We start from the raw sequence: 112,203 nt of genomic DNA, 5'->3' as shown, positions 1-112,203 counted from the left end.
CTCATCGTCGGCATGCGTGCCGAACTCGGCGACGCGCACCTCCGCGATGCGCTCGTACCGGCCGATCCGGTCGGTCCGCTCCGCGTCCACACCGAACGCCACCTGCGCGAAGCCCACCCGGCCGACGGCCTCGGCCAGGCCCGGATCGCCAGGGGCCAGCAGCCGCACCGGTGCGCCAAGCGCCACGGTGTGCGGCGGCACGAAGTACTCGTCCGGCAGAACGGTGCGCGCATGGACGAGCGCGCCGACGGCGACAACCGAGCCGGCCCCCAGCCGTGCGCACTGCAGGACCGTCGTCGTGGTCGCCACGTAGACGCACCTGCCGACCTCGCAGCCCAGCAGCGTGGCATGCGGCCCCACGAAGACGTGGTCGCCGACAAGCACCGGCTGATCGCCGGCGACCGCAGACCCGCGAAGCACCGCGTTCTCGCAGATCACCGCAGCTTCCCCGACCTCGATCCGGGACCCCTCGGCATCGAGCACGGCACCGTACATCACCCGCGCCCGCGGTCCCACGCGGACATCGCCGACCAGCGTGGCCGTCGGGGCGACGTAGGCGGTGGGATGGACCTGCGGTTCGTGCCCGCGATGCCGAATACGGATTCCCTGCTCTTCAGCGATCATGAGCGGATCCTCGCCCGATCGACCGCGAGCGTACTGGCGGATTTCGGACGTCGCGTTCGTCGAGATCTGTGCCGACCGCGATCTGAGGCACTACGGGACGAACTCCGGCTGATGCGGCACCAGGATCCGCCTGATCGAAAACCGTTCGTACAGGGGGATCCTGATGTCGGATCAGGACAAGAAGGCCGTGCTCGGCTTCTTCGAGGCGGTCAGCGACCGCCGCCTCGAAGGCCTGCCGCAGTTCATGGCGCACGACGTCGTCGACCACAACAAGATCATCCACGGCGAGGCCGACGAGCCGGGAGCGGCGTTCGACGGCCTGCGCCGGCAGCTCGCCGCGTTCGACCCGCTCACCGTCCGCGTGGACGAGCTCGTCGCCGAGGGCGACCGCGTGGTCGCCCGCGTCACGCAGCGGGGCGTCCACGACGGAACCCACCCGCGCATGCCCGAGCCCACCGGCCGTGCCTTCGACGTCGAGGCGATCTGGATCCTCACGCCGGTCGACGGGAAGATCTCCGAGATCCGCGCCGTGAGCGACCGCCTCGGCCTCTTCCTCCAGCTCGGCTGGGACTGGCCGCAGGCCGACTGAGCCGTACGGCGGGAGTGCACGGCGGCGGCGTACGGAGGGTCAGCGGCCCCGGCGCGCCCCCGCCGTCACCGCGACGGCCCCCGCCACCGCGAGGGCCGCGCCCGCCGCCATGACGCCCCGGCCGGAGCGGTACGAGAGCACCGACCAGCACGACCGCGCCGACAGCAGGGAGCCGACGCTCGCCCAGGACCCGACGGAGAGCGCCGAGGCGGCGGAGCCGATCGACCCGACCGAGAGGAACGACCCGACCGAGCCGATCGACAGGGTCGAGCCGACCGAACCGATCGACAGGAACGAGTCCCGGGACCAGAGCGAAAGACGCGAGGAGGAGCTCGAAGAGACGGCCATGGACGGATCGTAAGCGCTCACGCGGCGAACGTTTCGGGACCGAACCGCCCCCACGCCAGGAACAGGCACAGGCCCAGGCAGATCACGCCCCCGCGATCGTCGCCCGCCGCCTGAGACCTGGATCACAGCGGAGACCGTGTCACAGGACGCCGCGCTGTCTCGTCTCGGGAACGCAAGCCCACCGGCCCGCACCGAACCGAGGAGACACCACGATGGACGCGCGACTCGACTTTTTCGCCAGCCCCACCGCCGGCAAGGCCCTCAAGCACCTCATGGCCGCCGGCCGGATCCTCAAGGACTCCACCCTTCCGGCCGCCGTGCAGGAGCTCGTCTCCCTCCGCATCAGCCAGATCAACGGCTGCGGCGTCTGCCTCGACATGCACACCAAGGAGGCCCTCGCGGCGGGCGAGAGCCCCGTCCGCCTCGGCCTCGTCGCCGGCTGGCGCGAGGCCACCGTCTACACCGAGGCCGAGCGCGCCGCCCTGGCCCTCGCCGAGCAGGGCACCCGCGTCGCCGACGCCGGCGAAGGCGTCAGCGACGAGGTCTGGGAGCGGGCCGCCCAGCACTTCGACGAGGAGCAGATGACGGCCCTCGTCCTTCTGGTTTCCTTCATGAACGCCGCCACCCGCATGAACATCATCAGCAAGCAGCCGGCCGGCGGCTACGAGGTCGGCGCGTTCCACTGAACGGGGAGTGACATGGGCAAGGTCGAGGAGTTCCAGGAACTGCGACCCCTGCTGTTCTCGATCGCGTACCGGATGCTCGGCAGCGTCAGCGAGGCCGAGGACGCCGTCCAGGAGACGTGGCTGCGGTACGACGCCTCCTCGACCGTGCCCGAGTCCCCCAAGGCGTTCCTCTCCGCCACGGTCACCCGCGTCGCCATCGACGTGCTCCGCTCCGCGCGCGTCCGCCGCGAGGAGTACATCGGCCCGTGGTTCCCCGAGCCCCTCCTCGACGACCCGTATGAGGACCCCGAGCGCGCCGCCGAACTCGCCGACTCCGTGTCCATGGCCGCGCTGCTCCTCCTGGAGCGCCTCAGCCCCCTCGAACGCTCCGTGTTCGTGCTGCGCGAGGTCTTCGGCTTCGGCTTCGACGAGATCGCCTCCGCCGTCGGCCGCACGGAGCAGGCCTGCCGCCAGCTCCTCGTACGCGCCCGGCGGCACATGCGGGACGGCCGGCCCCGCTTCGAGGCCGACCGCGCCGAACGTCAGGAACTCGCCGCCCGCTTCTTCGACGCGCTCAAGGGCGGCGACGTCGACGGCCTGCGGGGCCTCCTCGCGGCCGACGTCCAGATGGTCGGCGACGGCGGCGGCAAGGCCCCGCAGTTCGCCCGCGCGATCGCCGGCGCGGACAACGTGGCCAAGCTGCTCGCCGCGGTCTTCCCCGTGATGCTCCGGATGGACCTGACGCTGGAGCCGCACGAGGTCAACGGCCAGCCCGGCGCCCTCGTCCGCGACCGCGACGGCAAGGTCCTGCACACGCTGTCCCTCGACGTCGTCGACGGCCGCGTCCAGACCATCCGCTCGGTCATCAACCCCGACAAGCTCGCCCACCTGGGCCCGGTCGCCGACGCCTGGGCGATCAACGACCAGGTCCGCGCGGCCCGCCGGGGATAGGCCTCAACCCGCCTTGACGGCCTCGACGAACGGCGCCCACGCGGCGGCGGGGAGAAGGAGGACGGGGCCGTCGGGGCGCTTGGAGTCACGGACGGGGACGAGGCCGGGGAGGTCGTCCCGTACTTCGAGGCACTCGCCGCCATCGCCATTGCTGTAGCTGCTCTTGCGCCAGCGCGCGAAGCCCTCCGCCACTTCGACGCACATGCCCTCGGCAGCGTTGCTGTAGCTGCTCTTGCGCCAGAAGGCGGCGCTCAAATCAACGGGGGAGCTTGCCATTTCGGTAGTCCTCTGCTGCTGCTTCGATCATCTTCAGGGACGCCGCGGGCGACAGGGCTGCGGCCCTGAGCCGATCGTAGGCCTTCGTGTAGTACCCCAGGATTTCCGGATCATCGATGATCTGGCCGCTGTACATACCCTCGGTGTACATCAGCGGTGGGGCGTCTCCGAAAGACATCAGCCATGCCGTGCCCATCATGAACGGGTGAGCTCCCGCGCTCCACGGAAGGATTTGTGGAATGAAGGTTCGGCGACGGGCTACGGCGGCGATGTGCGCCAACTGCTCGGCCATGTCGTTCGCCCCGATGATGGGCTGCCGCAGGATCGACTCGTGCATGACGGCCCAGGATGCGGGGCCTTCCCGGTCCTCGAAGATCCATGCCCGGGAGCGTCGTGTGATGACCTTGGCCGTGACCTCTTCGTCGGTGTCGAAGGGGCGTGAGGCCTGGACGACCGGGACGCGGCGAACGGCGCCGAGTCGGGGCGCGGGCTGGCGCTGCTGGACGCGGTGGCGGCGCGGTGGGGCGTGGAGCAGGGGCCGTACGGGAAGACGGTCTGGTGCGAACTGGTCGCCGGGCGTCAGGCGCGGCCCGTCGCGACCGCCTGCGTCGGGCCGGGCGTGAAGATCCGGTCCAGGTGGTGGTGGAGCACCGCGACGGCCGACTCGGGATCGCGCTGGCCCACCAGGATGCTGGTGCCCATGGTCGCCGTCATGGCGAGCAGGCTGATCGCCTCCACGCGCGCATCGATGTCCGGGGCGGTGAGGCCCGCTTCCCGGGCCTGTTCGAGGAGACCGGTCAGCGCGTTCTCCGCGGCGTCGGGGTGGTCGACGAACGGCTGGGAGGCCAGTGCCTCGTCCGTCACGGACAGGATGGCGTAGGAGCTGTAGACGAGGTGGAAGGTGCGGCCCTCCTCGTCCGTCGGGAGGGAGGCCAGCAGCAGCGCCTCGGCGGTCGCGCGGGGGCCCGGTTCCGGCCCCGTGGCGGCCAGGCGGGCTCCCACCCGCGCGGTGAAGCGGTCGGTCAGGTGCTGGAGTCCGTGGAAGAGGAGTTTCTCCTTGGTCTCGAAGTAGTACTGCACGAGTCGGAGCGAGACGCCGGCCTCCGCGGCCACGTCGCGCATCCCCACGGCGTGCAGGCCCCGCCGCCCCGCGACCCGGATGAGCGCCTCGGCGATCTGTGCGCGTCGCTCCTCGTGATCCACACGCTTCGGCATGGGCCGGTGGCTCCGTTCATCGGTGACGGGTTCGCGGGACGGGCTCCCGGACCTCTTTCATGATACCGCCGTATCATTTTTATGGTACGGTCGTACCATCAAGAGTTGATCTTTCCGGAGGTGTCCCGTGTCCGAGAACGCCACCCGTGTACGACGCGACGTCGGCCGCTACGTCGACGACGCGCTCCGCGACCGCTACTTCGCCGCCGCCGATGTGCTCTACGCGAAGGGGGCGCCCGTGCGCTCCGAGACGGACGTCGAGACCGGCTTCGGCACCACCCACGTCTACCGGTACGGGCCTGCGGACCCCGCCACCGAGTCCCGGACCCCGATCGTCCTGATCCACGGCGCCGGCTACAGCTCGGCGATGTGGTACCCCAACACCCCCGGTCTCAGCCTCGACCGCCCCGTCTACGCCCTCGACACCCCCGGCGACGCGAACCGCAGCATCCACCGCGAGCCCATGTGGCAGCCCGAGCGCGCCGCCCAGTGGATGGACGAGGCCCTCGACGCGCTCGGCCTCGACCGCGTCCACCTCGTCGGCTCCTCCTACGGCGGCTGGCTCGTGCTCAACCAGGCCCACCGCCGGCCCGGACGGCTCGCCTCGGTCACCGCCCTCGACCCCGGCGGCCTGGAGAAGGTGGGCCTGCGCTTCTTCGCCTGGGTCTTCGTCAGCCTCTTCGCCAGCTTCGCGCCCGAGGTGCTGCGACCGCGCCTCGCGGCCTGGCTGGACCAGCCGGTCCTCGCCGTCCCGGAGATGCGCCGGTGGATCCAGCTCGGCGCCCGCGCGTACCGGATCCGCCGCCCCGCCCCGCTGCCGCTCACCGAGGACGCGCTGCGCTCCATCCGGACCCCGCTCTACGTCATCATGGGCAAGCACAGCCTGCTCGTACACCCGAAGCGGCAACTGGAACGGGTTCCGCGCCTCGTCCCCGGGGCCCGTGCCGAAATCATCGCGGCGACGGGCCACGGACCGCAGATCGACCACCCCGAGGTGGTCAACGCCCGGATGCTCGCTTTCATGGAGGGCGTCGACTCCCTCGACCCCTCCACCACCGACGCGTAGGCCCCGTGGCCCGGGCCACCGGCGCCGGTGCCGCGGGATGCGGCGGACGACGCCGAGTCGGCCCGCTCCGCGCGGCCTTCCGCTCAGGAGCAGGAGCGGACCGCGTCGTCCCAGGCACCGGGGCTGCGGTAGTGGTTCCTGTGCCCCGCGGCGAGCACGTGGCGCAGTTCGGCGAGGTGCCGGGTGTCCGCGGGGAGTTCCAGCCGGTCGAGGAGGGCCGGTGCGCCAGCCGGTTCCAGGTCGCCGTGGACGTCGTGGAAGCCCGCCCGGAGAGTGTGGAAGAGGGCGGGGTGCAGGGCGGGAAGCCGCACGGCGGCGCGGTGCGTCGGCTCCTTCACCGTCCAGCGCACCGGGCCCGAGCACTCCAGGACCCGACGGGCCCCGCGGAGCGGGGCTTCCGACGCCTCGGTCACCACGCGGTCGACGTCGTCGCCGAGGACCTCGGCGAAGGCCGTCGCGGACGTGGCGGGGTCCTCGAACCAGTCCACCCACAGCGAGTAGGTGACGGCCTCGGCATGTCGGTCCGCCTCCGGGCGCTCACGGTAACCGTCCCCCAGCACGTCGGCCGGCAGGGGACCTCTGCGCCCTCGTTCGCGAACCGGATCTCGCACGTGACCCAGTATTCGTCGAGGAGGTCCAGCAGCCCGAAGGCCAGCCGCAGCCGGGCGGCGGCGTCCAGATCTTCGGCGAACACGTCGCCGGCCCGGGAATGCGCCACTTCGCCGGCGGTGAGCAGCACGTCCGGCTTCCCGTCGCTCACCCAGCCGCCGGGCACCCGGCGAAAGCCCTCGGCCGCCGGCCAGCGCCGCGCCGCCTCCACGGCCTGCACCTCCCCTCGGGAAGTACGTCCCACCGCCTCACGCGTCCGGCACGGGCGTGGACTGGTGGTAGTACATCCGCCACCCGGATTCCTCGTCCAGCTTCCGCCAGATCGAGCTCCTCCGGGCTCGCGTGCCGTCGAGCACGGTCTCGAAGGTCAGGTGCACGAGCCCCGGTGCCAGGAGGGCGCCGGTCATCTCGGAGTGCGCGAACCGGGGTCCGTCCTCGGAGGCGCCCTGCATGGCGGGCAGGGCCGCGAGCATCGACCGGCGGTCCCACCTGCGCCCGGAGGTGCCCACTTCCGTGAACTCCGGGTCGAGGAGCCGATCCGCCAACGCCCGGGACGACCGCCCGGCCGGACTCAGCAACTGCAACTCCCGCTCGACGGCCTCGGCCACGCTGTCTTCGCCGTTCATGTTCATCGCAGCATCTTGCCCCGGATGGCCTCGGCGGTCGACGGGACGGGAGTCCTGCGGCGCTGCCAGGATGCGGGCATGACACAGATCATCAAGGGGGGAAACCTTCCGCTCGGCGGCGAGCCGATGCGGGTCGCCGTCGTCCGCCGGTCCAGTGGGGCGGAAGCGCCGAAGGTCGACGCGGCCGCGTTGCTCGTCGACGCGGACGGCAGGGTCAGGGGCCGGGGCGACCTGGTCTTCTACAACCAGCCCGAGCACGCCGGGAGCGGCATACGGCTCCTGGGGGAGGCCCGGGGCGAGGGCGGGGTCGTCGCGGACTGGCTGGAGATCGACCCCGGCCGGATCGAGGCCTCCGTGGAGCGGGTCGTGGTCGCGGCGTCCTGCGACGGCGGGACGTTCGGAGAGGTCGAGGACCTGTACGTACGGGCGGTGAGCGCGGCCACCGGGGCGCAGTTGGCGCTGTACGCGGTGGAGGACGCGACGACGGAGACCGCGATCCTGCTGGGCGAGTTCTACCGCAGGAACGGGGGGTGGAAGTTCCGGGCGGTGGGGCAGGGGTACGACTCGGGGCTGCCGGCCCTCGCGACGGACTTCGGCTTCTCGGCGTCGGACGAGGAGACGGGGGAGGAGGACGAGGTCGTGGCGGAGGCGCCCCTCGCCACGCCTCCACAGGCTGCCCCCGCGCCCCTCGCCGCGCCTCCGCAGACCGCTCCCGCGCCCCTCCTCGTCGAGAAGGCCGCCGCCCCCGCCCCGTACTCCGGGATCCCCGCCCCGTACTCCGGTGCTCCCGTCGCCGTGCCCCTCGGCCGTCTCAACGCCCTCCCCGCCGCATTCGGCCCGGAGTTCACGTACGTCGAGTTCCAGGGCGAGGGCAAGGAGGACGTCGAGACCGGCCTCACCCTCCCGCGCGGCTTCCTCGCCGTCGACGTGGTGAAGAAGGGCGCCGGGTACCTGGACGTCGTCACGCTGACCGTCCGCAAGCGCCGGTGGCGGCAGGTCATGCGGAGCGGCATGGACGACCTGCGCGGGGTGGGCGTCCTGCACCACGACGGGCAGTCGCCGTTGCGGCTGAGGGTCGACACGCGCGGCCGGTGGATGGTCCGGCTGCGGCCGGTGTCGACGCTGCGGGCGTTCGACGGGCCGGTGGAGGGGTACGGGCCGGACGTCCTGGCGTACACCGGCGACGAGACCGGCGTCAGGTTCCGCTTCGAGGGCGACGAGGACGAGAAGGGGTACTTCGGCGTCGCGGCCCACCGGAAGGGCGGCCACTGGGAGTACCGGTTCAGCCGGCGCGACCGGGGCCGCGGGAAGGGGGACCTCCCCCGGGGGCCGCGCCTCCTCGTCGTCGAGGCGGACGGGGCCTGGTCCATGGAGCCCCGCCCGGGAGGGAACGGGGGGTTCTGGAGCCGGTCCGGGCGCTGAAGGAGCGGGTGGGGGCCGCGCGTGGCTCATCGGGCCGGATCGGTCCGGTCGCGCGCATCGTTCCAGTACGCGCGCGTGGTCGCCGGGCGCGGCACACGACCGCCCGGCAAATTGGTCTAGTCCAAGTTTGGTCCAGGCCATTGACGCGGTCATGGTGACGGGGGTTACTTCGTACCTCAACAGTCGTGCCCGACAACGGCGTTGGCGCACCCGCAGCCCGTACCCCCCACCGTCATTGGATTGCCATGAGACGACGCGTACGTTCGCTCCGTTCGGCCCTCACCGCCGCCGTGACCGCCGTGGCCGCCCTCGGCCTCGGCGCCGTCGCCACCGCCCCCGCCCAGGCCGCGACCCCGCTCCCCGCCCGGGTCTTCGCCCCGTACTTCGAGTCCTGGACCGGGGAGAGCCCGGCCGCCCTCAGCGCGCAGTCGGGCGCCAAGCACCTCACGATGGCGTTCCTCCAGACCGCCACGAAGGGCTCCTGCACCGCGTACTGGAACGGCGACACCGGCCTGCCGGTCGCCCCGTCCTCCTTCGGCGCCGACATCGCGACCATGCGGTCCCGCGGCGGCGACGTCATCCCCTCCTTCGGCGGCTACACGGCCGACACCACCGGCACCGAGATCGCCGACAGCTGCACCGACGTCAACCAGATCGCCGCCGTGTACGAGAAGGTCATCACGACCTACGACGTCACCCGGCTCGACATGGACATCGAGGTCGACTCCCTCGACAACGCCGCCGGCATCGACCGCCGCAACAAGGCCATCAAGGTCGTCCAGGACTGGGCCGCGGCCAACGGCCGCCAGGTCCAGATCTCGTACACCCTGCCGACGACCACCCACGGCCTCGCCGACAGCGGGCTCGCGGTGCTCAGGAACGCCGTCGCCAACGGCGCGAAGGTCGACGTCGTCAACCTGATGACCTTCGACTACTACGACAACGCCGCCCACGACATGGCCGCGGACACCAAGACCGCCGCCCAGGGCCTGTACGACCAGCTCGCCAGGCTCTACCCGACGAAGACGTCCGCCCAGCTCTGGGGCATGGTCGGCATCACCGAGATGATCGGCGTCGACGACTTCGGCCCCGCCGAGACCTTCACCCTCGCCAACGCCCGCACGGTCTACGACTGGGCGGTCGCCAAGGGCATCAACACCCTCTCGTTCTGGGCGCTCCAGCGCGACAACGGCAGCTGCGCCGGCGGCGCGGCCGCCGACAACTGCTCCGGCATCCAGCAGAACACCTGGGACTTCTCGCACCTCTTCGCCCCCTTCACCAGCGGCACCACCGCCCCGGCCGACGACTTCTCGGTGACGACGACCCCGTCCGCCGCCACCGTCACCGCGGGCGCCTCCACCTCCGCCACGGTGAAGACCGCCGTCACCTCCGGCGCGGCGCAGACGGTGAACCTCACGGTCGGCGGCCTGCCCGCCGGCGTCACCGCCACGCTCAGCCCCGCCTCGGTGACGGCCGGGGGCTCCTCGACCCTCACCGTGAACACCACGGCGGCCACGGTCTCCGGCACGTACCAGATCGTCGTCAACGGGGCGAGCTCCTCGGCCGGGCACGCGGCGGTCCTCTCCCTGACCGTCACCGGCGGCGCCACCCAGTGCACGGCGGCCCCGTGGGCCTCCTCCGCCGTCTACACCGGCGGCCAGCAGGTCTCGCACAAGGGCCACACCTGGAAGGCCAAGTGGTGGACGACGGGCGAGGAGCCCGGCACCACCGGCCAGTGGGGCGTCTGGCAGGACCTCGGCGCCTGCTGACCCCGTAGTGCGGAGTCCGTACGGGAAGAGGCCCGGAGTCCATGACTCCGGGCCTCTTCCCGTCGCAGCCGCCCGCCTGGCGGTCAGTCGATGTGGACGATCTGGAAGGCCTCGGCCATCCGGCCCGGGGGCAGGCCGCCGGCCGTCGCGTGCTCGCCGAGCCAGTCGCGCAGGAGGCCGGCCAGGTCGTCGAAGTGGGCCGTCTGGGAGGTGTGGATGCGCAGGGCCTCGACCTTGCGGTCGAAGACGGAGGTGACGTCGACGTACTGGTTGGGGGTGGGGCCCGTCATCAGCCACAGCTCGTGGACGGTCCACGGCTCCAGGCCCTCCTCCTTGAGGAGTTCCGGGTGGGCGAAGGGGTTGCGGGCCTCGGGGTAGACGGCGCGCAGGCAGGCGTCCCCGACCGCCCGGTGGTCGGGGTGGAGGTCGGCGACGCGGGCCCAGTTGATCTCGGGGGACGGGACGATGGCGCGTTGCGGCCGTACTTCGCGGATGACCCGGCACAGGTCGCGGCGGAGCTCCACGGAGGGCTCCACGAAGCTGTCGGGGTAGCCGAGGAAGCGGACGTCGGCGACGCCGATGAGCTTGGCCGAGTGGACCTGTTCGGCGCGGCGCAGGTCCGCCATGGCCTGGCGGGGGAGCGCTTCGTCGTAACCGCCCGCGCCGCCGTCCGTGACGATGCAGTACGTGACGCGGGTGCCGCGCTCGATCCACTGCATGACGGTGCCGCTGACGCAGAACTCGATGTCGTCCGGGTGCGCGGCGACGACGAGCAGGGACTCGGGGGTGGTCCGGTTGAAGTCCTCCATGGGGCCAGCCTGTTGGGGCGGAAGGGGCGTCGCAAGGCCAAGTCGTGGCGTGAACAGGACATGGCACTTACGCGCCATTCAAAAACTTGGTAGATTCAAATCATTGGGTGTGACCAGTAAGTCGGCGGGATGCGTCGATCGGGTACGTCGATTCGGAGGCGACCGGCATGTGCAGGATTCTCGGCTCCTTCGCCGCCGGGGCGGACCGCCCCGAGCCGGCCCAGCTCGCGGCGGTCTCCGCCCGCCAGCGCCACGGCGGCCCCGACGAGCACCAGGTGCTCAGCGGGCCCGGCTGGTCGCTCGGCTGCGACCGGCTCGCCGTGACCGACCCCCGCGGCGGACAGCAGCCCTACCGGCTGCCCCACCTGCCCGGCGTCCTCGCCGTGCTCAACGGCGAGATCTACAACCACGCCGAACTCCGCCGCGCCCTCGCCGCCCGCGGCCACCGCTTCCCCGACCTCTGCGACGGCAGCGTCCTCCCCGCGCTCTACGCCGAGTACGGGCCCGCCTTCGCCGAACACCTCGACGGCATGTTCGCCGTCGCCCTCCTCGACCTGCGGCCCGGCAGCACCCGACTCGTGCTCGCCGTCGACGACATGGGCATGAAACCGCTCCACCTGCACCACGACCCCCACGACGGCTCCACCCGCTTCGCCTCCGAGATCCCCGCCCTCCTCGCCTTCGAGGGCGTGCGGATCTCCCCCCGCGACGACGCCCTCGACACCGTCCTCGCCACCCGCACCTCCTTCTCCGCCCACACCGCGCTCGACGGCATCGACGTCCTCCCGCCCGGCGCCACCGCCCTCGTGCGCCCCGGCGCAGCCCCCGTCGTCCGTCGCCGCGGCCCGCGCCGCGCCACCCCCCACGGCGACACCCAGGACGTCCTGCGCCACGAGGTGCGCCGGCTCGCCCGCGCCGACGTGCCCGTCTGCGCCGTCACCAGCGGCGGCCTCGACTCCGGACTCGTCACCGCCCTCGCCGCCGAACACGCCCGCGAGACCGACGCGCCGCCGCTGCACACCTTCCACCTCACCTACCGCGGCCGGTGGCCCGACTCCGAGGCCGCGCACGCCCGCTCCGTCGCCCGCCGCGCCCGGACCGTCCACCACGAGGTCGCCGTCGACCCCGACGAACTCGGCTCCCTCCTCACCCGGACCGTCCGCCACCTCGGCCAGCCCAACGCCGACCCCATCGCCCTCTCCACCTACGCCCTCTTCCGCGCCGTCCGCGAGAACGGCTTCACCGTCGCCCTCACCGGCGACGGCGCCGACGAACTCTTCGGCGGATACGACCGGATGCGCGCCGCCCTCGCCGCGGGCCCCGAATGGGCCGACACCTACACGGACGCGCTCTCGGCCGCGCCGAGGCTCGTACGGGAGCACCTCTACACCTCCCACTACCGCGCCTACATCGCCGACCGGGGCTCCGCCGCCGACCGCATCACCCAGGAACTCCGCTCGGCCGAGGCCGTCGGCGCGGACCGGCTCACCGCGATGACCGCCTTCGAGACCCGGTGGCGGCTCCCCGCGTACCACCTGCGGCGCCTCGACCACCTCTCCATGGCGTGGGCGGTGGAAGCGCGGCTGCCGTTCCTCCAGCCGTCGGTGGTCACCCACGCGCGCTCGCTGCCGGCGGCCGCCCGGACGGGCAAACGGGCGCTGTACGAGGCGGGTGCGGAGCTGCTGCCGCCGTCGGTCCTCCGCCGCCCGAAGCAGCCCTTCACCCTGCCGGTGGCGGCGATGCTGTCCCCCGGCGGCCCCTTGCTGGACCTGGTCCGGGAGATGCTCTCCCCGGCGCGGCTGGTCCTCGGCGGGAAGATCCGCGCGGACCGGGCGGCGAAGCTCCTGGCGCGGCACCTGGACCGCCCCACCCCGCAGGCGGCCCTGACGCTCTGGTCCCTCGCCGTCCACGAACTCTGGACGGAGGTCGTCCAGGGCATGCGGATCCCGGTGGGCTGTGCGGCCTGACGTCCCGGGACCTCCCCGTCCCGAACCCGCCGAGACCGCCGCCGGGGCTTCCGCGCCTCCGCGCGGGCCCGCGCCCCGCGGGGCGGTGGTGCCCCCGTCCACGACGGCCGTCACCGTCGTCCGCGCCCACGACGCCCCGGGCCCCACCCTCGTCCTGAGGGGCGATCGGCTTCCCCCCGGCACCCTCGCCCTGCGGGGCGAGCTCGCGCGGTTGCGCCGGGCCCTCGCCGGGACCCCCCACGCCGGCATCGGCAAGATCGCCCTCTACGACCCCACCTCCCCCACCCTCCGCTACCGCTTCGTCCAGGCCCTCCCCGACGGCTCCTTCGACTTCCGGGCCGGCTGCGGGCACTCGCTGCTCGCCTGTGTCGTCGCCGACGGGCGGCGCGAGCCCGTCACCGTCCGGTCGGTGACCACGGGGGACACGGTGCTCTGCGAGCCGTACGGCGACACGTACACGCTCAGCTTCCTCAGGCCGCCCACCGCCCCCGGCACCCTCCCCACCGGCCGCCCCGTCGACGTCCTCGACGGCGTGCCCGTCTCGCTCGTGCGGTACGGCAATCCGTACGTGTTCGTCGACGAGCGGCACCTCCCCGAGGACGCGGCGTACGAGCGGCTCCAGGCGCTCCGCGCCGAGGCCGCCCGGCTCCTCGGGCACCACCCGGACTCCGCGCTCCCCAAGATCGCCGCCTTCGCCGACGGGCCCGAGGGCCTGGCCGTCCGCGCGCTCACCGTCGGCGGCTGGCACCCCCGGCTCGCCCTCACCGGCGCCGCCGCCCTCGCCGCCGCCGGGGCGATCGGCGGAACCGTCGTGCCCCCGGTGCGCGGGCCCGTCCGCGCCCCCACCGGCACCGTCACCGTCTCCACCGCGCCGGACCGCGTCCGCGTCCACCACAAGCGCGCCGAGGTCCTCGAAAGCCTCGAACTGCCCTGGCGTATCCACGCAACGGCGTGAACGCGCACCCTTCTCACCAGGCCCGCGACCCCTCTCCTCTGCCACGCTGAATCCACGCTGAAAAGGATCGGCACCGGTATCCGTGGGGAGAGCAGACACACATGAAATTCGAGAATCTGCGTGTCGTCGTGACCGGGGCGTCCCGCTATTTCGGTCGCGCGCTCGCCGTCGGATTCGCGCACCTCGGCGCCGAGGTCTACGTGTCGGCGCGGACCGTGGAGGCCGCCGAGCGGACCCGTACCGAGGTCGTGGGCTCGGCCCGGGACCGCATCCACGCCTTCGGCTGCGACCTGAGCAGGCCCGCCGAGATACGGGAGTTCGCGGCCCGGGTCGGCGAACGGACCGACCGGATCGACCTGTTGGTCAACAACGGCGCGCGCTGGCTCGACGGCATGGACCTGGAGTCGGCGAGCGACGCCGAGATCGTGGAGACGATCGAGTCGACGGCCGGCGGCACGGTCCTCATGGTGAAGCACTTCCTGCCGCTGCTCCGCGGTTCGCTGCGGCCCGACATCGTGAACATGGTCGCCGTCCGCGACGCCGAGGGCGCCTCCGCCTCCGCCGCCCACGAGGCCTTCTGGGCGGCGAAGAGCGCCCAGGCGGGCTTCGCGGACATCCTGTCGCGCCGGCTGCGGCCCTCCGGGGTCCGCGTCTTCTCCCTCTTCCCGCCCGACTTCTCGACCTCGGACCCGCGCTTCGCGGAATGGGACGGAGCGAATCGGGACGGAACGGCGCCCGACGAGAAACTCACCACGCAGGCCCTCTTCGAGTGCATCGTCTACGCCGTCGAGCAGCCCCGCGACTGCTTCATCCGCTCCTTCCACTTCGAGCCCCGCTGACCGTCCCGCCGACCGCCCTGCGCCCCGCGGCGCCCCGCCAAGGAGGTCCCACATGAGCACCCCCGTCTGGATCACCGCGACCCCTCCCGCCACCCACGGCGAACTCCACATCGGCCACCTCGCCGGACCGTACGTCGCCGCCGACGTCCTCACCCGCTTCCTGCGCGCGGAGGGCGAGGCGGTCCGGTTCACCACCGGCACCGCCGACCACGCCAGCTCCGTCGAGGTCCGGGCGCTGCGCCACCACCGCAAGCCCGAGGAGGTCGCGGAGGGCTACCGCGCCGCGATCACCGCCGACTGGCTGCGGTCGGGCGTGGAGTTCGACCACATCGTGCGCCCGCGCCGCGACAAGGGCTACGGGCGCTGGGTGCAGGACCTCTTCGCGAAGCTGTACGCGCAGGGCGTCATCGCCCCCCGGACCCGGCTGCTCCCGTACTGCGAGCCGTGCGGCCGCTGGCTGCACGGGGCGCACGCCACCGGAACCTGCCCGCACTGCGGCGCGGCCAGCGACGGCGGGATGTGCCACGAGTGCGCCCGGCCGAACGACGGCGGCGATCTGATCGGGGCGCGCTGCGCGCTCTGCGACACCCCGGCGGTCGCCCGCCGCTGCCGCCGGCTCTACGTGCCCCTGGAGCCGTTCCGGGACACGCTCGCCGACTACTGGGCGACGGCGGGCCTGCCGCCGAGGCTCGCCGCGCTGTGCGAGTCGCTCGTCGAGGACGGGCTGCCGGACATCGCGGTCGGCCACCCCGGCGAGTGGGGCCTGCCGGTGCCGGTGGAGGGATTCCCCGAGCACCGCGTCGACGGCTGCTTCGAGGCGGCCGCGATGCACCTCTTCGGCTACGACGCGACGGGACCGCTGCCGCGCCGCGCGATCCACTTCTGCGGCTTCGGGCACGCCTTCTGCCACGCGGTGCTGCTGCCGGTGCTGCTCCTCGCGCAGGACGTGAAGCTGCCGCAGGACTTCAACGTCAACGAGTCGTACGTCATCGAGGAGGGCGTCCAGGAGGGCAACGTCTGGGCGCTCGACCTGCTCACCGAGTACGGCTCCGACACCCTGCGCCGGCACGTCCTGCAGGCCCGCCCGCTGGGCCGGCGCACGGTCTTCCGGCGGGAGCGGCTCGCCGCGGCCCGGCGCGAGCTGGACGAGAACTGGAACAGCTGGCTGTCCCGGCTCTTCGCGGCCGTACGGGAGGAGTGCGGCGGCCTCGCCCCGCAGGCGCTGCCCGGCGGCACCGGCTGGGAGATCCTGGAGCGGCGGCTGCACCGGGGCGTGGACGACCTGCGCGAGGCGTACGGCCCCGACGCGTTCGATCCGCGGCGGGCGGTCGCCGTCCTGGACGAGATGGTCCGCTCGGTGGCCGACTTCGGTCACGTCAACGCCCACGAGCGGTGCCGGCCCAGCACCTCCTGCCGTCACCTCCCGGCGCTGGCCGCCCAGCTGGCGGTGGCGTCGGCGCTGGCGGCCTGGTCGCGGCCGGTGATGCCGGAGGGCGCCGACCGGCTGGCGTCGGCGCTGCGGGTGGAGCCGGGGCGGCCGGTGGACTGGCACGCGCTGATGCCGCCGCTGCCGGGGACCCGGCTCGCACCGCCGTCGGGGCCGGTCTTCGGGTTCTGACCCGCCGGCTCCGAATCCGTACTACTAAGCAACTAAGTACCTCCGTAGGAATGACCCTGCCGCGTGACCGTGCGCGCGACGCGCAGGGACACGCGGCCCCCCACCTCCCTCTCACAGGAGCCCCACGTGTCCCTGCGCGTCGCCATGCTCAGCGTCCACACCTCCCCGCTCCACCAGCCCGGGACGGGGGACGCCGGCGGCATGAACGTCTACATGGTCGAGCTCTCCCGCGCCCTCGCCGAACAGGGAGTGGAGGTCGACCTGTTCACCCGCTGCCGGGGCGAGGGCGCGCCCCCGCTCGTCGAGCTCGCCCCGGGCGTGCGGGTCCGGCACCTGCACGCCGGGCCGCGCCGGGCGCTGCCCAAGGAGGCCATGCCCGGCCTGGTGGTGCCGTTCTCGCTGGCCCTGCTCAAGGAGGAGCGGCGCTACGACCTGGTCCACTCGCACTACTGGCTCTCCGGGCAGGCGGGCCGGATCGCCTCGGTGGGCTGGCGGATACCGTTCGTGCACACCGCCCACACCCTGGCCCGGGTGAAGAACGCCTCGCTCGCCGAGGGCGACACCCCCGAGCCGGAACTCCGCGTCCGGGGCGAGCACCAGGTGGTGGGCAGCGCGGACCGGCTGATCGCGAACACGGCCGACGAGGCGGAGGCGCTGCGCTCGCTGTACGGGGCGGAGGGGGCGCGGACCGAGGTCGTACGGCCCGGGGTGGACCTGCGCACCTTCCACGTGGGGGACGGGCGGGCGGCGGCCCGGGCCCGGCTCGGTCTGCCGGCCGACGCGTTCGTGCCGCTCTACGCGGGCCGCATCCAGCCCCTGAAGGGCCCGGACGTGCTGGTCCGGGCGGTGGCGGAACTGCTGCGGGAGGCGCCGGGACTGCGCCGCCGGCTCCTGGTGCCGGTGCTGGGCGGGCACTCGGGCGCCTCCGAGCGGGGCTCGGCCCGGCGGCTCGCGGAGGAGCTGGGGGTCGCCGACGTGCTGCGGCCCTGCCCGCCCGTACGGCAGGAGCTGCTCGCGGACTGGTACCGGGCGGCGGACGTGCTGGTGGTGCCGTCGCGCAGCGAGTCGTTCGGTCTGGTCGCGGTGGAGGCGCAGGCGTGCGGGACGCCGGTGCTCGCGGCGGCGGTGGGCGGGTTGCCGACGGCGGTGTGGGACGGGGTGACGGGGCTGCTCGTGCGGGGTCACGATCCGGTGGAGTACGCGCGCCGGCTGCGGTGGCTGGCGGAGCACCCGGAGGCGGTGGAGACGATGGGGGCGGCGGCGGTGCGCCATGCGCGCGGGATGAGCTGGCGGGTGTCGGCCGCGCGGACCGTCGAGGTGTACCGGGGGGCGCTGGAGCGGGAGGTGGGGCAGGGGCGGCGGCACGCCCCTGCCCCGGCGGCCCCTCTCTCCTGGAGGAACGAGAAGGCCGTAGCACAAGTCTAGCAGCTCTTTTGGTCCGACCAAAGGTGCGGTGGGCTCCGGATGCCTCAATTCCGTTGCCACGACGGCGCATTGACGCATCCACGCCATGGCGGATCCACGCACGGACGACCCCTGGATTCGATTCGGGGACCGGGCCAGAATGGAGATGTCTTCAGGGAAAGCCCGGCGGCACGGGCCCCGGAAGACGGAATTGACATTACAAGTCCTGGAGGAATCATGTCCGTTCAGCAGAACTCCGGTATCCGCACGGCCCTCCGCCGGCTCGTGGTCGCGGCGGTGGCGTGTACGGCGGTCGCGGCAGGCGCCGCCTTCGCCGTCTCCCCCGACAGCGCCGCCCCGGTCACCCCCCACACCATCGCCGGTGTCGCGGAGGACAACGGCTGGCCGATCGTTCCGCCGAACCCGACCCCCACCAACTGACGTCGACCACCGGTCAATTCCCCAGGAATTCCGGAAACGACTCCGGGCCCCGCCGTCGCTGCCACGATTGCGGGGCCCCGCCCATTACCGGAAAGAAATCAGTCCAGCCAGCCGAGCCGCACGGCCCGCGCACCCGCCTCGAAACGGCTCGTCGCCCCCAGCTCCTGCATCAGCTCCGAGATCATCCGGCTGACCGTCCGCAGCGACACCCCCAGTGTGCGCGCGATCCGCTCGTCCTTCATCCCCGAGGCCAGCATGTGCAGCGCGGCCCGCTGCTGCTCCGAGAGGCCGTCACCGCCCGCCTCCGCCGTCGCCTCGTTCCCGTACGGGGTCGCCGTGTGCCAGCAGTGCTCGTACAGGCTCAGGTACGGACGCACCAGCGCGCTGCCCCGCGCCAGGATCGCGCCCTCGCCCGGCTCCTCGGGCCGGATCGGCACCAGGGCGAACTGCTGGTCGGCGATGATCAGGTTCATCGGCACCACCGGCGCGAGCCGGATCTCCACCCCCAGCTCGGCCCGCTGCCCGAGGAACTTCTCCATCCACGGGTCCGTCGCCTCCTGCCGGCCGTAGACGGCGCGCACCCGCACCCCGTTGGCGAGCTGGCGCCGGTCCCGGTCGAGCATCAGCTCCGGGTTCTGCCGGCCCGGCATCCCCGGGTGCATCGAGGCCGAACTCTCCTGCATCACATCGGTGATGTCCTCGATGGCCTGCTGGATCCTGCGGTAGTCCGTCAGCGCCTCGACGTGCGCCTCCGCCCGGGTCAGCGCCTCGGCCCGCAGATAGGAGCCCGCCAGGACCTCCAGCGTGCTGTACGCCTCGTCCGCCTCGGCCAGGTGCTCCCGCAGCCGCTCCCGCTCCCGCTCCAGGAGCCGCAGCAGCGCGATCTCCGGATCGATCGCCGCCACCGTGTCCGTCTCGGACCGCCAGCTGCCGTCCTGCACGGCGTCGATGGTGGCGTGCACCTGCCCGGTGGGCACGATGAGGCCGAGGGCGAGCAGTTCGCGGCGACATCGTTCGTACTCCTCCGCCGCCAGCCCGAGTTCCCTGCGGACCTCCTCGAAGTCCGAGACGCCCCGGTGGCGCAGCTCCTGGTACACGGCAAGCAGGACGTCGGTCGTGCCGTCCCCCGTGCCGTCGCCCGCGGTGACCATGGCGAAGTGACCCCCTCATCCTCCGAGTCGACCCCGCCCTCACCCGTCATACGGCGCGGCGGGATTCCGTCGTGCGTTTTCCGCGGCCCGCACGGCCCCCGTGGACCGTGCGCGTCCCCCATGACATCCGAACTCCTCGTACTAGCCCACGGGTTCCGGCCCCTCGCCGTCGAGCAGCCCGAGCCGGGCCGCCTTGACGCCGGCCTCGAAGCGGCTCGCCGCCCCCAGCTCCTGCATGACCTCGGACAGCAGCCGGCTCACCGTCCGCAGCGAGACGCCGAGGCTGCGCGCGATCTGCTCGTCCTTGATGCCCGAGGCGAGCATGCGCAGCGCGGCCCGCTGCTGGTCCGACAGGCCGTCGCCGCCGGTCTCCCCGGGCTCCTCGCCGTACCGGGCCGCGGTCTGCCAGCAGTACTCGTACAGCGCGAGGTACGAGCGGACCAGGCCCGGCCCGCGGGCGAGGATGACGGGCGAGCCGGGGTCGTGCGGGTCCGTCGGCAGCAGGGCGAAGTTCTCGTCGGCGAGGACCATGTTCATCGGGACGACGGGGGAGAGGCGCAGCTCCACGCCGAGCGCCGCCCGGTCCTCCAGGTGCTGGGTCATCTCGGGCACGGTGCCGACCCGGCGGCTGTACATGGCGCGGACCCGCACCCCGCGGGCGGCCCGGGAGCGGTCCCGCTCCAGCTCGGCGGCCATGTCCTCACGCCGCACGGACCCGGTGTGCATCACGTGGACGGCGGTGCGCACCGACTCCGTCAGCTCCGCCAGCTCCCGCAGCACCCGCTGCGGATCGGTGACGATCTCGACCTCCACCTCGGAGCGGGGTGCGGCCCCGGCCCGCAGGAACGGCCCCGCGAGGGCTTCGAGGGCGGTGTGCGCGCGGCTGGTCGCGGCGAGGCGGTCCTGGAGCCGGTCGCGCTCCCGGCGCAGCAGCCGCAGCAGGGCGACGTCCGGGTCGAGGACGACGGGGCGGCGGTCCGGGTCCGCGGCTCCGGGGGCGGCGGTGAGTCCTAAGGAGGCGAGTTCGCCGCGACATCGCTCCCGCTCCTCGGCGGAGAGTTCGAGCCGGTCGGCGACCTCGTCGAAGCCGGCCTCGGGGCGGGCGCGAAGCTCCTGGTAGACGGCGAGAGCCTGATCGCTCCCCGCCCGGGACACGGCGGCGTTTCTGGACACGGCGCAGCAGACTCCCCTCGGATCCGGCGGACCCTGTCGAATCGCCCCGCTAGACCCTGCCACAAAATCGAACGACACGCACGGAGTTGATCGGGGCCGGAACGGCGGGCGCGCGGAGCGGCGACGGCGGCTCAGACGCCGGAGCCGGCCGCCCGGCAGTCGGGGCACAGACCCCTGAAGACGACCTCCGCGCCGTCCACCCGCCACTGCGGCAGGGCGCCGCGGGGCGGCTCCGGCACGGTCGCGGAGACGTTCTCCACGCGACCGCACGCGGTGCACAGGGCGTGCTGGTGGGGCGGCCCGGAGATCTCGAACACGGCGGGCAGGCCGGGCCGGTCGAACTTGGCGACCAGGCCCGTCTCCTGGAAGTGCCGCAGCATCTCGTACACGGCCTGGCTGGTCAGCGTCCCGAGCCGCTCGCGGGCCGTCGTGGTGATCGCCTCGACGTCCAGATGGCCGCCGGAGGCGAGCACCGTGAGCACCTCCAGGCGCGGACCCGTGACCCGCAGCCCGACATCGCGCAGGCGCTGGATCACCGCCTCGCGGCCCGTCAGCTCTTCCACGACTGCCATCTTCTCCGCCCGCCACCTGGTCGGCCCAAACTTTTGTGGGCATCGTACCTCTTGCTCGTCAACCTCGGCAGGTGCTCTTCGGCCGACCCTCCGCCCGGTACCGGCCGACCCTCCTTCCGCGTCCGCGGGGGCCGGCCCCCCGCCCCGGATCAGTCGTCCGCCCTGCACACGAGGAGGACGGACTCGGTGCGCTCGTCGATCCGGTGCCGCCGCCGGCCCTCGATGTGCAGCCCCGCCGAGTGCAACTCGGCCGCGAGCCGCTCGGGATCGACGATCCACTTGTCCGTGGTCAGCACCACCCGCTCCGAGGAGAGCTTGCCGGTCCTGGCGGCGTAGTACGTGATCCGCTCGCTCATCGACGGCAGGTCGAAGACCTGCCGGGCCACCACCCACTCGTCGATGCCGTCGAAGCGCGGCACCTGGAACGCCCAGGTCCGCCGCGGCTCCGCGATCAGCCCCGGCAGCTGGTGCGCGGTGTAGTCGAGGGCGAGCGCCCCGCCCGTCTCCAGATGGGCGGCCACCTCGCGCAGCAGCTCCGGCCGGCCGGCCGGGGGGACGGCCGCGACCATGGCACCCGCGAGCAGCGCCAGCCGGTAGCTGCCCTCCAGGCGGAGCTCGGTCAGGTCCGCGCGGTGGGTGACGACGAGCCCGGACACCTGCGGGCCGATCCGGCGGGCCCAGCCTTCGAGGCGCTCCAGGGCCGAGGCGTCCCGGTCCACGGCTTCCACGGCGAAGCCGTGCCGGGCGAACGGGACGGCGAGCCGCCCGGCGCCGGAGCCGAGGTCGAGGACGGGTCCGCCGGTGGAGCGGGCGAGGCTGAGGTAACGGACGATGTCCGCGCTGTGCGGGCCGAGCAGGGCGTCGTGCAGCCAGACCGAGCCCTCGTCGGTGGGGGAGACCGATTCGAGCCCGGGGAGGGTGTCGGCGGTGACCCGGACGCCGGCGCCGGGGGCGGGCTCCTGGCCGAGGCCGTATCGGGACGGCAGGACCGGAGCGAGCGCTGCGGGCACGACGGGCAGGGAAGTGCCGCTCGGTGTGTGCATCGCTCCTCCAGGGGCTCGCTCGGTCCATGCCGTCCGGACGGGGTACCCGTGCCGCCGGGCCCGCGCCGCTGAACCCATCCTGACCTGGGAGCGAACCCCCGATCCACCGGATCGGGCTGCGTGAACACGCGATGGCGTGGATCTGCCACGGTCGGCCGGGCGGTCGGGGGACCGACCGGACCGTCGGCCGGAGGCGAGGGCCGGAGGAGAGCGGCCGGTCAGTCGAGCGGCCGGCTCCACCGCCTCGGGGAGAGTGCCGCGAAGCCGAGGCGGGCGTAGAAGGGGAGCGCCGGGTCGGCCTCCGCCGGGAGCTCCACGCGCTGCTCCCGGGCGCCGTAACCGCGCATCCGCTCGGTCGTGGCGGCGAGCAGGGCCGTACCGACGCCGGCGCGGCGCACGCCGGGGTCCACCGCCAGCGCGTACACCTCGCCCTCGCCGGGGACCGGGACGCCGCCGGCGGCGACGCCGACGACCTCGCCCTCCGGGCCCGTGGCGACCAGCCAGCCGAGCCAGCCGGGCGCGCCTCCCGGAATTTCAATTTCCGCGCGTATGCGGGGGAGCGCGCATTGGGCCGAGATCAGCCGGCGCATCGGGATTTCGTCCAGTATTCCGGCGTAGCTGCTCCGGATGGTGTCGGCAAGCAGTCTGGATATCGTGGTCGCGTCGCCGGCCGCTGCCGTACGAACGCCGGCGAGCTGCATTGGTTGTGCACCCTTCGACGTGCCGAGTCCGAGCCCCAACGTACCCACAATAGCGGCGTATTCCACGATCCGTGACCGATGCGAAATCTACGAATTCGCTTAGTAAATAACGGTGTTCACGTATTACCCGGGAACGAGCAGCACGCGATGATCAGAGGGGCCATCGCGAGGCCCGCCGCCGTGATCGTCAGCACCCCGTACAGCACGGGGTGGCCCGCGCTGTACGGGGTGAGGATGCGCCGCATCCGCAGCGCCGCCGAGGGGCCGCCCGCCGCGAACGCGGACCGCGGCGCCCGCCCCGAGGCCAGCGCGTACAGGGCCGTCGCCAGCGCGTCCCGCGTGCAGCGGCGCAACGCCCGGTCGTCCGCGGCCATTTCGAGCAGCAGGGGTACGGCGGACCCGCCGTGGCGCGCGAGCGGGAGGTGCGGGAAGACGGCGGCGAAGGACTCCGCCGCCGCGACGAGCAGGTGGTGCCGGCCCGCGATGTGCGCCCGCTCGTGCGCGAGGGCCGCCGCGAGCTGGGCGGGCGTCAGGGCGTGCACCGCGCCGGAGGAGACGACGACCCGGCGCGAACGGCCCGGAAGGCAGTAGACGGCGGGCCGTTCGTCGTCGAGGACGGTGGCCCGCAGCGCGGGGTCGTAGCGGCCGACGAGCCGCAGCACCCCCGCGTGCCGGGACCGCATCCGCCGGGCCCTGGCGAGGCGGCGCACGAACGCGGCGGTGGGCGCCGACAGGACGAGGAGCGAGAGGCACAGGGCGAACCGTTCGCGCCCGTCGAGGTGCAGGAGCTGGTCGAGGGTGGGGAGCCGGAGCCCGAACATCATGTCGGCCAGACGGTGGCTGTCGGCGCTCGACAGGACCAGCTGGGCGGGCAGCAGCGCGGAGGCCGCCGCGAAGCCGGTGCCGCACGCGGCCCAGACGCCGAGGGCGAGCCGGGGCACCTGCTGGGCCCACCGGGCCCGGGCCACCAGCCAGGGCACGACGAAGCCGGTGAGGAGGGCGAGCCCGAGCGGGACGAGAAGGTGGTGGTTCACGCGTGACCTCCGGTGGGGACGGGCCGGTTCACGCGTGGCCTCCGGTCCGGCCGCCCGGGGCGGCCGGGTCCTCGCTCCGGGCGTCGCGGAGGGCCTGCGGGTCCTGGTCGCCGCGGGCGGCGCGGAGGGCCGCGTCCAGGGCGGCCATGTCCTCGTCCGAGATGACCTCGACGAAGCGGAGGAGGGCGGCGGGGCGGTCCTGGCTGTCGCCGAGGGCGTCCCGCATCAGGCCCGCCGTGTACTCCTCGCGCCCGCGGACCGGCTCGTACAGCCAGGCCCGTCCGGACTTCTCGCGCCGGAGCCAGCCCTTGCGGTGCAGGATGTCCGCCACCGTCATCACCGTCGTGTAGGCGACCCGGCGGCCCCGGTTGATGTCGTCGACGATCTCGCGGACCGTGGCGGGCCGCTGCCATGCCCACAGCCGGTCCATGATCTCGGCCTCCAGCTCTCCCAGCCGGCGCACGCGCATCCCCTCCCCCCTAGGGCCTGTCATCGTACGGGCCGCTTCCCCGCGCCAGGTATACCCCCCAGGGGTACAATGGCGGGATGTCGACCCTCATGAAGAACCGCCCCTGCGCGAAGGCCTGCGACTCCGGTCTCCCCGGTTCGGTGGAGCTGGTGCTCCTCCGTCAGCTGCTCGGACTCTGCCTCCGGCTGAGTCTCACGCTGTCCGCCGACTGCCCTTCGCGCAAGGGCGGTTGATGTCCGTCCGCGTGTCCGTCCGTGGATCCTTCAGGTCCGGATGAGGCGGGCGATGGCCTTGGACGCCTCGCCCACCTTCACCTTCGCCTGGTCCCCGCCCTGGGCGATGGCCTCCGTGACGCAGCAGCTCAGGTGCTCGTCCAGGAGGGCCACCGCGCAGGACTGGAGGGCCGCGTTGATGGCGGAGACCTGGGTGAGGACGTCGATGCAGTAGACGTCCTCGTCCACCATCCGCTGCACCCCCCTGACCTGGCCCTCGATGCGCCTCAGCCGTCTGATGATGTCTTCCTTGTGCTGTCCGTAACCGGCCACGACGGGCTCCTCGGGGATCAGGGGTTCACAGGGCGGGATGATCAGCGGTCGGCGGCCTGGAAGCCCCGCAGGCGGAGGCTGTTGCCGACCACGAAGACCGAGGAGAAGGCCATGGCGGCGCCCGCGATCATCGGGTTGAGCAGTCCGGCCGCGGCGAGCGGCAGGGCGGCCACGTTGTAGGCGAAGGCCCAGAAGAGGTTGGAGCGGATGGTGCCGAGGGTCTTGCGGGAGAGCCGGATCGCGTCGGCCGCGGCCCGCAGGTCCCCCCGGACGAGGGTCAGGTCGCCGGCCTCGATGGCGGCGTCCGTGCCCGTGCCCATCGCGAGCCCCAGGTCGGCCTGGGCGAGCGCGGCGGCGTCGTTCACGCCGTCGCCGACCATGGCGACCGAACGGCCCTCGCCCTGGAGGCGCTTGACCACGTCGACCTTGTCCTGCGGCATGACCTCCGCGATGACCTCGTCGATGCCGACCTCGCCGGCGACGGCCTCGGCGACCGCCTTGTTGTCGCCGGTGAGCAGGATCGGCGTCAGGCCGAGCGCGCGGAGCCGCCTGATGGCCTCGGCGCTGGTGTCCTTGACGGCGTCGGCGACCTCCAGGACCGCGCGGGCCTTCCCGTCCCAGGCGACCGCGATGGCCGTCTTGCCGGCCCTCTCGGCCTCGTCCTTCGCGGACTTGAGCCCGGCGGGCAGCTCCATCGCCCACTCCTCGAGCAGCTTCTCGCGGCCGACGAGGACGGCGTGGCCCTCGACGACGCCCTGGACGCCGAGACCGGGGACGTTGGCGAAGTCCTCGGGGGTGGGCAGGGTGCCGACCTTGGCGGCGGCGCCGGTGGCGACGGCCTGGGCGATGGGGTGCTCGGAGGAGTGCTCCAGGGCGCCGGCCAGGCGCAGGACGTCGGTCTCGTCGGTGCCCTCGGCGGTGTGGACCTCGATGAGGGTCATGCGGCCGGTGGTGACGGTGCCGGTCTTGTCGAGGACGATCGTGTCGACGCGGCGGGTGGTCTCCAGGACCTCGGGGCCCTTGATGAGGATGCCGAGCTGGGCGCCGCGGCCGGTGCCGACCATGAGGGCGGTCGGGGTGGCCAGGCCGAGGGCGCAGGGGCAGGCGATGATCAGGACGGCGACGGCGGCGGTGAACGCGGCGGTCAGCCCCTGTCCCGTACCCAGCCAGAAGCCGAGGGTGCCGAGGGCGAGGGCGATGACGACCGGCACGAAGACGGCCGAGATCTTGTCGGCGAGGCGCTGGGCGGCGGCCTTGCCGTTCTGCGCGTCCTCGACGAGCTTCGCCATGCGGGCGAGCTGGGTGTCGGAGCCGACGCGGGTGGCCTCGACGACCAGGCGGCCGCCGGCGTTCAGGGTGGCGCCGGTGACGGAGTCGCCGACCCCGACCTCGACCGGCACGGACTCGCCGGTCAGCATCGAGGCGTCGACCGCGGAGGAGCCCTCGACGACGGTGCCGTCGGTGGCGATCTTCTCGCCGGGGCGGACCAGGAAGCGGTCCCCGACCTGGAGTTCGGCGGTCGGCACGGTGACCTCGCGGCCGTTCTTCAGAACGGTCACTTCCTTGGCGCCCAGCTGCATCAGCGCCTTGAGCGCGGCGCCCGCCTTGCGCTTCGAACGGGCCTCGAAGTACCGGCCGGCCAGGATGAAGGCGGTGACGCCGGCCGCGGCCTCCAGGTAGATGTTCCCGGCGCCGTCGGTGCGGGCGATCGTGAACTCGAAGGGGTGCGTCATCCCCGGGGTGCCGGCCGTGCCGAAGAACAGCGCCCACAGCGACCACAGGAACGCGGCGATCGTGCCGACCGAGATCAGGGTGTCCATGGTGGCCGCGCCGTGCCGGGCGTTGGTCCAGGCGGCCCGGTGGAACGGCCAGGCGGCGTAGACGACGACCGGGGCGGCGAGCGTGAGGCTCAGCCACTGCCAGTACTCGATCTGGAGGGCCGGGACCATCGCCATCGCGATGACGGGCACGGCGAGCGAGACGGCGGTGATCAGTCGCTGCTTCAGCGGCCGCAGCTCCTCGTCGGCCTTCTCCTCGTCGGTGGGGCCGTGCTCGCCGGGGGCGTCGGCCTTCGGCGCCTCGGGCTCCTTGGCGGTGTAGCCGGTGGCCTCGACGGTGGCGATCAGGTCGGCGACGTCGACGTCGGCGTCGAAGGTGACCTTCGCCTTCTCGGTGGCGTAGTTGACGGTGGCCTCGACCCCGTCCATGCGGTTGAGCTTCTTCTCGATGCGGGCCGCGCACGAGGCGCAGGTCATGCCGCCGATGGCGAGCTCGACCTGGGCGGTGCCCGGAGTGGTCGTGGTCATTTCCTGCTCCTCGGGTGTAGCGGGGTTCGGGGGCCGGGGTCCGTGCGTGAGGGGCGGACCCCGGCGGCCGGGGTGGTGCGGGCGGTGTCCGCTGCCGGGCGGACCGTCGGGTACCGGGACGGGGGACGCCGGCGGGGTGCCGGTCTGCCCGGCGGCGGATCAGGCCCGACCGGTCAGCTCGTAGCCCGCGTCGTCGACGGCCGCGGTGACCGCGGCGTCGTCGGGCTCGCCGCCGGTGGTCACGGTCACCAGGCCGCCGTCGACGTCGACGTCGACGGAGATGACCCCGTCGAGGGCGCTGACGGACTTGGTGATCGCGCTCTTGCAGTGGCCGCACGTCATGCCGGAGACGGCGTAGACGGTGACGGTGCTGTCGGCGACCGCGACGGCGGTCGCCTCGCCGGAGTTGGTCGAGCAGCTGTTGTCGGGGGTGCAGCAGGAGCCCATGGCTTCCTCCTCGGTCGGTTCCTCTCGGCGATACCCTCAGGGGGTATCCGGTCGTGTGTCCATGTATACCCCCCGGTGGTATCCGGCGCAAGCGCGGAAGACGACTTGACTTGATACCCCCCAGGGGTATGGTGAAGTGCATCGGGCGCACGAATGCCCGCGCCACCCACGTACGGGAGAGCAGTCATGAACACCGGAGTGAAGATCACTGCCTTTGCCGCCGCGCTCGCCGCGACCTTCGGGACCGCGTACGGGGTCGGCAAGGGGGTCGGCCCCGTCGAGGAGCCGAAGAGGACCGAGCACGCGGGCCACGCGGCCCAGGACCCGCAGAAGGAGGGGGGCGACGGGCACGCGGGCCACGAGGAAGGCGCCGCCGCCCCGGCCCCGGACCTCCCCGGCGGCCTCCAGGTCTCCCAGGACGGCTACACCCTCGCCCTGGAGACCCCCACCCCCGCCGCCGGCCGCAGCACCCTGAAGTTCTCCATCAAGGACGCGGCCGGCAGGAAGGTCACCGCCTTCGCCACCGAGCACGGCAAGGAGCTGCACTTCATCGTCGCCTCGCGCGACCTCAACACCTTCCGCCACCTGCACCCGGTGAGGGCCGCCGACGGCACCTGGTCGGTGGACGCGGACCTGCCGGCCGCCGGCGGCTACAAGGCCTTCGCCGACTTCAAGCCGGCGGCGAAGGGCGCGCGGGGCGTCACGCTCGGCGCCGACCTCGCCGTCCCGGGCGCGTACGCGCCGAAGCCGCTGCCCGCCGTCGCCCCCACCGCGAACGTCGACGGCTACCAGGTCCGGCTCGGCGGCGTCCTGGACCCGGGCAAGGCGGGCGAACTGAAGCTCACCGTGACCAGGGCCGGGAAGCCCGTCACCGACCTGGAGCCGTACCTCGGCGCGTACGGGCACCTCGTCGCCCTGCGCGACGGCGACCTCGCCTACCTCCACGTGCACCCGAACGAGGGCGGCCCCGGCCCGGACGTCTCCTTCACGGCGACGGCGCCCAGCGCGGGCACGTACCGCCTCTTCCTCGACTTCCAGCACGAGGGGAAGGTCCGCACGGCGGCCTTCACGGTGAAGGCGGGCGCGTCGGGCGGGGCGCCCGCTCCGGCCGCGAGTGGGGCGGGTGAGGCGGGGCACGGTGCGGGAGAGCACGCACACGGCTAGTCTGGACATTGGACTAGACCTGTAGCCGTCATTCATGGAGGAATGGGCGCGATGACCAACCGTGCAGTCCTTGAGGTGATCGCCCTCGACGAGGAAGACGCGGTCGCCGCCCAGACCGGTGGCGCAGACCGGCTCGAACTCGTCACCGACATGGCGGCGGACGGACTCACCCCGTCCACGGCGTCCTTCGCCGCCGTCCGGGCGGCCGTCGACATCCCGCTGCGCGTGATGCTCCGGCTCACCGACGGATTCGCGGCCGGCGACCTCGACGCCCTGGTCGGCCGCGCGGAGGAACTCCGCGCGGCGGGCGCGACCGAATTCGTCCTCGGCTTCCTCACCCCCGACGGCGAACCGGACCTCGTGGCCGTCGAGCGCCTGATCGCCGTCCTCGACGGCTGCCACTGGACCTTCCACCGGGCGATCGACCGCGCCGCCGACCGCGACGGCCTGCGCAAGCTCCTCGCCGACCTGCCCGGCCTCGACACCTACCTGACGGCCGGCGCGGCGGCCGGCGTCGACGACGGCCTGCCGACCCTGCGCGCCGAAGCCGCCCGCACCGGCGAACCGGGCTACGAACCCCGGATCCTCGTCGGCGGCGGCCTCCGCCTCGACCACCTCCCGACCCTCCGCGCGGCCGGCCTCACCGCCTTCCACATCGGCGGCGCGGCCCGCCCCCGGGGCTGGACCCACCCGGTCGCGCCGGAAGCGGTACGGACGTGGCGCGAGGCGCTCGACACCTAGGGGGTGTCCTGCCGGTCGGGCCGGGCTCGCGGCGTCCGCCGGACACCGCCTGCGCCCTGAGGGGTTCGGCTCCCCGGGGGGCCGGCCTCCCTAGGGGTGCTGCCCGGGCAGCCGCTCCCGGTCCCGCCAGGCGGTCTCCCACTGGCGGGTCATCGCCGGGTAGACGATCAGGTGCCGGAAGGGTGCGATCAGGGCCATGTAGAGGCGGCCCGAGCGGCCGTTGGGCTTGACCAGGACCGCCATGCGGAGTTCGTGGCCGCCGTCGGGGGTCTCCACCCAGCCCAGGTGCAGGACCCCGTGGACGGTCTTGTTCGCCAGCTCCCTGGCGCACTCGTCGTGGAGCTCGTACAGCGGGACGAAGGAGCCCGGGCCCGGGACGGGGTCCGCCGTCGCCGTCAGGTCCTCCGGCATGCGCTCGCGCAGCGAGCGGACGCGCGGGCCGAGGCCGGCCTCCGGGCCGTCCCAGCCGAGCAGGGCGCCCAGCTTCCGGCGCACCGCGAACAGGAACCCCGACGCCCCGGACTGCCGGGAGGCGCCGGCCGCGATCGCCGCGAGCACGCGCGGGAAGTCGTCGGGCCCGGCGCCCGGAGTGCGGAAGGACCAGACGTCCTCCACCGTGAAGTCGGGGGTGTGGGCGTGGATCCGCCACGGCCGGGCGGTGTGTTCGGTGACGGGGAGCTTCATGGCGCTGTCGCCTTCCCAGTTCTATACGCTTGCGTATAACGACGAGGCCAACGATGCCAGACCTGATGTACGGAGGCGTATATTCGGTCGGCGAGTGAGGGAGGACACACCGTGGGCGCCGCACGCACACCGCGCGAACGCTGGGTCGAGGAGGGGCTGGCCGTCCTCGCCGACGGCGGGCCCGACGCCGTCCGCGTCGAAGCGCTCGCCAAACGCCTCGGCGTCACCAAAGGCGGTTTCTACGGGTACTTCGCCGACCGCGACGCCCTCCTCGCCGCCATGCTCGACACCTGGGAGCGGGAGGCCGCCGACCAGGTCGTCGACCGCGTCCGGCAGGACCCGGGCGGCGATCCGAGGGCCCTCATCACCCTCGCCGGCGTGCTCACCTTCTCCGGCGACCGGCTGCGCCCCATCGACCTCGCCGTCCGCGACTGGGCCCGGCGCGACGAGACCGTCGCCGCCCGCCTGCGCCGCGTCGACAACCGGCGCATGGAGTTGCTCCGCGAGATGATCGGCACCTTCTGCGCCGACCCCGACGAGGTCGAGGCCCGCTCCCTCCTCGCCTTCTGCGTGGCCATCGGCCACCACTTCCTCGCCGCCGACCACCCGGGCCGCACCCGTGCCGAGGTCCTCGCCCGGGCGGGGGACCTGGTCCTGGACCGGCCGGAGGAGAAGCCGAAATCCCGTGGCCCGGAAGGACCTTGACGGCTAGCGTCGACCGCATGACCGTCCCCGCCCTCGACACCGCCCTCGTCGAGCGGCTGATCGCCGCCCAGTTCCCCGCATGGGCGGGACTTCCCGTGCGGGAGGTGGACTCCGCCGGCACCGACAACGTCATGTTCCGGCTCGGCGACGAGTACGCCGTACGGCTGCCGAAGGCCGACTGGGCCGTCGGACAGGCCGAGAAGGAGCAGAAGTGGCTGCCCCGCCTCGCGCCGCACCTTCCCCTGCCCGTGCCCGTGCCCGTCGGGCGGGGAGTGCCGGGGGAGGGGTACGACCGGCCGTGGTCGGTGTTCGCCTGGCTCGACGGCGACGACGCGTACAACGCGCCGATCACCGATCTCGCCCACGCCGCCGTCGAGTTGGGCCGCTTCGGCGTCGCCCTGCGCGAGGCCGGAGCGGCCGGCGGCCCCGCCTCCTGGCGGGGCGGGCCGGTGAGCGGGCGCGACGCGGAGACGCGGGAGGCGGTCCGCGTGCTCGGCGCCGACGACCCCGCCGCGGCGCGGGCCGCCACGGCCGCCTGGGAGGCGGTGCTGCGGGTGCCGGAGTGGGACGGGGAGCCCGTCTGGCTCCACGGCGACCTGCTGCCCGGCAACCTCCTCGGCCGCGCCGGACGCCTGACCGCTGTCATCGACTTCGGCGGCCTCGGCACCGGGGACCCCGCCGCCGACATGATGTGCGCCTGGACGCTGCTCACCGCCGGGACCCGGCCCCTCTTCCGGGAAGCCGCCGGGGTCGACGGCGCGACCTGGGCACGGGGCCGTGGCTGGGCGCTCTCCTGGGGCCTGATGACGGAGCAGTACTACCGCGTCGAGAACCCCGTCCTGGCCGCGGTCGCCCGCCGCACCTTCACCGAAGCCCTCGCCGACCCCCCGTGACGACCCGCTCCGGGGCGCGGCTCACTCCCGGGGCGCGGCTCACCCCCGGGCTGCCGGTTCCGCCGCCACCAGCTCCACCTCGAAGCCGTCCTCGTCCTCCAGGTACGCCGCGTAGTGACCCGCCCCGCCCGCGTACGGGTGCCGGTCCGCGAACAGCAGGCGCCAGCCGTGCGCCGGGGCCTCGGCGACGAGGGCGTCGACGGCCGCCCGGTCGCCCGCGTGGAAGGCCAGGTGGTTGAGGCCCGGACGGAGGCGGTCGTGGCGGTCCGACGTACGGGCCGGGGACTCCTCCACGACCAGGTAGCAGGAACCGAGCGCCCAGCTGCGGCCGCCCTCCCAGGACTGGAAGGGCGCGTATCCGAGCGCCCCGAGCAGCCAGCCGAGGCTGCGTTCGGCCCGCGCCAGGTCACCCACCCACAGCTCGACGTGGTGCAGCGCCCCGACCGCGGTCACGGGGTCCCCAACTGCTCGGGCAGCGGGGCCGAGTGGACGACCGTCAGGCCCGACACCGCACGCGTCAGCGCCACGTACAGCCGGCGCAGGCCCGTCCGCTCGTCCGGTTCGCCGTCGACGACGGCCGCCGGCTCGTCCAGGACCACGTAGTCGTACTCCAGGCCCTTCGCGAGCGAGGCCGGGACCAGCGTGAGGCGCGACTCGGCCGTCGTCTCCTCGCCGGGGGAGAGGTACGCCAGACCGGCCGCCGTCAGCGCCTCCGCGAGCGGCGCGATCCGCGCGTCCGCGGCGATCAGGCCGGTCGAGCCCTCGTGCGTCAGCGCCTCGACGCAGGCCGCGACGACGTCCTCGTCGAGCGCGTCACCGGAACGGACCTCCAGCGAGCCCGGGTTCTCCCGGACCGACTCCACCGCCGCGAGCCCCGGCGACATGTGCGGAAGGAGCCGCGAGGCGTACGCGATCACCTCGCGCGGCACGCGGAAACCGGCCGTCAGCTCCTCCACCACCGCCTCCGGCTTCCCCAGGTGCCCGAGCGCCTGCGCCCAGCTCTCCGTCGCCCACGGCGTCGTGCCCTGCGCCAGGTCGCCCAGGACCGTCGCCGAACCGGTCGTGCAGCGGCGGCCCACCGCCCGGTACTGCATGGGGGACAGGTCCTGCGCCTCGTCGAGGACCACGTGCCCGAGCGAGTGCGTCCGCTCCACCAGGTCCTTCGCCTCGTCGATGAGGACGGCGTCCGCCGCCGACCACTTCGCCGCCCTCGCGCTCCGCGCCGGCTTCGCCCACAGCAGCAGCTTCTGCTCGTCCTCGGTGAGCAGTCCCTCGGCGTGCTCGGCGAGGAAGTCGGCGTCGCTCAGCAGCCGCAGGACCAGCTTCGCGGGCTCGACGAGCGGCCAGCACTCCTTCACCAGGGCCTTCACCGCCGTGTTCCGCGCGACCGCGTTCTGCACGCGGTCGTCGGGCGCCTCGCCGGCCTCCTCCATCCGGACCAGGACGGCGTGCGCGACGCGCTGCGGGAGGGCCTCGCGGGCGGCGCCGTACCGGATGTCGCGGTCGAGCAACTCCCTTACGATCTGCTCAAGTTCGTGCGCCGGGACCCGCCAGCGCCGGGAGCCGCGCACCACCGTCAGGGGTTCCTCCGGCAGCGTCACGTGCGAGCGGACCGCCCGCCGCAGCACCTCCGCCATCCGGGCGTCGCCCTTCACGACCGCCGTCGCCGCCTCGTCCGTGCCCCGCACCTCGACGTGCGCGACGAGGTCGTCGACCGTCGCCTGCCGGACCTCCAGTTCGCCGAGCGCGGGCAGGACCTGCTCGATGTAGTGGAGGAAGGAACGGTTCGGCCCGATGACCAGGGTGCCGGTGCGGGCGAGCCGCTCCCGGTGCGCGTAGAGCAGGTACGCGACACGGTGCAGGCCGACGGCCGTCTTCCCGGTGCCCGGCCCTCCCTGCACGCACACCGTTCCCGACAGGTCGGAGCGGACGATGCCGTCCTGCTCCGGCTGGATGGTGGCGACGATGTCGCGCATGGGGCCGACGCGGGGCCGCTCGATCTCGGCCTGGAGGAGGCGGCTGGTGCGTTCGAGTTCCTCCGGGTCGGAGAGGTGCTCGTCCTCGTACGCGGTGAGTTCGCCGCCCGTGTACCCGAAGCGTCGCCGCAGGCCCACGTCCTGCGGGTCCTTCTTCGACGCCTGGTAGTACGGCTGCGAGACCGGCGCACGCCAGTCGATCACCATCGGATCGCCGTCGGCGTCGTGGACGTGCCGCCGCCCGATGTAGAACCGCTGGCCCTCCTGCGTGGTGTGCAGGTAGTCGAGCCGCCCGAAGAAGAGCGGGGTGTCGGCGAGGTCCGCGAGCGCCTTGATCCGCTCCTCGATCTGCCGCCCGAGCACCAGGGAGTTGACCCAGTTCGCGGTGACGTCCTTGATGTCGAGCGCCTCGACGTCCTCCCGCATCGCGCGCAGCGCGGCGCGGGACGAGGTCAGATGGGCGCGCTCGCGCGCGAGCGGGTCGGACGGGTCGGACGGATCGGATGCGGACACGGTGAAGCCTCCGGGCAGGTGGATACGCGGACACGACGGAGTGGCCGCCGGTTTCCGACCGGACGGCGGCGCTCCACGGAGGGAGGCGGGGAAGCGGACGAGTGTAGCTCCGGCGGTCGGCCGGGGCGAATCCTTTTCCCCCTAGGGGGAGGGGTCCGACGCGAGGGGGACCCGGGTTCCACCCCCAGGCCGATGTATCCGCAATGTCCGGATTCCATCATGGAGGCATGACCGCGACGACCTTCCCCGCAGCGACGCCCCGCCCCCGCGTGACCACCGCCCCCCGCCCCCACCGCCTCGCCACCGCCCTCCGCGCGATACGCGCCTTCGGCGGCGCGGCGGCGACGGTCGCCCTCCTGGGCGGGTACGGACCGCCGGAGGCGGGAGTCCGGAACCCCCGCCCCGAGTACGCCCCCGGCCCCGACCGAGTACGGGAACGCCCGGGCGGGCCCGGCGCGCCCTGAGGGGACCGGGCCGCGACGACGCCCGCGGCCGCCGACCCGGCCCGCACGACCCGCCCCTGCGTTTCGCCGCCCTCGCCGCCCCGCGGGACCCGAGGGCGACCACGCCCCGCCGGGCGCCCGTCACCGCCGGTGCGCCCCCGTGACCACCGGAGCCGTCCCCCGGCTCACGGACCGGGCCGCGGCGGCTAGGACCCCAGCAGCTCGTCCGCGTCCACGATCCGGTACGCGTACCCCTGCTCCGCCAGGAACCGCTGCCGGTGCGCCGCGAAGTCCTGGTCGATCGTGTCCCGCGCCACCACCGAGTAGAAGTGCGCCTGGTGACCGTCCGCCTTCGGCCGTAGCACCCGGCCCAGGCGCTGCGCCTCCTCCTGGCGCGACCCGAAGGTGCCCGACACCTGGATGGCGACCGTCGCCTCCGGCAGGTCGATCGAGAAGTTCGCGACCTTCGACACCACGAGCACGCTGATCTCGCCGTTGCGGAACGCGTCGAAGAGCTTCTCCCGCTGAGCGTTCGACGTCTCGCCCTTGATCACCGGTGCGTCCAGGTGCTCGCCGAGCTCGTCCAGCTGGTCGATGTACTGCCCGATGACGAGGATCTGCTGCCCGGCGAACTTCTTCACCAGGGCCTCCGTCACCTTCCGCTTCGTCGCCGTCGTCGCGCAGAAGCGGTACTTCTCCTCCGCCTCGGCCGTCGCGTACGCGAGCCGCTCCGCGTCGGTCAGGTTCACCCGCACCTCGACGCAGTCGGCGGGCGCGATGTACCCCTGCGCCTCGATCTCCTTCCACGGCGCGTCGAACCGCTTCGGTCCGATCAGCGAGAACACGTCGGACTCCCGCCCGTCCTCCCGCACGAGCGTCGCGGTCAGCCCGAGCCGCCGCCGCGCCTGCAGATCGGCGGTGAACTTGAAGACCGGCGCGGGCAGCAGGTGCACCTCGTCGTAGACGATGAGCCCCCAGTCCCGGGAGTCGAAGAGCTCCAGGTGGGGATAGATCCCCTTCCGCTTCGTCGTGAGCACCTGGTACGTGGCGATGGTGACCGGACGGATCTCCTTGCGCGTGCCGCTGTACTCGCCGATCTCGTCCTCGGTCAGCGAGGTCCGCTTCACCAGCTCGTGCTTCCACTGCCGTGCGGAGACCGTGTTCGTGACGAGGATCAGCGTCGTCGCCTTCGCCTGGGCCATCGCCCCGGCCCCGACCAGCGTCTTGCCCGCGCCGCACGGCAGCACGACGACACCCGAGCCGCCGTGCCAGAAGCCGTCGACGGCCTGCTTCTGGTACGGGCGCAGCGACCAGCCGTCCTCGGCGAGGTCGATCCGGTGCGCCTCCCCGTCCACGTAGCCGGCGAGGTCCTCGGCCGGCCAGCCCAGCTTCAGCAGCGTCTGCTTGATCTGCCCGCGCTCGGAGGGGTGCACGGCCACGGTGTCCGCGTCGATCCGCTCCCCGACCAGCGGCTGCACCTTCTTCGACCGGAGGATCTCCTCCAGGACGGGCCGGTCGGTCGAGGTCAGCACGAGCCCGTGCGTGGGGTGCTTGGAGAGCGTGAGCCGCCCGTACCGGGCCATGGTCTCGGCGATGTCGACGAGCAGCGCGTGCGGCACGGGGTACCGCGAGTACTCGACGAGCGCGTCGACGACCTGCTCGGCGTCGTGCCCCGCGGCCCGCGCGTTCCACAGCCCCAGCGGCGTCACCCGGTAGGTGTGGATGTGCTCCGGAGCCCGCTCCAGCTCCGCGAACGGCGCGATGGCCCGCCGACAGGCCTCGGCGAGCTCGTGGTCGACCTCCAGGAGCAGCGTCTTGTCGCTCTGGACGATGAGTGGCCCATTCACGTGCGATCTGGTCCTTCCCGGGCCGCTTTCGGTGACGGCCAATCCTCCAGTGTGCAGCATGGTCGTGCCCGGCGTTCCGGGCGTGCGACGCCCGTGTGACGGGTGCACGGCGCGTGGTGCGAGGGCCCGTCCGGGACCACGGTCGCGCTGATCACCGGCACGCCCGGACCGACGGAGACCCATGGGGCCGTCGGCCCGGGGAGCGGCCCCGGGACGTACGTGGACCGCACGGAACCGCACGCGGCCGGCAAGCCCCGCCTGCGCCGCGTGCTCGGCCTGCTCGCGCCGGCCGAACGCGCCGCCGCCGGGGAACGGGTCCGCCCGGTGCCGGAACCGGACCGACCCCGGCCCCCGTCACACCTGGTCGTCCGCCAGTTCCGCCACGCCCGTGATCCGGTGCAGGGGGTACGTGCGGACCTCGTCGGCCGTGTGGTCGTAGCCCGTCACGAAGCCGCCCTCGACGCGGACCGGGGCGATGACGCGCTGGCTCGCCGCGCCCTCCGCGTTGACGTAGCCGATCCAGACCGCCGTGCCCGTCATCGCCGCCGCCTGGACCGTCGCCAGGGTCTCGGCCGCCGAGGTGCGCGGGAGGCCGCCCGCCGACGCCACGGGCGCTGCGGGCTCCTTCCGTACCGCCGTCGCCGCCCGGTCGCCCGCCCGGATCGCCCTCACCGCCGCGCCGAGGAGCGTCGTGTCGGGGACCGGCGGGCCCTCCGGGACGGGCGCCGGGGCCGTCCGGGCGGGCGTGCGGTACGCGTCGGCGCGGGTGACCAGGACGTCGCCCTCGGCGGACTCGGCCGCCGGGGCGTACCCCATCGACCGCAGCCCCTCCAGCAGCGACGCCGGGTCCGTCTGTGCCGCGAGCACCGTCGGCGCGAGGCGGCGCAGGCCCAGGGCGGCGGAGCGCCGGTCGGCCAGGATCTCGCCGAGGACGGTGTCGTCGTCGCAGCGCACGTACGCGGAGGCCGCCCCGACCCGCAGATGGCCGTGCCTCCTGGCCACGTCGTCGATCAGATACGCGAGCGGCTGCGGCACCGGCGTCCGGGAGTGCGCGGCCAGGAAGTCGTGCAGGTCGGAGGCCGACCGCCCCGAGTCGAGGGCGCGCCGCACGGAACCGGGCGTGAACCGGTACACCGTCGCGCCACCCTTCGATTCCACGTCCGCCAGGACCGCGAGCGCGTCGGCCAGCGGCCGCCGCAACGGCCCGGGCGCGACGGCCGTCAGGTCGGCCTGGAGCAGCACGTGGTCGACGGCCTCCGGAAGCAGCGGCGCGAGCAGGGTCGCCGCCCGCCCGGCGGCCACCGACAGCTCGACCCGGCCCCCGTGGTCGGTGGGCGTCGCCGCCTCCGCCAGCGGCAGGTTGAGCAGCGCCCGGGCGGGCGACGCGAGCGCGCCCCGGCCCGTGAGCCCCAGCAGCTCGGCCTCGGCGAGCGCCCACCGCGCGAGCCGGGACCGCAGGTCGCCGTGGGCCTCGGGGCGGGTGCCGGTGCCGGTTCCGGTGGTCTCGTCCGTCCCGGCCGCGGCCTGCGGCGCGCGCGGCGGGACCGGCTGCGCCGCGCCCCGCGGCGGCCGCTCCCAGCGCAGCCGGGCGAACACCGTCCCGGGATCGGCCGCGGCGCCCGGCGGCAGGGTCGCGAGGAGCTCCAGGACCCGGTGGCGGACCTCCGGCGCGGCCGCGCGGTCCAGATCCGGGCCGAGAACGGCGAGCGTGCGGCCCTTCGCGTCCTGGCCGCCCACCAGGCCCGCCGTGCGGGTCGCCGTGAGCCAGGGCGCGACGAGCCGCGCCCAGCGCTCGGCGGGCGGCAGGTCGAGCCAGTCGTCGTACGCGGGCGTCGGCGCGTACCGCTCGTCCGCCTCCCCGTCCGAGGCCAGCAGCCCCGCCCCGAAGCACAGCTCCAGCCAGAACGCGGCGACCTGCTCCGTCACGTCGAGGGCCGCCGCCGTCCGCTTGAGGTCCCGTACGGACATCCCGCCCGCCCGCAGCACCTGCGGACCGCCCTGGTCCCAGGACTTCAGCAGCTCCTCGACGGTCGCGAGCGCCGTGTACGCCTGCCCGGCGGCGGCGCTGTCCACCACCTGGGGACGGTACTCGCGCGCCACCTCCACCACCGGCGCCACCGGCTCCGGCGCCCGGTGCGCCCGCCCGCCCCGCAGGTGCAGCGCCACCTCGCGCGGCAGCACCATCGTCCGTGCCGACACCGGCAGCAGCAGCCCCCGGTCGCGCAGCCAGCGCACCGGAGGCGCCGGATTCGCCGTCACCTCGCCGTACGGCGGACCCCACACCAGCCGGTCCAGGACGGAGAGGGCCTCCGGGGACGCCTCGTCGAGCAGCGCGCCCATCCGCGCCCGGTCGGTGAACAGCTCCGTGAGCGCCGCCACCGCCGACACCGGATCGTGCGTCGCCGACAGCCCGGCCGCCGCGATGATCTCCTGCACCCGGCCCGGCGACATCCCCGCCGTCGCCTCCGCGACCGTCGGCCCGAGCCCGGTCGGCGACGGATGCTGGGCCGAGGGCGCGAGCAGCTCCCGCGCGGTCCGCACCAGCCGCAGCCGGTCGTCCTCGCCCCACACGAGGGCCTGCTCGCGCAGCAGCGCCACCGCGCCCGGCAGCGCCGCCTCGATCGCCGGGTCGCCCTCGTCGCCGGCGAGCAGCGCGAGCAGTACGGGGTACGGGGCGGGGTCCGGGGCGACGGCCAGCGCCTCGGCCGTCTGGAGGGCGAACCGGTCGAGCCGCTCCAGCGCCCGCACCACCGAACCCCGCGTGCCCGCGCGGGTCGCCAGCTGCGTCAGGTCGTTCGGTACGGGACTCAGCAGGTCGGGCCGGGCGCGCAGCAGCGCGGCGAGCCCTTCGTCGCCCCGCGCGCGCAGCGCCTCCGCGAGCGTGCGCGGCGCCGCGCCGGCGCTGGTTGCTTCGGGCACGTGCGCCTCCCGGTCGAGCTCACCGATCCCCATCCGGACCACGTTAGCCGCTGTTCAGGCGCTAACGTCGGGCCGTACCGGGTGGACCGGCCGTGGAGGGGCGCCGTGGGGATCGAGAGCGACCAGTTGGTCTACGACTATCTGAGCCGGGTCGGCGATCTGGCCCAGCAGCGGCAGCTGCCGGCGAGCGACCGGCGGAAGCTCGTGTCCGGCCTGCGCGACGAGATCGACCGTCGGCGCGCCACACGGGGCGAGGAGAGCACGGCGGCGGTGCGGGGCATCCTCGGCGCCCTGGGCACTCCGGACGAGGTCGTGGACCGGGCGGGGCCGCGGATGCCGGAGCCGCGGGCGGGGGAGGACGGAGGGGGCGCGACCGGGACCCCCGGAAATCGGAGCGGGACCTCCGGCGCGTCGGCCCCCCGGCCCCCCCGGGCCACCGAGGCCTCGGAGGCCTCCGAGGCCTCCGAGGCCTCCGAGGTCCCTGCGATCCCGGCCCAGGGCGGACGGGACCCCGACGGCACGGCGGCGGACTGGTGGAACACGGACGCCGACGACCTCGGACTCCTGGGCTTCGTCGGGGGCGTCGAACGCCCGGACCTCTTCGCGCCGCCCGCTCCGGCGGAGGACGAGAAGGACGAGGCCGAGGAGCCCGCGCCGGGGAAGGCCCGCCGCCTGGCGCGGATCCTCCGGCTCCGCAAGGCCGGGGCCCCGGCCCCCGAGGAGCCGGAGGCCGGGGCGGAACCGGCGGCGGCACCCCGCACCCGGGCCCGCCTCGCGAACCCCTTCGTCCTGCTCGCCGCGCTGCTCCTGCTGGGCGGGGCCGTCTTCGGCTCGCTGATCGCCCTCGCGGCGGGCTGGCTCCTCGCGTACTCCTCCCGCCGGCTGACCCAGGGCGAGATCAGGACCGCCGTCCTGGTGATCCCCGGCCTCGCCGCCGCCGGCGGGGCCGCCTGGATCTGGGGCCGCGTCGAGGGCCGCTGGGGGGAGGCGGTGGCGCCGGGCGGGGAGGCGATGGGCGCGGCGATCTCCGAGACCTGGCCCTGGACCCTCCGGGGCGCGGCGATCGCCTCGTCCCTCTTCCTCCTCTGGCGCTCCCGCCGCCGCTGAACCCGGCGCGCCCCGGGCCCCGGGCCCCGGGCCCCGGGGCGGGGCCCGGGGCCGAGCGGGCCGGGTCAGTCGGGGACCCGCTCCTCCGCGTGCCACGGTGCCCCCGGCACCACCAGGGGTGACCCCGTGACCGGGTCGGGGACGACGACCGACGAGAGCCCGAAGACGTCCCGTACGAGGGACTCCGTGACGATCTCCGACGGCGGCCCCTCCGCGACCACCCGCCCCGCCTTCATGGCGACGAGGTGGTCGGCGTACCGGGCGGCCTGGTTCAGGTCGTGGAGGACGAGGACGACGGTCCGGCCGCGCAGCCGGTTGAGGCGGCGGACCAGGTCGAGGACCTCCACCTGGTGGGAGATGTCCAGGTAGGTGGTGGGCTCGTCGAGGAGGAGCAGGTCGGTCTCCTGGGCGAGGGCCATCGCGATCCACACCCGCTGCCGCTGCCCGCCCGACAGCGCGTCGACGGGCCGGTCGGCGAGGGCGGTCACGTCCGTACGGGACATGGCGTCGGCGACGGCCCGCTCGTCCTCCTCCGACCACTGCCTCCACCAGGCCTGGTGCGGCTGGCGGCCCCGGGACACCAGGTCGGCGACGGTGATGGCCTCGGGCGCGACGGGGGTCTGCGGCAGCAGGCCGATCGAGCGGGCGATCCGCTTGGTCGGGAGCTTCGCCAGCGACTCCCCGTCGAGGAGGACGGCGCCGCCCGCCGGCTTCAGCAGCCGCCCGAGCGCCCGCAGCGTCGTGGACTTGCCGCAGGCGTTGGGGCCGACGATCACGGTCACCCTGCCGTCGGGGACCGCGAGGTCGAGCTCCTCGACGACGGTCCGGTCCTCGTAGGCGAGCGTCAGCTCGCGGGCCCGCAGTCTGCTCACGAAGCACCTCCAGTGGCTCGGCTCCGGACGATGAGCCAGATCAGGTACGGGGCGCCGACCGCCGCCGTGAGGACGCCCACGGGCAGTTCGACGGGGGAGAACAGCCGTCGGCCGAGCAGGTCGGCGACGACCACGATCACCGCGCCGGTGAGCGCGGAGCAGAGCAGCGGGATCTGCGCCGTCCGGGCGGTGCGGCGGGCGATCTGCGGGGCGAGCAGGGCGACGAAGTCGACCGGTCCGGCGACGCCCGTCGCCACGGACGCGAGGACGACGCCGACGGCGACGAGCCCGAGCCGGACGCCGCCGAGCCGTGCGCCGAGCGCGGTCGCCGTGTCGTCGTCGAGGGAGACGGTCCGCTGGGCGCGGGCCGCCCACAGCACGGCGGGCAGCAGGAGGAGCAGCGTCCAGCGGATGGGCGCGGACTCGTCCCAGCCGCGGCCGTTGAGGGAGCCGGTCATCCAGATCTGGGCCTGCTGGGCGACGAGGTAGTCGCCCTTCGTCATGAAGAGCGTGATGAGGGACCGCAGCGCGACCGCGATGCCGATGCCGATGAGCACGAAGCGGGTCGCGTGCAGTCCGCCGCGCCAGGCGAAGGCGTACACGAGGGCGGCGGCGAGGACGCCGCCCGCGACGGAGACGTACGGCAGGACGGCGTACGAGGTGAGGCCGAAGGTCATCGCGGCGACGGTGACGGCTCCGGCGCCCTGGCTGATGCCGATGATGTCGGGGCTGGCGAGCGGGTTGCGGGCGACGGTCTGGACGAGGCCGCCCGCGATGCCGAAGGCGGCGCCGACGGCGAGGGCGACGACGAGCCGCGGCTCGCGCAGCTCCTCGACGACGAACGCCGACGTCGACGGCCGGCCGAGGAGGATCCGCACGACCTCGCCGGGCGCGACGAACCGCTCGCCGACGCAGAGGTACGCGACGCAGGCGGCGGCCAGGAGGGCCAGGAGGCCCGTGGCGACGAGGGCGGAGCGGCGGTGGACGAGGAAGGAGGCCCGTCCGGCGCGGAGGAGTCCGGCGGGGGCCGCGCCCCTCGCGGACGGATCCTTCGCGGGCGGGACCGGCAGGGTCGTGCTCACGCCGCCACCGCCTTCCGCCGTACGAGCGGGGCCGGGGACGGCCCGCCGGTCGGGATCGCGCTCACGCCGCCACCGCCTTCCGCCGTACCAGCGTCACCAGGAACGGCACGCCGATCAGGGCCGTCATCACCCCGGCCGGGATCTCGCCCGGCGGGAAGACGATCCGGCCGGCGACGTCGGCGACGAGCAGCATCACCGGGCCGACGAGCGCGGCCATCGGCAGGACCCAGCGGTGGTCGGAGCCGACGATCGCGCGGGCGATGTGGGGGACGGCGAGGCCGACGAAGGCGACGGGGCCGGCGGCGGCGACGGCCGTGCCGGTGAGGACGGTCGCGCCGAGCCCGCCGACGATCCGTACGGTCGCGACGCGCTGGCCGAGCCCCTTGGCGACGTCCTCGCCGAGGGCGAGGGCGTCGAGCCCGCGCGCCACGGAGACGACGAGGACGGCGCCGAGCAGCAGGAAGGGCCAGACGCGGCCGACGATCTCGGTGTCGCGTCCGTCGAGGGAGCCGATCTGCCAGAACCGGAACTCGTCGAGGGCGGAGGCCCTGGTCGTGAGGACGCCGGTGGTGACGGAGAGCAGCAGCGCGTTGATCGCGGCCCCGCCGAGCGCCAGTTTCACGGGGGTGGCCCCGCCGCGCCCGCCGGAGGCGATCGCGTGGACGGCGACGGAGGCGAGGGCGGCGCCGGCGAAGGCGAACCACACGTACCCGCTGAGCTCGTGCACGCCGAGGAAGGCGATGGCGAGGACGACCGCGACGGAGGAGCCCTGGCTGATGCCGAGGATGCCGGGGTCGGCGATCGGGTTGCGGGTGATGCCCTGGAGGGCGGTGCCGGCGAGCGCGAGGGCGGCGCCGACCATCAGCCCGATGAGGGTGCGGGGGACGCGGAGCTGCCGGACGACCTCGGCGTCGTCGCCGGTGGCGCCGTGCAGCAGGGCGTCGAGGACGGTGGAGGGCGCGACGGGACGGGCGCCGACGGCGAGGCTGAGGAGGACGGCGAGGAGCAGGGCGACGAGGGCCGCCGAGGTCGCGAGGACCCGTCTGGTTCGGAAAGCGGCTGGCATCGGGCCCCATCGGCGGAGTACAGGTTTGGTTAGGCTCACCTCAGTCTAAGCAGCGCCCTTATTCGAACACCCGGCCCCCGGGGACAGCGAGAATGAGCCCATGACAACCGCGCCCACGAACCCGCTCACCGTCGGCTTCGACCTCGACCTGACGCTGCTCGACACCCGTCCCGGCATCAAGGCGGCCTTCGTCGCCTTCTCCGCCGAGACGGGCGTCCCGATCGACGCCGACCTCGTCGTGAGCCGCCTCGGGCCGCCGCTGGAGCAGGAGATGGCGCACTGGTTCCCCGCCGAGCACGTCACGGAGATGACCGCCCGCTACCGGGCGCTCTACCCCTCGTACGCGATCGGGCCCACCGTCCCGATGCCGGGGGCCCGGGACGCGATCGAGGCCGTGCGCGAGGCGGGCGGCCGCACGATCGTCGTCACCGCGAAGAACGGCCCGCACGCCGAGCTGCACCTCGCCCACCTCGGCATCGAGCCCGACGCGGTCGCCGGCGGCCTGTGGGCCGAGGGCAAGGCGAAGGCCCTGCGCGCGCACGGCGCCGGGGTGTACGTCGGCGACCACGTGGGCGACGTCCGGGGCGCCGCCACCGCGGGCGCCTACTCGGTGGCCGTCGCGACCGGTCCCTGCCCCGCCGAGGAGCTGGCCGCGGCCGGCGCGGACGTGGTCCTGACGGACCTGACGGACTTCCGTCCCTGGTGGGAGGGCTACCGGGGCTGAGCGGCCGCGGCCGAAGCCTTTCGGGCCTGCCGCCGCTGGGCCGCGACCGAACGCAGGAGCCCGGCGGCGGCGACGAGGAATCCGACCCCCATCAGCATCGACACGAGGTACGCGACGGTGGGGAACGGGTCCGTCCCGAGGAACAGCGGGGCCACGGTGACCAGCGTCGCGACCGCGCCGATCGCGAACAGGACCACACCGGCCTTGACCAGACCGTCACCCGGGGCACTGTCGTCCACCGGCGCGGCGGGGGTTTCACTACGCATCCGGCCAGGGTAGTTCCCAGGCCGGAGGAACACGCAGGCGGCGTCTTGTCACCGGCCTCCTGAGCATTAGCCTGGTGCCGGCGGGTCGGTCGACGACCCGCCGTTTGCCATCCCCATCGACGAGGACGAGGACGAGGACAGACGTGCCTACCGGCAAGGTCAAATGGTTCAACAGCGAGAAGGGCTTCGGCTTTCTCTCCCGCGACGACGGCGGCGACGTCTTCGTCCACTCGTCGGTGCTCCCCGCCGGAGTCGACGCACTGAAGCCGGGGCAGAGGGTGGAGTTCGGGGTCGTCGCAGGTCAGCGAGGCGACCAGGCGCTGTCCGTCACGGTCCTCGACCCGACCCCGTCCGTCGCCGCGGCGCAGCGCCGCAAGCCCGACGAGCTGGCGTCCATCGTGCAGGACCTGACGACGCTCCTGGAGAACATCACGCCGATGCTGGAGCGCGGCCGCTACCCGGAGAAGGCGGCGGGCAAGAAGATCGCCGGCCTGCTCCGCGCGGTCGCCGACCAGCTCGACGTCTAGTCCTCCGGCCGCCCCCGCGCTGCTCCGCGGACTTCGGGCGGCTGCCGGACCCCGTCCGGCGCTCCCCTCACGGGAACCGCAGCGCGTCCGGGCCGAGGGGCGGTACGAGCCCCTCGGCCGCGGCCCGCGTGAGCAGCCCGCGGACCGCCGCGTAGCCGCGCTCGCCGAGGTCGGCCGTGAACTCGTTCACGTAGAGACCGATGTGCTGGTCGGCCACCTTCGGGTCCATCTCCTGGGCGTGCTCCAGGACGTACGGCCGGGAGGCCTCGGGGTCGTCCCAGGCCATCCGTACCGACGCGCGGGCGGACTCGGCGAGCAGCCGGAGGGTCCCGGCGCCCAGCGAACGGCGGGCGACGATCGCCCCCAACGGGATCGGGAGCCCGGTCGTGGACTCCCAGTGCTCGCCCATGTCGGCGAGGCAGTGCAGCCCGTAGTCCTTGTACGTGAAGCGGGCCTCGTGGATGACGAGCCCCGCGTCGACCTTCCCGTCCCGCACGGCGGGCATGATCTCGTGGAACGGCATCACGACGACCTCGCCGACGCCCCCGGGCACCGTCTCGGCCGCCCACAGCCGGAACAGCAGGTACGCGGTGGAGCGCTCGCTCGGCACCGCGACCGTCCTCCCCGTGAGGTCCGTGTGCGCGTCCCGCGTCAGCACCAGCGGGCCGCAGCCGCGGCCCAGGGCGCCGCCGCAGGGCAGCAGGGCGTACTCGTCGAGGATCCACGGCAGCACGGCGTACGACACCTTCAGGACGTCGTGCGTGTCGGTGCCGCCCTCCGCCCAGCCGTTGGTGACGTCGATGTCCGCGAACGTCACGTCGAGCCGGGGCGCGCCCGGGACCCGGCCGTGCGCCCAGGCGTCGAAGACGAAGGTGTCGTTCGGGCAGGGCGAGTAGGCGATCTTCAGTTCCACGCGTGCGCCTCCACGAAGACGGTACGGCCGAGCAGCTCGAAGGTGTGCCGGAGGGCGCCCAGGGCCTCGCCGATGCGCCAGGCGGCGCGGTCGCGCGGCCCGACGGCGTTCGACACGGCCCGGATCTCGACGACCGGCACGCCGTGCGCGGCGGCGGCCTCGGCGACGCCGAAGCCCTCCATCGCCTCGGCGGCGGCCCCCGGATGGCGCTCCGCGAGTTCGGCGGCGCGGCGGGCGGTGCCGGTGACGGTGGAGACGGTGAGGACGGGCGCGAGGGCGTGCGGCGGGCCGCCGGCGTCCAGGGCGGCCGTGATCCGGCCGGTGAGCGCCTCGGACACGGGGTGGACGGAGCGGCCGAAGCCGAGCTCCTCGACGGCGAGGTACCCGTCCGGGGTCTCGGCCCCGAGGTCGGCGGCGACGATCGCCGAGGACACGACCACGGACCCGAGCGGCGCGGCCGGCCGGAACCCGCCGGCGATCCCGGCGGAGACGACGAGGCCGTAGCCGCCCCCGGCGAGGGCCTCGCACGCGAGGGCCGTCCCCGTCGCGGCGGCGACGGCCGCGGGGCCGACCCCGCCGACGAGGACGTCGACGCGGTCGTGGCGGCGCAGGACGAGGCCCCCCGGCAGCGGGAGGAGCTCAGGGCCGCCGGGGCCGAGGCCGGCGGCGACGGAGTCCGCCTCCGCCGCCACGGCCGTCACGATCAGGATCCGGTGGACCACCGGCGGATCAGGAGTCCTTCTTCAGCTGGAAGTGCCAGACGCCGGTCAGCTTCTTGCCGGTGTTCTCGACGATGGTCACCTGGGTCTTGTCGGTGGCCTCGCCGGTCTGGCTGGAGAAGAAGGCGCTGGCCGGGATGGTCCGGTACGTCTTCTTGTACGGCTCGGGCTCGGCCTGCTGGCCGCCGAGGAAGATCGTCCAGCCGTTGTCCGCGATCTTCGGGTCCACGCCGAAGCGGATCTTGTCGTCCGCGGAGACCGTGATGGTCTTCTCGGCCTTCTTGTTGAGGCACTGCTGGATCTGCGACTCCTTGATGGCGTCGCCGTCGTTGTAGCAGGCGGCCTCGGTGTTCACCGATTCGGTCCCGACCGTCAGGGTCGCGAGCGGAGTCGGCTTGTCGCAGGCGGAGAGTACGAGGAGCCCGGCGGAGACGGCCCCGAGGGCGACGGCGGCCCGGCGGCGCGAGCCGGAGAAGAACGCAACGGTCATGAGCCGAAGGCTATCGGGCCGCCGCGCCCGCGCCACGCGGGGGTACGGCGTGCCGCCCCGGCGTACCGCTTCGTACGGAGTGTCCGGGGCTTCGTCACGGGGCGTCCGGAGCTTCGGGACGGAGAGTCGCGGGCGTGGTGGCGGGGCGCTCCGGGCCCCGCCACGGGACGGCCCGAGCCCTTCATGCGGGCGCCCCCGGCCCCGTACGGGGTGTTCCGGGCCCCGCGCCGGACGGCCTCGGCCCCGTGCGGGAGCGCCCTCGGCCTCCTCCGGGGTGCCCAGGGGCCCCCGTACGGGCGCCCAGGGGCCCCGTACGGGCTGCGCGGGTTCGGCCTAGGGCACCTTCGCCCTGGGGCGGCCCTTGGGGCCCGAGCGGCTGCGGGACGCCGAGAGGAGGCCACGGACGGAGAAGAGCGCGCCCAGACCCAGGATGGCGGCGGCGACGGACATGCCGAGGGTGCCGTTCAGGGGCAGGGCGATGCCGATCCCGCCGCCCACCACCCACGCCATCTGCAGGGCCGTCTCGGAACGAGCGAACGCCGAGGTCCGCACCAGCTCCGGCACGTCCCGCTGGATCAGCGCGTCCAGCGACAGCTTCGACAGGGCCTGGGTGAGCCCCGCGACCGCGCCGAGGACGGCGACCATCAGGCCGCCGAAGAAGACGGCGGTGAAGACCGCCGTGCCGAACACCGTCGTGATCATCGCGGCGATGATCACCTCGGGCCCGTGGCCCCTGTCCCGCAGCAACGAGCCGGCGGCCGTACCGCAGGCGTTCCCGGTGCCCGCCGCCACGCCCACGATCCCCAGGGAGACGGCGGCGCTCTGCCCCGACAGCGGATGCTCCCGCAGCAGGAACGCCAGGAAGAAGATCAGGAAGCCGGACAGCATGCGCTGCGACGCGTTCGCCGTCAGGCCGCGCAGCACCGACGGGCCCACCGTCCGCAGACTCGGCTTCTTCTCGCCGTGGGTCAGCAGGTGCGCCCGCCGCTCGCCCTTCGCGGAGTCCACCTTGTGCGGCATCCGCAGGGCCCAGAACGTACCGAGCAGGAACAGGGCGCACGCCCCGTACAGCGGCCACCCCGACCCGACCATCTGCAGCCCCGCCCCCACGGGCGCGGCGATGCCGGTGGCGAGCAGCCCGGCGAGGGTGACCCGGGAGTTCGCCTTCACGAGCGAGAAGCCCGGTGGCAGGAGCCGGGGCACGACGGCGCTGCGGACCACCCCGTACGCCTTGGAGGCCACGAGGACGCCGAGCGCCGCCGGATAGAGCTCCAGCCCGCCCGTCGCCACCGCCCCCGACATCATGATCGCGAGGACCGCGCGGGTCAGCATCGCGCCCGCCATCGCCGCGCGCCGCCCGTGCGGGATCCGGTCCAGGAGGGGACCGATCACGGGGGCGAGGAGGGTGAAGGGGGCCATCGTGACGGCCAGGTAGAGCGCGACGCGGCCGCGGGCCTCGTCGGTCGGCACGGAGAAGAAGACGGTGGAGGCGAGGGCGACGGTGATCATGACGTCGCCGGCGCCGTTCACGGCGTGCAGCTCGATCAGCTTCCCGAGGCCCGACTCGCCCGCGCCGTGCGCGTGAGTGGCCTTGCGGATGCCCTTCGCGGTCCCGGTGAACGGCAGGTGCAGGGCACGCCCGACCTTCCGGCCCGCTCGGCGGAGCGGCCCGGCGGGATCATGCGATCGTACGGGGGACCGTGCGGCTGCCACTCCGTCATAGTGCCCCACGGGCGCGCCCCGCGAACCGGGGCACGACGAGGACGGCCGGGAGCGATCGGTGACGGACGGCCGCCGCACGGCTCCGTCCCGGGCCCCCGGCCCGGCCCGTACGCCCCCGCTCCCGGGCCTCCGGCCCGGCCCGTACGCCCTCGCTCCCGGGTCCCCGGCCCGGGCCCGTACGCCCTCGCCCCCGTCGTCCGCCGCGGCCCGTACGGGGGCGGTTCGGGCGGGCGGGTCGTCCGGGATGCGGGCCACTTGGAGCGGGCATGTGGGCGGAGGCCCGCGAACGGGGTAGCGTGCGTAGCGCGTCACCGGCGGAATCTCTCGGCCGCGCGCCTCTTCGGCATCCCGCAGAATGGATGACGTTAGGTGTGCCCGAGACGCGCGAGACAAGTCGGGTGCGGACGTCGATGCGGCCCCCTGGTCCGCTCCGCCCGCCGCCCGTGGCTTCGCTCCCGCCCCTCGGCCGGCGCACCCGTGAGACGGCGTAGGAGAGAAGCGAGACCTGTGAGTGCTGCGACGACGCGAAGCGGTACCCCGCGTACCCCGCGAGCCACGCGTACCCCCGACCGCCTGTGCGCGGAGGCCGTAGACCTCGCGCGGGAGGCCGCCGAGGAGGCGGCCGCGCCAGGGATCGTGGGCGCGCACGTCGAGGTCGTCGCGGAGGGCGACCGGGTCGTCACGCACTTCTTCGAGTCCAAGGAGCCCGGCTACCGGGGCTGGCGCTGGGCGGTGACCGTCACCCGCGCCTCCCGCGCCAAGAACGTCACGCTTGACGAAACCGTCCTGCTGCCCGGCGCCGACGCGCTCCTCGCCCCCGAATGGGTGCCGTGGAGCGAGCGGCTGCGGCCCGGCGACATGGGGCCCGGCGACCTCCTCCCCACGGAGCAGGACGACCTGCGCCTGGAGCCCGGCTACTCCGGCGAGGACGCGCCGCCGCCGAACTCCGTCGTCTCGGAGGAGATGGAGGAGCACCTCGACGAGGAGGACGCCGAGCTCACCTCGCGCACCCCGTCGCGCGGCGCCATCGCCGCGGTCGCGGAGGAACTCGGCATGCGCCGGGCGCGGGTCCTCTCCCGCTACGGCCTGCACGTGGCCGCGGACCGGTGGGACGAGGCGTTCGGCGCGAAGACGCCGATGGCCCAGGCGGCGCCCGCCTCCTGCGAGTCCTGCGCGTTCCTGGTGCCGCTGGCCGGGTCCCTGAAGCAGGCGTTCGGCATCTGCGCCAACGAGTTCTCCCCGGCGGACGGCCGGGTCGTGTCCCTCGCGTACGGCTGCGGCGGTCACTCGGAGGCCGCCGTCATGCCGAAGCCGCCGCGGCCGGCGCCGCCGGTGCTGGACTCCATGGCGGCGGACGAGTTCCCCCTCCGCCCGGCGAAGGACTCCGGCTCCACGACGGAACCGGACGCGGCGTCGGAGGACCTGGGCCACTCGTAGCCCGCCCACCGGCCCGGGCCGCGCCCCGCCTCCGGGCCGCGTGCTCGGCGGGCGCGGCCCGCGGTACCTTCGGGCCCCGGGCCCAATGGTCCGGGAACGACCGCCCCGAAGAGTGGAGTCAGACGTGAGCGTCAGCGTCCGGACGACGACCGACGGAACCGACCCCTTCGGCACCGCACGGCTGCGGCGGGGCGTGCTCGACGCCTGGGGCGCCAGTCCCGCCCGGTTCCGCGAGGACGCCAACGCCGAGGAGGACCTCGCGCTCGGCGGCTACCGCGACCGCCTCGTCGTCGAGCTCGCCCAGAACGCCGCCGACGCCGCCCACCGCGCCGGCGTCACGGGCCGCCTCCGGCTGACCCTGCACCCCGCGGACCACGAGGGCCCCGCCGTCCTCGCCGCGGCGAACACCGGCGCCCCGCTGGACGCCGCCGGAGCCGAGTCGCTGTCCACCCTCCGCGCCTCCGCCAAACGCGAGCAGGGCCACGGCGCCGTCGGCCGCTTCGGCGTCGGCTTCGCCGCCGTCCTCGCCGTCACCGACGAGCCCGCCGTCCTGGGCCGGCACGGCGGCGTCCGCTGGTCCCTCGCCGAGGCGCGGGAGCTGGCCGCCGAAGCCGCCCGGTACAGCCCGGGCCTCGGCGACGAACTGCGCCGCCGCGACGGCCACGTACCGCTGCTGCGCCTGCCGCTGCCTGCCGAGGGCACCGCCCCCGAGGGCTACGACACCGTCGTCGTCCTCCCGATGCGCGACACCGCCGCCGAGGACCTGACCGAGCGCCTCCTCGCCTCCGTCGACGACGCCCTCCTCCTCACCCTTCCGGGTCTCGCGGAGATCGTCGTCGAGACACCCGGAGGAGGGGTGCGGACCCTCCGCCGCTCCGACGAGGACGGCTACGTCCGGATCGACGACTCCGCGGCCGGCGGCCACCGCTGGCGGACCGTCACCCACGGCGGCCCGATCGAGTCCGGGCTCCTCAAGGACCGCCCGGTCGAGGAGCGCCTGCGCCCCCACTGGTCCGTCACCTGGGCCGTACCCGTGGACGCCGAGGGCGCCCCGAAGCACCCCCGCACCACGCCCGTCGTGCACGCCCCCACCCCGACCGACGAGCCGCTCGGCATCCCCGCGCTCCTCATCGCGTCCCTCCCGCTGGACACCGCCCGCCGGCACCCGGCGCCGGGGCCGCTCACCGACTTCCTGGTGCAGCGCGCGGCCGACGCGTACGCCGAACTGCTCTCCGACTGGCGGCCGGTGACGACCGCGGCCCTCGACCTCGTGCCCGGGCCGCTCGGCAAGGGCCCGCTCGACGGGGCGCTGCGCGAGGCGATCCTGGACCGGCTGCCGAGGGTGGCGTTCCTGGCGCCCGCCGCGCCGTCCGAGGAGCTGCCCGCGCTCCGCCCGATCGAGGCGGAGGTCGTGGAGGGCGCGGGCGCGGAGACCGTCGAGGTCCTCGCCGAGGTGTTCCCGACGCTCCTCCCGGCCGGCCTGGAGCGCCGCCCCGAGCTCCGTACGCTCGGCATCGGACGCGTGCCCCTCACCGAGGCCGTCGACCGACTCGCCGGGGTGGACCGGCCGCCGACGTGGTGGTGGCGGCTGTACGACTCGCTCGCCGGCGTCGACCCGGACCGTCTGACGGGCCTCCCGGTGCCGCTCGCCGAGAACGCCGAGGGCGCCAGGATCCGTACGACGATCGGCCCCCGCCAGGTCCTCCTGCCGCAGGACCGCACCCCCGCCGAGCTGACCCGGCTCGGTCTGAAGGTGGCGCACCCGGAGGCGGCGCACCCGCTCCTGGAGAAGCTGGGCGCCCTGCCCGCCACGCCCCGCGCGGTCCTGACGACCCCGCAGGTGCGGGCGGCGGTCGCGGCCTCCCTCGACGCGGGGGAGATCTGGGACGAGGACGCCGACACCCTCGACGCGGAGGAACTGGCCGAGACGGTCCTCGCCCTGGTCAGGGACGCGGAGCTCGACCCGGGCGACGAGCCGTGGCTCGGCGCGCTCGCCCTCCCCGACGAGGACGGCGAACTCTCCCCCGCGGGCGAGCTGGTCCTCACGGGCTCGCCCTTCGCCTCGGTGATGCGCGAGGACGAACTCGCCTTCGTCGACGGCGACCTGGCCGCCCGCTGGGGTGAGCAGCCGCTCGCCGCGTGCGGGGTGCTCGCGAACTTCGCCCTGATCCGCGCGACCGACCTGGTCCTCGACCCGGACGAGGTCGAGCCGCGCGAGGGCGACTATCCCGAGCCGGACGACGCGGGTCTCCTCGACGCGGTCGACGTCTGGTGCGAGGACGTCCTGGACCGGCTCCCGGAGACCCCCGTGCCCCCGGTGGCGACGGAGATCGTGGCCGTACGGGACCTGGATCTGGTCGACGACGACTGCTGGCCCATGGCGCTCGCCCTCCTCGCGCAGCCGCCGCTCCGGGACGCCCTGACCCAGCCGGTACGGGTGCTCCTCCCGGACGGCACGACGGAGACCGTCCGCTCGTACACCGCCTGGTGGCTGCGCGACCACCCGGTCCTGGACGGCCGCCACCCGGCGGGCCTCCGCGCGGAGGGCTCGGACCCGCTCCTCGCCGGACTGTACGACTCCGCCGACGCGACCGGCTTCGAGGACGAGCAGGTCCTGCGCGCCCTGGGCGTCCGCACCTCGGTCGCGGCCCTCCTCGACGAGCCGGGCGGCGCGGCGGAGCTCCTGGCCCGCCTGGCGGACCCGTCGCGGGAGGTGACGGCCCCGCAGCTGCACGCCCTGTACACGGCCCTGGCGGACCTGGACCCCGATCAGGTGACGCTCCCCGACGAACTGCGGGCGGTCGTGGACGGCACCCTGGTCGTGGTCGACGCGTCGGAGGCCCTGGTGGCGGACGCCCCCGACCTCCTCCCGCTGGCCGGCGGCCTCCCCCTGCTCCCCGTCTCGCCGTCCCGCGCCGCGGACCTGGCCGACCTGTTCCAGGTCCGCCGGCTGAGCGAGGCGGTCGAGGCCGGGGTGACGACGGTCGGCGAGGAGCACGAGGTGCCGCCCTCGGTGCACGCCCTCCTGGGCCCGGCCACCCCCGCCTCGTACGTCGAGCACGAGGAACTCCACGCCGGCGGCACCGAACTCGACTGGCGCCGCACCCCCGACGGCGTCGTCCACGCCGCCACCCTGGAGGGCGTGGCGGCCGGCCTCGCCTGGGCGGCCGGCCAGTGGCCCCGCCGCTTCGAGGTGGCGGCCCTCCTGGAGGACCCGTCGAGGACGGCGGAACTGGCGCGGGACCGCTGGTTCGACTGAGGGACGGCGGTCGTCGCCGCCCCTCCGTGGACGGCGTCGTCGCCGGACGTGCGGAAAGCGACGTCAGTCCGAGGGGCGGCGGCCGCCCGCCGGAGGCCGGGTCCTCACGTCGGGAACCTCCGGCCCACCCACCGCCACGCCAGTTCCAGCAGGGCGCAGCCCGCCGCCGCGATCGCCACCGCCGTCCACGGCATCGTCACGCCCACCAGTTTCAGGGCGAAGAACTTCTGGAGCCAGGGGACGGCGAGGACCAGGAGGAAGGCCCCTCCCATGGCGGCGACCAGGGCGAGGCGCCACCAGGTGTAGGGGCGGGCGATGATCGCGAGGACCCACAGGGAGACCAGGAAGAGCGTGAGGGTGGCCGCGCTGGTCTCGGCGCCCAGGGAGTCCGTGCCCGTGTAGTGGTGGCGGGCCAGGAGGTACGTGGTGAAGGTGGCCGCCGCCGCGATGACGCCGCCGGGGATCGCGTACCGCATGACCCGCCGTACGAAGTTCGGCCGCGCGCGTTCCTTGTTGGGGGCCAGTGCGAGGAAGAAGGCCGGCACGCCGATCGTGAGGGTGGAGAGCAGGGTCAGGTGCCGGGGGAGGAAGGGGTACTCCACCTGGGAGACGACCACCAGGATCGCCAGGAGGACCGAGTAGACCGTCTTCGTGAGGAAGAGGGTCGCCACGCGCGTGATGTTGCCGATGACCCGGCGGCCCTCCGCCACCACCGACGGGAGCGTCGCGAAGCTGTTGTCCAGCAGGACGATCTGGGCCACCGCCCGCGTCGCCTCCGAGCCCGAGCCCATCGAGACGCCGATGTCCGCGTCCTTGAGCGCGAGGACGTCGTTGACGCCGTCCCCCGTCATGGCGACGGTGTGGCCCCGGGACTGCAGCGCCGCCACCATGTCCCGCTTCTGCCGCGGGGTGACCCTGCCGAAGACCGCGTTCTCGTCCAGGGCCTTCGCCATGTCCTCCCGCTCGGCGGGGAGGGTGCGGGCGTCCACGGTGTGCTCCGCGCCCGGCATGTCGAGCTTCGCGGCCACCGCGCCCACGGAGACCGCGTTGTCCCCGGAGACGACCTTGGTGGCGACCTGCTGGTCGGCGAAGTAGGCGAGGGTGTCGGCGGCGTCGGGGCGCAGTCGCTGTTCCAGGACGACGAGGGCGGTGGGGCGGGCGTCGGTGGCCACGGCCGGGCTGTCGAGTTCGTGGACCGCACGGGCGAGGAGGAGGACCCGCAGGCCCTGTTCGTTGAGGTGGTCGATCTCGCCGAGGGCCGGGTCCTCGGCGGCCAGGAGGACGTCCGGGGCGCCCAGCAGCCACGTCGAGCTCTCGCCGTCGCCCTCGCTGAACGACGCGCCGCTGTACTTGCGGGCCGAGGAGAACGGCAGGCTCTCCGTGCAGCGCCACTCCACCGTGTCCGGATAGGCGTCCTTGATGGCCTGGAGGGAGGCGTTCGGGCGCGGGTCGGATTCGCCGAGGGCGCCCAGCACCTTCCGTACGTACGTCTCGTCGCTGCCGTTCAGGGGGCGGAGGTCCGTGACGTCCATGCCGCCCTCGGTGAGCGTGCCCGTCTTGTCGAGGCAGACGACGTCGACCCGGGCCAGGCCCTCGATCGCGGGCAGTTCCTGGACGAGGCACTGCCGGCGGCCGAGCCGGATCACCCCGACCGCGAAGGCGACCGAGGTGAGCAGGACGAGGCCCTCGGGGATCATCGGGACGATGCCGCCGACCGTGCGGGCGACCGCCTGCTTGAAGGCGTTGTCCTTGACGACGAGCTGGCTGACGACGAGCCCGATCGCGGTCGGGACCATCATCCACGTCACGTACTTGAGGATCGTGGAGATGCCCGTGCGCAGCTCCGAGTGGACGAGGGTGAAGCGGGACGCCTCCTCGGCGAGCTGGGCGGCGTACGCCTCGCGGCCGACCTTGGTGGCGGTGAAGGCGCCGCCGCCGGCCACCACGAACGAGCCGGACATCATCCGGTCGCCGGGCTTCTTCACCACCGGGTCGGCCTCGCCCGTGAGCAGCGACTCGTCGATCTCCAGGCTGTCGGCCTCCGCCACCTCGCCGTCGACGACGACCTTGTCGCCCGGTCCGAGTTCGATGAGGTCGCCGAGGACGATCTCGGAGGTGGGGATCTCGGCGGTGGCGCCGTCGCGCCGGACGGTGGGTCTCGCCTCGCCGATGACCGCGAGTCCGTCGAGGGTCTTCTTGGCGCGGAGTTCCTGGACGATGCCGATGCCGGTGTTGGCGACGATCACGAAGCCGAAGAGGCTGTCCTGGATCGGCGCGACGACCAGCATGATCACCCACAGCACGCCGATGATCGCGTTGAAGCGGGTGAGGACGTTCGCGCGGACGATGTCGGCGGTCGAGCGGGAGTTGCGGAGGGGGACGTCGTTGACCTCCCCGCGCGCGACCCGTTCGGCGACCTCGGCGGAGGTCAGGCCGGCGGGGCGGTGCACGACGGGCGGTTCCGTCGGCGTGGTCCCGGTGGCCCCGGCGGTTCCGGCGGGGGGTCCGTCGCCGGTCCCGTCGCCGGCCGTGTCGATCTTCGCCCGCTGAGTCATGTTTTCGACGGTACGACCGGTTCGGGTCGTTCACCTGCCGAGCAGGGCGAACCGGCGTCGGGCGCCGGGACGGGGTGGGGCGGGGTGGGGCGGGTCGGCGTCAGGCGCCGGGGCGGGCCTCCGGGGGCTCCGTCGTCCGCGCCGCCGCGTTCGCCGCCGCGTGCCGCTTGATCGCCGCGTCCCGCTTCCTCACGTACCAGATGCCGATCAGGCCGAGTCCGGCGCCGGCCAGGCAGGTCCAGACCCAGGAGGTGAGGCCCCGGTCGGCGAACCAGCCGTAGAAGGGGACCTGGACGACGAAGAGGACGAACCAGAGGATCGTTCCGCCGGTGATGGTGGCGACGACGGGCCCTTCGAGGGGCTCGGGTGCCTCGTGCTTCGGTGTCCACTTCGCCATGGGCTCAGTCTAGGCGGCCCGTTTTCGTGTCCTCGTACGGTCTACGCGCGGAGATGGACTCCCGCTCGTTCATGTGTTCATACTGAAACGGTTTGCCTCTGGCGGGTTCCCCTCGTATGAACCGCCAAAAAAGGACTTTCTGAACCTCCGAAGAGGAACCCCCATGAGCTCGACGGCCACCGCCAAGGCCACATCCCCGGAGACCCCCGGCACCCCCGGTGCCCCCGTCTCGGGCCTCGACCGCTACTTCCGGATCTCCGAGCGCGGCTCCACCGTCGCCCGCGAGGTCCGCGGCGGCTTCGCCACCTTCTTCGCGATGGCCTACATCATCGTGCTGAACCCGATCATCCTCGGCAGCGCCAAGGACATGTACGGGCACCAGCTCGACGGCGGCCAGCTCGTCACCGCCACCGTCCTCACGGCGGCGTTCACGACCCTCCTCATGGGCGTCATCGGCAACGTCCCGATCGCCCTCGCCGCCGGCCTCGGCGTCAACACGGTCGTCGCGCTCCAGCTCGCGCCCAAGATGTCCTGGCCGGACGCCATGGGCATGGTCGTCCTCGCCGGCATCGTCGTGATGCTGCTCGTCGCGACCGGTCTGCGCGAGCGCGTCATGAACGCCGTCCCGGTCGGCCTGCGCAAGGGCATCGCGATCGGCATCGGCCTCTTCATCATGCTGATCGGCCTCGTCGACTCGGGCTTCGTCTCCCGCATCCCCGACGCCGCCCACACCACCGTCCCGCTCCAGCTCGGCGGCGGCGGTCACCTCACCGGCTGGCCCGTCCTCGTCTTCATCCTGGGCACCCTCCTCACCCTCGCCCTGATCATCCGCAAGGTGCCGGGCGCGATCCTGATCTCGATCGTCGTCATGACGCTCGTGGCCATGGTGATCAACGCGGTCGCGAAGGTCCCCTCCTGGGGCCTCACCACCCCGGAGTGGCCGGGCAACCCGGTCGCCTCGCCCGACTTCGGGCTCGTCGGCAAGGTCAGCCTCTTCGGCGGCTTCGACAAGGTCGGCCTGCTGACCGGCGTCCTCTTCGTCTTCACCGTCCTGCTGTCCTGCTTCTTCGACGCGATGGGCACGATCCTCGGCGTCGGCGACGAGGCCAAGCTGATCGACGAGGACGGCAACTTCCCCGGCATCAACAAGGTCCTCCTCGTCGACGGCCTGGCCGTCGCCTCCGGCGGCGCGACCTCCTCCTCGGCCACCACCTGCTTCGTGGAGTCCACGGCCGGCGTCGGCGAGGGCGCCCGTACGGGCCTCGCCTCGGTCGTGACCGGCGGTCTGTTCTCGGTGGCGCTGTTCCTCACGCCGCTCGCGACCATGGTCCCGTCGCAGGCGGCCACGCCCGCGCTGCTCGCGGTCGGCTTCCTGATCCTGGCCGGTTCGGTCAAGGACATCGACTGGAGCGACTTCACCATCGCGGTGCCGGCGTTCCTGGCCATGGTGATGATGCCGTTCACGTACTCGATCACGAACGGCATCGGCATCGGCTTCATCGCGTTCAGCGTGCTGCGGCTCGCGGCCGGCCGGGGCCGCGAGGTCCCGGTGGCCATGTACGTCGTGTCCGCGGTCTTCGTCTTCTACTACGCGATGCCGGCGCTCGGCCTCACGTGATCACCGGTTCCGGTACCGGTTGAGGCCGGGCCGTAGAACCTTTCCGTCTCGTCGACCGCGGTCTTGAACCGCTCGTCGAAATCCTCGCGAATGAGCGTCCGGGCCACGTAGTCCTGGACGCTCATTCCTCTTTTCGCGGCGTGGCTCCTGAGCCGGTCGAGCAGCTCACCGTCGATGCGCAGGCTGAGCACTGTCGATCCCATGTCGTTCAGGGTCGGGGCAGCCGGGGCTTCTTTGCGTCACTTTCTGGATCCGACTCACTCGTTTGGGTGATACATGGATGCCGAAGCGTGATCTGGCGTGCGCCGTGCTGCCGTGCGGCGCGCCGGGGCGGCGTACGGCGCCCCGGCGGTGCCGCCCGCCGTGGTACCGGTGTGATTCGCGCTACCTCCGGGGGCTCCCGTTGGTATTTAGACAGAGTAATGAGTTAGCCTAATGAACATGCCTGACCTGTCCCACGGCACCGCCGACGACGCCGCGGCCGTGAACGCGCTCCGCTCCTCCGTCATGCGACTGGGCCGACGCCTCAAGCACCAGCGCGTCGACGAGTCGCTGAGCCCCACCGAGATGTCGGTGCTCGGCACCCTGTCGCTCTGCGGCTCCGCCACCCCCGGTGAGCTGGCCCGCAAGGAGCACGTCCAGCCGCCGTCGATGACCCGCATCGTCGCGCTGCTCGAAGCCAAGGGACTGGTCCGGCTCGAGCCGCACCCCGACGACCGCCGACAGAAGGTGGTCAGCCAGACCGAGCAGGCCGAAGCCATGCTCGAGGAGTCCCGCCGCAAGCGGAACGCCTGGCTGGCCTCCCTCGCCGAGGGTCTGGACGAGGACGAGTGGGCCAAGCTGCGCGCGGCCGCCCCGGTCCTGGAGAAGCTCGCCCACCTGTGACCGAGGCGCCAAGGAGGCGACGCACTTTGAGTACGGGACCCGGAGCAGACTCCGCACCCGTCCACAAACCCACCCTCGACACCCGCGGGCGGGGAGGCACCTTCTCCTCGCTCGGGATCCGGAACTACCGGCTGTTCTTCACCGGGGCGATCGTCTCCAACACCGGTACGTGGATGGCCCGGATCACCCAGGACTGGCTGGTCCTGAGCCTCACCGGCTCGGCCGCCGCCGTCGGCGTCACGACGGCCCTCCAGTTCCTGCCGATGCTGCTCTTCGGGCTGTACGGCGGCGTCATCGCCGACCGCTACCCGAAGCGGCGCCTGCTCCTCGTCAGCCAGGCCGCCCTCGGGCTGTGCGGGCTCGCGCTCGCCGCCCTCACCCTCTCCGGCCACATCCAGGTCTGGCACGTCTATCTGATCGCCTTCCTGCTCGGCATGGTCACGGTCGTCGACAACCCCGCCCGGCAGACCTTCGTCTCCGAGATGGTCGGTCCCGGCCAGCTCCGCAACGCCGTCTCCCTGAACTCGGCGAACTTCCAGTCCGCCCGGCTCATCGGCCCCGCCGTCGCCGGCGTCCTCATCGCCGGGGTCGGCAGCGGCTGGGCCTTCCTGCTCAACGGCCTCTCCTTCCTCGCCCCGCTCGCGAGCCTCCTGCTCATGCGGACGAGCGAACTCCACAAGGTGGAGCGCGCCCCGCGCGGCAAGGGCCAGCTGCGGGAGGGGCTGCGGTACGTGGCCGGGCGGCCCGACCTGATCTGGCCGATCGTGCTGGTGGGGTTCATCGGGACCTTCGGGTTCAACTTCCCGATCTGGCTCACCGCCTTCTCCGGCGACGTCTTCCACGTCGGAGCCGGCTCGTACGGCTTCCTCAACACCCTGATGGCGGCCGGCTCCCTCGTGGGCGCCCTCGCCGCGGCCCGCCGCGGCTCGACCCGGCTGCGGATGCTGGTCGTCGCGGCGGGCGTCTTCGGCGTCCTGGAGATCGCGGCGGCCCTGTCGCCCGCGTTCTGGCTCTTCGCGCTGCTGCTCGTGCCGATCGGACTGCTCGGCCTCACGGTGAACATCACCGCGAACTCGGCCGTCCAGATGGCCACCGACCCCGCCATGCGGGGACGGGTCATGAGCCTCTACATGATGGTCTTCGCCGGCGGCACGCCGATCGGGGCCCCGCTGCTCGGCTGGGTCACCGACACGTACGGCGCCCGCGTCGGCTTCGCCGCGGGCGGCGCGGTCTCGCTCGCCGCGGCGGTCCTCGTGGGACTGGTCCTGGCCCGGGTCGGCGGCCTCAAGGTCGCGATGGGATGGCACCGGGGACACCCGCAGGTGCGGTTCGTGCCGCGGGAGCGGTTGGTGACCGCGGCGTAGCCCTCGGTCGGGCGGCGGCCTCGGCGCGGCTTCGGTTCGGGGGCGGTGCCGGCCTCGATGCGGGTGCGGTCCAGGCTTCGGCGCGCGTGCGCGTGCGGCTTCGGTCGGGGCGCGGCTTCGGTTCGGGGGCGGTGCCGCGGCCGCCCCCGGCCCTCCCGCCGTCGTCGTCAGAACCGCCGTTCCAGGACCTGGCCCGGCCAGTCGCCGACCTCGAACGCGGTGGTGCGGGTGAAGCCCTGTCGTTCGTAGTACTCGACGAGGCGGCCCCCGCCGCCCGCGAAGCAGTCCACGCGGAGGAGCTCCACCCCTCGGCGCCGGGTCTCGGCCTCGGCGTGAGCCAGGAGCGCCGCTCCCACCCCGTGGCCGTGGAAGTCCGCGTCCGTCGCCAGGAAGCGCACGTACACCTCCGGCTCGTCGGCCGGTTCGACGTACTGGCCGGGGTGCGGCGTCAGCGTCATCGTGCCCGCCGGGACGCCGTCGACCTCCACGATCCACGGGTCGCCCTCGGACATCGTCCGCGCGACCTGTTCCACCACCCTGGGGCGGGTGGAGAACGGCTCCGTGCCCCACTGGGCGGTGATCCCCTTGCCGTTGAGCCAGACCACGGCGCTGTCGAGTATCGCGAGCATCGCGGGGAGGTCCTCCGCCCCGCCCTTCCGGATCTTCATTCCGGAGAGGCTAGCCGTACAACCTTTCGGCGGAGCGGGGTGTCGTAAGGGGCGTATCCACAGGGTTGGGGGGAATTGCCTTGCGTACTGCTTTGTCACGCCGTGTCTCCATGTCGGTGGGAATCGTCCTGGCGGTGGCCGCCGTGACGCCGTTCGTCGCGCCGACGGCCACGGCCGCCCCCGCGGCGGTGGCCCCGGCCGCCGAGGCCGCCACCGCGTCGATCCGGGTGCCGTTCCTGGCGGCGGGGGGCAAGCTGCTCGGCGCCGGGAGGACGGGCTTCCTGTCGGAGGACGCCGACGGCCGGGCGCGCTGGACCCGGTACGCCGACGGGGTGTCGAAGGCCGTCGAGAAGAGCGAGGGCGAGTACGTCCTCGGCTCCGGACCCGGATCGGACGTCGTCGTGGTCGCGCGCGCGGTGGACGAGGCGGGGGCCGAGGAGATCCACACCTCGACCGTGCGGATGTACGACATGGCGACCGGCGCCGCGCCCGTCACCCTCGACCTGGCGGCGAGCCAGGAGACCCACGGGTCCCTCTCCGGCGTCGTCGGCCCGACGCTCCTGGTGAGCGGCCGGCAGACGCTGAAGCTGGTCGACGTCACCGGCGGGAAGCCGACCGTCCGCACGGTGGGCGACGGGTACAGGGAGCCCGTGTGGATGCCCGGCGCCCTGCCCGGCGCGGCGGTCGCGATGAACTACGACGAGTACGTGGTCGTCGACCTGGCCGACGGGCGGGAGACCGGCCGCTACCCGATGTCCCCGGACACCGGCCGGCCGAGGGCCTCCTTCCTCTCGTCGACCCGCGTGGCGTGGACGGAGCGCACCGGCGGCGAGCTGGTTCTCGCCACGGCCGTACGGGGACGGAGCGAGGTCGCGCGGACCCCGCTCGGCCCCGACGACTCGCCGGACATCACCGGCGGGCTGCTGGGCGACTGGTTCCTGTGGGGCGCCACCACCGGGAACGCGACGCCGTGGCACGCGTTCTCGGCCCGCTCCCTGGAGGACGGGTCGACGGTCCGGCTCCTCGACCACGCGACGCACGCCGTCGACGGCCCCGACGGCACCCTGCTCGTCCTCGGCACCACCGCCGCCCACGGCGCGGGCGTCTACCGGGTCGCGGTCGGCGCGGACGGCAGGCCCGCGGCCGAGCTGATCGCCTCCACCGGCGAGCCGAACGACGGGGCCGCCCCCCTGTCGTACGTCGGGGGCGCCCCGGCCGCCGTCGACTTGGACGGCGTCGCCAGGGCCCGCCTGTCCTGGAAGTTCTCCACGGCGAGGGCGGACCTCACCGTCGAGCTGCGGAGCAGGGCGACGGAGGAGAAGTTCCGCACGACCGTCCGGCCGGCGTCCGGCTCCGGGGCGTACCCGGACGGATCCCTCGGGTTCGACTGGACCGGCGAGGTGACGGACGCCTTCACCCTGAGGCCGAAGTCCGCCCCCAACGGCGCGTACGACTGGACGGTGACCGCCACGCCGTGGAACGGGATGCCGTCGGTCACCACCTCCGGCACCCTCACCGTCACCCGCTCCCCCGGGGCGCACGACTTCGACGACAACGGGGCTCCGGACCTGGTCGCGCGGGACAGGAACGGCTACCTCGACCAGATCGGCACGCGCTGGGACGACGCCACGGGACGGCTCGTCGCCCCGCCGAACCACAGCTCCGGTCTGCGCGGCTGGAACGTCTACGACCGGGTCGAGTCCGTCGGCGACCTCGCCGGTTCGAACGCCGCCGACCTCGTCGCCCGCGACCGGGACGGGGTCCTCTGGCTCCACCGCGGCACCGGCAGCAACACCCGCACCGGCTACGAGTCCCGGGTGCGCATCGGCGGCGGCTGGAACACGTACACGCAGCTCACCGGCGGCAGCGACCTGACGGGCGACGGGAGGGCGGACCTCGTCGCCGTCGACAGGGCCGGCGACCTGTACCTGTACAAGGGCACGGGGGACACCGCCGCGCCCTTCGCGCCGAGGAAGAAGACCGGGCACGGCTGGGGGATCCACAACCAGCTCACCGCCACCGGCCAGATCGGCGGCAACCCGACCGGTGACCTCGTCGCCCGTGACGGGGACGGCGTGCTGTGGCTGTACCTGGGCAAGGGCGACGGCACGTTCGCGCCGCGCACGAGGATCGGCGGCGGCTGGAACGTGTACGCGGACGTGGTCGGGATCGGTGACGGGAACAAGGACGGCCGTCCGGACCTGTACGCCCGGACGGCGGCGGGTGCCGCGTACTTCTACGCCGGTACGGGTGACTGGAAGGTTCCGTTCAAGGCCCGGACGTCGACCGGGGCGGGTACGGGGAACAGCTGGGCCGGGGGGCCGTACGACCAGGTCTCCTGATCCGGTCGTCCGGCCCCGTCCCCTGCCAGACTTCTCCCATGAGGCTTTTCGCCGCCGTCGTGCCGCCGCCGGCGCGGCTGGACGAGCTCGGTCGCGTCGTCGACCGGCTGCGCCGGCTGCCCGGTGCGGACGGGCTTCGCTGGACCTCGCGGCCGGGGTGGCACTTCACCCTGGCCTTCATGGGGGAGGTCGACGAGGGGCTGCTGCCCGAGCTGCGGGCGCGGCTCGGGCGGGCCGCGTACCGGACGCCGGCGTTCCCGTTGCGGCTCCACGGCGGCGGGCACTTCGGCCGGCGGACGCTGTGGGCCGGTGCCGCCGGGGACCTGGACGAGCTGCGGCTGCTCGCCGAGCGCGCCGACGCGGCCGCCCGCCGCTCCGGCGTCCCGATGGAGGAGCACCGCCGCTACCAGGCCCATCTGACGGTCGCCCGGGCCCGTGGGGGCGGGGCGGCGGGCCTGCGCCCCTTCCTCGACGAGCTCGCCGGGTTCGAGGGCGGCCGCTGGCAGGTCGGCGAGCTGGTCCTGGTCCGGTCGAACCTGCCGGTGAGCGGAGTGCCGGGGGATCAGCCCCGGTACGAGACGGTGGAGCGCTGGCCCCTGGCCGGGGACGGGGAGGGCGCGGGTTAACCTCGACGGGTGGATCCGAAGACTCGAAACCTGATCATGGCCGGCGCCCTCGTCCTGATGTTCGCGATCATCGCGGTGTCGTCGCTGGTCGGCCGGTAGCCCCTCGCCGTCGATCCCTGCCACGCCGTGGGAAGGGCCTTGCTTCGAGCGCGCTCGAAGCAGTTGGCTTGACGACCATGGAGTACACGCAGCTCGGACGCACCGGACTCAAGGTCAGCCGACTCGTCCTCGGGACGATGAACTTCGGACCGCAGACGGACGAAGCCACCAGTCACGCCATCATGGACACCGCCCTCGACGCGGGGCTCAACTTCTTCGACACCGCGAACGTCTACGGGTGGGCGGAGAACAAGGGGCGGACGGAGTCGATCATCGGCTCCTGGTTCGCCAAGGGCGACGGCCGCCGCGACCGTACGGTCCTCGCCACCAAGGTCTACGGGAACATGGGCCCCGACGGCGAGGCCTGGCCCAATCACGACAAGCTCTCGGCGCTCAACATCCGGCGGGCCGTGGAGGCCAGCCTGAAGCGGCTGGGGACGGACCACATCGACGTGTACCAGTTCCACCACGTCGACCGGGCCACTCCCTTCGAGGAGATCTGGCAGGCCGTCGACGTGCTGATCCAGCAGGGGAAGGTGCTGTACGCCGGCTCCTCGAACTTCCCCGGGTACAAGATCGCCCAGGCCAACGAGGTGGCCGCCCGGCGGGGCTCGGTCGGGCTCGTCAGCGAGCAGTGCCTCTACAACCTCTTCGAGCGGCGCGCCGAGATGGAGGTGATCCCGGCCGCGCAGGAGTACGGCCTCGGGGTCATCCCCTGGTCGCCGCTGCACGGCGGTCTGCTCGGCGGGGTCCTGAGGAAGGAGACCGAGGGCAAGCGGCGCACGGAGGGGCGCGCGGCGGCCACGCTGGCCGACCCGGAGAAGCGGGCGAAGCTCCAGGCGTACGAGGACCTGCTCGACAAGCACGGCCTGCAGCCCGGTGAGGCGGCCCTGGCGTGGCTGCTGACCCGGCCCGGCGTGACCGGCCCGATCGTCGGTCCCCGCACCCCGGAGCAGCTGGCGGGCGCGCTGCGCGCTCTGGAGCTGGAGCTGAGCGAGGAGGTGCTGGCCGGGCTCGACGAGATCTTCCCCGGGCCGGGGCCGTCCCCGGAGGCCTTCGCCTGGTGACCGTTCCCGGGGGGCCACCCGTTCCCGAGGGAGCACCCCTCGCCGAGGGGCCCCGTTCCTGAGGGCCTGGTTCCTGAGGGTCCCGGTTCCTAGGGGGTTCCCAGCCAGCTCGTGGCGTCCAGGCGGAACGCCGTCTCGGCGGGGACGACGTTCCGCAGGGCCGCCTCCACGTCCCGGACGCGGTCTCCGCCGAGGACGGCGATCCACTCCGCCCGCAGGTCGTCGAAGATCGCGGCGGAGCGGGCGAGGGCGTCGTACCCGCGCGGGGTGAGCCGGACGAGCTTGCGGCGCGCGTCGGCGGGGTCGTCGGCGCGCTCCGCGTAGCCGGCGGCGAGCAGGCGGTCGACGGTCTTGCCGGCGGCCTGCTTGGAGACGCCGAGGCGCCGTCCGATGTCGCTGGCGGTGCCGCCGTGGACCCCGATGGCCTGCATGGCGAAGCCGTGGGCGGGGCGCATGTCGGGGTGGCCCTCCTCGGCGAGGCGGGCGTGCAGCCGGTCGATGAGGGTGCGGAAGCCGCCGAAGAGGAGCAGGGGCAGCTCGTACCCGGGGGTGTCGTGCGGGGGCACCTCCTTGCCCTTATCGACAACCTGGTTTACGTTTTCTCCAGCGACATGGTCAACCATGTTGTCCATTCTAGTCAGGGGGAACCGCCTTGTCCGCACCGCTCGACATGTCCGCCCGCACCGCCACCGCCGTCGCCCTCCTCAAGGAGACCTCCCCGGAGACCCTCGACGGCTTCCTCAAGCTCAGCGCGGCCTTCGAGTCCACCACCCTCGACCCGCACTCCCGCGAGACGGTGATCCTGACCGTCGCCGAACGCAACCAGTGCCACCTCTGCGTCGACATGCACGAGGCCAAGATGGCCGCCCTCGGACCGGCCCCCGACGCCGAACGCCTCGCCGCCGTCCGGACGTTCACCCTCCGGGTCCTCGCCTCCTCCGGCGCGGTGAGCGACGAGGACCTCGCCGCCTTCGAGGAGGCCGGCCACACCCGCCGCAACGCCCTGGAGGTCGTCCTCGGCATCGGCGCGTACACGGTGTCGACCTTCGCGAACCGCCTGGTCCGCGCCGCCTGACCGTCAGGGGACGTACGGGCCGCCCAGGCCCCACGCCTGGTGCATCGCATCGGCGAAGGCGGCCGCCAGCTTGCGCTCGCCGCTCGGACCCGGGTGGGTGCCGTCGTACGTGTCGGCTCCGAGGTCGTACGACTCCGGAACCGTCGCGAGCAGAAGCGGCGAGGCCGCCGTGTCCAGGTCGGCGACCGCCTTCGCGAGGAGCTCGTTGAAACGGGCGCACTCGGCGGCGAACGGCGCGTCGTACCCGGCGCGGACGTTGGGGATGACCGGCAGGAGGACGGCCCGGACGCGCGGGTTCGCGGCCCGCGCCGCCGCCACGAACGCCCGGACGTTCTCCTCCGTCTGGTCGCTGTTCGTGTAGAAGCCCAGGTCGATCAGGCCCAGGGAGATCAGCAGCACGTCCGCCCCCGTGGCCGCCACCGTCCCGCCGATCACGGGCGCCATGTGCAGCCAGCCCTCGCCCCAGCCCGCCAGATGACGCCGGGCGTCGGCGGGGAACGCGGGATCGGGGTACGCCGCCGACGACGGCGCGTCGGCGGCGGGGTCGTACAGGCCGGAGCGCGGGCCGACGATCTCGTACCCGCCGGGGAGCGTCGCCTCCAGGTGCTCCCACATGCGGTACCGCCAGGTCCAGTCGCCGGCGCGTCCGATGGTCATGCTGTCGCCGACGAACAGAAAACGCATGGTCACATCATCGCGGACCGCGTCCCGGGCCTGCGACGTGATCCGGGACACGGGCGTCCTTCAGCGCTTCAGGAAGGTGCCCACCGTCGCCGCCGTCCACCCCGCGTCGTCGTGCCACGGAAAGTGCCCCGCCCCCGCCAGGACCGCGATCTCCGCCTTCGGGAACAGCGCCGCGTACGCGGCGGCCGTCGGCACCGGCGTGTTCGCGTCGCCCTCCCCGGCGACGACGAGCACCGGCCGGTCGAACTCCGCGAACGCCGCGCGCGTGGCCTCCGGTGCGAAGGCGCCCTCGCTCGCGTAGACCCCCGCGGCCTCCCCGTTCCGCTGCCGCACCATGGTCGCGTTCCGCTCCCGCGCCGCCTCGTCCCAGGTCCCGTGGAAGAACGGCGCGACCGCCTTGAAGGTCTCCGCCGAGCCCCGCCCCGCAGCCAGCTCCTCCAGGGCCGCGTACGCCTCCGCGAACCACGGCTCCGCCTCGCGCCACGGCCGCCGCGCCGCCGCGAGCCGCTCCTCCCCGCTCGTGTCGAGCCCGACCGCCGCCGTGCCCGGTGCGAGGAGGACGAGCCGGGCCACCCGCTCCGGGTGCCGGGCCGTGTACAGCGCGGCCAGGTTCGCGCCCGCCGAGTGCCCGAGGAGGTCGATCGTGTCGAGCCCGAGGTGCGCGCGCAGCGCCTCGACGTCCTCGACCTGCCGGTCGCAGCGGTACGAGGCCGGGTCCTCCGGCACCGCCGAGGCGCCGGTGCCGCGCAGGTCGAGCCGGATCAGGGCGCGGTGGGCGTCGAGGCCGCCGAGATCGTCCAGATAGGCGGAATCCTGCATGGGGCCGCCGGGCAGGCAGACCAGCGGGGCGCCGGAACCGGACGCGTGGTACGCGAGCAGGGTGCCGTCGGAGGCGGGGAAAGTGGGCATGGGCGCGACCATGACAGGGGCCCCGGTACGGGTCAATCGGGTTTCCGTGCCGTCGTGGCACGCTTGATCCCATGCGATCTGCTCTGTGCGCCCTCGGCGCGGCCGCCGCCCTCGCGCTGCTCCCGGCCGGCCATGCCCGTGCCCAAGGGCAGGAACCCGACCGGGACTTCACGATCGAGGACGCCCGGATCACCGAGTCCAGCGGCCTCGCCGCCAGCCGGGCCCACCCCGGGATCTACTGGACGCACAACGACCAGGACGCGCCCCTGATCTACGGCATCGACTCCCGTACGGGAAAGACCGTCGCCACCCTCACCATGGCCGGCGTCGGCACCCCCCGCGACATGGAGGCGATCTCCGTCGGCCCGGACGGCGACATCTACGTCGGCGACATCGGCGACAACCTCGACGGATCCTGGGACCACGTCTGGATCTACCGCTTCCCCGAGCCGAAGACCCTGAAGGACCAGACCGTCCGGGCGAAGCAGTACGTCGTGAAGTACGCCGACGGGGCCCGCAACGCCGAGGCGCTGATGGTCCATCCGAAGACCGGCCGGGTGTACATCGCGAGCAAGAACGAGGACGGCGGCGGCCTGTACGCGGGCCCCGAGCGGCTCTCCCCGTCCGGCACGAACGTCTTCCGGCGCGTCGGCGAGGTGCCCTGGGTGACGGACGGCGCCTTCTCCCCGGACGGCGGCCGGCTCGTCCTGCGCGGCTACTTCACGGCCGAGGAGTACGCCTGGAAGGACGGGCGCCTCGGCGACGGGGGCACGGCGGTCGGGGCCCCCTTCCAGGGCCAGGCCGAGTCGGTGACGTACACCCCGGACGGCTCGGCCTTCATGTTCGGCTCCGAGGGCCGGGGCAGCCGGGTGGTGCGGGTCGAGCGGGACGGGGCGGCCGGGCCGTCGGACGGCACCCCGGGCCCGTCGTCCCCGCACGCGCCGGACGCGCCGAAGTCCCCGACGGCGCAGGGCGAGGACGGCCAGGGGAGCGCCACCACCGGCTTCCTCGTCCTCGCGGGCGCCACGGTCCTCGTCCTCGGCATCAAGCGCCTGCTCCGGAAGGGATGACGAAGGGCCCGGCGCGGACGGTGTCCGCTGCCGGGCCCTTCGTACGGCGAGAAGGCCGGAGCCTCTCGATGGCGTAAAGGTCAGAGCTTCTCGATGACGTGGTCGATGCAGGCCGTCAGGGCCCGCACGTCCGCCGGGTCGACCGCCGGGAACATCGCGATCCGCAGCTGGTTGCGGCCCAGCTTGCGGTACGGCTCGGTGTCCACGATGCCGTTGGCGCGCAGCATCTTCGCGACCGCCGCCGCGTCGATCTCGTCCGCGAAGTCGATCGTGCCGATGACCTGCGAGCGCTTCGCCGGGTCGGTGACGAACGGGGTCGCGTGCTTCGACTCCTCGGCCCAGGTGTACAGGGCGTCCGAGGACTCCTTCGTCCGGGCCACCGCCCAGTCCAGACCGCCCTGGCCGTTGATCCACTTCAGCTGCTCGTTGAGCAGGAAGAGGGTCGAAAGGGCAGGGGTGTTGTACGTCTGGTTCTTCAGCGAGTTGTCGATCGCCGTCGGGAGGGAGAAGAACTCGGGGACGTGCCGGCCCGAGCCGTGGATCTTCTGCGCCCGCTCCAGGGCGGCCGGGGAGAAGGCCGCGAGCCACAGGCCGCCCTCGGCGGCGAAGGACTTCTGCGGGGCGAAGTAGTAGACGTCCGTCTCGGTGATGTCGACCGGGAGGCCGCCCGCGCCCGAGGTCGCGTCGACCAGGACGAGCGCGCCCTCGTCGGCGCCCGCGACCCGCTTGATCGGGGCGGCGACGCCGGTGGAGGTCTCGTTGTGGGTGTACGCGTAGACGTCGACGCCCGCCTCGGCCACCGGCTCCGGGTGGGTGCCCGGGTCGGAGGAGATCACGGTCGGCTCGGCAAGCCAGGGGGCCAGCTTGGCGGCCTTCGCGAACTTGGAGGAGAACTCGCCGAAGGTGAGGTGCTGCGACTTGTTCTCGATGAGGCCGTGGGTCGCGACGTCCCAGAAGGCGGTGGAGCCGCCGTTGCCCAGGATCACCTCGTAGCCCTCGGGCAGCGAGAAGAGGTCGGAGATGCCGGCACGTACCTCGCCGACCAGGTTCTTGACCGGAGCCTGGCGGTGGGACGTGCCGAGGAGGGAGGTGCCGGTGGCGGCCAGGGCGTCCAGCGCCTCCGTACGCACCTTGGAGGGGCCCGCGCCGAAACGGCCGTCGGCGGGCTTGATGTCAGCGGGAATCCGGATCTCAGCCACGAGGCGGAGAGTATCGGGTCGCGGAGGCGCCGGTCGTCGGATGTCCGCCCGATGAGACGAGGACTGAGACATCCTGGGCTTGTGGGAACACACGATCACGACCCGTCCGGACTCGCCGCCGACCTGCGTGCCGCCGTCGCCGGGGAGGTCGACTTCTCCGCCGCCGCCAGGGCCCTGACGACGATGGACGCCTCCAACTACCGCCGCGTGCCTGCCGGTACGGTCGCGCCGCGCGACGCCGCCGACGTCGCGGCAGCCCTGGAGGTGTGCCGGGCGCACGGCACCACGCCGGTCGTCGCCCGGGGCGCCGGGACCTCGATCGGGGGCCAGGCGACCGGCACCGGCGTCGTGCTCGACCTCACACGGCACATGGGCGGGATCGTCTCGCTGGATCCCGGGGAGCGGACGGCCGTGGTCCGGCCGGGGCTCGTCCTCGACCGGCTGCGGGCGGCGGCCCGCCCGTACGGGCTGACCTTCGGCCCCGACCCGTCCACGCACAGCCGCTGCACCCTCGGCGGCATGATCGGAAACAACGCGTGCGGGGCGCACTCGGTCGCCTGGGGGACCACGGCGGACAACGTGCGCTCGCTCGAAGTGGTGACCTACGGAGGAGCCGAGTTGACACTGGGGCGGGGTGGACGGGGCGCGCCGCCCGGACTCCTCGACCTAGTCGACCGTCACCTCGCCCTCCTCCGGACCGGCTACCCGGCCGGACTGCCCCGCCGGATCTCCGGCTACGCCCTCGACGCGCTGCTCCCCGAGCGGGGCGTGGACGTGGCCCGCTCCTTCTGCGGCAGCGAGGGCACGCTCGGCGTGGTGACGGAGGCGACGGTGGCCCTCGTCCCGCTGCCCGCCGAGCCCGTCCTCGTCGTCCTCGGGTACGCGGACGAGAGCGCGGCGGCCGACGCGGCGGCCGGGCTGCTGGAGCACGGGCCGCTGACGGTGGAGGGCATGGCGGCCGATCTCGTGCGGGGCGCCTCCGGGCTGCCGGAGGGCGGGGCGTGGCTGTTCTGCGAGGTCGACGGGGAGGCGGCGGCGCGGGCGCTGGTCCGGGCGGCGGACGCCGTCGACGCGGCCGTGGTCCGGGATCCGGCCGGGCAGCGGGTGCTGTGGCGGATCCGGGAGGACGCGGCGGGGACGGCGACCCGGATGCCGGGGGGCGGGGACGCCTGGCCGGGCTGGGAGGACTGCGCGGTGCCGCCGGCACGGCTCGGCGCCTACTTGCGGGAATTCCGGTCGCTGCTCGCGGACTTCGGCCTCCGGGGAGTCCCGTACGGGCACTTCGGGGACGGCTGCGTGCACGTGCGGATCGACTTCGACCTGTGGACGGGCGAGGGCGTACGGGACTTCCGCCGGTTCTCGGAGGCGGCCGCCGACCTCGTGGTCGCCCACGGCGGTTCGCTCTCCGGCGAGCACGGCGACGGGCAGGCGAGGGCCGAACTGCTGCCGAGGATGTACGGCGAGGAGCTGGTCGGCCTCTTCGGCGCGGTCAAGGACGTGTGGGACCCGGACGGGGGCCTCAACCCGGGGATGCTGGTGCGGCCGAAGCGACTGGACGAGGGGCTGCGGTTCGAGGGACTGCCCGTGGTGGGGGTGGGCAGGGCCGCCGCCCGGTGCGTGGGGGTGGCCAGGTGCCGGGTGGCCGGGCCGAGCACGGGGCCGGGCGTGATGTGCCCCTCCTACCGGGTGACGGGGGAGGAGAAGCACTCCACCCGGGGCCGGGCGCGGCTCCTGCACGAGATGGCGCTCGGCGAGGTGATCACCGACGGCTGGCGTTCGGAGGAGGTGAGGGAAGCCCTCGACCTGTGCCTGTCCTGCAAGGGCTGCCGCAGCGACTGCCCGGTGGGCGTCGACATGGCCGCGTACAAGGCGGAGTTCCTCGACCGGCACTACGCGGGCCCCGGCGGGCTGCTGCGCCGGCCGCGCTCGCACTGGACGATGGGCCGTCTGCCGGGGTGGCTGGCGCACTTCGGGAGGGGGCTGAACGCGGCGCTGGCGCTGCCGTTCGCGGCGCGGCTCGCGGGGGTGACGCCGGAGCGGACGATGCCGAGGGTGGCGGAACGGTCCTTCGCGTACTGGTTCGCCCAGCGCGCCTCGACCCGCGCGCCGGTCCTCACCCTGTGGCCGGACACCTTCACGAACCACCTGGCGCCCGGGGTCGGCGAGGCCGCCGTCCGCGTCCTGGAGGACGCGGGCCTCGGCGTGGACCTGCCGCCGGGCCGGGTCTGCTGCGGGCTGACGTACGTGTCGACGGGGCAGCTGGGAGCGGCGCGGAAGGTGATGCGGCGGACGCTCGACGTGATGGGGGACGGGGAGGGCTCCGGTGGTTCCGGGGGCCGCGTCCGCCCCGTCGTCGTCCTCGAACCCTCCTGCGCGGCGACCCTCCGCACCGACCTGCCGGAGCTGCTCCCGGACGATCCCCGCGCGGCGCGGCTCGCGGGGGCGGTCCGCACCTTCGCGGAGGCCCTGGAGGAGCTGGCCCCCGGCTGGGTCCCGCCCCGCCTCGACCGGCCGGTCACCGGCCAGACCCACTGCCACCAGCACGCCGTCCTGGGCGACGCGGCGGACCGCCGCCTCCGGGAACGGGCGGGCCTGACGGGCGACCTCGCGGGCGGCTGCTGCGGCCTGGCGGGCAACTTCGGCTTCGAACCGGGCCACTACGAGGTGTCGGTCGCCTGCGCGGAGGACCAGCTGCTTCCGGCGCTGCGGACCGCCGCTCCGGACGCGGTGGTCCTGGCGGACGGCTTCTCGTGCAGGACGCAGATCGGGGACCTGACGGACGCGCGGGGACGGCACCTGGCGGAGGTGCTGGCGGAGGCGCTGGACGAGGAGGGGGACGAGGCGCTGGACGAGGAAGGGGACTCCTGACCGGCCCGGTCCGGCCCGGCGGACCTGCCTCCGCTGCCTTCGCCGACGCCGCCGCGCAGGGGCGCGCCCGGCCTGCGTAGGGTGCGGGAATGAGTGCTTCCGACCCCGCCCCCACCACCTGTTCCTGCTGTGGTGACGCCCTCGCCGACGAGCGCCGCGTCGACGTTCGCTTCGGGCTGCCGGACGTCGCCCTCGAACTGCCCGAGGAGGCGCGGCGGTCTCCCGGGCCGGGCGCGCTCCTCGCCCTCGACGGGGCCGGGTTCTTCGTGCGGTGTCTGGTGCCGGTGCGGCTGACCGGGGACACCGAACTCGTCCTCGGGGCCTGGATGGAGGTCGACGAGGAGACCTTCCGGCGTGCCGCCGAGGTCTGGGACGACGAGGTCGCCTATCCCGAGCTCGTCGTGCGCGGCCGGCTCGCCAACGCCGTACGACCGTGGGGCGAGGCGATGCTCGGGGCGGAGTTCACCGGGCGGATCTCCGACCCGGAGGAGCTTCCGTACCTGGCGGAGGGGCACGGACCGGAGGCCGTACGTCTCCTGGGAGAGACCTGGGACCGGGACGACGTCCTCGCCCGTTTCCCGCACCCCCTGCCCGTCGCCGTGCGGACCGATCTCGACGAGGGGTGGTCGGTGGAGCGCACCGCCGGGTTCTCCGCGCGGTTCGAGAACGGGGCCGACCAGTTCGCGGCACAGGACCGCGGCGTGGCCGTGGGGCTCTTCCGGGACACCGTGCCGGGCCGTGCCGCCGAGGACTTCCTGGCCGCGCTCCTCGAAGGGGCCCCCGCGGTGCCGGAGGGGCAGGACCACACCGAGCGTCTGCCGGACGGCGGGGTGCGGTACGCCTTCTGGTCCACTCCGCGGGACACGGGGCGGACGCGCCACGAGCTCACCGCGTACGCGGTCGAGCCGGACGGTTCGGCGGCCGGACTGTTCTGCTCGTACGAGCAGCCGGAGCAGCACGCCTGGGCGCTGCACGTCTGGCGCTCCCTCCGGCGGGACGCCGCAGCCGTCACCTCCCGCTGACGATCTCCCGGGCCATCGCCACCAGCGCCTCCGTCGCCGGGTGCGGGAAGGCGTCCCGCCAGGCGAGGAGCACCGGGAGCGGGGGTGTGCCGGGGAGCGGGCGGTAGGTGACGCCCGGATGGGGGTGGAGGGCCGCCGTGGAGGCGGAGGAGACGCCGATGCCCCGGCCGGCGGCGATCGCCGTGAGCCAGTCGTCGGTGTTGGCGACGGTGAGGGTGGCCGTCGGGCGGGCCGCGGGGGGCCAGAGCGCGAGGGTGGTCGCTCCCGAGACGGTGTTGAGGACGACCGTCTCGCCCGTCAGGTCGGTGAGCGCGAGGGAGGGACGGTCCGCGAGCGGGTGGTCGGCGGGCAGCGCGGCCACCCGCTCCTCGGTCGTCAGCTCCGCCGTGACCAGGCCGGGCGCCTCCACGGCCCCGCGCAGCAGCGCCGCGTCGACCTCGCCCCGGGCGAGGCCGGCGGTGCGGTCGTCGATGCGGAGGAGTTCGAGCGGGGTCTCGGGGTGGGCGCGCTGCCAGCGCCGGAGCAGGGGAGTGGTGTACGGGCCGAAGGCCGACCAGGCGTGCCCGAGGCGGAGCGGGCGGTGGCGCAGCCGCGCGGGGTCGACGGCGGCCTCGAAGGCGGCGAGCGCGGCGGCCGCCCGGTCCTGGAACGCGCGGCCTTCGGCGGTGAGCGCGAGGTGGTGGGTGGAGCGGTCGACGAGCCGGGCGCCGAGGTGCTGCTCCAGGGCGGCGAGCGTGCGGGAGACGGCGGGCTGGGTGAGGTGGAGCCGGGCGGCCGCCCTGGTGAGGCTGGACTCTTCGGCGATGGCGAGGAAGCAGCGGAGGTGGCGCAGCTCGATGCTCATGCGTCCGGAGCATAACCGCAGCGCAATCGGCATTTCCGGTGCGGCGCGTGGGCTCTTAGCGTGGGAAGGGTGTTCCGGCCCCCGGCCGGACGGAGGGTGCACTATTCTGTACTGATGGTTCAGTCGGATGGACTGGCGCGTGGGTGAAGGAGTCTTCGGTGGACGGTCCCGTCAAGGAGGTGGCCCCGGCGGCGCCGCCCGCGGCGGCCGGGGCGGAGGCGCCCCGGTCCGCGGCCGGGCGCCGGCTCGGGCCCGTCGCGCTCGTCGTCGCCGGCGGGCTGTCCGTGCAGTTCGGCTCCGCCGTCGCCGTCCTGCTCATGCCCCGCGCGGGCGCCCTCGGCGTCGTCACCCTGCGGCTCGTGCTCGCCGCCGCCGTCCTGCTGATCGCCTGCCGGCCCAGGGTCCGCGGCTACGGCCGCGCCGACTGGGGGACGGTCGTCGCCTTCGGCACCGCCATGGCCGGCATGAACATCCTCTTCTACCAAGCCGCCGACCGGATCCCCCTGGGCGCCGCCGTGACCCTGGAGGTCCTCGGCCCGCTGATCCTCTCCGTGGCCGCCTCCCGCCGGCTGGTGAACCTCCTGTGGGCGGGGCTCGCCCTCGGCGGCGTCGTCCTCCTCGGCGGCGGCGGCTTCGACCGCCTCGACCCGCTCGGCGCGGCCTTCGCGCTCGCGGCGGGCGCCATGTGGGCCACGTACATCGTCTTCAGCGCGCGTACGGGACGCCGCTTCCCGCAGGCCGACGGGCTCGCGCTGGCCATGGCCTTCGGCGCCGTCCTCAGCCTGCCGTTCGGCATCACGGAGGCGGGCGGCGGGCTCCTCGTGCCGTCGACGATCGGCCTGGGCCTCGTCGTCGCGCTGATGTCCTCGGTCCTCCCGTACACCCTGGAACTCCTCGCGCTGCGCCGGCTGCCCGCGCCCACCTTCGCGATCCTGATGAGCCTGGAACCGGCCATCGCCGCGACGGCCGGCTTCCTCGTCCTCGACCAGGCGCTGTCCGGCACCGACGCCCTCGCGATCGCCCTCGTCGTCGCGGCGAGCATGGGCGCGGTCCGTACGCAGTCCCGGCGGGCCCGACGGGAGGCCCGCGGGCCGGTGGGAGCGGACGGGGCCTCGCGGGACGGGGCGGGGGCGGCGTAGGGTGATCGAACTGCCGCCCGGTCGATCACCGCACGAGGGCGTCGGGCCCCGTGGCCGACGACCCCGCGCGACACGGATCCCGGTCACCGCGGCCCGGATCGTGTGACGGAGGCGCAGGTGCTGATCACTGTCGAGGACGTGGAAGCGGCGGCCGAGCGGATCGCCGAGCACGTCGTGCGGACCCCGACGGTGCCGAGCCCCGGGCTGTCCGCCCTCCTGGGCGCACCGGTCACCGCGAAGCTGGAACTGCTGCAGCGCACCGGCTCCTTCAAGGCGCGCGGCGCGACGGCGAAGCTCCTCACGCTCGGCGAGGCCGAACGGGCCGCCGGGGTGGTGGCGGTGAGCGGCGGCAACCACGGCATCGCCGTGGCGGTCATGGCCGGGGCGCTGGGCGTCAAGGCGACCGTCGTCATGCCGCGCTCCGCGCCCGCCCGCGCCGTGGACCGTGCCGGTGCCGCCGGGGCGAACGTCATCCTCGCCGACTCCATGGACGACGCGTTCGCCCTGGTGGACGAAGTCCGGGAGCAGGGGCTCACCCTGGTCCACCCCTTCGACGACCCCGTCGTCATCGCCGCCCAGGGCACCGTCGGCCTGGAGTTCGCGGAGGACGCCGGGGAGCTCACCGACGTGCTCGTCAGCATCGGCGGCGGGGGACTGGTCTCCGGGGTCGCCGCGGCGCTGCACGCGCGCCGTCCGGGGGTGCGGATCTGGGGCGTGGAGACCGAAGGGGCGCGGGCGATGTCGGCGGCCCTGGCCTCCGGTGGGCCGACGCCGGTCGAACTGTCCTCGATCGTCTCGACCCTGAGCGCCCCCAGCGCCTCGCGGCTCACCTACGAGCACGTCTCGACGCTGGTCGCCGACGTGCTCACGGTGACCGACGCCGAGGCCGTGCGGGGCACCCTCGACCTGGCGGAGCACGCGAAGCTCTGGGCCGAGCCCGCCGCCGGCTGTCTGCTGCCCGCGGCACGCCAGGTGCTGGAGCGCGTCGGCGAGGGCGCCAGGCTGGGTCTGGTGGTCTGCGGGGGCAACGCCACGACCGCCGATGTGACCGCCTGGGCCGAACGCTTCGGACTGCGCTGATCCCGCGGGGCCGACGGGGGCGTCGAGGAACGGACGGATCACGTCCACGTGATCGCCTCGGGCCCGGTGCCGCTCCGGGCGGTCGCGCGGTGGATCCCGCCGGCCGGTCCGCCGGGGCGCCGGTGCCGGGGTGTCGATGCCGGCGGACGGGCGCCGGGGGACCGACCGGGTCCGTGGCCGTCGCCGTCCCGATCCCGTCGGTCTTTGGCCGCCCGGCTGTTGAGGGGGGCCGGGCCGGTGCCGATCATGGAGGGGTCGTCAGTCGTACGAGGAGGGGGAGCCGGTCATGGCCCTGGAGATGCGCGAACGGTGCGAGCGTTGTGAGGTCGAGGCGCTGGCGCCGGACGGGCCCGCCCGGATCTGCTCGTTCGAGTGCAGCTTCTGCGTGCCGTGCGCCGACGCCATGCACGACGTCTGCCCCAACTGCGGCGGCGAACTGGTGGCGCGTCCGCGGCGCGTCCGTGGCTAGGGGGCGGGACGTGCGGAAGGGGAACCGGGCGCTGACCGCGGTGGTCGCCGCGGTCCTGCTGGGCGGCTGTTCGTCGTCCGACGCCGACGAGGTGAGGGCGTACTGGCAGGACTACTGCACCAGGCTGGGCACCTGGCAGGAGGCGCGGAACTCCGTGGACGCCTTCCCGAAGAAGCCCGGCGGCCCCGCGGACGGAGGTGCCGGGGCGCTCGCCCCGACCGTGGTCTCCGCCGCCCGGGTGCTCGACTCGAAGGGGCACGACGAGGACAGCGCCCGCGTCCTCGACGACACCGTCGCCGCGGTCACGGGCGCCGATGTGAGGGCCGAGGGGCGCGTCGTGTCCTCCTGCGACCGGGCCGGTTTCGAGACCCTCGTGAAGTAGACGGGGGCCGGGGAGGCGCCGGAGCGCCGGGGTCCGCATCGGTGGGCGTCCCGGCGCTCGCGCAGGTCGGAGGGGGAGCCCCCGGCGGGGTCCATCAGCGTCGCTGATGATAGTTGATACCTTCGCGAAGGTTTTTATTTCATGGGTCCATGACCGCATCCACCAGCTCCACTCCGGAGCCGGCGACACCGCCGGCTCGTTCCGGGGCCTACCCGGACGGCAGGACCCCCCTCGCTGACGCCGTGCTCGCAGTCGCCCGACGTGACATCGCCACGTTCCACGCGCTGCCGCTCTCGCACGGCCGGTCTATCCGCGACTCCCACATGCGGGAGACCTACGAGGCGCTCTTCGGCGTCGCGCAGCTCGCGGCCGACGTGTCCTACAGCGGCACGATGCTCGACTCCTTCTTCCGGCCACGGGGCCCGCTCCGCGAGGCCCAGCGCCTCGCGGCCCGCAGCTTCGGCGCCGACGCCACCTTCTTCCTCTCGGCCGGCACCAGCACCGCCAACCGGGTCGCCCTGACCGCGCTGACCCAGCCCGGCTCGCGCGTCCTCGCGGACCGCTCCTGCCACCAGTCGGTGCACTTCGCCCTCAACTCGCTCGGCGTCCAGGTCGCGTACGCCCCCATGCAGCGCTGCTGCGACGGCTGCCCCCGGACGTACGCGGACCTGCCCCGGCTCCTGGAGATGTTCCGCGCCGCCGCGGCCGAGGGACGGCCGTTCGACACCGTCGTCCTCTCCGCCGTCTCCTACGACGGCGTCCGGTACGACCTGCCGACCGTCCTCGCCGAGCTCGCCGCCGTCCACCCCACCGTCTCCGTCCTCGTCGACGAGGCCTGGGGCGCGGCGCACCGCTTCCACCCCCGGCTGCGCCCGCTCACCGCGCTGCACGCCGTCGAGGGGCTCCGCGCCGCCGACCCGCGCCTCGCCATGAACGTGGCCGTCACCCACTCCGCGCACAAGTCGATGTCCGCGCTCCGCCAGGGCTCGTACCTGCACCTCATCGGCGACGGGGAGGCCCAGGAGCGCACCGCGCAGGCACTCTTCCAGCACCACACCACCTCGCCCAGCTGGCCCGTCCTCGCCAGCCTGGACCTGGCCCGGCTCCAGGCCGAGACCGAGGGCGAGTCGCTCCTCGGCCGCTCCCTCGGCCTCGCCCGCACCCTGCGCGTCGAGCTCGCCACGGACCCGAGGCTCTCCGCGTACCGCCCGCTCGGACCCGACGGCCACCTCACCGACGCCGCGCAGCTCGTCAGCGACGACCCCACCCGGGTCCTCGTCGACATCAGCGCCCTCGGCATCACGGCGGCCGACTTCCGCCGGATGCTCTTCGACGAGTACGCGCTGTACGTGGCCCGGGAGAGCGGCGACGCGGTCCTCTTCCACATCCACATCGGAGTGGACGAGGCGACCCTGCTGCGGCTCCTCGACGCCCTGCGCACCATCCAGCGCACCTACCGGAGCGCCTCCGCGGCCCTGGCCACGGGCACCTCCGAGCACTTCATCATCGCCTACCCGCCCGGCATCCCCATCACGGTGCCCGGCGAGAAGCTCTGCGAGCGGACGCTCAGTCAGATCGACACCCTGCGTTCCAGCGGCTGCGAGATCTACACGCTGCGGAACCCCACCGTCTCCGCCCGCGAACTCGCCGTCCGGGCCGCCGCCACCGGCTCCGTGCCGGCCACCGCCGACCACCTGACCGTCGAGCGCCTGGCCGGCGAGAACCTCCGCACCGGGAGCCCCGGCACCGAGCAGCTCCGCACCGGGAGCCCCGGCCCCCAGCAGCTCGCCGGCGCCGAGCGACTCAGCACCCAGCAGCTCGCCGGCGCCGCCGCCGCCGTGTCGGCCGCCGGCACCACCGCGGCCACCGTCACGGCCGCCGCGACCGCCGTCGCCACCAGCTGATCCGCCACCCTCCGACTTCGAGGAGAGCACCTCCATGATCAAGATCGCGGACATCCGCAAGCACGCCGCCCGCTGGCCCCAGCGCGTCGCCGTCGTCGACGGCGAGACCCGCGTGACCTGGGCGAGCTTCGCCGACAAGGTCAGCCGGGTGGCCTGCGCCATCCAGGACCTGCTGCCCGAGACCCGGCCCGCCCGCGCGGTCTTCCTCGCCGAGAACAGCTGGGAGCTGGTGGTCTCCATGGCCGCCGTCAGCTCCCTCGGCATCCCCTGCGTCGGCCTCGACTACACCGCCGGGCCCGTCGCGACGAGCGCCGCGCTCGACCAGCTGGAGCCGACCGTCGTCATCACCTCCCAGGCCCACCGGAGCCTCGTCGAGGAGTGCGGCTGGCCGGGCGGCAGGGACATACTCGACATATTCATCGACAGCGAGCCCGTGGGCCTGCCCGACGGCCAGACGGTCTCCGTCAGCTTCACCGACCTCCTCGTGTCGGCCCCCGGCGAACCGCGGCCGGTGGAGCAGCCCTTCGAAGCCTTCTCCTTCACCTCCGGCACCAGCGGCGTTCCCAAGATGGTCGTCCGGCGCACCTCCTTCGAGGCCCGCCGCTTCGCCGACCTCGTCGACCAGTACGCCTTCGACGAAGAGGACGTCCACCTCGTCACGGTGCCGCTCTACCACGCCTCCGGGCCGGGCTGGGCGCGCATCTTCCTCACCCTGGGCGGCACCGTCGTCCTCGGCCCCCACGACGACGCCGAGGAGCTCGTCCGCATCATCCAGGACGAGGGCGTCTCCACCACCCTCATGGTGCCGCCGGTCCTGGCCCGGGTCGTCGCCCACCCGAACTCCGAGCACCTGCACAAGACCTCCCGCCTGCACTTCGTCCTCTCCGGCGGCCGGCACCTCAACCGGTGGGTCATCAACAACGCCTGGGACCGGCTCGGCCCGGTGCTCCACCTCTACTACGGCACGACCGAGACCGGCGTGAACGTCATGATCGGTCCCGAGGAGCTGCACGTGGCCCCCTGCCGCTCCGGCCGCCCCATGCCCGGCAACACCGTCGTGGTCCTCGACCCCGAGAACAAGCCGCTCCCCAAGGGCAGCCGGGGCCGGGTCGCCATCGCCAGCTACCAGCTGATGGACAGCTACGCGACGAGCGAACCGGACTTCATGACCCTCGACTACGGCGGCCGTACGCAGCGCTTCCTGCTCACCGGTGACAGCGGACTCATCGACGAGGCGGGCCGGCTCGAACTCACCGGCCGCAACGACGGCGTGGCCAAGGCCGAGGCGGGCAAGCCGCTCGACGTCAACATCTTCGGTCTCGAAGCCGACCTGATGGACCTGCCCTGCGTCCGGGAGACGGCCGTCCTGCGCACCAGCCTCCCCGGGGTCGGCGAGGCGCTCGTCGTGCCCTTCACGCCGGTCGCCCCCGAGCGCCAGGAGAGCGGCTACCGGGCGGTCAGCGCGGCCTGCGCCCGCCGGGTGCCGTGCCTCCCGGCGTACGTGGTCCCCGTCGACGCCATCCCGTACAGCCCGACCGGCAAGGTCCGGGCCGCCCAGCTCCTGGAGTCGGTCCTGCCGCTGCTCGACATCCGCCCCGCGGAGTCCCGCGAGCCGGAGCCGGCCGGGGTCTGACCCGCGACCGTACGGCCCGCGACCGTGCGGCCCGCCCCGTACGACCGCCTCCGTGCGCACCCGTACGACCCCCCCCCGCACGCGGCCGGGTCCCGGAGCCCGTACCCCCTCCTCCGGATCCGGGACCCGGCCGCCCCCCCGTACTCCCCCCGCACGACCCCCGAAGTCCCTGAAGTCCCCTCAACTCCCCTCCGGCTCAGGCCCGACAGGAAGACTCATGAACAGTCAGAACACGTACACGCGAGGCGTTCTCCTCTGCCTCCTGGCCACGGTGTCCTGGGGCGCGATGTTCCCCCTCATGGACTCCACCCTGAAGCACATCGACCCCTTCACCTTCACCGTGATGCGCTACACCATCGCCGGTGCGATGTTCCTGGTCTTCCTCCGGATCCGGGAGGGGAAGGCGGGCCTCCGCCTCAAGGGCGAACGCATCGGTCTGGCCTGGCTGTTCGGCACGGCCGGCTTCGCGGGCTTCCAGTTCCTGGTCTTCTTCGGACAGGACCTCATCGGCGAGCGGGGCGCCCTGAACGCCTCGATCATGATGGCGACCATGCCCATGATGGGCTTCCTGGTGAACTGGGTGCTGAAGAAGGTCGTTCCGCCGAAGTTCTCGCTCGCCTTCATCGCGATGTCCTTCGTCGGCACCATCCTCGTCGTCTCCGACGGTGACATCGGCTCCCTGATCGCCTCCCCGAAGACGGCCGGCGCCGACGCACTGCTGCTCTTCGCCGCGCTGTGCTGGGTCGTCTACACCTCGGGCGCCGGCTACTTCCCGACCTGGTCCCCGATCAAGTACACGGCGATCACCACGGTCCTCGGCCTCGCCAGCGCCGCCGTGATCACGGCGGTCATCCTGGCCGCCGGCGGCGTCCCGGTCCCGACGGCGGGCGCCGTGGGCTCGATCCTTCCCCAGCTCGCCTACATGAGCGTCATCGCCGGTTTCGTCGGCGTCCTCGGCTGGAACTTCGGCAACCGCTACCTCGGCCCGCTCAACGGCGTCCTCTTCATGGACGTCGTGCCGATCACGGCCTTCGTGATCTCCGCCCTGACCGGTGTCGTCCCGGCCGGCATGCAGATCGTGGGCGCCACGCTCACGGCGGCGGCGCTGGTCCTCAACAACCTGTACCTGCGCCGGGTCGCCGCCAGGGCCGCCGCGGCCGCCCCGGCCCCCGTCGTGGCTTCCGGTTCCGGTACGGCTTCCGGTACGGGTTCCGCTTCCGCGCCGGCTCCGGTCGCCTCGGGCAGCAGGTCCTGACCGGCACCGACCCGCTGAACGCGTACGGCGTGGCCTCCCGCACCCGTGGGGGGCCACGCCGTTCTCCGGTTCCTCACGGCGGGCGCGCGGCCGATCAGCCGCGCAGTCCTTCGAGGAGGACGGCCCGCAGCTCCTCGTGCCGCTCGGCGAGGTCCCTGCGGCGGCTGAGGACGTCCGAGATGTGCTGCATGCCGAAGAAGGCGGAGACCAGGACGCGGGCCGCCGCGCGCGGTTCCACTCCGGCCCGCAGTTGTCCCGCGTCCCGGGCCTCGGCGATCAGCCGGCTGAGGTACTCCTCCCAGCCGACGTACGGCTCGGGGAGCTCGGCGTCGATGAGGGCCCGCTCGATCTGGAGCCGCGCGCCGGCCTGGACGACGATGTCCCGCGCGAACGCCCGGGTGACCGCGTCGAGGACGGCGACGAGCGTCTCGAACGGCTCCTCGTGGTCGCCCTCGGCGCCCTTGAGGATCTCGGGCCAGCGCGCGTAGTGCTCCTGCACGACCGCGACCGCCAGGGCCTCCTTGTTCGTGTAGTGGAAGTACACCGCCCCCTTGGTCATCTCCGCGCGTTCGGCCACGTCCTGCAGGGTCACGGTCGCGTAGCCGCGCTCGGCGAAGAGCTCGGCCGCCGACTGGAGGATGTGCACCTTCGTGCGCCGGGCGCGCTCCTGCTTCGGTTCGCTCCGGGGCTTGGATTCGGAGCCCCGCTGCTTGGGCTCGGCGCTTCGCTGCTCGGGTTCGGCGCCCCGCCGTCCGGGTGCGGTGCCCCGTGGCCGGGGCTCGCTTCGTGGTGTCGTCATGTCCGTCCGCCTCTCTCGTTCCTACGCCTTGCAATATACATTCTCGAAGGTATATTTCTTGCTGCCGAGGGGCCATCGAGGTCCCTCGTCGCCACGATGCTTCACCTTGAGGGGGATAAGGATGTCCATCGGTGTGCTGCAGACCGTGTTACCCGTCGAAACGCCCACGCCCGTCGGGTCCCTGGAGTCGCTCATCCGGGAGGCCAAGGAAGGCCTGAGCTTCGACCGCACGATCTCCCGCCGGTTCGTGCACCGCGCCTCGGTGACGGAGGTCTTCCTCACCGACGCCGTCGTCGCCGGGGCCGACCGCTTCCTGGTCGGTGCGCAACTGCCCCGGAACCACGCCCTGTACCGCCCGGAGACCACCGGGCAGTGCGACTTCATGCTGCTGGTCGAGACCGTACGACAGGCCGGCATCTTCCTGAGCCACCGGTACCACGACGTGCCGCTCGGCCACCACTTCATCTTCAAGGCGCTCTCGCTGCGCATCAGCGACCCGGCCGCCCTCCGGGTCGGCTGCGGGCCCCTCGCGGTCGTCCTCGACGTGAGGGTCGTGACGCCCGCCGGCGGCCGCAACCCGCGCCGCTTCGACGCCCGCTTCGACATGGTGGTCGAGGTCGACGGCCGCGAGTGCGCCCGCGCCTCCGCCGGAGTCGTCGTGATCGACGGCGTCCGGTACGGACGGCTCCGGCAGCGCGGCCGGGTCGCGGAGGCCGCACCCGCGGAGCCCGGGACCCCCGCGCACGGGACGGCCGCGAGCGCCGACGACGACCGGTACGTCCTGCGCCCCGTACCCGCCGCGGAGGAGCGGGCCCGGCCGGCCGGCGCCCGGGAGTGGCGGCTGCACGTCGACCCCACGCACCCCGGCTACTTCGAGCACCCCTCGGACCACGTGCCCGGGATGCTGCTCCTGGAGGCCTTCCGCCAGGCCGCCCGAGAGACGACGGGAGGCGCCGCGCTGACCTCGCTGGACGCCGACTTCGCCGTCTTCGGCGAGCTGGCCGAGGCCGTGGCCGTCGAGGCCGTGCCGACGGAGGACGGCCGGGTGCGCCTCTCCGCCACCCAGGGCGGACGCGCCCTCGCCAACGCCGTGGCCCGCTGCGCGTGACGGTGCGGCACCCCGTGCGGCCGCACGTCCCGCCGCCGCACGTTCCAGGCAAGAACGGACGAGCGTAGAAAGGCAGAAGGATGGAACTCCAGCACTTACGGGCCTTCCGCGAAGTGGCCCGGGAACTCAGCTTCACCCGCGCGGCCCACAACCTGCACTACTCCCAGCCCGCCGTGACCGCGCAGATCAAGGGCCTGGAGGAGGACATGGGGGCCTCGCTCTTCCAGCGGCGCGGCAACCGCTCCGTGGAACTCACGCCGGCCGGCGCGCGGCTGCGCCCGCTGGCGGAGCGGATCCTCGAACTCGTCGAGACGGCGCAGTACGAGATCGCCGACCCCGCACCCTCCGCGGCGGTCCGCCGGACGGCCCCGCCGGCCGGGACGACCGGCCGCTTCGCCTCCGACCACCTCGTCGGCAGAGGGGGCAGAGCATGAGCATCGCCCCGGTCCGGGCCGCGTTCTTCGACGTGGACGAGACCCTGATCACCTGCAAGAGCATGGCCTGCGTCCTCGCCCGGTACTGGGGGCGCGGCGAGGTGGCCGCCCGCAGGCTCGCCGCCGCGCGCGCCTCCCTCCAGCGCCAGATCCGAGAGGGAGCGCCCCGCGAGCAGGTGAACCGCTCCTTCTTCCGCTTCCTCGCCGGCAGTCACCTCGACGACCTGGAGGCCAGCGGCCGGGAGTGGTACGAGAAGGCCCGCGCCGGCGGCCTGCTCCACCGCCCCGTGTACGAGGCGCTGCGCCGCCACCGGGACGCCGGCGACCTGGTCGTCCTCGTCTCCGGAGCCTTCTCCGCCTGCCTCGACCCGCTGGCCCGGGAGGTCGGAGCCGACCTCGTGGTGTGCACCGTGCCCGAGGTGACTTCGGAGGGCCTGCTCACCGGGGAGCTGTCCGGCCCGCCCATGATCGGCGAGGCCAAGGCCGAGGCCGCCCGGCGGATCATGTCGGTCTTCGGCATCGCCGCCGGGGAGTGCTTCGTCTACGCCGACGACGAGAGCGACCTGCCGTTGCTGCGCTCCGTCGGCCACCCGGTCCTGGTCGGCGACGGGCCGGTCTCCGCCCCGCCGTCCGAGACGGCGTCCTGGTCCTGGCTGCCGGGCCCCGCGCCGGTGACCCCGCCCGCCGCGCCGGCCGGATCCCCGACCGGCCTCCCGGCGGCCGCGCGCCCCCCGCACGCCCCGGCGGCCCGGGCGGCCTGAGGCCCCGCACCGGGGCGCGGACCCCTCCGCCGCCGCAGCCCCCACGGACGCCGCAGCCCGGCCCCCCACGGAAGCCCCGGCCCGGCCCTCCACGGGAGTCCCGGCCCCGGCCTCCACGGGAGTCCCGCCCGTACGGGAAGACCCGCTCGTACGAGAGTCCCGCCGCCACGGCGACTCCGAGGGACCGGGAAGCGCCCGTGGCCCGCGTGACTTCCGTACTCCCGCGCACTCGCGCGCATCCTCCACAGGCGCGGGCCCCACCCGTACGACCTCACCCGTACGACCTCACCCGTACGACCCCACCCGCGCGATCCTGCTCGTGCAAGCTCCACCGCGCAGCCCCCACCTGTGCGGGCTCCACCGCGCGGCCCCGCTCCGGCTCAGCCGCTGCGGGAGGCCGACAACGCGGGCTCCAGGATGTCCCAGACCTCGCTCACCAGCTCGGCGGGACCCGTCGCGTCCGTCGCCGTCACCACGGCCGGCGCACCGACGAGGAGGGCGACGACGAGCCGGGCCAGCAGGTCGGCCGGATGGGCGGTGCGGACCGAACCCTCTCCCTGCCCCTTGCGGATCAGGCGCGCCACGACGTCGCAGAGCCTGCCGATGGGGGCGGGCGTGATTCCTTCGGCCCGGGCGGCGTCCAGGACCAGGCGCAGTCCGGCGGCGAAGGGCAGGTCCTCGTGCACCCTGTGGGCGAGGTCGAGGAGCAGTCTCCGCAGGGTGGGCAGTGCCGCGCAGCTCTCCTCCGCCTCGCCGGCGGCGGTGGCGAGGGCGTCGGCCCAGGCCGACTCGAAGGAGCGGGTCAGCTCACCGGCGAGGTCGGCCTTCGAGGAGAAGTGTCCGTAGAGGGCTCCCTTGGTCAGTCCGGTGCGGGCCGTGATGTCGGCCAGGTTCGTCCCCGCGAATCCGTGCAGGGCGAACTCGGCCGCTGCCGCGCCGAGCACCAGGTCATAGGTCATGCGGGCCCTGTCCTGTTGCCTCACCGGGCGTCCGCCTCCCTTCCGCTGTCGCGGCCCTCCATGTCTCTCATGACGGCCTCTCAGAAAATACCTTCCAGGCAGAATCTTTTTCTAGTCGCATCAGTACCACCACTGAACCTCCACTCAAGGAGTACGAGTCATGACTGTCGTCGACGCCCCGATCTCCCTCGCCGCCCCCTCCTCCCTCTCTCCCGCACCCCTCGCCGCGGGCCGGCTCCGGGCCGCCGCCGCGCGCCACGCCGAGGAGGCGGAGCGGAACGGCCTGCTCCACCCCGAGGCCGTCGAGGCGATGACCGCCTCCGGCCTCGCCCGGCACTTCGTGCCCCGTCGCTGGGGCGGCAGAGCCGGAGGCTTCGCCGAACTGCTCGGCACGGTCGCCGAGACCGGCACGGCCTGCGCCTCCACCGCCTGGTGCGCGGTGCTGCTCGCCGCCCACGGCCGCCTCGCCGCGCACCTGCCGGCCGAGGGGCAGCGCGAGCTGTGGGGCGACTCGCCCGACGTGCGCGTCGCGGCGGCGATCGTGCCCCCCGCCGGCCGGCTCGCCCGGGTGCCCGGCGGCTGGACCCTGTCGGGGGAGTGGGCCTTCGCCAGCGGGATCGAGCACGCCGACTGGGTCCTCCTCGCCTCCCTCGACCACTCGGGGGACGGCGCCCCGGCGTACCGGATCCTCGCGGTGCCGTGCGGGCAGGTCGGGATCCGGAAGACCTGGGACGCGGTCGGGCTCCGCGCCACCGGCAGCCACAGCGTCACGGTCGACGGGGTGTTCGTGCCCGAGCACCGCACCTTCCTCCGGGAGACCCTGGTGGCCGGCGTCACCGACGCCGACGCCGCCCCCTGTCACCGGGTGCCGTACCAGCTGGTCGCCGCGCTCCTCTTCGCCGCACCCGCGCTCGGCGCGGCGCGCGGGGCCCTGGAGGCCTGGACCCTGCTCGTCGGCATGCGCCGCCTGCCCGACGGGCGGCCGCTCACCGACGACCCGGCGGTCCAGCAGACCCTGGCCCGCTGCTCCGCCGAGATCGACGCGGCCCGCCTGCTCCTGGAGGCGGCCGCCGCCCGCGCCGACGGTCCGGCCCCGGGCCCGGCCGCCGTCGCCCTCAACCGGCGCGACTCGGCCCTCGCCGTCGACCTCCTCACCGGCGCGGTGGAACGCCTCGTGCGCACCGGCGGCGCCCGCGGCCTCGTCGCGGGCGGCGATCTGGCGCGCGCCTGGCGCGACATCCACGCGATCGCCGCCCACGCCGCCCTCCAGCCCGCCCCGGCGGCCGCGGCCTACGCGGCGACGGTCTTCCCGGCGGGCGTCTGAGGCCCGCCGCCGTCGGCCCTCCGAGGTGCGCCGCCGGTGGCCGCCCGGACTCCGCCGCCGGTGGGCGGCACGGGGAGTATACGTGCGATGTATACACGGAGCGTATAGTCAGGGCCCATGGCACCGTCCGCACCCACCGCCCTCGTCCCCCGCCTCCTCAAGGCGCTGATCGTCTCGACGCTCGGCGTCGCCGCATCGCACCTGGTCCTGTCCGACACGCTCTATCTGTCGTTCGCCGGCCAGGCGGCCTCGGCGCTCGGGGACGGGCCCGGGTACTCGGCGGACCAGGCGTTCACCGCGGCCCTCGTCAACGCCTTCCTCGTCATGCCCCCGGTCCTGTGGACCGGGATGCTCGTCGCGGGGGAGCGGCGGGTCGGGGCGATGGTGCTGGTGGGGGAGATCGCCTGGATCGCGGCCGTCGGGAACGGCGTCGACGTGATCGACGACGCCCCGGGCGCCCTCCTCCCGCCGCACTCCCTGCTCCTCGTCGTCGCCGTCACGGCCCTGGCCTCCCTCCTGCGGAGGGGGAGCGGTCGCCGGGGCCCGTCTCCCGGATCGGGCCCCGCGGACCCGGCCTGATCCGAAAGGCGGGCCCCGGGGTGCCCGGGGCGCGCCCGCGGCGGGGCCCGGCAAGGGACGCCGCCCGTCGCGCGCGAGGAGGTCCAGAAACTAAAGCAAGCACGCTTGATTGTTTCTGGTCCCGCTGGCATGCTCCTCCGCGAAGGCCCGTGACCGCCCGTCCCCCGAGGGGAGCGCACCGTGTCCGACCCCGCCGTCGTCCTCGACGACCTGCGCGACGAGAGCGAAGAACTCGACCGTCTCGTCGGAGAGTTGAGCGAGGAGGGGTGGGCCGCCCCCACCCCCGCCCCCGGCTGGACGATCGCCCACCAGATCGCCCACCTCGCCTGGACCGACCGGGCCGCCCTCCTCGCCGCCACCGACGCCGACGCCTTCGCCGCCGAGACCCAGAAGGCCCTCGCCGCCCCCGACCGCTTCGTCGACGAGGGCGCGGAGGAGGGCGCGAAGCTGCTGCCCGCCGAGCTCCTGGCCCGCTGGCGCACCGGCCGCGAACGGCTCCAGGAGGCCCTGCGCGCGGTCCCGCCCGGGGCCAGGTTCCCCTGGTACGGGCCGCCGATGAGCGCCTCCGCCATGGCCACCGCCCGGCTGATGGAGACCTGGGCGCACGGCCAGGACGTCGCCGACGCCCTCGGCGCGGCCCGGGTGCCCACGGCCCGGCTCCGGCACGTCGCCTGGATCGGTCACCGGGCCCGCGACTACGCCTTCCTGGTGCGGGGCCTCCCGGCGCCCGCCGAGCCGTTCCGCGTCGAACTGGAGGCACCGGACGGCACGTCGTGGACGTACGGTCCCGAGGACGCCGCCCAGCGGGTCACCGGCCCCGCCCTCGACTTCTGCCTGCTCGTCACCCAGCGCCTCCACCGCGACGACACCGCCCTGGTCGCCGAGGGCGAGGACGCCGAACGGTGGCTGGCCATCGCCCAGGCCTTCGCCGGCCCGGCGGGCGGCGGCCGCGCGCCGCACGGAACTCCCGCCGCCGAGGGGACCGCATGACGAACGTCCTCCGCGTCGGGAACGCCTCCGGCTTCTACGGCGACCGCTTCGACGCCGTCCGCGAGATGCTCACCGGCGGCGGACTCGACGTCCTCACCGGCGACTACCTCGCCGAGCTGACCATGCTCATCCTCGGCCGCGACCAGCTCAAGGACCCGTCCGCCGGCTACGCGAAGACCTTCCTGCGCCAGATGGAGGAGGGCCTCGGCCTCGCCCACGAGCGCGGGGTCCGGATCGTCGCCAACGCGGGCGGCCTCAACCCGGCCGGTCTCGCCGACGCCCTGCGCGCCCTCGCCGCGAAGCTCGGCCTGCCCACCCGCGTCGCCCACGTCGAGGGCGACCTGCTGCCGCCGCGACCGGGCGCGCTGACCGCCAACGCCTACCTCGGCGGCGCCGGCATCGCCGCCTGCCTGGCCGCCGGAGCCGACGTCGTCGTCACCGGCCGCGTCACCGACGCGGCCCTCGTCACCGGGCCCGCGCAGTGGCACTTCGGCTGGGGCCCGGAGGCGTACGACGAGCTGGCGGGCGCGGTCGTCGCCGGGCACGTCCTGGAGTGCGGCACCCAGGCCACCGGCGGCAACTACGCCTTCTTCCGGGGCCACGACGTGCGCCGCCCCGGCTTCCCGGTCGCCGAACTCCACGCCGACGGCAGCGCGGTGGTCACCAAGCACCCCGGCACCGGCGGCCTCGTCGACACCGGCACGGTCACCGCCCAGCTCCTCTACGAGACGGCCGGCGCCCGCTACCCCGGCCCCGACGCGACGGCCCGGCTCGACACCGTCCGGCTCACCCAGGAGGGCCCCGACCGGGTCCGGATCTCGGGCGTGCGGGGGGAGGCCCCGCCCCCGACGCTCAAGGTGGGGCTCAGCAGGCTCGGAGGCTTCCGCAACGAGGTCGTCTTCGTCCTCACCGGCCTCGACATCGAGGCCAAGGCGGCCCTCCTCCGGGAGCAGCTCCACGACGCGCTGGTGAAGAACTCGCCCGCCGAGGTCCGCTGGGAACTGGTCCGCACCGACCGCCCCGACGCCCCCACCGAGGAGACGGCGAGCGCCCTGCTCCGCCTCGTGGTCCGCGACCGGGACCCCGACAGGGTCGGCCGTGCCGTCACCGGCGCCGCCGTCGAACTGGCCCTCGCGAGCTACCCCGGCTTCCACGTCACCGCCCCGCCCGGCAAGGGCGCCCCCTACGGGGTCTTCGAGACCGCGTACGTGCCGGCCGCCGAGGTCCCGCACACGGCCGTGCTCCCCGACGGGACCCGCCGGGAGGTCCCCGCACCCCCGGGGACCCGGGAACTGGAACCCGTACCCGACCCGGACCTTCCGCCGCCCCTCCCCGAGGGCCCCACCCGGAGGGCGCCCCTCGGCCGGATCGCGGGGGCCCGCAGCGGAGACAAGGGCGGTGACGCGAACGTCGGCGTCTGGGTCCGTACGGACGAGGAGTGGCGCTGGCTCGTTCACGCCCTGACCGTGGAGAGGTTCGGGCAACTCCTCCCGGAGACCGCCGGACTGACCGTCACCCGGCACCTCCTCCCGAACCTCCGCGCCCTCAACTTCACCGTCGCCGGGATCCTCGGCGAGGGCGTCGCCTCCCAGGCCCGCTTCGACCCCCAGGCCAAGGCCCTCGGCGAATGGCTCCGCTCCCGCCACGTGGACGTCCCGGCCGCGCTCCTGTCCGACGCGTCGTCCGACGTCCCGGCCGCGCTCCTGTCCGACGCGTCGTCCGACGTCCCGGCCGCGCTCCTGACCGGCACCTCGTCCGACGTCCCGGCCGCGCTCCTGTCCGACGCCTCGCCCGGCCTCCCCACCGACCTCCTGCCCGAGCACCCGGAGGAAACCCCGTGACCGTCCTCGCCTCCGCCCTCGACACCGGCGGACCGGACTACGCGGCCCACCGCGCCGCCATGCTCGACAAGCTCGCCGCCCTCGACGCCGAGCACGCCAAGGCCCTCGCCGGGGGCGGCGAGAAGTACACCGCCCGCCACAGGAAGCGCGGCAAGCTCCTCGCCCGGGAGCGGATCGAGCTGCTCGTCGACCCCGACAGCCCCTTCCTGGAGCTGTCGCCGCTCGCCGCCTGGGGCAGCGACTACACCGTGGGCGCCTCGCTCGTCACCGGCATCGGGGTCGTCGAGGGCGTGGAGTGCCTGATCACCGCCAACGACCCGACCGTGCGCGGCGGCGCCTCCAACCCGTGGACGCTGAAGAAGGCCCTGCGGGCCAACGAGATCGCTTACGCCAACCGGCTGCCCGTCGTCTCGCTCGTCGAGTCCGGCGGCGCCGACCTGCCCTCCCAGAAGGAGATCTTCATTCCGGGCGGGGCGCTCTTCCGCGACCTCACCCGCCTCTCCGCCGCCGGCATCCCGACCGTCGCCGTCGTCTTCGGGAACTCGACGGCGGGCGGCGCGTACGTCCCCGGCATGTCCGACCACGCCGTGATGATCGGGAAGCGGTCGAAGGTGTTCCTCGGCGGGCCGCCGCTGGTGAAGATGGCGACGGGCGAGGAGAGCGACGACGAGTCGCTCGGCGGGGCCGAGATGCACGCGCGCACGAGCGGCCTCGCCGACCACTACGCCGTCGACGAGGCCGACGCGATCCGCCAGGCCCGCCGGATCGTCGCCCGCCTCAACCACCGCAAGCACCACGAGGACCCCGGACCGGCCGAACCCCCGAAGTACGACCCGGAGGAGCTGCTCGGGATCGTCCCCGGCGACCTGAAGACGCCGTTCGACCCGCGCGAGGTGATCGCCCGGATCGTCGACGGCTCGGACTTCGACGAGTTCAAGCCGCTGTACGGGCCCTCCCTCACCACCGGCTGGGCCCGTCTGCACGGCTACCCGGTGGGCGTGATCGCCAACGCGCAGGGCGTCCTCTTCTCGGCCGAGTCGCAGAAGGCCGCGCAGTTCATCCAGCTCGCCAACCAGCGCGACATCCCGCTCGTCTTCCTCCACAACACCACCGGCTACATGGTCGGCAAGGAGTACGAGCAGGGCGGCATCATCAAGCACGGCGCCATGATGATCAACGCGGTGTCGAACTCGAAGGTCCCCCACCTCTCCGTCCTCATGGGGGCCTCGTACGGCGCCGGGCACTACGGCATGTGCGGCCGGGCCTACGACCCGCGCTTCCTCTTCGCCTGGCCGAGCGCGAAGTCCGCCGTCATGGGTCCGCAGCAGCTCGCCGGAGTCCTCTCGATCGTGGCCCGGGCCTCCGCCGCCGCGAAGGGGCAGCCGTACGACGACGAGGCCGACGCCGGGCTGCGCGCCCTCGTCGAGGCGCAGATCGAGTCCGAGTCGCTGCCGATGTTCCTCTCCGGGCGGCTCTACGACGACGGGGTCATCGACCCCCGCGACACCCGCACGGTCCTCGGGCTGTGCCTCTCCGCGATCCACACGGCACCGGTCGAGGGCGCGCGCGGCGGCTTCGGCGTCTTCCGAATGTGAGGCACTGATGATTTCGACCGTACTGGTCGCGAACCGGGGCGAGATCGCCTGCCGGGTCTTCCGCACCTGTCGTGACCTGGGCATCTCCACCGTCGCCGTGTACTCCGACGCGGACGCCGACGCCCTGCACGTGAGGGAGGCCGACGCGGCGGTGCGCCTGCCGGGGGCCGCGCCCTCGGAGACGTACCTGCGCGGCGATCTGGTGGTCGCGGCGGCGCTCGCGGCGGGCGCCGACGCCGTCCACCCCGGCTACGGCTTCCTCTCCGAGAACGCCGACTTCGCGCGGGCGGTCACCGACGCGGGCCTGGTGTGGATCGGGCCGCCGCCCGAGGCGATCGAGGCGATGGCGTCGAAGACCCGCGCGAAGGAGCTCCTGGGCATCGAGCCCCTGGGCGAGGTGACGGAGGCCGACCTGCCCGTCCTGGTGAAGGCGGCGGCGGGCGGCGGCGGCCGGGGCATGCGGATCGTACGCGAACTGGACCAGCTGGAAGAGGAGTTGCGGGCCGCGTCGGCGGAGGCGGCGAGCGCCTTCGGGGACGGCGAGGTGTTCGTCGAGCCGTACGTGGAGAACGGCCGGCACGTCGAGGTGCAGCTCCTCTGCGACGCCCACGGCACCGTCTGGGCGCTCGGCACCCGCGACTGCTCCCTCCAGCGCCGCCACCAGAAGGTCGTGGAGGAGGCCCCGGCGCCCGGCCTGCCCGCCGCCCTGGAGGCCTCCCTCCTCGACACCGCCGTACGGGCGGCCAAGGCCGTGGGCTACGTCGGCGCGGGCACGGTCGAGTTCCTGGTCGCCGACGCCCCCCGAGCGTTCGGCCCCGCTCGAGCGGGGGGGACCCCCCAGGCGCACTTCCTGGAGATGAACACCCGCCTCCAGGTCGAGCACCCGGTCACCGAGGAGGTGTACGGCGTCGACCTCGTCGCCCTCCAGCTCGCCGTCGCCGAGGGCCGCGCCCTGCCCGCCGAGCCGCCGGCCCCGCGCGGCCACGCCGTCGAGGCCCGGCTCTACGCCGAGGACCCGGCGAAGGGGTGGGCCCCGCAGACGGGCGTCCTGCACCGCTTCGACGTCCCCGGCGGCGTGCGCGTCGACACCGGTTACGTCTCCGGGGACACGATCGGCGTCCACTACGACCCGATGCTCGCCAAGGTGATCGCCCACGCCCCGACCCGGGAACAGGCGCTCCGGAAGCTCGCCCACGCCCTGGAACGGGCCCGTGTGCACGGCCCCGTCACCAACCGCGACCTGCTCGTGGCGTCCCTCCGCCACCCGGAGTACGCTGATCCGGCCGCCCTCGACACCGGTTTCTACGAGCGGAACCTCGACGCCCTGACCGCGCCCCCGCCGGGCGGGGAGCACGCGGCCGTGGCCGCCGCGCTGGCCTCGGCCGCCTCCCGGGAGGGCCGCTTCGGCGGCGGCTGGCGCAACGTCCGCTCGCAGGAGGAGACGAGGACGTACGGCGACCACGAGGTCCGCTACCGGCCGGCCCGGGGCGGCGGCTACGAGGTGGTGTCCCCGGAGGGCGTACGGGTGGTGTCGGCGGGCCCGGACGCCGTACGGCTCGAAGTGGCGGGCGTGGCCAGGACCTTCGAGGTCACGGCCTACGAGGACGCCGTCCATGCCGGCCGCCACCGCCTCACCGCCCGTCCCCGCTTCACCGACCCGGACGACCTGCGGGAACCCGGCTCCCTGCTCGCCCCCATGCCCGGCACCGTCGTCCGGGTCGCGGACGGCCTCGCCGTCGGCGACCGGGTGGCCGCCGGGCAGCCCCTGCTCTGGCTGGAGGCCATGAAGATGGAGCACCGCGTCTCCGCACCCGCCTCCGGCACGCTCACCGCGCTCCACGCCGTCCCCGGCCGCCAGGTCGAGGTCGGTGCCCTGCTCGCCGTCGTACAGACCGATGCACAGGAGGAAGACCCCGTATGAGCACCGACATCGAGCCGCAGGAACACACCGCGCTCCGGGCCGCCGTCTCCGCCCTCGGCCACCGCCACGGCCCCGGCTTCGACCGCGCGGAGCTCTGGGCGGAGGCGGGCAAGCTCGGCTATCTGGGCGTGAACCTGCCCGAGGAGTACGGCGGCGGGGGCGGCGGTATGGCCGAGCTGTCCATCGTCCTGGAGGAGGCGGGCGCCGCCGGGGCTCCGATGCTGATGATGGTCGTGTCGCCCGCGATCTGCGGCACGGTCATCTCCCGCTTCGGCACGGAGGAGCAGAAGCGGGCCTGGCTCCCCGGCCTCGCGGACGGGTCGAGGACGATGGCCTTCGGCATCACCGAGCCCGACGCGGGCTCCAACTCGCACCGCATCACGACGACGGCGACCCGCACGGAGGAGGGCTGGGTCCTGAACGGCCGCAAGGTCTTCGTCTCGGGCGTCGACATCGCCGACGCGACCCTGATCGTGGGCCGCACCTCCGACGCCCGCACGGGGAACCTGAAGCCCTGCCTGTTCATCGTCCCGCGCGACGCGCCCGGCTTCGGGCGCCGGCACATCGAGATGGAACTGGACGCGGACGAGAAGCAGTTCGAGCTGACCCTGGACGACGTCCACCTCCCCTTCGAGGCGCTCGTCGGCGACGAGGACGCGGGCCTCCTCCAGCTCTTCGCGGGCCTCAACCCCGAGCGGATCATGACGGCGGCGTTCGCGATCGGCATGGGCCGGTACGCCCTCGCGCAGGCGGTGAGGTACGCGAAGGAGCGCCAGGTCTGGAAGGCCCCGATCGGCGCCCACCAGGCCGTCGCCCACCCGCTCGCGCAGGCGCACATCGAACTCGAACTGGCCCGCCTGATGATGCAGAAGGCGGCGCGGCTGTACGACGCGGGCGACGACATGGGGGCGGGCGAGGCCGCGAACATGGCGAAGTACGCGGCGGCCGAGGCCTGTGTGAAGGCCGTGGACACGTCCGTCCACACCCTCGGCGGCAACGGCCTCACCAAGGAGTTCGGCCTGGCCCGTCTGGTCACGGCCGCCCGCGTGGCGAGGATCGCCCCGGTCAGCCGGGAGATGATCCTGAACTACGTCTCCCACCAGACGCTGGGGCTGCCCAAGTCGTACTGACGTGTTCCCGGCCGTCACGGGTGCCACCGGGGTATGACCCGGAGGTCGGCCCCGCGGTGTGACGACGGGGCCGCCGAGGGGCCGCGAGGGCGCGGGCGTCCGCCGAACGACCCGAGGAGCCCGTCGATGTCCCCGTCGACGACCCCGGTCCGCCGCACCGCCGCCCGCACCGCCCCGATCCACCGGGGGGAGGGGGGAGAGCCCGGCTGCGGCAGCCACCTCGACCGCGACGGCGACGAAGCGGCCTGCGAGCGCCGACCCACCGGCCATGAACCATGCAGGCACGCTTGATTGTTTTTCGGCGGGCTGACAGGGTCTCCCCGAGTCCCGCCCGCAACACCGATCCTGGCGACCACCTTCCACCTCTCCAGGGGGCCGACGCATGGTGTTCCACAGCGACTACGAGGCCGTTCCCACCCTCTCCCTGCCCATCCACGACGCCGTCCTCGGAAACGCCGCCGCGTTCGGGGACGCCCCGGCCCTCGTCGACGGGGCCGGGGAGCTGACGCTCACGTACGGACAGGTCGACGCCTTCCACCGGCGGGTGGCCGCCGGGCTCGCGGAGGCCGGGGTGCGCAAGGGGGACGTCCTCGCCCTGCACAGCCCCAACACCGTCCTGTTCCCGATCGCGTTCTACGCCGCCACGCGCGCGGGCGCGTCCGTCACCACCGTGCACCCGCTGGCCACGCCGGAAGAGTTCGCCCAACAGCTCCGCGACTCCTGCGCGCGGTGGATCGTGACCGTCTCCCCGCTGCTCGCCTCCGCCCGCGCCGCCGCCGAACTCGCGGGCGGCGTCGAGGAGATCCTCGTCTGCGACCGGGCGCCGGAGGGCGAGGGCGTCCGCTCGCTCCAGGAGTTCCTCGCCTCCACCGCGCCCGTCCCCGAGATCGCCGTCGACCCCGACGAGGACGTCGCCGCCCTCCCGTACTCCTCCGGCACCACCGGCGTCCCCAAGGGCGTCATGCTCACCCACACCTCCATCGCCACCAACCTGGCGCAACTGGAGCCGCTGATCCCCATGGGACCCGGCGACCGCGTCCTCGCCGTCCTGCCCTTCTTCCACATCTACGGGCTCACCGCCCTCATGAACGCGCCCCTCCGCCGGGGCGCCACCGTCGTCGTCCTGCCCCGCTTCGAACTCGACGCCTTCCTCGGCGCCATCCAGAAGCACCGCATCAACGGCCTGTACGTCGCCCCGCCGATCGTGCTCGCCCTCGCCAAGCACCCGGCCGTCGCCGACTACGACCTGTCCTCCCTGGAGTACGTCGTCAGCGCCGCCGCCCCCCTCGACGCCGCCCTCGCCGAGGCCTGCTCCACCCGCCTCGGCCTGCCGCCCGTCCGGCAGGCGTACGGCATGACCGAGCTGTCCCCGGGCACCCACGTCACCCCGCTCGACGCCGCCGCGCCCCCGCCCGGCACCGTCGGCCGGCTGCTGCCCTCCACCGAGATGCGGATCCTCTCCCTCGACGACCCCGCGAAGGACGCCGCACCCGGCGAGGAGGGCGAGATCGCCATCCGGGGCCCCCAGGTCATGAAGGGCTACCTCGGCCGCCCCGACGCCACCGCCGCCATGATCGACGCCGACGGCTGGGTGCGCACCGGCGACATCGGCCGCGTCGACGAGGACGGCTGGCTCTTCGTCGTCGACCGCGTCAAGGAACTCATCAAGTACAAGGGCTTCCAGGTCGCCCCCGCCGAACTCGAAGCGCTGCTCCTCACCCACGAGGGGATCGCCGACGCCGCCGTCATCGGCGTCACCGACGCCGACGGCACCGAGATCCCGAAGGCCTTCGTCGTCCGCCAGCCCGCCGCGCCCGGCCTCACCGCCGAGGAGGTCGTCGCGCACGTCGCCGCGCGGGTCTCCCCGTACAAGAAGGTCCGCGCCGTGGAGTTCATCGACACCGTCCCCCGGGCAGCGTCCGGGAAGATCCTCCGAAGGCAACTGAGGGAGCGCGCATGACCCTGCCCCTGATCGACGTCACCGAGGAGCGGGGCGTCACCACCCTCGCCCTGAACTCCCCGGCCACCCGCAACGCCCTCTCCGCCCCGCTCGTCACCGAGCTCGCCGACGCCCTCACCGCCTGCGGCAAGGACCCGGCGGTCCGGGCGGTCGTCCTCACCCACACCGGCTCCACGTTCAGCGCGGGCGCCGACCTGAAGGCGCCGCCCAGCCCGTACGCCTTCGTGGACCTGCTCCGGCAGGTCGTCGAGCTGCCGAAACCGGTCGTCGCCCACGTCACCCCCGGCAGCCACACCCGCGCCGGCGGCCTCGGCCTGCTCGGCGCGGCCGACATCGTCCTCGCCGGGGAGGGGGCCGACTTCGCCCTCACCGAGGTGCGGATCGGGGTCGCGCCCGCCGTCATCTCCCTCACCCTCCTGCCGCGCCTCGCACCGCGCGCGGCCGCCCGGCACTACCTGACCGGTGAGCGGTTCGGCGTCCCCGAGGCGATCGGCATGGGCCTCGTGACCGCCGGCGACCAGGAACTGCCCGGCATCCTCGACTCCCTCCGCGCCGCCTCCCCGCAGGGCCTGCGGGAGGCGAAACGACTGGTCACCGCTAGAGTCCTGGAGACCTTCGAACGCGACGCGGAGGACCTGGTGCAGAGGTCGGCCACGCTCTTCGCCTCCGCCGAGGCGCGCGAGGGGATGACGGCCTTCCTCGAACGACGGGACCCCGCATGGCGGCTCTGACCGCGCCCAGACCGGACCGGAGCGACCGGAACCCCAAGCAGGACAGGAGCCGCGCCACCCGGCAGCGGCTCCTGGAGGCCGCCGTGTCCTGCCTGGCCGAACACGGCTGGGCGGGCTCCACGGTCGCCGTCGTCGCCGAACGGGCCGGAGTCTCCCGGGGCGCCGCCCAGCACCACTTCCCGACCCGCGAGGACCTCTTCACGGCCGCCGTCGAGTACGTCGCGGAGGAGCGTTCGCAGGCCCTGCGGGCGGTCCCCACGGACGACCGCGAACAGGCCGTCGCCGCCCTCGTCGGCCTCTACACCGGCCCCCTCTTCCGGGCCGCGCTCCATCTGTGGGTCGCCGCCTCCGGCGAGGAACAGCTCCGCGAGCGGGTCACCGAGCTGGAGGCCCGCGTCGGGCGCGAGTCCCACCGCATCGCCGTCGAGGTCCTGGGCGCCGACGAGGCCCGGCCCGGCGTCCGCGAGACCGTCCAGGGCCTCCTGGACATGGCCCGCGGCCTGGGCCTCGCCACCCTCCTCACGGACGACCGCGCCCGCCGGGAACGCGTGGTGTCCCAGTGGGCGCGGCTGGTGAGCGAGGCGCTGAGCGACTAGACGCCGGGGATCGCCCGCGCCCGGAAGGCGTCCCGCACCGCGGCAGCGGCCTGCGTCCCGTACATCTTCTGCGCGGTCGCGACCGTCGTGAGGGCCGCGTCCTCGAAGCTGGTGTCGGCGGCGAAGCCGAACTGCGCGTTCACGATGATCCGGTCGGCCGTCCGGGGGCCGAGCTTGCCGCGGATGTCGAAGAGCGCCCGGGACCAGATCTCGCCGTCCGCGTGGACCTCGCCCACGCGGTCCGCGTAGGTCTTGGTGCCGTCGATGCGGCGCAGGCAGTGCGGGGCCGCGCTGTAGCCGGTGGAGTCCCAGTCGGCGACGCACGCCAGGTCGGTCTTCATCGGCCAGCCGTACCGGGCGTCCGCGTTCGCGCCGACCTCCACGGCCAGGTAGTCGCCGAAGGCCTCGCCGATCGCGCCGGCCTCCGGGGAGCTGCCGAAGCCGGGCACCTGGGCGTTATGCACCGCGTGGCCGTACTCGTGGACGATGACCTCGGCGTCCTCGGCGTCGTCCACGCCGCCCTTGCCGAAGCGGATCTCGGCCTTCTTGTCGGTGAAGAAGGAGTTGTCGGCGCCCCACTGGTTGAGGCGGACCGGCTGCACCCGGTCGTTCGCCCCGGGCAGCTCGGTGCCGAAGCCGAGGCCCTGGAGGTACTCCTGCGCCTCGTTGACCCAGAAGTACGCCATGACCTGCTCGAACTCGTCGTCGGAGCGGTCGTACGAGGCGGCGTCGGCGGCCTTTGCGGGGTTGCCGGTCTCCGAGCGGACCGCGGCCCACCTGCCGGAGAGGGCGCCGCTCGCGTCGAGGTTGCGCAGAGCGACGGAGGCGTACGCGGAGGCGGGGACGTCGCTCGCCGCGTCCTTGTGGTCGGTGAGGGACTGGTCGCCCGAGGACTGGACCGGGTTCACCATGAAGACGCGGGCCTGCGGCGCCGCGGTGACGGCGGAGGCTCCCGCGGACGGGAGCAGCGCCGCGGTGGCGGCGGCCACGGTGACGGCGGCCGCGGCGGCCGGGCCACGAGAGGTGCGGCGGGTCATGGACGTCCTCCTGCGATGGGATGCGACGACGGGAAGCTTGGCGTGTACTCGCCAGGCAATGGCGGCGATCTTCGCGCAAGCCCGCCGTTTTGAACAGACTTTGAGCCATCCCGGCCCAGGACGTGACGGGGACCACAGTGACCCGCCCACCCCCGCAGTACGCTGACTCCATGCCTCTGCTCGTACGCCGTCGCCACGTGGACTACGTCCGCGTCACGAGCATGGGCTGTCGCCGCTCCGCCTGACCTTCCGGGGTACCACTCCACACCCCCGCGGTCCCTCGTACAGAGCCCCAGCCGACCGGCACCCGTGGCCCCCGCCCCACCCTCGGCGGCCGCCCCGGGCACCCGTATACCCCGCGGATGCATACATGACGAACAGCTCGTACTCCTCGCAGCTCCCCATCGTGGACCTCTCGGCCGCCGACCGGGACCCACAGGCCCGGAAGCTGCTCCACGCCCAGCTCCACTCGGCCGCCCACGACGTGGGCTTCTTCCAGCTCATCGGGCACGGGGTCACCGAGGCCGAGACGAAGGCCCTCACCTCGGCCATGCACGCCTTCTTCGCCCTTCCCGAGGCCGACCGGCTCGCCCTGGACAACATCAACTCGCCGCACTTCCGCGGCTACACGCGCATCGGCGACGAGCGCACCGGCGGCGCCCGCGACTGGCGCGACCAGCTCGACATCGGCGCCGAGCGCCCCGCGCGCGAGCCCGGCCCCTGGGAGGCCCCCTACTGGTGGCTCGAAGGCCCCAACCAGTGGCCCGCCGCCCTCCCCGAGCTCCGCACGGCCGCCCTGCACTGGATCGACCGCCTCAGCGGCGTCGCCGAGCGCCTCCTCCACGAGCTGCTCGCCTCCATCGGCGCGCCCCGGGACTTCTACGACGACATCTTCGGCCCGCGCGCCCACCCGCACCTCAAGCTGGTGCGCTACCCGGGCAGCAGCGGCGAGGGCGACGACCAGGGCGTCGGCGCGCACAAGGACTACGGCTTCCTCACCCTGCTGCTCCAGGACCACGTCGGCGGACTCCAGGTGCAGCGCGAGGACGGGAGGTTCCACGACGTGCCGCCGCTGCCGGGCGCCTTCGTCGTCAACCTGGGCGAGCTCCTGGAGGTGGCCACGAACGGCTACCTGGTCGCGACGAACCACCGGGTGGTCTCGCCGCCCGGGGCGACGGAACGCTTCTCCGTGCCGTTCTTCTACAACCCGCGCCTGGACGCCCGCATCGCGCCGCTGGAGTTCCCGTTCGCGGACCGGGCGCCCGGCGTCACCACCGACCCGGCGAACCCGCTGTTCGCCGAGTACGGACGCAACGAACTCAAGGGCAAGCTCCGCGCCCACCCGCTGACGACGGCCCGCCACCACGCGGACCTGCTGCTGCACCCGCAGGACCAGCAGGCCCAGCTGGTGTAGCGGGAGCGGGACCGGCGGGCCCGCCGCGCCGGCTCGGAACATCAGGTCGTAGACGTTCCAGCCGCCGCCGACGAGGGTGCGGGTCGGGCCGGGGACGATGCCGTGGTGCCAGTACGGCTCGGGCAGGGTCCTGCGCACGCCCTGGTGGAGCCAGGGCTCGCCGGCACTGTCACGGGCGACCAGGTCGTTGTTCTCGTCACGTCCGAGCTCGCCCGTACCGGCGAGGGCCGGCGGATCCGCCGGCCGGTCGTCGACCGCGCAGGGCAGGGACCACGGACACGCGCCGTGGGCGGCGCCGTCGACCGAGCGGGTGGAGCGGAGCGCGTCCTCGCTCAGGGGAGGGCCGCCCGCGCTCTCGACCAGGACGACGCCGGACAGGCGGAGCACGCCGGTCACCGGGCCCCGGACGCCCGCCGGCAGCGTGGCCGTGAACCGCAGCGTCACCGCCCCTTCGTCACCCGCCGGAACGGCCACGGGGCCGCCGCCCTGGACGACCGTCCCGACCTCGGCGGCCGCCCCGGGGGCAGCCGCCGCGGGGGCGGCGACCGCCGCCGGCCCCCCGAGCGTCACCGGCGCCAGTGCCGCGACCAGCACCGCCGCCACCACGGCCGTACGCACCCGTGGCGCGAGAACCTCCTGCCCCGGGAAACGCTCTTGCGCCTCCTCGTGCCCCGTTCGACACGGCGAGGTCGCGAAGGGTCGCACCCGCCCGGCGGACTTCCCGGTGGCCTCCCCGCGGAGAGCGCCAGGCCCTTCGTCGCCCTAGCCGGCGATGTCGGCGAAACCCTCGATCTCGCGCGGGTTCCGCTGGCCGGGGCCCGTGTAGCGGGCCGAGGGGCGCACGAGGCGGCCGGTGCGCTTCTGCTCCAGGATGTGCGCGGACCAGCCGGCCGTGCGGGCGCAGGTGAACATCGACGTGAACATGTGCGCCGGGACCTCGGCGAAGTCCAGGACGATGGCCGCCCAGAACTCGACGTTCGTCGCCAGGACCCGGTCGGGGCGGCGGTTGTGCAGCTCCTCCAGGGCGGCCTTCTCCAGTGCCTCGGCGACCTCGAAGCGCGGCGCCGCCAGCTCCTTGGCCGTACGGCGGAGCACGCGGGCGCGGGGGTCCTCGGCGCGGTAGACGCGGTGGCCGAAGCCCATGAGGCGCTCGCCCTTGTCGAGGGCCTGCTTCACGTACGCGGTGGCGTCGCCGGTCCGCTCGATCTCCTCGATCATGCCGAGGACGCGGGAGGGCGCGCCGCCGTGCAGCGGGCCGGACATGGCGCCGACGGCGCCGGAGAGGGAGGCGGCCACGTCCGCGCCGGTCGAGGCGATGACGCGCGCGGTGAAGGTGGACGCGTTCATGCCGTGCTCGGCGGCCGAGGTCCAGTAGGCGTCGACGGCCTTGACGTGCTTCGGGTCGGGCTCGCCGCGCCAGCGGATCATGAAGCGCTCGACGATGGACTCCGCCTTGTCGATCTCGCTCTGCGGGACCATCGGCAGGCCCTGGCCGCGCGCGGACTGCGCGACGTACGAGAGGGCCATGACGGCCGCGCGGGCGAGGTCGTCGCGGGCCTGCTCGGCGGAGATGTCGAGGAGCGGTTTGAGGCCCCACACGGGCGCGAGCATCGCGAGCGCGGACTGCACGTCGACGCGGATGTCACCGGAGTGCACGGGGATCGGGAAGGGCTCGGCGGCCGGGAGGCCGGGGTTGAAGGCGCCGTCGACGAGCAGCCCCCAGACGTTGCCGAAGGAGACGTGACCCACGAGGTCCTCGATGTCGACCCCGCGGTAGCGGAGGGCACCGCCTTCCTTGTCGGGTTCGGCGATCTCCGTCTCGAACGCGACGACTCCCTCGAGCCCGGGTACGAAGTCGGACATCAGGCAGCTCCTCTATCGATGATCGATCAACCGTGTGGGGCGATCGTGGGGAATCAACAGTCATCCAGCGGAAGAGTCTGTACGGTTCCGATGATGCGGGGAAGCGTGACATCCGGCACACTGCGCCGATCCGGCGAGAGAGGATTAACCCCCCGTGGTGCCGGGCAGACTGGGCCGCTGCGGCAGGATGGCCCTGTGACCGATCCCGTGACCGACGCCCTGGATCCCGCCGACATGCGCGAGCAGTACCGCACCACGGAACTGTCCGCGGCCGACCTCGCCCCCGAACCGATCGGGCAGTTCGCCCGCTGGTTCAAGGAGACCGCCGCGAACCCGGCGATCCACGAACCGAACGCGATGATCGTCTCGACGGCGACCCCCGAAGGCCGCCCGTCGTCCCGCACGGTCCTCCTCAAGCACTACGACGAGGCCGGCTTCGTCTTCTTCACCAACTACGAGTCCCGCAAGGGCAGGGAACTCTCGGCGAACCCGTACGCCTCCCTCCTCTTCCCCTGGCACCCCCTGGCCCGCCAGGTCATCGTCACCGGCCGCGCGACCCGCGTCGGCCGCGACGAGACGGTCGCCTACTTCCGCACCCGCCCCCACGGCTCCCAGCTCGGCGCCTGGGCCAGTCCCCAGTCCACGGTGATCCCGTCCCGCGCGGATCTCCTCGCCCGCTACGAGGAACTGGCCGCCCGCTACCCCGCCCACGAACAGGTCCCGGTCCCCCCGGCCTGGGGCGGCATCCGGGTCGTCCCCGAGACGGTCGAGTTCTGGCAGGGCCACGAGAACCGCCTCCACGACCGCCTGCGCTACGTCCAGGAGCCGGACGGCGCCTGGCGGGTGGAGCGGCTGGCGCCCTGACGGGCCCCGGAGACGCAGACGACCCGTGAGTCTCGGCTCCGTCCGCCTAGGTTCGGACGGAGACCGGCCGGCCGGACTTGCCGGCGACTCACGGGTCGGGTGACTGCGTTGGTGTTCGGCAGAAGGCCTGCCGAGGTGCACAGAGTGCGACTGGCAGGCCTCAGCCCGCAGTCACCTCACGAGTCCGAAAAGAAACCATTTTTTCGGATCACCTCCTTTCGCGTGTACCCACACCCTACGAACGGTCCGTCCCCCGCTCAAGCGGTTTTTTCAGGTGATTCGAAACGAACGATTCGAGCGAAGACGGTGTGCGCTGGGTCACGTTCCAGTTGAATGGGTCGCAGCATGGGGGGTGCCTGGATGAGCGCATTCACAGAGGCCACGAGCGACGCCGTGTCCGTCCCGGGGGCGGATCTGCTGGCCGCGCTGCTCGACGGGATGGACGCCGCGCTCTGCGCGTTCGACGCCGACGGGACGATCACGCACTGGAACCGGGAGGCCGAGCGGATCCTCGGCTGGTCCGCCGCCGAGGCGGTCGGGCGGCGCGGGTTCGAGGGGTGGGCGGCGCGCAGCGCGGACGCCGAGGAGACCCTGGGCCGGCTGATGCGGGCCATGAAGGGCACCGGCCGCCAGGTCCACGAGTTCGTGCTGCTGCGCAAGGACGGCGGGCGCGTCCTCGTACGGAGCCAGGCCGCGGGCGTGCGCGGCGCGGACGGCAGCCCGGCGGGCGTGTACTGCGCGTTCAGCGAGGTCCACGTCCAGCTCGACCTGGAGCGGTCCGTGGCCCTCAGCGAGGCCCTGTTCGACGACGCCTCCTGGGGCGTCGTCCTCGTCGACGCCGACCTGCGCCCCGCCATGGTCAACGCCCACGCGGCCCGCGCCTTCGGGACCGGCCGCACGGCCCTGCTCGGGCGGCCCCTCGGCGACGTCGTCGTGCACGGCGCGGAGGAGCTGGAGGCCGCCCTCCAGCACGTCCTGGCCGAGGGCACGCCGCCCGCGCCCGCCGAGGTGTGGGTGACGCTGCGGACCGGCACGGAGGAGCGGCGCCGGTGCTGGCGCAGCGGATTCCTGCTGCTGTCCTCGCCGATGGCCGAGGAGCCGGTGCCGCTGGGCGTGGCCTGGCTGTTCCAGGACGTCACGGAGGAGCGGGTCGCGGCGCGCGAGGCCGACCGGCTGCGGTTCCGGTGGAGCCAGCTGCACCGGGCGGGCGCGGCGGCCGCGGAGTGCGAGGACCCGGCCGAGGCGGCGACGGTCCTGCTCGACTTCGCCCTGGCCGGGTTCGCCGACCACGCCCTGGTGGACCGTCCCGCGGGGGAGCGGCGCCTCACGCGGACCCTGGCCACCCCGGCGGGCGCCGCCCCCGGCCCGTCCTCGCCCGTCGTGGGCGGCGGCATCCCGCTGCGGTACGGGCCCCGGCACCCGGCGCTCCAGGCCTGGGACCGGGTGGGCACGGTGCGGGCGAGCGCGGGCCGGACGGCCGAGGTGTGGGCGGAGGCCCACCAGTGGCCGGGGGACGCGGCGCACGCCCTGTGCGTGGTCCTGCGCTCCCGGGGGCGCACCCTCGGCGTACTGACGTTCCTGCGGGCCGCCTGCCGCGCGTCCTTCGAGCGCGAGGACGTGGTCTACGCGGAGGCGGTGGCGTCCCGGGTGGCGGCGTGCCTGGACCTCGGCGACGCGCCCTAGCCCTCCCGTACACCCACTTTTTTGTGGGTGCTTGTCGGGGCCGGGCGCCCGGGAGAACCTGGTGGCGGCCCGGGAGGAGAGGGGAACGACAGGGCCTCAGGAGGAGGTCCGCGCCTCCTTCATCCGGTCCAGCCGGCGAGGGCCCCAGTCCGACAGCGGGCCGAGCAGTGCGGACAGTTCGCGCCCGGACCCCGTCAGCGAGTAGACGGTCTTCGGCGGCAGCACGTCGTGCACCTCGCGGTGGACGAGACCGTCCGTCTCCATCTCCCGCAGCGCCTGCGTCAGCACCTTCTCGCTGATCTCGGGGATCCTGCGGCGCAGTTCGCCGGGCCGGTGCGGTCCCGACTCCGGCAGCCACAGCAGCGACGTCTTCCACTTGCCGTCGATCACGGCGATCGCGGCCGTCACGCCGCAGACGTTCGTGTCCTGGGCCTTGAGGCGTGTCATCCGCGTCCCTTGGGCGGCGGAGCACGGGATCGGCTACCTGGACGGCGCGATCATGACCCCGACGCCGACCGTCGGGACGTCCGCCGGGGTGTTCCTGCACAGCGGCCCCGAGCCGCTGTACCGCGAGCACCGGGCGGTGCTCGACGCGCTGGGCGGTTCCCCCACCCGCCTCGGGGAGGACGTCGGCCGGGCCGCCGCGTACGACGTGGCGCTGCGCGACGTCTTCCGGACGGCGGTGACGGGGTACGTGCACGCCCTCGCGGTCGCCCGCGCGGAGGGGATCCCGGCGCGGGAGTTCGCGCCGTTCGCCCGGGGCGTCGGGGCGATCCTGCCGCCGCTGTTCCAGGAGTGGGCCGAGGACGTGGACGGCGGCTCGTACTCGGGCGAGGGCAATCCGCTGACCTCGGCCGTGTCGACGACGGGCCACGTCGTGCACGCCGCCGAGGCGCACGGCATCGACGCGAGCGTCATGCGCGCGGCGGAGGCCCTGGCGCTCCGGGCGGTGGAGCGGGGCCACGGGGCGGACGGCTTCACGCGGGTGACGCAGGTGATGGGCCGCGCCTGACCGGCAACGAGGGGGGCCGGACGCTGCCGGGCTCCGGCATGGACGGTCCCCGGCGGGCGGGACGACGATGGGCTCACGTCCGGGAACTTCGTGGGGGGCCGTCATGATGGCGTGGATCATGGGCGCGACCGTGCCTTTCGGCGTGGTGGCAATCGCGATGGGCGTGGCCGCGTTCCGCACGGGCTGGGTGATCGCTCCGGCACGCCGGAGCGTCCGGCGGCCCCGGGTCTACGGCATCGGCGCCGTGCTGGTGGGCACGGGTCTTCTCGCCTCGGTGGCCGCCTACTTCGTCCTGCCGATCGACGTCGTGTCGCGTGACCCGTGGCTCGCCTTCGTCGGAAACTTCCTGGAGCTCATCGGGATCGCCCTCGTCACGGCGAGCCGACGGAGCCCGCGGTGCGGGCGGGCCCCGCATCCGGCGGCATAGCCCGTACGGGCCTCAGCGCCGGTAGAAGATCCGGTCGCCGTACTCGTTCATCACGCGGCCGTTCCACTCGTGGCCGCCGTCGACGTTGCCGGAGCGCAGCAGCGGGGGCTCGACGCCGAGGCGCACGAGTTCCTCGGCGGCGGCGGCCATCGCGGCCTGCATGAGGGCGCAGGTGACCACGGTGGAGGCGGGGGCGAAGGGCGCCTCGATGCCCTCGTGGGTGAGCTCCGCGTCCCCGACGGCGATCTTCGAGTCGAGGACGATGTCGCAGTGGTCCTTGAGGTACGTCCCCGACACGTGGCGTGACTTCGTCTCCGTCGCGTACGCCACCGAGGTGACGCCGATGACGGTGAGGCCGAGCGCGCGGGCGTTCATGGCCATCTCCACGGGCAGGGCGTTGCGCCCGGAGAGGGAGATGACGATCAGGACGTCGCCGGCCCTGACGGGGGAGGAGTCGAGGACCGCTCCGGCGAGGCCGTCGACGCGCTCCAGGGCGGAGCCGAGGGTGGCGGGCATGACGTCGACGCCGACGACGCCGGGGACGGCGAGCAGGTTCATCAGGGCGAGGCCGCCGGCCCGGTAGACGACGTCCTGGGCGGCGAGCGAGGAGTGGCCGGCGCCGAAGGCGAAGAGCCGGTTGCCGTTCGCGACGGCCGCGGCGATCGCGGCTCCGGCGGCGGAGATCTCGGCGGAGCCCCCGTCGCGCACCTCCTGGAGCAGGCCGATCGCGGCGTCGAAGAACTGTCCGGCCAGCTTGCTCTCGCCCATCGCGGCGGCTCCCTCTCGTCGTGGCTGCCCTCGGTTCCCGGCGTGCGTTCTCCCCGAGGCCGCGGATCACGGTGCGGTCTGGACCATTGCTCTGTCAATACCGCCTCGCCCCGGCGTGGCCCGGTTGTCGGTCCGATGCGCAACAATTGCGGCAGGGCCAGCGCACGACTCATCGAGGGGCACGTATGTCCGGACTGATCGACACGACGGAGATGTATCTCCGCACCATCCTCGAGCTCGAGGAAGAAGGTGTGGTCCCGATGCGTGCCCGGATCGCGGAGAGGCTCGACCAGAGCGGTCCGACGGTGAGCCAGACGGTGGCGCGGATGGAGCGCGACGGTCTGGTGGCCGTGGCGAGTGACCGCCATCTGGAGCTCACGGACGAGGGCCGGCGCCTCGCCACCCGGGTGATGCGCAAGCACCGCCTGGCCGAGTGCCTGCTCGTCGACGTGATCGGCCTGGAGTGGGAGCAGGTCCACGCCGAGGCCTGCCGCTGGGAGCACGTGATGAGCGAGGCCGTGGAGCGGCGGGTCCTGGAGCTGCTGCGTCACCCGACGGAGTCGCCGTACGGGAATCCGATCCCGGGCCTGGAGGAGCTGGGCGAGAAGGCGGAGGCCGAGGCCTTCCTGGACGACTCGATGGTGTCGCTCGCCGACCTGGACGCGAGCGAGGGCAAGACGGTGATCGTCCGCCGGATCGGCGAGCCGATCCAGACGGACGCCCAGCTGATGTACACGCTGCGGAGGGCGGGCGTGCAGCCCGGCTCGGTGGTGTCGGTGTCGGAGTCGCCGGGCGGTGTCCTGGTGGGCAGCAGCGGCGAGGCCGCGGAGCTGGACGCGGACATCGCGGCGCACGTGTTCGTCGCGAAGCGCTGACGCCTTCCGGTACGTGATCGAGGGGCGCCCGTGCGGGCGCCCCTTCTTCGCGTGCCGCCGTCAGATGTACGGGGCGAGCACTCCCCACAGGCCGAGCGCGAGGAGCGCGAGTGAGGCGGACGCGTAGAAGGCGTGCTTCACGACGGTGACGTAGAGCGGCTCGACGGCGACACTGGTCGAGGGCCTCTCCGGGTCGTAGACGATGTGGATCTCCTGGGTGGAGCGGCCGGATCCGTAGCCGGTGGTGTGCTCGTTGCCACTGGTGTCGGTGTACTTGTAGGAGCTCGCCCGCTTGCCGTTCGGGTGGTAGTGCCGGGCGGCGGCGACGGTGATGCCGCGACGGCGGAGGGTCGCCCGGGTCCTGATGCTGAAGAGGACGCCGACGCAGGACAGTCCGCCGAGTAGGGTCCCGGGTGCGGCGAAGAAGGCGGTGAAGCCCATTCCGGCGCCGTGGGTGGATCCGGTCCACCACACGTAGCCGCCGAAGGCCGCGAGGAGGGTCAGCGCGCCGATCCACACCTGCCACACCTTGATCACGGCCCCGGTCTCCTCGGTCGTGACGAGGGCGCTTCCGGCCGGGTCGCGCTGCTCGGGCAGGGCGGCGGTCAGGGCGGTGAGGAAGGCGGAGGTGGCGTACGCGTTGCCGCCCGGGAGCCGTCGGGTCGCCCCGTCGGTCAGGACGATCTGCAGGGCCGTGTCGCCGTCGGCCCGGACCTCCTGGACGGCGGCCAGCGGTATGTGCGTGACCTGCCGTCCCTCCGTCGTGGTCAGGCGGTCGGGCCGGAGGACCGTGTACTGGTCGCCCTTGCTGAGGACTTGTGGACTGAGCATGCCCCGATTGACGCATGGGGCGTCCGGTCGGTCGTAGGGGTGGGAGATCACGGATCCGGCTCGATCACGGAGCCGTATCGGCCCGGTCTCCGGGACCGAACGATCCGTCATGCGCCCCGTTTTACGCCGGAATCGCCACGCCCGCGGCCTCGTCGTGCCACGCTGGTACGAGCGGTGCGATGAGCGGGTGCGGGGGTGGGGTCATGAGGGCCGTGGACGACAGAGGGCCCCGGCGCCTTCCGGCGCCGGGGCCTGTCCTCCCCTGTGCTGACCTGGAGCCCCGAGCTCTCAAGGTCATTCCCCTCGGACCGTTTTTCCCCGAGCGGTCCGCCTCCCGTTCAAGATCTCCCCTCGGCAGCGCGCATCAACCCTTGAGCCCTGTCACTCGAACGAGGGGTGTTGTGTGGCAGGAGCGCATTTTCGAATGCGAGTTCGATACTCTGGCGAGGTTCGACGGAAAAGAGGGGGTGCCGGATCCATGGCGCGACGACTCGACGTCACCGGGGCCGACGGCGTCCGGCTGACGGCCTGGGACCACACGGCCCCGGCCCGCACGACGCCGGCCCGCACGGTCCCGGACCGGACGGTCCCGGCCCGCATGGCCCCGGACCCCACGGTCCCGGCCCACAGGAGCCCGGACCGCACGGACCCGGCCCATCCTGCCCAGGCCCACATGAGCCCGGCCCGCGCGGCCGGGCCCGGCGGGCACGGGATCGTCCCGCAGCCCGGCCCGGACGCCCCCGCGCGCCCCGGCGGCCGTCCCGTCCCCCGTCCCGCGCGGGGCCCGCAGGCCCCGGTGGCGCCGGCGCGGCAGGCGCCGGGGGTTCCCGCCCCCGGGGTGTTACTGCTCCACGGGCTGATGGGCCACGCCGGCCACTGGACCCCCGCCGTCCGCCGGCTCACCGGCGGCCACCGGGTCGTGGCCCTGGACCAGCGCGGCCACGGGGCGAGCGAGAAGCCCGCCGGCGGCCCCTTCACGCGCGAGGCGTACGTGGCGGACGCCGCCGTCGTCGTCGAGCAGCTCGGCCTCGGCCCGGTCACCCTCGTCGGGCACTCCATGGGTGCCCTGACCGCCTGGCAACTGGCCGCCGAGCGTCCCGACCTCGTCCGCGCCCTCGTCATCTGCGACATGCGGGCCTCGGCCCTCGGCGCGGCCTCGCAGCGCGCCTGGCAGGACTGGTTCCGCGGCTGGCCCGTGCCCTTCCCGTCCCTGGAGGCCGTGCACCGCTGGTTCGGCGACGAGGACCCGTGGGTGGAGACCCCGAACCCGGCGCGGGGCGCCTTCTTCGCCGAGGTGATGGCCGAGCACCCCGACGGCTGGCGCCCCGTGTTCGACCCGGAGCAGATGCTGACCTCCCGCGAGACCTGGGTCCACGACGCCCACTGGGACTCCCTCGCCCAGGTCCGCTGCCCCACCCTCGTCGTCCGCGGCCTGGACGGCGAGCTGGGCCGCGCGGAGGCCCAGGAGATGGTCCGGGTCCTGCCCCACGGGGCGTACGCGGAGATCCCGGACGCGGGCCACCTCCTCCACTACAGCCACCCGGAGGCCTGGAGCGAGGCCGTGGAGCCCTTCCTGAACGGGGTGTTGACCCCCTGAGCGGGGCGCTGACCCCCTGAACGGGGTGACGACTTCCTGAACGGGGTGACGACCCCTTGAACGGGGTGTCGACCCCCTGGCGGAGCAGGATCACCCCCGGCGGCCCCCTCCCTTACCATGATCGCTCCATGACAACCGGCCGGAGGTCGACCCATGTCGGAGCTGTCCCGTCGCACGGTCCTGCGCGGTCTCGGAGCCGGAGCGGGCGTCGCCGTCGCGGCGCCCGGAGCCCTGGCGGGCACGGCGG

General features: G+C 73.9%; 107 protein-coding genes and 3 pseudogenes (2 of these 110 cut by a window edge). 63 read left to right on the top strand and 47 right to left on the bottom strand.

The features are described from left to right. A protein-coding gene (locus tag IE180_RS16860; RefSeq protein ID WP_190157674.1) for a gamma carbonic anhydrase family protein crosses the window boundary here: on the bottom strand, positions 1-624 show its 5' portion. Its footprint begins 18 nt before the window's first position; 624 of the gene's 642 nt are visible here — the first part of the coding sequence; it begins with the start codon at positions 622-624; its stop codon lies beyond the left edge, outside the window. A gap of 163 nt (positions 625-787) precedes the next feature. On the opposite strand from IE180_RS16860, the gene IE180_RS16855 reads away from it, so the two are divergent. Next, positions 788-1,213: an ester cyclase gene (locus IE180_RS16855; protein WP_190157673.1), complete on the top strand. Its 426-nt coding sequence runs from the start codon at positions 788-790 to the stop codon at positions 1,211-1,213. A 39-nt stretch (positions 1,214-1,252) separates the two neighbouring features. On the opposite strand, the gene IE180_RS16850 is transcribed toward IE180_RS16855, so the two are convergent. Further along, positions 1,253-1,561 carry a hypothetical protein gene (locus tag IE180_RS16850; RefSeq protein ID WP_190157672.1) on the bottom strand — a complete coding sequence of 103 codons (309 nt, stop codon included), beginning with the start codon at positions 1,559-1,561 and terminating at the stop codon, positions 1,253-1,255. Between the two features lie 212 nt (positions 1,562-1,773). Between IE180_RS16850 and IE180_RS16845 the strand changes: the two genes are divergently transcribed. After that, positions 1,774-2,247 carry a carboxymuconolactone decarboxylase family protein gene (locus IE180_RS16845; RefSeq protein ID WP_190157671.1) on the top strand — a complete coding sequence of 158 codons (474 nt, stop codon included), beginning with the start codon at positions 1,774-1,776 and terminating at the stop codon, positions 2,245-2,247. A gap of 12 nt (positions 2,248-2,259) precedes the next feature. Further along, positions 2,260-3,177, top strand: a complete 918-nt coding sequence (locus IE180_RS16840; RefSeq protein WP_190157670.1) for an RNA polymerase sigma-70 factor — start codon at positions 2,260-2,262, stop codon at positions 3,175-3,177. Positions 3,178-3,180: 3 nt separating this feature from the next. Here IE180_RS16840 and IE180_RS16835 read toward each other — a convergent pair whose 3' ends face one another. Then, complete coding sequence (locus IE180_RS16835; RefSeq protein ID WP_190157669.1) at positions 3,181-3,453, bottom strand: DUF397 domain-containing protein; 273 nt, start codon at positions 3,451-3,453, stop codon at positions 3,181-3,183. Continuing rightward, positions 3,434-3,868 (bottom strand): annotated as a pseudogene (locus IE180_RS16830) (DUF5753 domain-containing protein); the annotation flags it as partial. The pseudogene IE180_RS16830 and the gene IE180_RS16835, both read right to left, overlap by 20 nt. Positions 3,869-3,922: 54 nt before the next feature. Here IE180_RS16830 and IE180_RS36445 point away from each other — a divergent pair. After that, positions 3,923-4,028: pseudogene (locus tag IE180_RS36445) on the top strand (ATP-binding protein); the annotation flags it as partial. Positions 4,029-4,032: 4 nt separating this feature from the next. Here IE180_RS36445 and IE180_RS16825 read toward each other — a convergent pair. Beyond that, entirely contained in the window at positions 4,033-4,668 is a 636-nt protein-coding gene (locus tag IE180_RS16825; protein WP_190157667.1) for a TetR/AcrR family transcriptional regulator, read from the bottom strand. Positions 4,669-4,795: 127 nt separating this feature from the next. On the opposite strand from IE180_RS16825, the gene IE180_RS16820 reads away from it, so the two are divergent. Further along, positions 4,796-5,734, top strand: coding sequence for an alpha/beta fold hydrolase (locus IE180_RS16820; protein WP_190157666.1), 939 nt, complete (start codon positions 4,796-4,798; stop codon positions 5,732-5,734). Positions 5,735-5,817: 83 nt separating this feature from the next. On the opposite strand, the gene IE180_RS16815 is transcribed toward IE180_RS16820, so the two are convergent. Both IE180_RS16815 and IE180_RS16810 read right to left on the bottom strand, forming a co-directional pair. Beyond that, positions 5,818-6,345, bottom strand: a complete 528-nt coding sequence (locus IE180_RS16815) for a hypothetical protein (RefSeq protein ID WP_229860521.1) — start codon at positions 6,343-6,345, stop codon at positions 5,818-5,820. A gap of 246 nt (positions 6,346-6,591) precedes the next feature. After that, positions 6,592-6,975 (bottom strand): nuclear transport factor 2 family protein, encoded by a 384-nt coding sequence (locus tag IE180_RS16810; protein WP_190157665.1) that lies wholly within the window; start codon positions 6,973-6,975, stop codon positions 6,592-6,594. 72 nt (positions 6,976-7,047) lie between these two features. On the opposite strand from IE180_RS16810, the gene IE180_RS16805 reads away from it, so the two are divergent. Then, complete coding sequence (locus IE180_RS16805; RefSeq protein ID WP_190157664.1) at positions 7,048-8,391, top strand: TerD family protein; 1,344 nt, start codon at positions 7,048-7,050, stop codon at positions 8,389-8,391. Between the two features lie 245 nt (positions 8,392-8,636). Then, positions 8,637-10,160 carry a chitinase gene (locus IE180_RS16800; RefSeq protein ID WP_190157663.1) on the top strand — a complete coding sequence of 508 codons (1,524 nt, stop codon included), beginning with the start codon at positions 8,637-8,639 and terminating at the stop codon, positions 10,158-10,160. Positions 10,161-10,243: 83 nt separating this feature from the next. Here the strand turns inward: IE180_RS16800 and IE180_RS16795 are convergent, their stop codons facing one another. Further along, positions 10,244-10,969 (bottom strand): PIG-L deacetylase family protein, encoded by a 726-nt coding sequence (locus IE180_RS16795; RefSeq protein WP_190157662.1) that lies wholly within the window; start codon positions 10,967-10,969, stop codon positions 10,244-10,246. Positions 10,970-11,136: 167 nt separating this feature from the next. Here IE180_RS16795 and asnB point away from each other — a divergent pair, with 167 nt between their 5' ends. From asnB to IE180_RS16765, 6 genes are all read left to right on the top strand, one after another. Then, positions 11,137-12,936, top strand: coding sequence for an asparagine synthase (glutamine-hydrolyzing) (gene asnB, locus IE180_RS16790; protein ID WP_190157661.1), 1,800 nt, complete (start codon positions 11,137-11,139; stop codon positions 12,934-12,936). An 88-nt stretch (positions 12,937-13,024) separates the two neighbouring features. Then, positions 13,025-13,891: a 2-methylaconitate cis-trans isomerase PrpF family protein gene (locus IE180_RS16785; protein WP_190157660.1), complete on the top strand. Its 867-nt coding sequence runs from the start codon at positions 13,025-13,027 to the stop codon at positions 13,889-13,891. Positions 13,892-13,992: 101 nt separating this feature from the next. Next, positions 13,993-14,730: an SDR family oxidoreductase gene (locus IE180_RS16780; protein WP_190157659.1), complete on the top strand. Its 738-nt coding sequence runs from the start codon at positions 13,993-13,995 to the stop codon at positions 14,728-14,730. Positions 14,731-14,782: 52 nt separating this feature from the next. After that, positions 14,783-16,348 (top strand): class I tRNA ligase family protein, encoded by a 1,566-nt coding sequence (locus tag IE180_RS16775; RefSeq protein ID WP_190157658.1) that lies wholly within the window; start codon positions 14,783-14,785, stop codon positions 16,346-16,348. A gap of 144 nt (positions 16,349-16,492) precedes the next feature. Then, positions 16,493-17,773, top strand: coding sequence for a D-inositol-3-phosphate glycosyltransferase (gene mshA / locus IE180_RS16770; protein ID WP_190157709.1), 1,281 nt, complete (start codon positions 16,493-16,495; stop codon positions 17,771-17,773). 216 nt (positions 17,774-17,989) lie between these two features. Continuing rightward, positions 17,990-18,193 (top strand): hypothetical protein, encoded by a 204-nt coding sequence (locus tag IE180_RS16765; RefSeq protein ID WP_190157657.1) that lies wholly within the window; start codon positions 17,990-17,992, stop codon positions 18,191-18,193. 98 nt (positions 18,194-18,291) lie between these two features. On the opposite strand, the gene IE180_RS16760 is transcribed toward IE180_RS16765, so the two are convergent. The 7 genes from IE180_RS16760 to IE180_RS16730 form a co-directional block, all read right to left on the bottom strand. Then, entirely contained in the window at positions 18,292-19,344 is a 1,053-nt protein-coding gene (locus tag IE180_RS16760; protein WP_190157656.1) for a helix-turn-helix transcriptional regulator, read from the bottom strand. Between the two features lie 141 nt (positions 19,345-19,485). Next, positions 19,486-20,517, bottom strand: a complete 1,032-nt coding sequence (locus tag IE180_RS16755) for a helix-turn-helix domain-containing protein (RefSeq protein WP_190157655.1) — start codon at positions 20,515-20,517, stop codon at positions 19,486-19,488. Between the two features lie 131 nt (positions 20,518-20,648). Continuing rightward, a complete protein-coding gene (locus IE180_RS16750; protein ID WP_229860520.1) occupies positions 20,649-21,089 on the bottom strand; it encodes a Fur family transcriptional regulator in 441 nt (146 codons plus the stop codon). Between the two features lie 149 nt (positions 21,090-21,238). After that, positions 21,239-22,132: an SAM-dependent methyltransferase gene (locus tag IE180_RS16745; RefSeq protein ID WP_190157654.1), complete on the bottom strand. Its 894-nt coding sequence runs from the start codon at positions 22,130-22,132 to the stop codon at positions 21,239-21,241. Between the two features lie 218 nt (positions 22,133-22,350). Further along, entirely contained in the window at positions 22,351-22,722 is a 372-nt protein-coding gene (locus IE180_RS16740) for a GNAT family N-acetyltransferase (protein WP_229860519.1), read from the bottom strand. Between the two features lie 227 nt (positions 22,723-22,949). After that, on the bottom strand, positions 22,950-23,867 hold the full coding sequence (locus IE180_RS16735; RefSeq protein ID WP_190157652.1) for a M56 family metallopeptidase: 918 nt from the start codon (positions 23,865-23,867) through the stop codon (positions 22,950-22,952). A 28-nt stretch (positions 23,868-23,895) separates the two neighbouring features. Beyond that, positions 23,896-24,330, bottom strand: a complete 435-nt coding sequence (locus IE180_RS16730) for a BlaI/MecI/CopY family transcriptional regulator (RefSeq protein ID WP_229860518.1) — start codon at positions 24,328-24,330, stop codon at positions 23,896-23,898. Between the two features lie 83 nt (positions 24,331-24,413). Between IE180_RS16730 and IE180_RS16725 the strand changes: the two genes are divergently transcribed. Continuing rightward, positions 24,414-24,569 carry a hypothetical protein gene (locus IE180_RS16725; protein ID WP_190157651.1) on the top strand — a complete coding sequence of 52 codons (156 nt, stop codon included), beginning with the start codon at positions 24,414-24,416 and terminating at the stop codon, positions 24,567-24,569. Between the two features lie 30 nt (positions 24,570-24,599). Here the strand turns inward: IE180_RS16725 and IE180_RS16720 are convergent, their stop codons facing one another. The 3 genes from IE180_RS16720 to IE180_RS16710 all read right to left on the bottom strand — a co-directional run bounded on the left by IE180_RS16720 (position 24,600) and on the right by IE180_RS16710 (position 27,634). Continuing rightward, positions 24,600-24,881 carry a metal-sensitive transcriptional regulator gene (locus IE180_RS16720; RefSeq protein WP_015035316.1) on the bottom strand — a complete coding sequence of 94 codons (282 nt, stop codon included), beginning with the start codon at positions 24,879-24,881 and terminating at the stop codon, positions 24,600-24,602. A gap of 41 nt (positions 24,882-24,922) precedes the next feature. After that, the gene (locus IE180_RS16715) at positions 24,923-27,187 is read right to left on the bottom strand and encodes a heavy metal translocating P-type ATPase (RefSeq protein WP_190157650.1); all 2,265 of its coding nucleotides are present in this window, start codon (positions 27,185-27,187) and stop codon (positions 24,923-24,925) included. 159 nt (positions 27,188-27,346) lie between these two features. Further along, complete coding sequence (locus IE180_RS16710) at positions 27,347-27,634, bottom strand: heavy-metal-associated domain-containing protein (RefSeq protein WP_190157649.1); 288 nt, start codon at positions 27,632-27,634, stop codon at positions 27,347-27,349. Between the two features lie 186 nt (positions 27,635-27,820). Here IE180_RS16710 and IE180_RS16705 point away from each other — a divergent pair, with 186 nt between their 5' ends. After that, positions 27,821-28,798: a DUF8832 domain-containing protein gene (locus tag IE180_RS16705; RefSeq protein ID WP_190157648.1), complete on the top strand. Its 978-nt coding sequence runs from the start codon at positions 27,821-27,823 to the stop codon at positions 28,796-28,798. A gap of 51 nt (positions 28,799-28,849) precedes the next feature. Continuing rightward, entirely contained in the window at positions 28,850-29,539 is a 690-nt protein-coding gene (locus tag IE180_RS16700; RefSeq protein WP_190157647.1) for a copper homeostasis protein CutC, read from the top strand. Between the two features lie 90 nt (positions 29,540-29,629). Here IE180_RS16700 and IE180_RS16695 read toward each other — a convergent pair whose 3' ends face one another. After that, positions 29,630-30,223 (bottom strand): DUF2867 domain-containing protein, encoded by a 594-nt coding sequence (locus IE180_RS16695; protein ID WP_190157646.1) that lies wholly within the window; start codon positions 30,221-30,223, stop codon positions 29,630-29,632. A 111-nt stretch (positions 30,224-30,334) separates the two neighbouring features. Here IE180_RS16695 and IE180_RS16690 point away from each other — a divergent pair, with 111 nt between their 5' ends. Together IE180_RS16690 and IE180_RS16685 are read left to right on the top strand one after the other, a co-directional pair. Beyond that, on the top strand, positions 30,335-30,928 hold the full coding sequence (locus IE180_RS16690) for a TetR/AcrR family transcriptional regulator (RefSeq protein WP_190157645.1): 594 nt from the start codon (positions 30,335-30,337) through the stop codon (positions 30,926-30,928). Positions 30,929-30,945: 17 nt separating this feature from the next. Beyond that, positions 30,946-31,821: an aminoglycoside phosphotransferase family protein gene (locus IE180_RS16685; protein ID WP_190157644.1), complete on the top strand. Its 876-nt coding sequence runs from the start codon at positions 30,946-30,948 to the stop codon at positions 31,819-31,821. Between the two features lie 39 nt (positions 31,822-31,860). On the opposite strand, the gene IE180_RS16680 is transcribed toward IE180_RS16685, so the two are convergent. Together IE180_RS16680 and IE180_RS16675 are read right to left on the bottom strand one after the other, a co-directional pair. Then, positions 31,861-32,274, bottom strand: coding sequence for a VOC family protein (locus tag IE180_RS16680; RefSeq protein WP_190157643.1), 414 nt, complete (start codon positions 32,272-32,274; stop codon positions 31,861-31,863). Beyond that, positions 32,271-34,310, bottom strand: a complete 2,040-nt coding sequence (locus IE180_RS16675) for a HelD family protein (protein WP_190157642.1) — start codon at positions 34,308-34,310, stop codon at positions 32,271-32,273. Before IE180_RS16675 ends, IE180_RS16680 begins: the two co-directional genes overlap by 4 nt. A 227-nt stretch (positions 34,311-34,537) precedes the next feature. Between IE180_RS16675 and IE180_RS16670 the strand changes: the two genes are divergently transcribed. Next, positions 34,538-34,774 carry a hypothetical protein gene (locus IE180_RS16670; RefSeq protein ID WP_190157641.1) on the top strand — a complete coding sequence of 79 codons (237 nt, stop codon included), beginning with the start codon at positions 34,538-34,540 and terminating at the stop codon, positions 34,772-34,774. Between the two features lie 185 nt (positions 34,775-34,959). Here IE180_RS16670 and IE180_RS16665 read toward each other — a convergent pair whose 3' ends face one another. Beyond that, positions 34,960-36,600, bottom strand: coding sequence for a DNA repair helicase XPB (locus IE180_RS16665; RefSeq protein WP_190157640.1), 1,641 nt, complete (start codon positions 36,598-36,600; stop codon positions 34,960-34,962). 354 nt (positions 36,601-36,954) lie between these two features. Continuing rightward, positions 36,955-39,552, bottom strand: a complete 2,598-nt coding sequence (locus IE180_RS16660) for a helicase-associated domain-containing protein (protein WP_190157639.1) — start codon at positions 39,550-39,552, stop codon at positions 36,955-36,957. 72 nt (positions 39,553-39,624) lie between these two features. Between IE180_RS16660 and IE180_RS16655 the strand changes: the two genes are divergently transcribed. After that, a complete protein-coding gene (locus tag IE180_RS16655; RefSeq protein ID WP_190157638.1) occupies positions 39,625-40,626 on the top strand; it encodes a hypothetical protein in 1,002 nt (333 codons plus the stop codon). A gap of 65 nt (positions 40,627-40,691) precedes the next feature. Here the strand turns inward: IE180_RS16655 and IE180_RS16650 are convergent, their stop codons facing one another. The 3 genes from IE180_RS16650 to IE180_RS16640 form a co-directional block, all read right to left on the bottom strand. Continuing rightward, the gene (locus IE180_RS16650) at positions 40,692-41,498 is read right to left on the bottom strand and encodes an ABC transporter ATP-binding protein (protein WP_190157637.1); all 807 of its coding nucleotides are present in this window, start codon (positions 41,496-41,498) and stop codon (positions 40,692-40,694) included. Continuing rightward, positions 41,495-42,580, bottom strand: a complete 1,086-nt coding sequence (locus IE180_RS16645) for a FecCD family ABC transporter permease (RefSeq protein ID WP_373302787.1) — start codon at positions 42,578-42,580, stop codon at positions 41,495-41,497. The genes IE180_RS16650 and IE180_RS16645 overlap by 4 nt, the downstream gene beginning before the upstream one ends. Before the next feature lie 61 nt (positions 42,581-42,641). Beyond that, the gene (locus IE180_RS16640) at positions 42,642-43,646 is read right to left on the bottom strand and encodes a FecCD family ABC transporter permease (protein ID WP_190157636.1); all 1,005 of its coding nucleotides are present in this window, start codon (positions 43,644-43,646) and stop codon (positions 42,642-42,644) included. 100 nt (positions 43,647-43,746) lie between these two features. Between IE180_RS16640 and IE180_RS16635 the strand changes: the two genes are divergently transcribed. Continuing rightward, positions 43,747-44,370 (top strand): HAD family hydrolase, encoded by a 624-nt coding sequence (locus tag IE180_RS16635; RefSeq protein ID WP_190157635.1) that lies wholly within the window; start codon positions 43,747-43,749, stop codon positions 44,368-44,370. On the opposite strand, the gene IE180_RS16630 is transcribed toward IE180_RS16635, so the two are convergent. Then, positions 44,358-44,636, bottom strand: a complete 279-nt coding sequence (locus tag IE180_RS16630; protein ID WP_190157634.1) for a hypothetical protein — start codon at positions 44,634-44,636, stop codon at positions 44,358-44,360. The genes IE180_RS16635 and IE180_RS16630 overlap by 13 nt on opposite strands. A 143-nt stretch (positions 44,637-44,779) precedes the next feature. Between IE180_RS16630 and IE180_RS37365 the strand changes: the two genes are divergently transcribed. Further along, positions 44,780-45,163 carry a cold-shock protein gene (locus IE180_RS37365; RefSeq protein WP_190157633.1) on the top strand — a complete coding sequence of 128 codons (384 nt, stop codon included), beginning with the start codon at positions 44,780-44,782 and terminating at the stop codon, positions 45,161-45,163. Between the two features lie 67 nt (positions 45,164-45,230). Here the strand turns inward: IE180_RS37365 and IE180_RS16620 are convergent, their stop codons facing one another. From IE180_RS16620 to IE180_RS16605, 4 genes are all read right to left on the bottom strand, one after another. After that, positions 45,231-46,076, bottom strand: coding sequence for a 1,4-dihydroxy-6-naphtoate synthase (locus IE180_RS16620; RefSeq protein WP_190157632.1), 846 nt, complete (start codon positions 46,074-46,076; stop codon positions 45,231-45,233). Continuing rightward, the gene (locus IE180_RS16615; RefSeq protein ID WP_190157631.1) at positions 46,067-46,798 is read right to left on the bottom strand and encodes a futalosine hydrolase; all 732 of its coding nucleotides are present in this window, start codon (positions 46,796-46,798) and stop codon (positions 46,067-46,069) included. Before IE180_RS16615 ends, IE180_RS16620 begins: the two co-directional genes overlap by 10 nt. A gap of 7 nt (positions 46,799-46,805) precedes the next feature. Further along, entirely contained in the window at positions 46,806-47,285 is a 480-nt protein-coding gene (locus tag IE180_RS16610) for a DUF2771 domain-containing protein (RefSeq protein WP_190157630.1), read from the bottom strand. A gap of 333 nt (positions 47,286-47,618) precedes the next feature. Then, a complete protein-coding gene (locus IE180_RS16605) occupies positions 47,619-48,998 on the bottom strand; it encodes an MFS transporter (protein ID WP_190157629.1) in 1,380 nt (459 codons plus the stop codon). A gap of 516 nt (positions 48,999-49,514) precedes the next feature. On the opposite strand from IE180_RS16605, the gene IE180_RS16600 reads away from it, so the two are divergent. Both IE180_RS16600 and IE180_RS16595 read left to right on the top strand, forming a co-directional pair. Further along, a complete protein-coding gene (locus tag IE180_RS16600) occupies positions 49,515-50,444 on the top strand; it encodes a DUF3027 domain-containing protein (protein ID WP_190157628.1) in 930 nt (309 codons plus the stop codon). 85 nt (positions 50,445-50,529) lie between these two features. Beyond that, a complete protein-coding gene (locus IE180_RS16595; RefSeq protein WP_229860517.1) occupies positions 50,530-53,703 on the top strand; it encodes a sacsin N-terminal ATP-binding-like domain-containing protein in 3,174 nt (1,057 codons plus the stop codon). Between the two features lie 104 nt (positions 53,704-53,807). Here IE180_RS16595 and IE180_RS16590 read toward each other — a convergent pair whose 3' ends face one another. Both IE180_RS16590 and IE180_RS16585 read right to left on the bottom strand, forming a co-directional pair. After that, positions 53,808-56,258 (bottom strand): HAD-IC family P-type ATPase, encoded by a 2,451-nt coding sequence (locus IE180_RS16590; RefSeq protein ID WP_190157626.1) that lies wholly within the window; start codon positions 56,256-56,258, stop codon positions 53,808-53,810. 100 nt (positions 56,259-56,358) lie between these two features. Then, positions 56,359-56,655 (bottom strand): DUF2530 domain-containing protein, encoded by a 297-nt coding sequence (locus IE180_RS16585; RefSeq protein ID WP_190157625.1) that lies wholly within the window; start codon positions 56,653-56,655, stop codon positions 56,359-56,361. A gap of 163 nt (positions 56,656-56,818) precedes the next feature. Here IE180_RS16585 and IE180_RS16580 point away from each other — a divergent pair, with 163 nt between their 5' ends. Next, the gene (locus tag IE180_RS16580) at positions 56,819-58,273 is read left to right on the top strand and encodes an NCS2 family permease (protein ID WP_190157624.1); all 1,455 of its coding nucleotides are present in this window, start codon (positions 56,819-56,821) and stop codon (positions 58,271-58,273) included. Here IE180_RS16580 and IE180_RS16575 read toward each other — a convergent pair. Next, positions 58,243-58,476, bottom strand: a complete 234-nt coding sequence (locus IE180_RS16575) for a hypothetical protein (protein ID WP_123454313.1) — start codon at positions 58,474-58,476, stop codon at positions 58,243-58,245. The genes IE180_RS16580 and IE180_RS16575 overlap by 31 nt on opposite strands. A 238-nt stretch (positions 58,477-58,714) precedes the next feature. Here IE180_RS16575 and IE180_RS16570 point away from each other — a divergent pair, with 238 nt between their 5' ends. Together IE180_RS16570 and IE180_RS16565 are read left to right on the top strand one after the other, a co-directional pair. After that, positions 58,715-59,158, top strand: a complete 444-nt coding sequence (locus tag IE180_RS16570; RefSeq protein WP_030693586.1) for a MarR family winged helix-turn-helix transcriptional regulator — start codon at positions 58,715-58,717, stop codon at positions 59,156-59,158. Positions 59,159-59,184: 26 nt separating this feature from the next. Further along, entirely contained in the window at positions 59,185-60,522 is a 1,338-nt protein-coding gene (locus IE180_RS16565; protein WP_190157623.1) for an MFS transporter, read from the top strand. Positions 60,523-60,689: 167 nt separating this feature from the next. Here IE180_RS16565 and IE180_RS16560 read toward each other — a convergent pair whose 3' ends face one another. Continuing rightward, positions 60,690-61,190 (bottom strand): GNAT family N-acetyltransferase, encoded by a 501-nt coding sequence (locus tag IE180_RS16560; protein WP_190157622.1) that lies wholly within the window; start codon positions 61,188-61,190, stop codon positions 60,690-60,692. 110 nt (positions 61,191-61,300) lie between these two features. Between IE180_RS16560 and IE180_RS16555 the strand changes: the two genes are divergently transcribed. The 3 genes from IE180_RS16555 to IE180_RS16545 all read left to right on the top strand — a co-directional run bounded on the left by IE180_RS16555 (position 61,301) and on the right by IE180_RS16545 (position 65,324). Continuing rightward, a complete protein-coding gene (locus tag IE180_RS16555) occupies positions 61,301-63,532 on the top strand; it encodes an FG-GAP repeat domain-containing protein (protein ID WP_190157621.1) in 2,232 nt (743 codons plus the stop codon). A gap of 38 nt (positions 63,533-63,570) precedes the next feature. Beyond that, a complete protein-coding gene (thpR, locus tag IE180_RS16550) occupies positions 63,571-64,158 on the top strand; it encodes an RNA 2',3'-cyclic phosphodiesterase (RefSeq protein WP_190157620.1) in 588 nt (195 codons plus the stop codon). Between the two features lie 176 nt (positions 64,159-64,334). Then, entirely contained in the window at positions 64,335-65,324 is a 990-nt protein-coding gene (locus IE180_RS16545) for an aldo/keto reductase (RefSeq protein WP_190157706.1), read from the top strand. An 89-nt stretch (positions 65,325-65,413) separates the two neighbouring features. On the opposite strand, the gene IE180_RS16540 is transcribed toward IE180_RS16545, so the two are convergent. Then, positions 65,414-65,947 carry a MarR family winged helix-turn-helix transcriptional regulator gene (locus IE180_RS16540; RefSeq protein WP_229860516.1) on the bottom strand — a complete coding sequence of 178 codons (534 nt, stop codon included), beginning with the start codon at positions 65,945-65,947 and terminating at the stop codon, positions 65,414-65,416. A gap of 47 nt (positions 65,948-65,994) precedes the next feature. Between IE180_RS16540 and IE180_RS16535 the strand changes: the two genes are divergently transcribed. Beyond that, complete coding sequence (locus IE180_RS16535) at positions 65,995-66,399, top strand: carboxymuconolactone decarboxylase family protein (RefSeq protein ID WP_190157705.1); 405 nt, start codon at positions 65,995-65,997, stop codon at positions 66,397-66,399. Between the two features lie 3 nt (positions 66,400-66,402). Here IE180_RS16535 and IE180_RS16530 read toward each other — a convergent pair whose 3' ends face one another. After that, the gene (locus IE180_RS16530) at positions 66,403-67,083 is read right to left on the bottom strand and encodes a GDSL-type esterase/lipase family protein (RefSeq protein WP_190157618.1); all 681 of its coding nucleotides are present in this window, start codon (positions 67,081-67,083) and stop codon (positions 66,403-66,405) included. A 60-nt stretch (positions 67,084-67,143) separates the two neighbouring features. Further along, on the bottom strand, positions 67,144-67,992 hold the full coding sequence (locus IE180_RS16525; RefSeq protein WP_190157617.1) for an alpha/beta fold hydrolase: 849 nt from the start codon (positions 67,990-67,992) through the stop codon (positions 67,144-67,146). 71 nt (positions 67,993-68,063) lie between these two features. Between IE180_RS16525 and IE180_RS16520 the strand changes: the two genes are divergently transcribed. Further along, complete coding sequence (locus tag IE180_RS16520) at positions 68,064-69,062, top strand: WD40 repeat domain-containing protein (RefSeq protein WP_190157616.1); 999 nt, start codon at positions 68,064-68,066, stop codon at positions 69,060-69,062. A gap of 80 nt (positions 69,063-69,142) precedes the next feature. On the opposite strand, the gene serC is transcribed toward IE180_RS16520, so the two are convergent. Beyond that, complete coding sequence (gene serC, locus IE180_RS16515) at positions 69,143-70,261, bottom strand: phosphoserine transaminase (protein WP_190157615.1); 1,119 nt, start codon at positions 70,259-70,261, stop codon at positions 69,143-69,145. A gap of 51 nt (positions 70,262-70,312) precedes the next feature. Between serC and IE180_RS16510 the strand changes: the two genes are divergently transcribed. Continuing rightward, a complete protein-coding gene (locus IE180_RS16510; RefSeq protein ID WP_190157614.1) occupies positions 70,313-73,129 on the top strand; it encodes an FAD-binding and (Fe-S)-binding domain-containing protein in 2,817 nt (938 codons plus the stop codon). An 89-nt stretch (positions 73,130-73,218) separates the two neighbouring features. Further along, positions 73,219-74,151: a DUF2199 domain-containing protein gene (locus IE180_RS16505; protein ID WP_190157613.1), complete on the top strand. Its 933-nt coding sequence runs from the start codon at positions 73,219-73,221 to the stop codon at positions 74,149-74,151. On the opposite strand, the gene IE180_RS16500 is transcribed toward IE180_RS16505, so the two are convergent. Further along, positions 74,138-74,995, bottom strand: a complete 858-nt coding sequence (locus IE180_RS16500) for a LysR family transcriptional regulator (RefSeq protein ID WP_229860515.1) — start codon at positions 74,993-74,995, stop codon at positions 74,138-74,140. The two genes, IE180_RS16505 and IE180_RS16500, sit on opposite strands and share 14 nt — an antisense overlap. Before the next feature lie 179 nt (positions 74,996-75,174). On the opposite strand from IE180_RS16500, the gene IE180_RS16495 reads away from it, so the two are divergent. From IE180_RS16495 to IE180_RS16465, 7 genes are all read left to right on the top strand, one after another. Further along, positions 75,175-76,134 (top strand): EamA family transporter, encoded by a 960-nt coding sequence (locus IE180_RS16495; RefSeq protein ID WP_190157704.1) that lies wholly within the window; start codon positions 75,175-75,177, stop codon positions 76,132-76,134. A 120-nt stretch (positions 76,135-76,254) separates the two neighbouring features. Beyond that, positions 76,255-77,214: a threonine/serine dehydratase family protein gene (locus IE180_RS16490; RefSeq protein WP_190157703.1), complete on the top strand. Its 960-nt coding sequence runs from the start codon at positions 76,255-76,257 to the stop codon at positions 77,212-77,214. A gap of 286 nt (positions 77,215-77,500) precedes the next feature. Beyond that, positions 77,501-77,683, top strand: coding sequence for a DUF1272 domain-containing protein (locus IE180_RS16485; protein WP_190157611.1), 183 nt, complete (start codon positions 77,501-77,503; stop codon positions 77,681-77,683). Between the two features lie 10 nt (positions 77,684-77,693). Then, the gene (locus IE180_RS16480) at positions 77,694-78,065 is read left to right on the top strand and encodes a hypothetical protein (RefSeq protein WP_190157610.1); all 372 of its coding nucleotides are present in this window, start codon (positions 77,694-77,696) and stop codon (positions 78,063-78,065) included. 149 nt (positions 78,066-78,214) lie between these two features. Beyond that, positions 78,215-79,969: an aminotransferase class I/II-fold pyridoxal phosphate-dependent enzyme gene (locus IE180_RS16475; RefSeq protein WP_190157609.1), complete on the top strand. Its 1,755-nt coding sequence runs from the start codon at positions 78,215-78,217 to the stop codon at positions 79,967-79,969. A 34-nt stretch (positions 79,970-80,003) separates the two neighbouring features. Beyond that, entirely contained in the window at positions 80,004-81,602 is a 1,599-nt protein-coding gene (locus tag IE180_RS16470) for a class I adenylate-forming enzyme family protein (protein ID WP_190157608.1), read from the top strand. A gap of 217 nt (positions 81,603-81,819) precedes the next feature. Continuing rightward, the gene (locus tag IE180_RS16465) at positions 81,820-82,857 is read left to right on the top strand and encodes a DMT family transporter (protein WP_190157607.1); all 1,038 of its coding nucleotides are present in this window, start codon (positions 81,820-81,822) and stop codon (positions 82,855-82,857) included. A 94-nt stretch (positions 82,858-82,951) separates the two neighbouring features. On the opposite strand, the gene IE180_RS16460 is transcribed toward IE180_RS16465, so the two are convergent. After that, positions 82,952-83,656: a ScbR family autoregulator-binding transcription factor gene (locus IE180_RS16460; RefSeq protein WP_229860514.1), complete on the bottom strand. Its 705-nt coding sequence runs from the start codon at positions 83,654-83,656 to the stop codon at positions 82,952-82,954. 121 nt (positions 83,657-83,777) lie between these two features. On the opposite strand from IE180_RS16460, the gene IE180_RS16455 reads away from it, so the two are divergent. From IE180_RS16455 to IE180_RS16445, 3 genes are all read left to right on the top strand, one after another. Further along, positions 83,778-84,764 carry a ScbA/BarX family gamma-butyrolactone biosynthesis protein gene (locus IE180_RS16455; protein WP_190157606.1) on the top strand — a complete coding sequence of 329 codons (987 nt, stop codon included), beginning with the start codon at positions 83,778-83,780 and terminating at the stop codon, positions 84,762-84,764. An 80-nt stretch (positions 84,765-84,844) separates the two neighbouring features. Further along, on the top strand, positions 84,845-85,198 hold the full coding sequence (locus tag IE180_RS16450; RefSeq protein WP_229860513.1) for a LysR family transcriptional regulator: 354 nt from the start codon (positions 84,845-84,847) through the stop codon (positions 85,196-85,198). After that, entirely contained in the window at positions 85,195-85,959 is a 765-nt protein-coding gene (locus tag IE180_RS16445; protein WP_190157605.1) for an HAD family hydrolase, read from the top strand. The genes IE180_RS16450 and IE180_RS16445 overlap by 4 nt, the downstream gene beginning before the upstream one ends. Positions 85,960-86,339: 380 nt before the next feature. On the opposite strand, the gene IE180_RS16440 is transcribed toward IE180_RS16445, so the two are convergent. Next, entirely contained in the window at positions 86,340-86,918 is a 579-nt protein-coding gene (locus tag IE180_RS16440) for a TetR family transcriptional regulator (RefSeq protein ID WP_190157604.1), read from the bottom strand. 160 nt (positions 86,919-87,078) lie between these two features. Here IE180_RS16440 and IE180_RS16435 point away from each other — a divergent pair, with 160 nt between their 5' ends. The 11 genes from IE180_RS16435 (at position 87,079) to IE180_RS16390 (ending at position 99,585) form a co-directional block, all read left to right on the top strand. Continuing rightward, positions 87,079-88,242: an acyl-CoA dehydrogenase family protein gene (locus tag IE180_RS16435; RefSeq protein ID WP_190157603.1), complete on the top strand. Its 1,164-nt coding sequence runs from the start codon at positions 87,079-87,081 to the stop codon at positions 88,240-88,242. Positions 88,243-88,359: 117 nt separating this feature from the next. Then, positions 88,360-88,821 carry a hypothetical protein gene (locus IE180_RS16430; RefSeq protein WP_190157602.1) on the top strand — a complete coding sequence of 154 codons (462 nt, stop codon included), beginning with the start codon at positions 88,360-88,362 and terminating at the stop codon, positions 88,819-88,821. A 180-nt stretch (positions 88,822-89,001) separates the two neighbouring features. After that, complete coding sequence (locus IE180_RS16425; RefSeq protein ID WP_190157601.1) at positions 89,002-89,811, top strand: TIGR03084 family metal-binding protein; 810 nt, start codon at positions 89,002-89,004, stop codon at positions 89,809-89,811. Further along, on the top strand, positions 89,808-91,652 hold the full coding sequence (locus IE180_RS16420; RefSeq protein ID WP_190157600.1) for an acyclic terpene utilization AtuA family protein: 1,845 nt from the start codon (positions 89,808-89,810) through the stop codon (positions 91,650-91,652). Before IE180_RS16425 ends, IE180_RS16420 begins: the two co-directional genes overlap by 4 nt. Next, complete coding sequence (locus IE180_RS16415; protein WP_190157599.1) at positions 91,649-93,247, top strand: acyl-CoA carboxylase subunit beta; 1,599 nt, start codon at positions 91,649-91,651, stop codon at positions 93,245-93,247. Before IE180_RS16420 ends, IE180_RS16415 begins: the two co-directional genes overlap by 4 nt. A gap of 7 nt (positions 93,248-93,254) precedes the next feature. Further along, positions 93,255-95,168 carry an acetyl/propionyl/methylcrotonyl-CoA carboxylase subunit alpha gene (locus IE180_RS16410; protein WP_190157598.1) on the top strand — a complete coding sequence of 638 codons (1,914 nt, stop codon included), beginning with the start codon at positions 93,255-93,257 and terminating at the stop codon, positions 95,166-95,168. Next, positions 95,165-96,298, top strand: coding sequence for an acyl-CoA dehydrogenase family protein (locus tag IE180_RS16405; protein WP_190157597.1), 1,134 nt, complete (start codon positions 95,165-95,167; stop codon positions 96,296-96,298). Before IE180_RS16410 ends, IE180_RS16405 begins: the two co-directional genes overlap by 4 nt. A gap of 33 nt (positions 96,299-96,331) precedes the next feature. After that, a complete protein-coding gene (locus tag IE180_RS37505; protein WP_373302786.1) occupies positions 96,332-96,589 on the top strand; it encodes an excalibur calcium-binding domain-containing protein in 258 nt (85 codons plus the stop codon). A gap of 91 nt (positions 96,590-96,680) precedes the next feature. Next, the gene (locus IE180_RS16400; protein WP_190157596.1) at positions 96,681-98,258 is read left to right on the top strand and encodes an AMP-binding protein; all 1,578 of its coding nucleotides are present in this window, start codon (positions 96,681-96,683) and stop codon (positions 98,256-98,258) included. Continuing rightward, the gene (locus tag IE180_RS16395) at positions 98,255-98,989 is read left to right on the top strand and encodes an enoyl-CoA hydratase family protein (RefSeq protein ID WP_190157595.1); all 735 of its coding nucleotides are present in this window, start codon (positions 98,255-98,257) and stop codon (positions 98,987-98,989) included. The genes IE180_RS16400 and IE180_RS16395 overlap by 4 nt, the downstream gene beginning before the upstream one ends. After that, a complete protein-coding gene (locus IE180_RS16390) occupies positions 98,977-99,585 on the top strand; it encodes a TetR/AcrR family transcriptional regulator (protein ID WP_190157594.1) in 609 nt (202 codons plus the stop codon). Before IE180_RS16395 ends, IE180_RS16390 begins: the two co-directional genes overlap by 13 nt. On the opposite strand, the gene IE180_RS16385 is transcribed toward IE180_RS16390, so the two are convergent. Then, a complete protein-coding gene (locus IE180_RS16385) occupies positions 99,582-100,622 on the bottom strand; it encodes a M4 family metallopeptidase (RefSeq protein WP_190157593.1) in 1,041 nt (346 codons plus the stop codon). The genes IE180_RS16390 and IE180_RS16385 overlap by 4 nt on opposite strands. Positions 100,623-100,992: 370 nt before the next feature. On the opposite strand from IE180_RS16385, the gene IE180_RS16380 reads away from it, so the two are divergent. Beyond that, positions 100,993-102,036: an isopenicillin N synthase family dioxygenase gene (locus tag IE180_RS16380; protein WP_190157592.1), complete on the top strand. Its 1,044-nt coding sequence runs from the start codon at positions 100,993-100,995 to the stop codon at positions 102,034-102,036. A gap of 762 nt (positions 102,037-102,798) precedes the next feature. Here IE180_RS16380 and IE180_RS16375 read toward each other — a convergent pair. Next, positions 102,799-103,899 (bottom strand): citrate synthase 2, encoded by a 1,101-nt coding sequence (locus IE180_RS16375; RefSeq protein ID WP_190157591.1) that lies wholly within the window; start codon positions 103,897-103,899, stop codon positions 102,799-102,801. Between the two features lie 234 nt (positions 103,900-104,133). Between IE180_RS16375 and pdxH the strand changes: the two genes are divergently transcribed. Together pdxH and IE180_RS16365 are read left to right on the top strand one after the other, a co-directional pair. Then, complete coding sequence (pdxH, locus tag IE180_RS16370; RefSeq protein ID WP_229860527.1) at positions 104,134-104,763, top strand: pyridoxamine 5'-phosphate oxidase; 630 nt, start codon at positions 104,134-104,136, stop codon at positions 104,761-104,763. A 360-nt stretch (positions 104,764-105,123) separates the two neighbouring features. Next, on the top strand, positions 105,124-106,446 hold the full coding sequence (locus IE180_RS16365) for a PAS domain-containing protein (protein WP_190157589.1): 1,323 nt from the start codon (positions 105,124-105,126) through the stop codon (positions 106,444-106,446). A gap of 96 nt (positions 106,447-106,542) precedes the next feature. Here IE180_RS16365 and IE180_RS16360 read toward each other — a convergent pair whose 3' ends face one another. After that, positions 106,543-106,893 (bottom strand): winged helix-turn-helix transcriptional regulator, encoded by a 351-nt coding sequence (locus IE180_RS16360; protein ID WP_190157588.1) that lies wholly within the window; start codon positions 106,891-106,893, stop codon positions 106,543-106,545. A gap of 10 nt (positions 106,894-106,903) precedes the next feature. On the opposite strand from IE180_RS16360, the pseudogene IE180_RS16355 reads away from it, so the two are divergent. Continuing rightward, positions 106,904-107,458, top strand: a pseudogene (locus IE180_RS16355) (imine reductase family protein); the annotation flags it as partial. Positions 107,459-107,561: 103 nt separating this feature from the next. Continuing rightward, a complete protein-coding gene (locus IE180_RS16350; RefSeq protein ID WP_190157587.1) occupies positions 107,562-107,885 on the top strand; it encodes a hypothetical protein in 324 nt (107 codons plus the stop codon). 12 nt (positions 107,886-107,897) lie between these two features. On the opposite strand, the gene IE180_RS16345 is transcribed toward IE180_RS16350, so the two are convergent. Continuing rightward, entirely contained in the window at positions 107,898-108,653 is a 756-nt protein-coding gene (locus tag IE180_RS16345; protein ID WP_190157586.1) for an SIS domain-containing protein, read from the bottom strand. A 185-nt stretch (positions 108,654-108,838) separates the two neighbouring features. Between IE180_RS16345 and IE180_RS16340 the strand changes: the two genes are divergently transcribed. Further along, positions 108,839-109,528, top strand: coding sequence for an iron-dependent transcriptional repressor DtxR (locus IE180_RS16340; RefSeq protein WP_123454402.1), 690 nt, complete (start codon positions 108,839-108,841; stop codon positions 109,526-109,528). Positions 109,529-109,588: 60 nt separating this feature from the next. Here IE180_RS16340 and IE180_RS16335 read toward each other — a convergent pair whose 3' ends face one another. Next, the gene (locus IE180_RS16335) at positions 109,589-110,359 is read right to left on the bottom strand and encodes a hypothetical protein (RefSeq protein ID WP_190157585.1); all 771 of its coding nucleotides are present in this window, start codon (positions 110,357-110,359) and stop codon (positions 109,589-109,591) included. 478 nt (positions 110,360-110,837) lie between these two features. On the opposite strand from IE180_RS16335, the gene IE180_RS16330 reads away from it, so the two are divergent. Both IE180_RS16330 and IE180_RS16325 read left to right on the top strand, forming a co-directional pair. Continuing rightward, positions 110,838-111,956 (top strand): alpha/beta fold hydrolase, encoded by a 1,119-nt coding sequence (locus IE180_RS16330; protein WP_373302785.1) that lies wholly within the window; start codon positions 110,838-110,840, stop codon positions 111,954-111,956. 153 nt (positions 111,957-112,109) lie between these two features. Further along, positions 112,110-112,203 carry the 5' end (the start) of a N,N-dimethylformamidase beta subunit family domain-containing protein gene (locus IE180_RS16325; protein ID WP_190157584.1) on the top strand. It continues 701 nt past the right edge of the window, so the window shows 94 of its 795 coding nt (coding positions 1-94); its start codon is at positions 112,110-112,112; its stop codon lies off the right edge, out of view.

It is taken from the genome of Streptomyces litmocidini (assembly GCF_014649755.1).
GTDB classification, from domain to species: Bacteria; Actinomycetota; Actinomycetes; order Streptomycetales; family Streptomycetaceae; genus Streptomyces; species Streptomyces litmocidini.
This window is presented reverse-complemented; position numbering and strand designations above follow the sequence as displayed.

Bases quoted from the DNA above. Each gene is read 5' to 3' on its own strand.
- IE180_RS16855 (WP_190157673.1), top strand. From the start codon at position 788: ATGTCGGATCAGGACAAGAAGGCCGTGCTCGGCTTCTTCGAGGCGGTC.
- IE180_RS16850 (WP_190157672.1), bottom strand. From the start codon at position 1,561: ATGGCCGTCTCTTCGAGCTCCTCCTCGCGTCTTTCGCTCTGGTCCCGG.
- IE180_RS16845 (WP_190157671.1), top strand. From the start codon at position 1,774: ATGGACGCGCGACTCGACTTTTTCGCCAGCCCCACCGCCGGCAAGGCC.
- IE180_RS16840 (WP_190157670.1), top strand. From the start codon at position 2,260: ATGGGCAAGGTCGAGGAGTTCCAGGAACTGCGACCCCTGCTGTTCTCG.
- IE180_RS16835 (WP_190157669.1), bottom strand. From the start codon at position 3,453: ATGGCAAGCTCCCCCGTTGATTTGAGCGCCGCCTTCTGGCGCAAGAGC.
- IE180_RS16825 (WP_190157667.1), bottom strand. From the start codon at position 4,668: ATGCCGAAGCGTGTGGATCACGAGGAGCGACGCGCACAGATCGCCGAG.
- IE180_RS16810 (WP_190157665.1), bottom strand. From the start codon at position 6,975: ATGAACATGAACGGCGAAGACAGCGTGGCCGAGGCCGTCGAGCGGGAG.
- IE180_RS16805 (WP_190157664.1), top strand. From the start codon at position 7,048: ATGACACAGATCATCAAGGGGGGAAACCTTCCGCTCGGCGGCGAGCCG.
- IE180_RS16800 (WP_190157663.1), top strand. From the start codon at position 8,637: ATGAGACGACGCGTACGTTCGCTCCGTTCGGCCCTCACCGCCGCCGTG.
- IE180_RS16795 (WP_190157662.1), bottom strand. From the start codon at position 10,969: ATGGAGGACTTCAACCGGACCACCCCCGAGTCCCTGCTCGTCGTCGCC.
- asnB (WP_190157661.1), top strand. From the start codon at position 11,137: ATGTGCAGGATTCTCGGCTCCTTCGCCGCCGGGGCGGACCGCCCCGAG.
- IE180_RS16780 (WP_190157659.1), top strand. From the start codon at position 13,993: ATGAAATTCGAGAATCTGCGTGTCGTCGTGACCGGGGCGTCCCGCTAT.
- IE180_RS16775 (WP_190157658.1), top strand. From the start codon at position 14,783: ATGAGCACCCCCGTCTGGATCACCGCGACCCCTCCCGCCACCCACGGC.
- mshA (WP_190157709.1), top strand. From the start codon at position 16,493: ATGCTCAGCGTCCACACCTCCCCGCTCCACCAGCCCGGGACGGGGGAC.
- IE180_RS16765 (WP_190157657.1), top strand. From the start codon at position 17,990: ATGTCCGTTCAGCAGAACTCCGGTATCCGCACGGCCCTCCGCCGGCTC.
- IE180_RS16760 (WP_190157656.1), bottom strand. From the start codon at position 19,344: ATGGTCACCGCGGGCGACGGCACGGGGGACGGCACGACCGACGTCCTG.
- IE180_RS16750 (WP_229860520.1), bottom strand. From the start codon at position 21,089: ATGGCAGTCGTGGAAGAGCTGACGGGCCGCGAGGCGGTGATCCAGCGC.
- IE180_RS16745 (WP_190157654.1), bottom strand. From the start codon at position 22,132: ATGCACACACCGAGCGGCACTTCCCTGCCCGTCGTGCCCGCAGCGCTC.
- IE180_RS16740 (WP_229860519.1), bottom strand. From the start codon at position 22,722: ATGCGCCGGCTGATCTCGGCCCAATGCGCGCTCCCCCGCATACGCGCG.
- IE180_RS16725 (WP_190157651.1), top strand. From the start codon at position 24,414: ATGTCGACCCTCATGAAGAACCGCCCCTGCGCGAAGGCCTGCGACTCC.
- IE180_RS16715 (WP_190157650.1), bottom strand. From the start codon at position 27,187: ATGACCACGACCACTCCGGGCACCGCCCAGGTCGAGCTCGCCATCGGC.
- IE180_RS16710 (WP_190157649.1), bottom strand. From the start codon at position 27,634: ATGGGCTCCTGCTGCACCCCCGACAACAGCTGCTCGACCAACTCCGGC.
- IE180_RS16705 (WP_190157648.1), top strand. From the start codon at position 27,821: ATGAACACCGGAGTGAAGATCACTGCCTTTGCCGCCGCGCTCGCCGCG.
- IE180_RS16700 (WP_190157647.1), top strand. From the start codon at position 28,850: ATGACCAACCGTGCAGTCCTTGAGGTGATCGCCCTCGACGAGGAAGAC.
- IE180_RS16695 (WP_190157646.1), bottom strand. From the start codon at position 30,223: ATGAAGCTCCCCGTCACCGAACACACCGCCCGGCCGTGGCGGATCCAC.
- IE180_RS16685 (WP_190157644.1), top strand. From the start codon at position 30,946: ATGACCGTCCCCGCCCTCGACACCGCCCTCGTCGAGCGGCTGATCGCC.
- IE180_RS16670 (WP_190157641.1), top strand. From the start codon at position 34,538: ATGACCGCGACGACCTTCCCCGCAGCGACGCCCCGCCCCCGCGTGACC.
- IE180_RS16660 (WP_190157639.1), bottom strand. From the start codon at position 39,552: ATGGGGATCGGTGAGCTCGACCGGGAGGCGCACGTGCCCGAAGCAACC.
- IE180_RS16640 (WP_190157636.1), bottom strand. From the start codon at position 43,646: ATGCCAGCCGCTTTCCGAACCAGACGGGTCCTCGCGACCTCGGCGGCC.
- IE180_RS16635 (WP_190157635.1), top strand. From the start codon at position 43,747: ATGACAACCGCGCCCACGAACCCGCTCACCGTCGGCTTCGACCTCGAC.
- IE180_RS16630 (WP_190157634.1), bottom strand. From the start codon at position 44,636: ATGCGTAGTGAAACCCCCGCCGCGCCGGTGGACGACAGTGCCCCGGGT.
- IE180_RS16610 (WP_190157630.1), bottom strand. From the start codon at position 47,285: ATGACCGTTGCGTTCTTCTCCGGCTCGCGCCGCCGGGCCGCCGTCGCC.
- IE180_RS16595 (WP_229860517.1), top strand. From the start codon at position 50,530: ATGGTCCGGGAACGACCGCCCCGAAGAGTGGAGTCAGACGTGAGCGTC.
- IE180_RS16590 (WP_190157626.1), bottom strand. From the start codon at position 56,258: ATGACTCAGCGGGCGAAGATCGACACGGCCGGCGACGGGACCGGCGAC.
- IE180_RS16585 (WP_190157625.1), bottom strand. From the start codon at position 56,655: ATGGCGAAGTGGACACCGAAGCACGAGGCACCCGAGCCCCTCGAAGGG.
- IE180_RS16580 (WP_190157624.1), top strand. From the start codon at position 56,819: ATGAGCTCGACGGCCACCGCCAAGGCCACATCCCCGGAGACCCCCGGC.
- IE180_RS16575 (WP_123454313.1), bottom strand. From the start codon at position 58,476: ATGGGATCGACAGTGCTCAGCCTGCGCATCGACGGTGAGCTGCTCGAC.
- IE180_RS16570 (WP_030693586.1), top strand. From the start codon at position 58,715: ATGCCTGACCTGTCCCACGGCACCGCCGACGACGCCGCGGCCGTGAAC.
- IE180_RS16560 (WP_190157622.1), bottom strand. From the start codon at position 61,190: ATGAAGATCCGGAAGGGCGGGGCGGAGGACCTCCCCGCGATGCTCGCG.
- IE180_RS16555 (WP_190157621.1), top strand. From the start codon at position 61,301: ATGTCGGTGGGAATCGTCCTGGCGGTGGCCGCCGTGACGCCGTTCGTC.
- thpR (WP_190157620.1), top strand. From the start codon at position 63,571: ATGAGGCTTTTCGCCGCCGTCGTGCCGCCGCCGGCGCGGCTGGACGAG.
- IE180_RS16545 (WP_190157706.1), top strand. From the start codon at position 64,335: ATGGAGTACACGCAGCTCGGACGCACCGGACTCAAGGTCAGCCGACTC.
- IE180_RS16540 (WP_229860516.1), bottom strand. From the start codon at position 65,947: ATGGTTGACCATGTCGCTGGAGAAAACGTAAACCAGGTTGTCGATAAG.
- IE180_RS16535 (WP_190157705.1), top strand. From the start codon at position 65,995: ATGTCCGCCCGCACCGCCACCGCCGTCGCCCTCCTCAAGGAGACCTCC.
- IE180_RS16530 (WP_190157618.1), bottom strand. From the start codon at position 67,083: ATGCGTTTTCTGTTCGTCGGCGACAGCATGACCATCGGACGCGCCGGC.
- IE180_RS16525 (WP_190157617.1), bottom strand. From the start codon at position 67,992: ATGCCCACTTTCCCCGCCTCCGACGGCACCCTGCTCGCGTACCACGCG.
- IE180_RS16520 (WP_190157616.1), top strand. From the start codon at position 68,064: ATGCGATCTGCTCTGTGCGCCCTCGGCGCGGCCGCCGCCCTCGCGCTG.
- IE180_RS16510 (WP_190157614.1), top strand. From the start codon at position 70,313: ATGAGACGAGGACTGAGACATCCTGGGCTTGTGGGAACACACGATCAC.
- IE180_RS16505 (WP_190157613.1), top strand. From the start codon at position 73,219: ATGAGTGCTTCCGACCCCGCCCCCACCACCTGTTCCTGCTGTGGTGAC.
- IE180_RS16500 (WP_229860515.1), bottom strand. From the start codon at position 74,995: ATGAGCATCGAGCTGCGCCACCTCCGCTGCTTCCTCGCCATCGCCGAA.
- IE180_RS16485 (WP_190157611.1), top strand. From the start codon at position 77,501: ATGGCCCTGGAGATGCGCGAACGGTGCGAGCGTTGTGAGGTCGAGGCG.
- IE180_RS16475 (WP_190157609.1), top strand. From the start codon at position 78,215: ATGACCGCATCCACCAGCTCCACTCCGGAGCCGGCGACACCGCCGGCT.
- IE180_RS16470 (WP_190157608.1), top strand. From the start codon at position 80,004: ATGATCAAGATCGCGGACATCCGCAAGCACGCCGCCCGCTGGCCCCAG.
- IE180_RS16465 (WP_190157607.1), top strand. From the start codon at position 81,820: ATGAACAGTCAGAACACGTACACGCGAGGCGTTCTCCTCTGCCTCCTG.
- IE180_RS16460 (WP_229860514.1), bottom strand. From the start codon at position 83,656: ATGACGACACCACGAAGCGAGCCCCGGCCACGGGGCACCGCACCCGGA.
- IE180_RS16455 (WP_190157606.1), top strand. From the start codon at position 83,778: ATGTCCATCGGTGTGCTGCAGACCGTGTTACCCGTCGAAACGCCCACG.
- IE180_RS16450 (WP_229860513.1), top strand. From the start codon at position 84,845: ATGGAACTCCAGCACTTACGGGCCTTCCGCGAAGTGGCCCGGGAACTC.
- IE180_RS16445 (WP_190157605.1), top strand. From the start codon at position 85,195: ATGAGCATCGCCCCGGTCCGGGCCGCGTTCTTCGACGTGGACGAGACC.
- IE180_RS16440 (WP_190157604.1), bottom strand. From the start codon at position 86,918: ATGACCTATGACCTGGTGCTCGGCGCGGCAGCGGCCGAGTTCGCCCTG.
- IE180_RS16435 (WP_190157603.1), top strand. From the start codon at position 87,079: ATGACTGTCGTCGACGCCCCGATCTCCCTCGCCGCCCCCTCCTCCCTC.
- IE180_RS16430 (WP_190157602.1), top strand. From the start codon at position 88,360: ATGGCACCGTCCGCACCCACCGCCCTCGTCCCCCGCCTCCTCAAGGCG.
- IE180_RS16420 (WP_190157600.1), top strand. From the start codon at position 89,808: ATGACGAACGTCCTCCGCGTCGGGAACGCCTCCGGCTTCTACGGCGAC.
- IE180_RS16410 (WP_190157598.1), top strand. From the start codon at position 93,255: ATGATTTCGACCGTACTGGTCGCGAACCGGGGCGAGATCGCCTGCCGG.
- IE180_RS16405 (WP_190157597.1), top strand. From the start codon at position 95,165: ATGAGCACCGACATCGAGCCGCAGGAACACACCGCGCTCCGGGCCGCC.
- IE180_RS37505 (WP_373302786.1), top strand. From the start codon at position 96,332: ATGACCCGGAGGTCGGCCCCGCGGTGTGACGACGGGGCCGCCGAGGGG.
- IE180_RS16400 (WP_190157596.1), top strand. From the start codon at position 96,681: ATGGTGTTCCACAGCGACTACGAGGCCGTTCCCACCCTCTCCCTGCCC.
- IE180_RS16395 (WP_190157595.1), top strand. From the start codon at position 98,255: ATGACCCTGCCCCTGATCGACGTCACCGAGGAGCGGGGCGTCACCACC.
- IE180_RS16390 (WP_190157594.1), top strand. From the start codon at position 98,977: ATGGCGGCTCTGACCGCGCCCAGACCGGACCGGAGCGACCGGAACCCC.
- IE180_RS16385 (WP_190157593.1), bottom strand. From the start codon at position 100,622: ATGACCCGCCGCACCTCTCGTGGCCCGGCCGCCGCGGCCGCCGTCACC.
- IE180_RS16380 (WP_190157592.1), top strand. From the start codon at position 100,993: ATGACGAACAGCTCGTACTCCTCGCAGCTCCCCATCGTGGACCTCTCG.
- IE180_RS16375 (WP_190157591.1), bottom strand. From the start codon at position 103,899: ATGTCCGACTTCGTACCCGGGCTCGAGGGAGTCGTCGCGTTCGAGACG.
- pdxH (WP_229860527.1), top strand. From the start codon at position 104,134: ATGCGCGAGCAGTACCGCACCACGGAACTGTCCGCGGCCGACCTCGCC.
- IE180_RS16365 (WP_190157589.1), top strand. From the start codon at position 105,124: ATGAGCGCATTCACAGAGGCCACGAGCGACGCCGTGTCCGTCCCGGGG.
- IE180_RS16360 (WP_190157588.1), bottom strand. From the start codon at position 106,893: ATGACACGCCTCAAGGCCCAGGACACGAACGTCTGCGGCGTGACGGCC.
- IE180_RS16350 (WP_190157587.1), top strand. From the start codon at position 107,562: ATGATGGCGTGGATCATGGGCGCGACCGTGCCTTTCGGCGTGGTGGCA.
- IE180_RS16345 (WP_190157586.1), bottom strand. From the start codon at position 108,653: ATGGGCGAGAGCAAGCTGGCCGGACAGTTCTTCGACGCCGCGATCGGC.
- IE180_RS16340 (WP_123454402.1), top strand. From the start codon at position 108,839: ATGTCCGGACTGATCGACACGACGGAGATGTATCTCCGCACCATCCTC.
- IE180_RS16335 (WP_190157585.1), bottom strand. From the start codon at position 110,359: ATGCTCAGTCCACAAGTCCTCAGCAAGGGCGACCAGTACACGGTCCTC.
- IE180_RS16330 (WP_373302785.1), top strand. From the start codon at position 110,838: ATGGCGCGACGACTCGACGTCACCGGGGCCGACGGCGTCCGGCTGACG.